Origin of the sequence: Janthinobacterium sp. SUN137 (assembly GCF_030587265.1) — a bacterium.
GTDB classification, from domain to species: domain Bacteria; phylum Pseudomonadota; class Gammaproteobacteria; order Burkholderiales; family Burkholderiaceae_D; genus Janthinobacterium; species Janthinobacterium kumbetense.
This window is the reverse complement of record NZ_JAPWHZ010000001.1, coordinates 457,645-572,987: the sequence shown is the minus strand read 5'-3', so window position 1 is coordinate 572,987 and position 115,343 is coordinate 457,645. Positions and strand designations below refer to the sequence as shown.

The 115,343-nt window shown below is 63.4% G+C and carries 103 protein-coding genes (2 of these 103 only partly in view); 65 read left to right on the top strand and 38 right to left on the bottom strand.

Translation table 11 applies throughout. The annotated features are described in order from the left end of the window. Both O3298_RS02680 and O3298_RS02675 read left to right on the top strand, forming a co-directional pair. Positions 1–385: the end of an ABC transporter ATP-binding protein gene (locus tag O3298_RS02680; protein WP_305058458.1), read on the top strand. It extends 1,886 nt beyond the left edge of the window; 385 of the gene's 2,271 nt are visible here — the last part of the coding sequence; its start codon lies beyond the left edge, outside the window; the stop codon is at positions 383–385. 2 nt (positions 386–387) lie between these two features. After that, positions 388–858, top strand: a complete 471-nt coding sequence (locus O3298_RS02675; RefSeq protein WP_099666965.1) for a DUF1854 domain-containing protein — start codon at positions 388–390, stop codon at positions 856–858. Between the two features lie 44 nt (positions 859–902). Here O3298_RS02675 and O3298_RS02670 read toward each other — a convergent pair whose 3' ends face one another. Then, positions 903–2,417, bottom strand: a complete 1,515-nt coding sequence (locus tag O3298_RS02670; RefSeq protein WP_289916697.1) for an AMP nucleosidase — start codon at positions 2,415–2,417, stop codon at positions 903–905. Between the two features lie 123 nt (positions 2,418–2,540). Between O3298_RS02670 and O3298_RS02665 the strand changes: the two genes are divergently transcribed. From O3298_RS02665 to O3298_RS02650, 4 genes are all read left to right on the top strand, one after another. Then, the gene (locus O3298_RS02665) at positions 2,541–3,137 is read left to right on the top strand and encodes a TetR/AcrR family transcriptional regulator (RefSeq protein WP_034783384.1); all 597 of its coding nucleotides are present in this window, start codon (positions 2,541–2,543) and stop codon (positions 3,135–3,137) included. A gap of 14 nt (positions 3,138–3,151) precedes the next feature. Further along, positions 3,152–3,955: a type I methionyl aminopeptidase gene (gene map / locus O3298_RS02660; RefSeq protein ID WP_099666967.1), complete on the top strand. Its 804-nt coding sequence runs from the start codon at positions 3,152–3,154 to the stop codon at positions 3,953–3,955. A gap of 2 nt (positions 3,956–3,957) precedes the next feature. Then, positions 3,958–4,482: a hypothetical protein gene (locus tag O3298_RS02655; protein ID WP_305058457.1), complete on the top strand. Its 525-nt coding sequence runs from the start codon at positions 3,958–3,960 to the stop codon at positions 4,480–4,482. A 78-nt stretch (positions 4,483–4,560) separates the two neighbouring features. Beyond that, entirely contained in the window at positions 4,561–5,205 is a 645-nt protein-coding gene (locus O3298_RS02650; protein ID WP_305058456.1) for an FABP family protein, read from the top strand. Between the two features lie 138 nt (positions 5,206–5,343). Here O3298_RS02650 and O3298_RS02645 read toward each other — a convergent pair whose 3' ends face one another. Both O3298_RS02645 and O3298_RS02640 read right to left on the bottom strand, forming a co-directional pair. Next, positions 5,344–7,806: a hypothetical protein gene (locus tag O3298_RS02645; protein ID WP_305058455.1), complete on the bottom strand. Its 2,463-nt coding sequence runs from the start codon at positions 7,804–7,806 to the stop codon at positions 5,344–5,346. 79 nt (positions 7,807–7,885) lie between these two features. Next, positions 7,886–8,665, bottom strand: coding sequence for a helix-turn-helix transcriptional regulator (locus tag O3298_RS02640; RefSeq protein ID WP_305058454.1), 780 nt, complete (start codon positions 8,663–8,665; stop codon positions 7,886–7,888). 107 nt (positions 8,666–8,772) lie between these two features. Between O3298_RS02640 and O3298_RS02635 the strand changes: the two genes are divergently transcribed. Further along, the gene (locus tag O3298_RS02635; protein WP_305058453.1) at positions 8,773–9,663 is read left to right on the top strand and encodes a DMT family transporter; all 891 of its coding nucleotides are present in this window, start codon (positions 8,773–8,775) and stop codon (positions 9,661–9,663) included. A 38-nt stretch (positions 9,664–9,701) separates the two neighbouring features. Beyond that, positions 9,702–10,298 carry an O-methyltransferase gene (locus O3298_RS02630; protein ID WP_180278714.1) on the top strand — a complete coding sequence of 199 codons (597 nt, stop codon included), beginning with the start codon at positions 9,702–9,704 and terminating at the stop codon, positions 10,296–10,298. Between the two features lie 8 nt (positions 10,299–10,306). On the opposite strand, the gene O3298_RS02625 is transcribed toward O3298_RS02630, so the two are convergent. Together O3298_RS02625 and O3298_RS02620 are read right to left on the bottom strand one after the other, a co-directional pair. Continuing rightward, positions 10,307–10,816, bottom strand: coding sequence for a GAF domain-containing protein (locus O3298_RS02625; protein ID WP_369811505.1), 510 nt, complete (start codon positions 10,814–10,816; stop codon positions 10,307–10,309). Positions 10,817–10,884: 68 nt separating this feature from the next. Next, on the bottom strand, positions 10,885–11,775 hold the full coding sequence (locus O3298_RS02620) for a LysR family transcriptional regulator (protein WP_305058452.1): 891 nt from the start codon (positions 11,773–11,775) through the stop codon (positions 10,885–10,887). Between the two features lie 89 nt (positions 11,776–11,864). Here O3298_RS02620 and O3298_RS02615 point away from each other — a divergent pair, with 89 nt between their 5' ends. The 8 genes from O3298_RS02615 to O3298_RS02580 all read left to right on the top strand — a co-directional run bounded on the left by O3298_RS02615 (position 11,865) and on the right by O3298_RS02580 (position 20,659). Next, entirely contained in the window at positions 11,865–12,851 is a 987-nt protein-coding gene (locus O3298_RS02615) for an aldo/keto reductase (RefSeq protein ID WP_305058451.1), read from the top strand. A gap of 130 nt (positions 12,852–12,981) precedes the next feature. Continuing rightward, positions 12,982–13,815, top strand: coding sequence for a protein-glutamate O-methyltransferase CheR (locus O3298_RS02610; protein WP_034783398.1), 834 nt, complete (start codon positions 12,982–12,984; stop codon positions 13,813–13,815). 1 nt (position 13,816) lies between these two features. Further along, the gene (locus O3298_RS02605; protein WP_099666975.1) at positions 13,817–14,425 is read left to right on the top strand and encodes a chemotaxis protein CheB; all 609 of its coding nucleotides are present in this window, start codon (positions 13,817–13,819) and stop codon (positions 14,423–14,425) included. Positions 14,426–14,531: 106 nt separating this feature from the next. Then, positions 14,532–15,656: a hybrid sensor histidine kinase/response regulator gene (locus tag O3298_RS02600; RefSeq protein ID WP_099668411.1), complete on the top strand. Its 1,125-nt coding sequence runs from the start codon at positions 14,532–14,534 to the stop codon at positions 15,654–15,656. Further along, entirely contained in the window at positions 15,653–19,057 is a 3,405-nt protein-coding gene (locus tag O3298_RS02595) for a PAS domain S-box protein (RefSeq protein ID WP_305058450.1), read from the top strand. The genes O3298_RS02600 and O3298_RS02595 overlap by 4 nt, the downstream gene beginning before the upstream one ends. Positions 19,058–19,106: 49 nt before the next feature. Beyond that, on the top strand, positions 19,107–19,505 hold the full coding sequence (locus O3298_RS02590; protein WP_099666977.1) for an MAPEG family protein: 399 nt from the start codon (positions 19,107–19,109) through the stop codon (positions 19,503–19,505). A gap of 312 nt (positions 19,506–19,817) precedes the next feature. Further along, complete coding sequence (locus O3298_RS02585; protein WP_305058448.1) at positions 19,818–20,195, top strand: KGG domain-containing protein; 378 nt, start codon at positions 19,818–19,820, stop codon at positions 20,193–20,195. Positions 20,196–20,395: 200 nt separating this feature from the next. Further along, entirely contained in the window at positions 20,396–20,659 is a 264-nt protein-coding gene (locus O3298_RS02580; RefSeq protein WP_077407571.1) for a hypothetical protein, read from the top strand. 140 nt (positions 20,660–20,799) lie between these two features. On the opposite strand, the gene O3298_RS02575 is transcribed toward O3298_RS02580, so the two are convergent. Beyond that, positions 20,800–21,297: a pyridoxamine 5'-phosphate oxidase family protein gene (locus tag O3298_RS02575; protein ID WP_305058447.1), complete on the bottom strand. Its 498-nt coding sequence runs from the start codon at positions 21,295–21,297 to the stop codon at positions 20,800–20,802. Positions 21,298–21,570: 273 nt separating this feature from the next. On the opposite strand from O3298_RS02575, the gene O3298_RS02570 reads away from it, so the two are divergent. The 6 genes from O3298_RS02570 to O3298_RS02545 all read left to right on the top strand — a co-directional run bounded on the left by O3298_RS02570 (position 21,571) and on the right by O3298_RS02545 (position 26,671). After that, positions 21,571–22,224 carry a PepSY-associated TM helix domain-containing protein gene (locus tag O3298_RS02570; RefSeq protein ID WP_305056143.1) on the top strand — a complete coding sequence of 218 codons (654 nt, stop codon included), beginning with the start codon at positions 21,571–21,573 and terminating at the stop codon, positions 22,222–22,224. A 33-nt stretch (positions 22,225–22,257) separates the two neighbouring features. After that, positions 22,258–22,773, top strand: coding sequence for a DUF2271 domain-containing protein (locus tag O3298_RS02565; protein WP_077407565.1), 516 nt, complete (start codon positions 22,258–22,260; stop codon positions 22,771–22,773). A 10-nt stretch (positions 22,774–22,783) separates the two neighbouring features. Next, entirely contained in the window at positions 22,784–23,608 is an 825-nt protein-coding gene (locus O3298_RS02560; RefSeq protein ID WP_305058446.1) for a DUF4198 domain-containing protein, read from the top strand. A 30-nt stretch (positions 23,609–23,638) separates the two neighbouring features. Beyond that, the gene (locus O3298_RS02555) at positions 23,639–24,670 is read left to right on the top strand and encodes an FAD:protein FMN transferase (protein ID WP_305058445.1); all 1,032 of its coding nucleotides are present in this window, start codon (positions 23,639–23,641) and stop codon (positions 24,668–24,670) included. Between the two features lie 12 nt (positions 24,671–24,682). Beyond that, the gene (locus O3298_RS02550) at positions 24,683–26,047 is read left to right on the top strand and encodes a sulfite reductase subunit alpha (protein WP_305058444.1); all 1,365 of its coding nucleotides are present in this window, start codon (positions 24,683–24,685) and stop codon (positions 26,045–26,047) included. 72 nt (positions 26,048–26,119) lie between these two features. Continuing rightward, positions 26,120–26,671: a glutathione peroxidase gene (locus tag O3298_RS02545; RefSeq protein WP_305052834.1), complete on the top strand. Its 552-nt coding sequence runs from the start codon at positions 26,120–26,122 to the stop codon at positions 26,669–26,671. A gap of 27 nt (positions 26,672–26,698) precedes the next feature. Here O3298_RS02545 and O3298_RS02540 read toward each other — a convergent pair whose 3' ends face one another. The 6 genes from O3298_RS02540 to O3298_RS02515 all read right to left on the bottom strand — a co-directional run bounded on the left by O3298_RS02540 (position 26,699) and on the right by O3298_RS02515 (position 31,234). Continuing rightward, positions 26,699–27,925 (bottom strand): DUF2325 domain-containing protein, encoded by a 1,227-nt coding sequence (locus tag O3298_RS02540; RefSeq protein ID WP_305058443.1) that lies wholly within the window; start codon positions 27,923–27,925, stop codon positions 26,699–26,701. Positions 27,926–27,962: 37 nt separating this feature from the next. After that, entirely contained in the window at positions 27,963–28,289 is a 327-nt protein-coding gene (locus O3298_RS02535; RefSeq protein WP_251350423.1) for a hypothetical protein, read from the bottom strand. A gap of 85 nt (positions 28,290–28,374) precedes the next feature. Then, positions 28,375–28,572, bottom strand: coding sequence for a hemin uptake protein HemP (hemP, locus tag O3298_RS02530; RefSeq protein ID WP_034750559.1), 198 nt, complete (start codon positions 28,570–28,572; stop codon positions 28,375–28,377). A 248-nt stretch (positions 28,573–28,820) separates the two neighbouring features. After that, positions 28,821–29,627, bottom strand: a complete 807-nt coding sequence (locus tag O3298_RS02525; protein ID WP_035821063.1) for a Crp/Fnr family transcriptional regulator — start codon at positions 29,625–29,627, stop codon at positions 28,821–28,823. Between the two features lie 340 nt (positions 29,628–29,967). After that, a complete protein-coding gene (locus O3298_RS02520) occupies positions 29,968–30,612 on the bottom strand; it encodes a response regulator transcription factor (protein ID WP_034783426.1) in 645 nt (214 codons plus the stop codon). Positions 30,613–30,766: 154 nt separating this feature from the next. Beyond that, on the bottom strand, positions 30,767–31,234 hold the full coding sequence (locus O3298_RS02515) for a universal stress protein (protein WP_289904066.1): 468 nt from the start codon (positions 31,232–31,234) through the stop codon (positions 30,767–30,769). Between the two features lie 466 nt (positions 31,235–31,700). Here O3298_RS02515 and O3298_RS02510 point away from each other — a divergent pair, with 466 nt between their 5' ends. Then, positions 31,701–32,567, top strand: a complete 867-nt coding sequence (locus O3298_RS02510; protein ID WP_289911035.1) for a protein phosphatase CheZ — start codon at positions 31,701–31,703, stop codon at positions 32,565–32,567. Then, complete coding sequence (locus O3298_RS02505) at positions 32,567–34,456, top strand: chemotaxis protein CheA (protein ID WP_289911034.1); 1,890 nt, start codon at positions 32,567–32,569, stop codon at positions 34,454–34,456. The genes O3298_RS02510 and O3298_RS02505 overlap by 1 nt, the downstream gene beginning before the upstream one ends. A gap of 189 nt (positions 34,457–34,645) precedes the next feature. On the opposite strand, the gene O3298_RS02500 is transcribed toward O3298_RS02505, so the two are convergent. After that, positions 34,646–35,815, bottom strand: coding sequence for a S41 family peptidase (locus tag O3298_RS02500; protein WP_305058442.1), 1,170 nt, complete (start codon positions 35,813–35,815; stop codon positions 34,646–34,648). Positions 35,816–36,105: 290 nt separating this feature from the next. Between O3298_RS02500 and leuC the strand changes: the two genes are divergently transcribed. The 16 genes from leuC (at position 36,106) to O3298_RS02420 (ending at position 54,039) form a co-directional block, all read left to right on the top strand. Beyond that, the gene (gene leuC, locus O3298_RS02495) at positions 36,106–37,509 is read left to right on the top strand and encodes a 3-isopropylmalate dehydratase large subunit (RefSeq protein WP_099666990.1); all 1,404 of its coding nucleotides are present in this window, start codon (positions 36,106–36,108) and stop codon (positions 37,507–37,509) included. A gap of 68 nt (positions 37,510–37,577) precedes the next feature. Continuing rightward, the gene (locus tag O3298_RS02490) at positions 37,578–37,700 is read left to right on the top strand and encodes an entericidin A/B family lipoprotein (RefSeq protein ID WP_010400408.1); all 123 of its coding nucleotides are present in this window, start codon (positions 37,578–37,580) and stop codon (positions 37,698–37,700) included. Between the two features lie 51 nt (positions 37,701–37,751). After that, positions 37,752–38,399, top strand: a complete 648-nt coding sequence (gene leuD, locus O3298_RS02485; RefSeq protein ID WP_251350427.1) for a 3-isopropylmalate dehydratase small subunit — start codon at positions 37,752–37,754, stop codon at positions 38,397–38,399. Positions 38,400–38,410: 11 nt separating this feature from the next. Continuing rightward, positions 38,411–39,481, top strand: a complete 1,071-nt coding sequence (gene leuB / locus O3298_RS02480) for a 3-isopropylmalate dehydrogenase (RefSeq protein WP_305052828.1) — start codon at positions 38,411–38,413, stop codon at positions 39,479–39,481. A 45-nt stretch (positions 39,482–39,526) separates the two neighbouring features. Further along, positions 39,527–40,654 (top strand): aspartate-semialdehyde dehydrogenase, encoded by a 1,128-nt coding sequence (asd, locus tag O3298_RS02475; RefSeq protein ID WP_071653368.1) that lies wholly within the window; start codon positions 39,527–39,529, stop codon positions 40,652–40,654. A 244-nt stretch (positions 40,655–40,898) separates the two neighbouring features. Continuing rightward, positions 40,899–43,400, top strand: coding sequence for a FimV/HubP family polar landmark protein (locus tag O3298_RS02470; protein WP_305058441.1), 2,502 nt, complete (start codon positions 40,899–40,901; stop codon positions 43,398–43,400). 146 nt (positions 43,401–43,546) lie between these two features. Next, entirely contained in the window at positions 43,547–44,377 is an 831-nt protein-coding gene (gene truA / locus O3298_RS02465) for a tRNA pseudouridine(38-40) synthase TruA (RefSeq protein WP_174718108.1), read from the top strand. A gap of 22 nt (positions 44,378–44,399) precedes the next feature. Next, positions 44,400–45,083 (top strand): phosphoribosylanthranilate isomerase, encoded by a 684-nt coding sequence (locus tag O3298_RS02460; RefSeq protein WP_099666996.1) that lies wholly within the window; start codon positions 44,400–44,402, stop codon positions 45,081–45,083. Next, on the top strand, positions 45,076–46,326 hold the full coding sequence (trpB, locus tag O3298_RS02455; RefSeq protein WP_305058440.1) for a tryptophan synthase subunit beta: 1,251 nt from the start codon (positions 45,076–45,078) through the stop codon (positions 46,324–46,326). Before O3298_RS02460 ends, trpB begins: the two co-directional genes overlap by 8 nt. 81 nt (positions 46,327–46,407) lie before the next feature. Continuing rightward, entirely contained in the window at positions 46,408–47,205 is a 798-nt protein-coding gene (gene trpA / locus O3298_RS02450; protein WP_305058439.1) for a tryptophan synthase subunit alpha, read from the top strand. Positions 47,206–47,402: 197 nt separating this feature from the next. Continuing rightward, positions 47,403–48,275: an acetyl-CoA carboxylase, carboxyltransferase subunit beta gene (gene accD / locus O3298_RS02445; RefSeq protein ID WP_010400390.1), complete on the top strand. Its 873-nt coding sequence runs from the start codon at positions 47,403–47,405 to the stop codon at positions 48,273–48,275. 101 nt (positions 48,276–48,376) lie between these two features. Next, complete coding sequence (gene folC, locus O3298_RS02440; protein ID WP_305058438.1) at positions 48,377–49,675, top strand: bifunctional tetrahydrofolate synthase/dihydrofolate synthase; 1,299 nt, start codon at positions 48,377–48,379, stop codon at positions 49,673–49,675. A 24-nt stretch (positions 49,676–49,699) separates the two neighbouring features. Next, complete coding sequence (locus tag O3298_RS02435) at positions 49,700–50,683, top strand: SPOR domain-containing protein (protein WP_305058437.1); 984 nt, start codon at positions 49,700–49,702, stop codon at positions 50,681–50,683. Positions 50,684–50,703: 20 nt separating this feature from the next. Then, on the top strand, positions 50,704–51,192 hold the full coding sequence (locus O3298_RS02430) for a CvpA family protein (protein WP_077407525.1): 489 nt from the start codon (positions 50,704–50,706) through the stop codon (positions 51,190–51,192). Between the two features lie 38 nt (positions 51,193–51,230). Then, complete coding sequence (gene purF / locus O3298_RS02425; protein ID WP_034783451.1) at positions 51,231–52,754, top strand: amidophosphoribosyltransferase; 1,524 nt, start codon at positions 51,231–51,233, stop codon at positions 52,752–52,754. A gap of 43 nt (positions 52,755–52,797) precedes the next feature. Continuing rightward, positions 52,798–54,039 (top strand): cystathionine gamma-synthase family protein, encoded by a 1,242-nt coding sequence (locus O3298_RS02420; protein WP_305058436.1) that lies wholly within the window; start codon positions 52,798–52,800, stop codon positions 54,037–54,039. Positions 54,040–54,109: 70 nt separating this feature from the next. On the opposite strand, the gene lexA is transcribed toward O3298_RS02420, so the two are convergent. Further along, positions 54,110–54,745: a transcriptional repressor LexA gene (lexA, locus tag O3298_RS02415; RefSeq protein WP_034783454.1), complete on the bottom strand. Its 636-nt coding sequence runs from the start codon at positions 54,743–54,745 to the stop codon at positions 54,110–54,112. A gap of 275 nt (positions 54,746–55,020) precedes the next feature. Between lexA and rpsF the strand changes: the two genes are divergently transcribed. The 7 genes from rpsF (at position 55,021) to O3298_RS02380 (ending at position 59,824) form a co-directional block, all read left to right on the top strand. Continuing rightward, on the top strand, positions 55,021–55,410 hold the full coding sequence (gene rpsF / locus O3298_RS02410) for a 30S ribosomal protein S6 (RefSeq protein ID WP_034750499.1): 390 nt from the start codon (positions 55,021–55,023) through the stop codon (positions 55,408–55,410). 20 nt (positions 55,411–55,430) lie between these two features. Then, positions 55,431–55,730, top strand: coding sequence for a primosomal replication protein N (priB, locus tag O3298_RS02405; protein WP_034783455.1), 300 nt, complete (start codon positions 55,431–55,433; stop codon positions 55,728–55,730). 25 nt (positions 55,731–55,755) lie between these two features. Then, entirely contained in the window at positions 55,756–56,046 is a 291-nt protein-coding gene (gene rpsR / locus O3298_RS02400; protein WP_010400024.1) for a 30S ribosomal protein S18, read from the top strand. 27 nt (positions 56,047–56,073) lie between these two features. Continuing rightward, positions 56,074–56,529: a 50S ribosomal protein L9 gene (rplI, locus tag O3298_RS02395; protein WP_034783456.1), complete on the top strand. Its 456-nt coding sequence runs from the start codon at positions 56,074–56,076 to the stop codon at positions 56,527–56,529. Positions 56,530–56,664: 135 nt separating this feature from the next. Next, positions 56,665–58,050: a replicative DNA helicase gene (locus tag O3298_RS02390; protein ID WP_034750488.1), complete on the top strand. Its 1,386-nt coding sequence runs from the start codon at positions 56,665–56,667 to the stop codon at positions 58,048–58,050. Positions 58,051–58,144: 94 nt separating this feature from the next. Beyond that, entirely contained in the window at positions 58,145–58,771 is a 627-nt protein-coding gene (locus O3298_RS02385) for a DUF47 domain-containing protein (RefSeq protein WP_010400015.1), read from the top strand. Between the two features lie 42 nt (positions 58,772–58,813). Beyond that, on the top strand, positions 58,814–59,824 hold the full coding sequence (locus O3298_RS02380; RefSeq protein ID WP_034783457.1) for an inorganic phosphate transporter: 1,011 nt from the start codon (positions 58,814–58,816) through the stop codon (positions 59,822–59,824). A gap of 46 nt (positions 59,825–59,870) precedes the next feature. Here the strand turns inward: O3298_RS02380 and O3298_RS02375 are convergent, their stop codons facing one another. Further along, positions 59,871–60,767, bottom strand: a complete 897-nt coding sequence (locus O3298_RS02375; protein WP_305056154.1) for an MBL fold metallo-hydrolase — start codon at positions 60,765–60,767, stop codon at positions 59,871–59,873. A gap of 198 nt (positions 60,768–60,965) precedes the next feature. On the opposite strand from O3298_RS02375, the gene O3298_RS02370 reads away from it, so the two are divergent. From O3298_RS02370 to O3298_RS02335, 8 genes are all read left to right on the top strand, one after another. Further along, positions 60,966–62,588: an HD family phosphohydrolase gene (locus O3298_RS02370; RefSeq protein ID WP_305058435.1), complete on the top strand. Its 1,623-nt coding sequence runs from the start codon at positions 60,966–60,968 to the stop codon at positions 62,586–62,588. Then, on the top strand, positions 62,585–64,840 hold the full coding sequence (locus tag O3298_RS02365; RefSeq protein ID WP_305058434.1) for a CHASE2 domain-containing protein: 2,256 nt from the start codon (positions 62,585–62,587) through the stop codon (positions 64,838–64,840). The genes O3298_RS02370 and O3298_RS02365 overlap by 4 nt, the downstream gene beginning before the upstream one ends. Before the next feature lie 210 nt (positions 64,841–65,050). Beyond that, on the top strand, positions 65,051–66,661 hold the full coding sequence (locus O3298_RS02360) for a ShlB/FhaC/HecB family hemolysin secretion/activation protein (RefSeq protein WP_289911023.1): 1,611 nt from the start codon (positions 65,051–65,053) through the stop codon (positions 66,659–66,661). A gap of 16 nt (positions 66,662–66,677) precedes the next feature. Then, entirely contained in the window at positions 66,678–73,076 is a 6,399-nt protein-coding gene (locus O3298_RS02355; RefSeq protein ID WP_305058433.1) for a YDG domain-containing protein, read from the top strand. Continuing rightward, a complete protein-coding gene (locus O3298_RS02350; protein WP_305058432.1) occupies positions 73,045–73,797 on the top strand; it encodes a FecR family protein in 753 nt (250 codons plus the stop codon). Before O3298_RS02355 ends, O3298_RS02350 begins: the two co-directional genes overlap by 32 nt. Positions 73,798–73,904: 107 nt before the next feature. Beyond that, positions 73,905–76,349, top strand: a complete 2,445-nt coding sequence (locus O3298_RS02345; protein WP_305058431.1) for a heavy metal translocating P-type ATPase — start codon at positions 73,905–73,907, stop codon at positions 76,347–76,349. Positions 76,350–76,351: 2 nt separating this feature from the next. After that, a complete protein-coding gene (cueR, locus tag O3298_RS02340; RefSeq protein ID WP_289916648.1) occupies positions 76,352–76,771 on the top strand; it encodes a Cu(I)-responsive transcriptional regulator in 420 nt (139 codons plus the stop codon). 21 nt (positions 76,772–76,792) lie between these two features. Beyond that, entirely contained in the window at positions 76,793–77,521 is a 729-nt protein-coding gene (locus O3298_RS02335; RefSeq protein ID WP_289916646.1) for a glutathione S-transferase, read from the top strand. 44 nt (positions 77,522–77,565) lie between these two features. Here O3298_RS02335 and O3298_RS02330 read toward each other — a convergent pair whose 3' ends face one another. From O3298_RS02330 to O3298_RS02270, 13 genes are all read right to left on the bottom strand, one after another. Beyond that, a complete protein-coding gene (locus O3298_RS02330; RefSeq protein WP_077407505.1) occupies positions 77,566–77,766 on the bottom strand; it encodes a heavy-metal-associated domain-containing protein in 201 nt (66 codons plus the stop codon). Between the two features lie 83 nt (positions 77,767–77,849). Then, complete coding sequence (locus O3298_RS02325) at positions 77,850–78,791, bottom strand: bestrophin family protein (RefSeq protein WP_289916645.1); 942 nt, start codon at positions 78,789–78,791, stop codon at positions 77,850–77,852. 268 nt (positions 78,792–79,059) lie between these two features. Next, entirely contained in the window at positions 79,060–79,590 is a 531-nt protein-coding gene (gene yidD / locus O3298_RS02320; protein WP_289916643.1) for a membrane protein insertion efficiency factor YidD, read from the bottom strand. A 35-nt stretch (positions 79,591–79,625) separates the two neighbouring features. After that, on the bottom strand, positions 79,626–80,300 hold the full coding sequence (locus O3298_RS02315) for a site-2 protease family protein (RefSeq protein WP_305058430.1): 675 nt from the start codon (positions 80,298–80,300) through the stop codon (positions 79,626–79,628). Between the two features lie 138 nt (positions 80,301–80,438). After that, on the bottom strand, positions 80,439–82,244 hold the full coding sequence (locus O3298_RS02310; RefSeq protein WP_099667012.1) for a PhoH family protein: 1,806 nt from the start codon (positions 82,242–82,244) through the stop codon (positions 80,439–80,441). Between the two features lie 289 nt (positions 82,245–82,533). Beyond that, the gene (locus O3298_RS02305) at positions 82,534–83,004 is read right to left on the bottom strand and encodes a peroxiredoxin (RefSeq protein ID WP_034785468.1); all 471 of its coding nucleotides are present in this window, start codon (positions 83,002–83,004) and stop codon (positions 82,534–82,536) included. A gap of 74 nt (positions 83,005–83,078) precedes the next feature. Further along, entirely contained in the window at positions 83,079–84,038 is a 960-nt protein-coding gene (locus O3298_RS02300) for a polysaccharide deacetylase family protein (RefSeq protein WP_077407497.1), read from the bottom strand. Beyond that, positions 84,038–85,090, bottom strand: a complete 1,053-nt coding sequence (locus O3298_RS02295; protein WP_070290550.1) for a bifunctional UDP-4-keto-pentose/UDP-xylose synthase — start codon at positions 85,088–85,090, stop codon at positions 84,038–84,040. The genes O3298_RS02300 and O3298_RS02295 overlap by 1 nt, the downstream gene beginning before the upstream one ends. A gap of 21 nt (positions 85,091–85,111) precedes the next feature. Further along, the gene (locus O3298_RS02290; protein ID WP_305058428.1) at positions 85,112–86,029 is read right to left on the bottom strand and encodes a formyltransferase; all 918 of its coding nucleotides are present in this window, start codon (positions 86,027–86,029) and stop codon (positions 85,112–85,114) included. Further along, entirely contained in the window at positions 86,029–87,024 is a 996-nt protein-coding gene (locus O3298_RS02285; RefSeq protein ID WP_251350449.1) for a glycosyltransferase, read from the bottom strand. Before O3298_RS02285 ends, O3298_RS02290 begins: the two co-directional genes overlap by 1 nt. Before the next feature lie 11 nt (positions 87,025–87,035). Further along, positions 87,036–88,172: a DegT/DnrJ/EryC1/StrS aminotransferase family protein gene (locus O3298_RS02280; protein WP_099667015.1), complete on the bottom strand. Its 1,137-nt coding sequence runs from the start codon at positions 88,170–88,172 to the stop codon at positions 87,036–87,038. A 205-nt stretch (positions 88,173–88,377) separates the two neighbouring features. Continuing rightward, positions 88,378–90,051, bottom strand: coding sequence for a glycosyltransferase family 39 protein (locus tag O3298_RS02275; protein ID WP_251350451.1), 1,674 nt, complete (start codon positions 90,049–90,051; stop codon positions 88,378–88,380). Next, on the bottom strand, positions 90,048–90,440 hold the full coding sequence (locus O3298_RS02270; protein ID WP_070260554.1) for an Mth938-like domain-containing protein: 393 nt from the start codon (positions 90,438–90,440) through the stop codon (positions 90,048–90,050). The genes O3298_RS02275 and O3298_RS02270 overlap by 4 nt, the downstream gene beginning before the upstream one ends. 424 nt (positions 90,441–90,864) lie before the next feature. On the opposite strand from O3298_RS02270, the gene O3298_RS02265 reads away from it, so the two are divergent. Further along, complete coding sequence (locus tag O3298_RS02265; protein ID WP_305058427.1) at positions 90,865–92,094, top strand: pyridoxal phosphate-dependent aminotransferase; 1,230 nt, start codon at positions 90,865–90,867, stop codon at positions 92,092–92,094. Positions 92,095–92,169: 75 nt separating this feature from the next. After that, on the top strand, positions 92,170–93,492 hold the full coding sequence (locus tag O3298_RS02260; protein WP_251350452.1) for a homoserine dehydrogenase: 1,323 nt from the start codon (positions 92,170–92,172) through the stop codon (positions 93,490–93,492). Positions 93,493–93,556: 64 nt separating this feature from the next. Here O3298_RS02260 and O3298_RS02255 read toward each other — a convergent pair whose 3' ends face one another. From O3298_RS02255 to O3298_RS02240, 4 genes are all read right to left on the bottom strand, one after another. After that, a complete protein-coding gene (locus tag O3298_RS02255; RefSeq protein WP_305058426.1) occupies positions 93,557–93,922 on the bottom strand; it encodes a ribonuclease E inhibitor RraB in 366 nt (121 codons plus the stop codon). Positions 93,923–94,066: 144 nt separating this feature from the next. Beyond that, positions 94,067–94,624 (bottom strand): outer membrane beta-barrel protein, encoded by a 558-nt coding sequence (locus tag O3298_RS02250; protein ID WP_289910999.1) that lies wholly within the window; start codon positions 94,622–94,624, stop codon positions 94,067–94,069. Between the two features lie 156 nt (positions 94,625–94,780). Continuing rightward, complete coding sequence (locus O3298_RS02245) at positions 94,781–96,271, bottom strand: sensor histidine kinase (protein WP_305058962.1); 1,491 nt, start codon at positions 96,269–96,271, stop codon at positions 94,781–94,783. A 23-nt stretch (positions 96,272–96,294) separates the two neighbouring features. Continuing rightward, the gene (locus tag O3298_RS02240; protein WP_251350454.1) at positions 96,295–97,017 is read right to left on the bottom strand and encodes a response regulator; all 723 of its coding nucleotides are present in this window, start codon (positions 97,015–97,017) and stop codon (positions 96,295–96,297) included. A 214-nt stretch (positions 97,018–97,231) separates the two neighbouring features. Between O3298_RS02240 and O3298_RS02235 the strand changes: the two genes are divergently transcribed. The 6 genes from O3298_RS02235 to O3298_RS02210 all read left to right on the top strand — a co-directional run bounded on the left by O3298_RS02235 (position 97,232) and on the right by O3298_RS02210 (position 104,429). Further along, a complete protein-coding gene (locus O3298_RS02235; protein WP_099667023.1) occupies positions 97,232–98,293 on the top strand; it encodes a porin in 1,062 nt (353 codons plus the stop codon). A gap of 3 nt (positions 98,294–98,296) precedes the next feature. Next, positions 98,297–99,280, top strand: coding sequence for a tripartite tricarboxylate transporter substrate binding protein (locus O3298_RS02230; RefSeq protein ID WP_305058425.1), 984 nt, complete (start codon positions 98,297–98,299; stop codon positions 99,278–99,280). A gap of 48 nt (positions 99,281–99,328) precedes the next feature. Further along, positions 99,329–100,426 carry an ABC transporter substrate-binding protein gene (locus O3298_RS02225; protein WP_099667024.1) on the top strand — a complete coding sequence of 366 codons (1,098 nt, stop codon included), beginning with the start codon at positions 99,329–99,331 and terminating at the stop codon, positions 100,424–100,426. Between the two features lie 69 nt (positions 100,427–100,495). After that, complete coding sequence (locus O3298_RS02220; protein WP_289916624.1) at positions 100,496–102,286, top strand: iron ABC transporter permease; 1,791 nt, start codon at positions 100,496–100,498, stop codon at positions 102,284–102,286. A 20-nt stretch (positions 102,287–102,306) separates the two neighbouring features. Beyond that, positions 102,307–103,380, top strand: a complete 1,074-nt coding sequence (locus tag O3298_RS02215; protein ID WP_099667025.1) for an ABC transporter ATP-binding protein — start codon at positions 102,307–102,309, stop codon at positions 103,378–103,380. A 2-nt stretch (positions 103,381–103,382) separates the two neighbouring features. Continuing rightward, on the top strand, positions 103,383–104,429 hold the full coding sequence (locus O3298_RS02210) for an AbrB family transcriptional regulator (protein ID WP_289898542.1): 1,047 nt from the start codon (positions 103,383–103,385) through the stop codon (positions 104,427–104,429). On the opposite strand, the gene O3298_RS02205 is transcribed toward O3298_RS02210, so the two are convergent. The 3 genes from O3298_RS02205 to O3298_RS02195 are packed head-to-tail and all read right to left on the bottom strand — an operon-like array spanning position 104,426 to position 106,079. Then, the gene (locus O3298_RS02205) at positions 104,426–105,211 is read right to left on the bottom strand and encodes a DUF2145 domain-containing protein (protein WP_305058424.1); all 786 of its coding nucleotides are present in this window, start codon (positions 105,209–105,211) and stop codon (positions 104,426–104,428) included. The two genes, O3298_RS02210 and O3298_RS02205, sit on opposite strands and share 4 nt — an antisense overlap. A gap of 4 nt (positions 105,212–105,215) precedes the next feature. Next, entirely contained in the window at positions 105,216–105,632 is a 417-nt protein-coding gene (locus tag O3298_RS02200; RefSeq protein ID WP_305058423.1) for a hypothetical protein, read from the bottom strand. A 24-nt stretch (positions 105,633–105,656) separates the two neighbouring features. Continuing rightward, positions 105,657–106,079 (bottom strand): hypothetical protein, encoded by a 423-nt coding sequence (locus O3298_RS02195; protein WP_305058422.1) that lies wholly within the window; start codon positions 106,077–106,079, stop codon positions 105,657–105,659. A 160-nt stretch (positions 106,080–106,239) separates the two neighbouring features. Here O3298_RS02195 and O3298_RS02190 point away from each other — a divergent pair, with 160 nt between their 5' ends. After that, complete coding sequence (locus O3298_RS02190; protein ID WP_305058421.1) at positions 106,240–106,983, top strand: helix-turn-helix transcriptional regulator; 744 nt, start codon at positions 106,240–106,242, stop codon at positions 106,981–106,983. A 249-nt stretch (positions 106,984–107,232) separates the two neighbouring features. Here O3298_RS02190 and O3298_RS02185 read toward each other — a convergent pair whose 3' ends face one another. Next, complete coding sequence (locus O3298_RS02185) at positions 107,233–108,732, bottom strand: DUF3999 family protein (protein ID WP_305058420.1); 1,500 nt, start codon at positions 108,730–108,732, stop codon at positions 107,233–107,235. Further along, on the bottom strand, positions 108,729–111,947 hold the full coding sequence (locus O3298_RS02180; RefSeq protein WP_305058419.1) for a DUF2339 domain-containing protein: 3,219 nt from the start codon (positions 111,945–111,947) through the stop codon (positions 108,729–108,731). The genes O3298_RS02185 and O3298_RS02180 overlap by 4 nt, the downstream gene beginning before the upstream one ends. Before the next feature lie 245 nt (positions 111,948–112,192). On the opposite strand from O3298_RS02180, the gene O3298_RS02175 reads away from it, so the two are divergent. After that, on the top strand, positions 112,193–114,079 hold the full coding sequence (locus O3298_RS02175; protein WP_305058418.1) for an MFS transporter: 1,887 nt from the start codon (positions 112,193–112,195) through the stop codon (positions 114,077–114,079). 3 nt (positions 114,080–114,082) lie between these two features. Here the strand turns inward: O3298_RS02175 and O3298_RS02170 are convergent, their stop codons facing one another. Then, positions 114,083–115,343 carry the 3' portion of an ATP-binding protein gene (locus O3298_RS02170; RefSeq protein ID WP_305058417.1) on the bottom strand. The gene runs 284 nt beyond the window's last position, so 1,261 of the gene's 1,545 nt are visible here — the last part of the coding sequence; its start codon lies off the right edge, out of view; it ends in the stop codon at positions 114,083–114,085.

Below are 115,343 nucleotides of genomic sequence, written 5' to 3'. Positions count from 1 at the left end.
GCGCCTGCCGCAAGGCTATGATTCGATGGTGGGCGAGCGTGGTCAGGGCCTGTCCGGCGGCGAACGCCAGCGCATCTCCATCGCCCGCGCGCTGCTGATCGATCCGCGCATCCTGATCATGGATGAAGCCACATCGTCGGTGGACTCGGAAACGGAAAAAGAAATCCAGAAGGCGCTGGACAACCTGGTGCAGGGCCGCACGACGATCGCCATCGCGCACCGGCTGTCGACCCTGCACCGCGCCGACCGCCTGGTGGTGCTGGACCGCGGCCAGGTCGTCGAAGTGGGCAGCCACGATGAATTGATGGCGAAAGAGGGCGCCTATTTCCGCCTCTACGAAGCACAGGCGCGCAACAACGAACTCGCCCTGGATGACAAGGAATAAGCATGGCCAGTACAACTTTTACATTACACCGCGACACCTTCGGCAAGCTGGTGATGACGGACGCGGATGGCCAGGTCTTTGAAGGCGTGGCGCCCGTGCGCGCCTTCCCCATCCAGTCTCCCGATGAAGGCATTTCGCTGGTGCTGGGCAATGGCAAGGAAGTGGCGTGGATCGATCATGTCGACACCTTGCCCGAGCCGGCGCGCAGCCTGCTGCAGGAAGAGCTGGAAGGGCGCGAATTCATGCCAGAGATCGCGCGCGTGAAAAGCGTCTCCAGTTTCGCCACGCCGTGCACCTGGTACGTGGACACGGACCGGGGCGAGACTCAGTTCGTGCTGAAGGGCGAGGAAGACATCCGCCGCATCGGCGCCGCGTCGCTCTTGATCGCCGATAACCACGGCATTCACTTTTTGATTCGCGACATGTTCAATATCGACAAGACGACGCGCAAGATCCTCGACCGCTTCCTGTAGGCGATGCAACAATCAAAAACGGCGCCTTCACGGCGCCGTTTTTTTTATTGGAAGGCCACTTCCGCAAAGCTGCGCAATTTGCGGCTATGCAGCCGGTCCACGCCTTGGCGGCGCAGCAATTCCACGGCGCGGATGCCGATACGCAGGTGCTGGTCGACGCGTTCGCGGTAGAAGTGGTTGGCCATGCCGGGCAGCTTGATTTCGCCGTGCAGCGGCTTGTCGCTCACGCACAGCAGGGTGCCGTACGGGACGCGGAAGCGGAAACCGTTGGCGGCGATCGTCGCGCTTTCCATGTCCAGCGCGATGGCGCGGCTCTGGCTGAAGCGGCGCTCGGGCGTGCGCTGCGGCAGCAGCTCCCAGTTGCGGTTGTCCGTGCTGGCCACCGTCCCCGTGCGCATGATGTGCTTTAAATCATGCCCCGTCAGTTGGGTGATTTCCGCCACCGCCGTTTGCAGCGCCTGCTGGATTTCCGCCAGGGGCGGGATCGGCACCCACAGCGGCAAGTCTTCATCGAGCACATGGTCTTCGCGCACATACGCATGCGCCAGCACGTAGTCGCCCAGGCTTTGCGTGGTGCGCAAGCCCGCGCAATGGCCCAGCATCAGCCACGCGTGCGGGCGCAGCACGGCGATATGGTCGGTGATGGTCTTCGCATTGGCGGGGCCCACGCCGATATTGACCATGGTGATGCCGCTGCCGTCCGCGCGCAGCAGGTGGTAGGCGGGCATCTGCGGCAGGCGCGGCGGGGCGGCGCCCAGCGCATCCTCGCTTTCCACCGTCTGTCCCACCCGGCGCGTGACCACGTTGCCCGGTTCGACGAAGGCGACGTAGCCGTCGTCGTCCGAGGGCGCGGCGGCGTCGGGTGCGCGGTCCATCAGGGCGTGGCCCAGGCGGATGAATTCGTCGATGTAGAACTGGTAATTGGTAAACAGGACGAAGTTCTGGAAATGCTGCGGCGAGGTGCCGCTGTAGTGGCGCAGGCGCTGCAGCGAGTAATCCACGCGCGGCCCCGTGAACAGCGACAGCGGTTGCGCTTCGCCATGCGCCGGTTCGTGCGTGCCGTTGGCGATGCCGTCGTCCATGGCCGACAGGTCGGGCAGGTCGAACAGGTCGCGCATGGCCAGGCGGCGGCCCGCATCCATATTGCCTTCGATATGGTCATGCTCGGCGAACGAGAAATGCACGGGGATGGGCTGGGCGCTCACGCCCACTTCCAGGTGCACCTTCTGGCCGCTGTTATGGTTTTTCAGCAGCAGCGTGAACTGGTCGAGGTAATAGTCGCCGAACAGGTCGGGGCGCGTCAGGGTGGTCTCGAACACGCCGGGACCGGCGACGAAGCCGTAGGCCAGCGGCGAGTCGGCGCGCGCCACGGTGTCCGTCTGGATGCGCACGAAGGGGTAGCAGGCGCGCACCCGTTCGTGCATGTCTTCGCCGGCGACAAATCGCTGCAGCGCATCGCGCAAGTGTTCGATGCTGCTGCGGTAAATGGCTTGCACTTGGGCCAAAGCCAGGCGTGGATCATCGAAGCGGGAGGAGGCGATGAAGGGGGGCGTAAGCAAGCGGATTCTCCTTGTAGCGGTTCGTGCATACCATTGTAAGGCAGCAAGGCAAGTCGCGTTGGACGCGTTTTTCAGCGAACGGGGCCGCTTGACGGATTCAAATAGAATCTGTATTCTATTTGAATGGTCAGACTAGCCAAATTCAACGAAAACAACTTCATCGACAGCGCGATCGCCGTCGCCGCCCAGTGCGGCGTGGGCGCCGTCTCGATGGCCGCCATCGCCGTCAAGGCCGGTGCGCCCATCGGCTCCGTGTATCACCGCTTCGATTCGCGCAACGCCATCCTGGCGCGCGCCTGGCTGCGCGTGAAGAGCGACTTCCGCGAGGAAGTGGCCAGCCGCTGGCTGGGCGGCGATACGTGGGCCGGCGTGCACGGCTTGCTGGACTGGTGCCGGCGCAAGCCCGTGTATGCACGCTTCCTGCTGCAATGCGCGGACAGCCCCGATTTCAGCAGTGGCCTCAGCGAGGAATTGCTGGCCGCCGTCGAAGAGGAGCAAGCGGCACTCGATGCCTGCTTTGTCCGCTGCGCTGAAGCCATGCCCGCCACCACGGAGCTTGACCTGGATCACATGCTGCTCAAATTCGTGCTGATCGACGCCCCCGTGGCCGTCGTCAAGCCTTACCTGACCCAGGAGCGGCCGATCCCCGCCAGCGTCGACGCCATGCTGCGCGCCTCGCACGACGCCGTGCGCGGCTGGGCCGCCCACACCACACACTAACCAAGAAGAAAACCATGCGCTATTCCACCCAGCTTGAACACGGCAAGAAAATCCCCCTGCACGACGAAGAAGGCTTCATCGGCATGCGCGCGGCCGGCCGCATCGCCGCCGACACGCTCGACTACATCGCGCCCTTCGTCAAGCCTGGCGTCTCGACGGCCAAACTCGACGCCCTGTGCGAAGAATTCATGCGCGCCGCCGGCGCTATCCCCGGCACCATCGATTACCACGGCTACAAGCACGCCAGCTGCATCTCCGTCAATCACGTGGTCACGCACGGCATCCCGTCCGAGACCAAGATCCTGAAAGTGGGCGACATCCTCAATATCGACGTGACGCCGAAGTTCCAGGGCTGGTTCGGCGACACCAGCCGCACCTTCAAGGTGGGCGCCGTCTCCATCCTGGCCAACCGCCTCGTCAACACGGCGTATGAGGCCATGATGGCCGGCATCCACACCGTGCGTCCGGGCGCCACCCTGGGCGACGTGGGCGCCGCCATCGAGGCGGTGGCCAAGGCGCAGGGCTTTTCCTCCGTGCGCGACTTCTGCGGCCACGGCGTGGGCCAGGTGTTCCACGACACGCCGCAAGTGCTGCACTATGGCCGCGCCGGCACGGGCATCGTGCTCGAACCGGGCATGATCTTCACGATCGAACCGATGCTCAACGTGGGCAGCTACCAGGTCAAGGTCTTGCCGGACAAATGGACGACGGTGACGAAAGACCGTTCGCTGTCGGCGCAGTTCGAGCACTCGCTGGCCGTGACGGAAACGGGTTTCGAGATTTTCACCCTGACCGGCTCGACCGACCCGCTGGTGTAAGCATGGATGACGCGCGCCGGCGGCAGCTCACCGATATCGTCGCCGCGAAAGCGGGCGTGGATGTCGCTTGCGCGGCGCGCCACCTGGCGCTGCATGACGACGACGTGGCGGCCGCGCTGCGCGGCATCGACATCGAACGTTTTACGCTCACGCAGCGCCTGCTGAACAAGTACCGGCGCGATCCGGAAGACGCGCTGCAGCACGTGGCGCTGGCCGTGCTGCAGCACGAAGATATCCGCAGCGACAGCGTGCTGCGTCTGGAGCGCATCGCGGCCCTGGCGCCGCCCGTCGCCGGCGTGGTGATGCTGGCCGAGTGGCTGGCCTATGTGGACTGGGAAGGCTTCGACAGCGCCCTGTACGCGAATATCGACGCGGTGGCGGCGTTCATCGGCGGTGTATTGGACCTGCCCGAGGTGGCTGCCAACCTGCTGCAAGCGCGCGATGCAGACGTGTTTGAAACGCGGCGCCCGGCGCTGGCTGCCGCGGCCCTGCTGTTCATCGAGCGCCACACTACGCAGTTTCCCTGACGGCTGGCGCTTTGCCGCCGGCGGGCGCGCGTCTTACAATGGCGGCAAGCACTGTTGCCCCATTTTGAAGACTTCCGCATGAGCGATTTTCCCGAAGATATCTACACCGAGCCGTCCGCCGACGTGCACACCCTGAACAACCTCGGTCCCCTGACCGGCATGGCCGGCATCTGGACGGGCACGCGCGGCCTGGACGTCAAGCCGAAGGCCGACGGTCCGCGCAAGCAGGCCTTCGTCGAGCGCATCGAACTGCAGCCGATCGACCCCGTCACCAACGGCCCGCAACTGTTCTACGGCTTGCGCTACTACATCCACATCACCAAGCCGGATCAGGTCAAAACGTATCATGAGCAGGTGGGCTACTGGCTGTGGGAACCGGCCACGGGCGCCGTGATCCAGACCCTGGCCATCCCGCGCGGCCAGATTGCCATGGCGTCCGGCACGACGACGGCGGACGCCACCAGTTTCGAACTGGTGGCCAAGCGCGATTCGACGGCCTACGGCATCTGCTCGAACCCCTTCCTCGAACACGCGTTCACCACCGTCGAATACCGCATCAAGGTCGATATCCACGCCGATGGCACCTGGGGCTATGACGAGGACACGGTCATGTTGATCCGCGGCAAGGACGAGCCGTTCCACCACACGGACCGCAACCTGCTGACCAAGGTCGGCGAGCCGACGCCGAACCCGATGGCCCTGCAGGCGCTGGCGGCGATGTAAAAATCAAAAAGCGGCGACTTTTTCCGCCGCTCTGCTGGAGCGCCTGAAAAATGCTCAGGGCTAGGCGCGTTGCCGCAGGCAGTACGAACGTACGGCCAGGCAACGCAACAACGCCATGGGCTTTTTCTCAGGTGCTCCTTAAGGCTGTCCCTGGGCCACGGCCTTGATCGCGCGCTCCTCGCCCATGGCGGCGGCGATCTTCCAGCGCTGCATGGCGCTGGCGCGGTCCGGGCGTTTCAGGCCCGCGCCTTCCCAGTCCATCAGGCCCAGGTTGTAGATGTCGCCCGCGCTGCCCTTGTCGGCGGCCAGGGTGAACCATTTGCGCGCTTCCTTGTGGTTGACGGGAATCTGGTAGCCGCGCACGTGGTACAGGCCCAATAAGTGCATGGCTTGCGCATTGCCCTTATTCGCGGCCTGTTTCAGCAGGTCGAGTCCGCGCGCCATATTGCGCGGCTCCTGCCAGCCTTCGGCCAGCATCACGCCCTTCGCCGTCAGCGCATAGCTGTCGTTCTTTACCAGGCCCTTGCCGATCAGGGGCTTGGCGGCCACCTGGCGCGCTTCGCGCTGCTGCGCCGTTGGCGCGGTGATAGGGCCGGGCTTGCCTTCGCCCATCAGCAGCATCCAGCCATACAGGCCGTACGCGCCGGCGTCGCCCTTGCCGACTAGGCTTTCCAGCATGGCCAGCGCCTGCGCCTTGTCGCCATTTTCATACAGCTTGACGGCCTTGGCGCTGCTCGCGTCCTGCGGCACGGCGGCCGGCGCATGGGGCGCGACGGGCGCCGACGCCATGGCCGTTTGCTGTGGCGCGGAAACCGGGTGCACGCGCGTCGGCAAGCCATAGCTGGCGGCCAGCACGGCCAGGCTGGCGGGGGCGAGGATCAGCACTTGCGCCAGCTGGTTGCGGCGGCCCTTGCCGGCGATGCCCATGGCCCGTTCGGCCTGCCGTTCACCGCCCAGCGCCTCGCTGAGTACCGTCTTGACCTTGCGGTTGAACAGCCAGTAACCGGCGCCCGTGACGAGCAGTCCGGCCACGGCAGCGGCACCGCGGCCGGCGAAGAACCAGGCGGCGATGGCGGCGGCCAGCGCGGCCAGCGCGCTTTTCCACCAGAACTGCTTGGCCAGCCGCGTGTAGACCTGGCGCAGGGCGCCCAGCACGCAGGTGCGCACGTTCTGCGCATAGTCGGCGGAAACGACGTCGACGTGCGCGTGGTCCGCGTCGCCGCTGAGGACCGATTCGATCACGTCCGCATTCAGTTCCGAGGCGGCCACGTCGCGCAGCGGCGTCAATAAACCCTGGACGTGGGCCGAGAACAGGCCGTCGTCGGCGCTGCCGGCCAGCGCATCGCTGAGCGCCTTGAGGTCGCCGCGCAGCAGCTTTTCCACGATGTCGTCGAGCGTCAGCCAGCGCAAGTCCGTACCGTACGCCACCAGGTGATGTTTTTCCGCGTTGCACGATGCGTCCAGGCGCACGATGCGCAGCTTGCCGCCATACAGGGCGTCGACTTCCTGCGGCTGGTCTTCATTGTAAATGCTCACTTTCGCCAGGGCCAGGCTGCTGGTGATGGCTGCCAGTGAGTGCACGCTCTCCTTGTCGCGGATGCGGCGCGCGTCGTCCGGCGCCTGCTTGGGCAGGCTGACGCTGTAGCCGGGAGCCACGTGCACGTCGACCCAGGCCGCCTTGCCCACCTTGCCGGAGCCGTCGCAGGGGTTGCAGCGCAAGTCGCCCACGCCGCTGCAGGTGCGGCACGTAACCTTGCCGCTGGCGCGGCACGTGCCGCAATTGATGTTGCCGGAACCGTGGCACGTGTTGCAGCTGACCTTGCCGAAGCTGCAATGGTAGCAAGAGCGGTATTCGGTGCGGTATTGCGTGCGCGTTTCGCTGTGGTAGCTGGTGTGCGAGCTGCCGTTGCTGTAGGTGGTAGTGGGCACTTGCACCGTGACGTAATCGGTGACTTGCTCGGACACCGTGCCGCTGCCGCTGCAATACGAGCACGACACCTTGCCGCTGCCGTAGCAGCCATACGCGTCGCAGCTGACGGTGCGCCCGCCGTGGCAATTCCAGCACGTTTCCGTCGTCGCGCCATAACAGGTGTGGCAGCCGATGCGACCTTTGCCGGAACAGTTGCTGCAGGTATCGAGGTGCCAGTACTTGACGGCGTGCGGCAGGTAGACGCCCGCCTTGACGCCGTTGTAGGCCTGGCCCGCCTGGCGCAAGGCATTGTCGAGCTTGCCCGCCGCGCGGCGCAGCCGCTCCTTTTCCTGCGCGTGAGCGAGCGCTCCCACTTCGTGCGAGCCACAGCGACAGTCATTGCCCGCCGGCGCGAAGTAGCCATTGATGACGCGCTGCTCGAAGCGCGCCTCGAGCGCGTAATTGGCTTGCAGGGAAAAATCCTGCAGCACGTCTTCCTCGCCCAGCGGCGTGATGTCGTGCGGCTCGAAGCGCGTCTTGTCCTGCACCAGGGTGCGCAGCTTGCCCAGCACGGTGGGCATGTCTTCCTTGTCGAGCTTGATGGGCGCGGGCGCCGTCACGGCCGTCGCTGATGCCTGGGGCATGTCCTCGCTGCCTTGGGTATCGGTGGCCGTGTCGGTGCTGGGGTTCATGCGCGTCCTTTTGCTCTCTGGAAAGATGTTTGAATTTTAGCATCCCCATATGACAAGGCGGCTACCCCTGGCCCCTTTTTCAGCGCAGGCCGCGGCGGAACTGGTCCGGCGTGCCGCCGCCTTGACGGCGGAACATGGCGATGAAGGCCGAGGCCGTGCTGTAGCCCAGTTCCAGCGCGATCGCTTGCACGGTTGCTCCCTGTTCCAGCAGGGGCAGGGCGGCCAGGAAGCGCTGGCGCTGGCGCCATTCGCCGAACGGCATGCCCAGTTCGCGCTGGCAGCGCCGGGCCAGCGTGCGCTCGGTCACATGCAATTGCGCGGCCCACTCGGCCAGTGAGCGGTTACTGCCGGGATCAAGCTGCAGGGCGGCCAGCAGCGTCGCGATGACGGGTTCGTCGCTGCCGGGCAAATAGTTGCGGCTGCACGGCGCCAGCTCCAACTGGTCGACCAGCACTTGCGCCAGGCGCTGGTCGGCGGCCGTGGCGGGCGTGGTGACGCCCCGTTCGGCAAAGTCGCCGAGGATGGCCTTGAGCAGTGGACTGAGCACCAGCGCGCACGGCTGCGCCGGCAACTGCGCGCACAGGCTGGCATCGATGTAGGCGGAGTGAAACACCACATCCTGGCGGATATAGCCGTCGTGCAAGGTTTCGGGCGGTATCCACACGGCGTACTGGGGCGGCGACAGGTAACGCTGGCCCGCCACCATGATTTCCATCACGCCCGTGGAGCAATACGTGAGCTGGCCCCACGGATGGCTCTGGTAATCGAATTGCTGGTGCGCGTGGTAATCGTCGAGGCGAAAGTACACGGGATAGGGCAGGGCGTCGGAAACGGCGGGAAAGTGCTGGTTGCTGGCCATCGGATCTCCTGTTTTGTCCTGTTCTTTGCATCGTTTGTCCGATATGCATTATATCCATGGAATCGGACCATGCGAAAATGGTGCTCGTTGAATAGTGGAGTTCCTGCATGAAAGCCAAGCATTATCTGTTTCCCGTGATCGCCGTGCTGATCTGGGCCATCAATACCATCGTCAGCAAGATGGCCGTGGGCGTGATCGATCCGGCCGCCATCTCGTTCTACCGCTGGCTGCTGGCCGGCGTGCTGCTGGCGCTCGTGTTTGGCCGCGCTGTGTGGAAGCAGCGGGTCGTGGTGAAACCATATCTTGGGAAACTGTTTGTGCTCGGCATGTTGGGCATGGTCATGTACCAGTGCCTCGCGTACATCGCGGCGCAAACGACGACGGCCACCAACATGGGCATCCTCGCATCGCTGATGCCGCTGCTGGCCGTGGGCCTGTCCGTCTTGTTGTTGAAAGAGGCGCCCACCGTGGGCGGCGTGTTCGGCGGCTTCGTGTCCTTGCTGGGACTCGGCTACTTGCTCAGCCATGGCGACCCGGCCGCCCTGATCGCCCATGGCGCGGCCGTGGGCGACGCCCTGATGCTGCTGGCGTGCCTGTCGTATGCGGGCTATGGCGTGCTGCTCAAGCGCTGGAAGATTCCCCTGAATAACTGGCACTCCCTGCTGATCCAGGTGTGGTGCGCCGTGCCCGTGCTGTTCGTGTATTACCTGAGCCAGTCGGCGCCGCCCGTCACCAGCGCCGGCTTGCCGCTGGTGCTGTTTGCCGGCATCCCCGCATCCATCATCGCGCCGTTCTTGTGGATGCATGGCCTGGCCAAGCTGGGCCCGAGCCGCGCCACGACCTTGATGAATCTGCTGCCCGTGTTCACGGTGACTATCGCCATGCTGTTCCTCGGTGAAACCTTGCACAGCTACGATGTGATTGGCGGCGGCGTGACCCTGCTGGGCGTGGTGATGGTGCAGTACCTGAAACGCCCATTGAAGCGCGCACAAGCGTAGTATTTTTGCTATGCTGATGTTTTGCACAAGGAGGCGGCATGCACAGCATCGATACCCTCGATACCCTGTTAAGCGAACTCGAAGCATTCGGTAACACCAATGACGCGGCGCATACGGAGCGTGCCAGCCGCATGCTCAATATCACGCGCGACACGGGAGAATTGCTGGCCGTGCTGGTGCACGCGCGCGGTGCGCGGCGGGTGCTGGAAATCGGCACCTCGAACGGCTATTCCACCCTGTGGCTGGCGCGCGCGGTACAGCCGCTGGGCGGCAGCGTGGTGACGGTGGAAAAGGCGCAGGACAAGTTCGACATGGCACATGCCAACTTTGTGCGCGCGCAACTGCAAGGCGTGATTGGCCAGTTGCTGGCGGACGCGGGCGACGTGCTGCGCGATGCGGCTGACGGTGCCTACGATTTCATCTTCCTCGATTCCGCGCGCCAGCAATATGAGTCCTGGTGGCCGCAGCTGGACCGCGTGCTGGCGGCCGGCGGCGTGCTGGTGGTCGACAATGCCAGCTCGCACTACGCGGACATGGCCGGTTTTATCGACGCCATACGCGCCGACAGCCGCTACACGGCGTGCCTGGCGACGGTCGGCAAGGGCGAATTCATCGCCGTCAAGGCGGGCAACTAATTACTTAGTTACCCGGCGACGATAGTTTCTTCCAGTACGCGCACCAGCGATTCGACGCCTTGCGCGTCGACGTCGTCGAAGCGGCCGACCAGCGGGCTGTCGAGGTCGAACACGCCGATGATTTGACCTTGCGCAAACACGGGCACCACCAGTTCCGAGCGGGAATTAACGTCGCAGGCGATGTGACCGGGAAACGCGTGCACATCCTGTACGACGATGGACTTGCCTTCGACCACGGTGGTGCCGCACACCCCGCGACCCTTCTTGATGCGGATGCAGGCTGGCTTGCCCTGGAATGGACCCAGCACCAGTTCCTCGCCTTTCAGGAAGTAAAAGCCGGCCCAGTTGAGGCCCGGCATCGTATTGAAGACCAGCGAACTGAAGTTGGCCGTATTGGCGATGAAATCGCTCTCGCCGGCCAGCAAGCCTTGCAGCTGCGAACGCAGGTCCGCATACATGGCGTGCTTGGCTGCGGGGGTGTCGGTGCCGTAGGCGGCGTCGCTGATGGTAAACGTCATGGTCGTGGTGGCGCTGAAAAATGGGGAAGGCGCCATGGTAGCGCGTCTGGCGCATCCGCGCGCGGCGTTCACTTTTTCAGATGTTCTTGCGCCAGCCGGCGCAGCAGGGGCATGGCCGCATGGCCGTGGTCTGCCCGCCAGGCCAGGCCGATGCCGGCCGCCAATTCCTCGCCCTCCACCAATGGCCGGTAGGCCACGCCAGCCAGGCGCAGCGCGCGGAACGAGTCGGCCAGCAGGGCCATGCCCTTGCCGGCCGCCACGTCGCCGAGCAACACATGGTGGTCGGGCGCTTCGCGCAGGAAAATCGGCGCGAAACCATGCCGGCGGAAAACTACCTGGCAATGGTCGAAGAAGGCGGGCTGGCGCGCCCGTTCGAACCAGTAGACGGATTCCTGGGCGATGTCAAACAGGCTGAGCTTGCGCTTTTTCGCCAGCCGGTGCCCGGCGGGCAGGGCCAGCATCATGGGCTGGTGCGCCAGCGGCTGCACGGCCAACTCGAAGGTGGCGCTGGGCAAGGCCAGCAAGGCCGCATCGAGCTGGCCCTTGCGCACGCCGGCCACCAGGCGCGGCGAGGGGGCGGACGTCAGTTCCAGGCGGATACTGCCCAGTTGTCCTTCCAGCGCCGCCAGCAAGGGCCGGAACAGGCCAGCCGCCACGGAACTGGTCAAGCCCAGGCGCAGGCGCGCGGGCGCGCTGTCTTGCCGCAGCGACGTTTGCGCAATATCAAGCAAATCGAGGATGTGCAGCGCCTGCGGCAGCAAGGTATGCCCCGCCTGCGTCAAGGCCACGCCCTGCGTGTCGCGCTCGAACAATCGCGCGCCCAGCCGCTCTTCCAGCGCCTTGATGGCGCGCGACAGGGGCGGCTGGGTCATGTGCAATTGCTCCGCCGCCTGGCGGAAGTTCAGGCAGCGGGCGACGGCGAAAAACAGGCTCAAGGCATGGGTATCGAGGGCTCTCATACCAGAAAGGTATCACGAAATCGCGCATTCCCCCGCTGGCCGGCACGGCCTAGACTGGCTGCATCGAGTCAACACGTGAGGAGAGCAGCATGCAACAACGACGCATCGGCAATAGCGGCTTGACCAGCTCGGCACTGGGCCTGGGCTGCATGGGCATGTCGGAATTTTATGGTGCCACGGACGAGGCGCAATCGCTGGCCACCCTGGAAGCGGCCCTGGCGGCGGGCGTGACCCTGTTCGACACGGCCGACGCCTACGGTTTCGGCCACAACGAGCAATTGCTGGGACGATTTCTGGGCAACCATCGCGGCCAGGCCCTGGTCGCCACCAAGTGCGGCCTGGCGCGCGAGGCGGGCAGTTATGCGCGCCGCGTCGACAATTCCCCCGCCTACATCCGCCAGGCGTGCGAAGCGTCGCTGGCGCGCCTGGGCGTGGAGGCCATCGACCTGTTCTACCTGCACCGCCTGAACCTGGAGACGCCGCTGGAGGAATCGATGGGCGCGCTGGCGCAACTGCGGCAAGAGGGCAAGATCCGCGCCGTGGGCCTGTGCGAAGTGAGCGCCGCCACCTTGCGGCGCGCGGCGGCGCTTTGCCCCGTGGCGGCCGTGCAGAGCGAATACTCGCTGTGGACGCGCGAACCGGAGCAGGGCGTGCTGGCCGCCTGCCGCGACGTGGGCGCCAGCTTCTTTGCCTACAGCCCGCTGGGGCGCGGTTTCCTGACGGGCGCCATCGCCGATGCGGCCAGCCTTGACGCGGGGGATTTCCGCCAGTTCAATCCCCGTTTTTCATCCGACAACCTGGCGCGCAACCAGGCCATCGTCGCGCAGGTGAAGGACCTCGCGCGCGCCAAAGGCTGCACGCCGGCCCAGCTGGCGCTGGCCTGGCTGCTGGCGCAAGGCGACGACCTCATTCCCATTCCCGGCACCAAGCGCATCGCGTATTTGCACGACAACCTGGGCGCGCTGGCCGTGCGGCTGGACGGCGCGGAACTGGCGGCGATGAATGCCGCCTTTCCCTTGGGCATGGCGGCGGGAGCGCGTTACACGGAGGAAGGCATGAAGGGCGTGGATGCCTGAAAAAGATGGCGCAGTGTACGCCAGCGTACCTAACTGACACTTTCCTTGCGGGATAATCGCCGGCGATCTGCTAGCATTTGGCAGTGACTGCATGGTGTGCGTTGCACTGTGTTCAACGGTCAGGTATCCGATGAGGTGGATGTTGTTAGATGACGATATTTTCGATATAGAACTGAAATTGTTGCTTGAGGGAATCTTGTTGAGGTATCAGCACGATTTCCGCGATTATTCGGTGGCGTCGCTGCGCCGGCGCATGCGCCAGGCCATGGAGCGCTTCGGCTGCGCCAGCCTGTCGCAGTTGCAGGACCGCATCTTGCACGAGCCGGCCATGTTCGCGCAGATGCTGCAGTTTTTCACGGTGCAAGTGAGCGAGATGTTCCGCGATCCCGCGTATTTCCGCGCCTTGCGCGAAAAAGTCGTGCCCATCCTGCATACCTATCCCTCCATCAAGATATGGGTGGCCGGCTGCAGCAGCGGCGAAGAGGTGTGGTCGCTGGCCATCTTGCTGGAAGAGGAAGGCTTGCTTGAACGTAGCATGATTTACGCGACCGACATCAATGTGGAAGCGCTGGCCGCCGCCGAAGCGGGCATCTATCCGATCGAGCGCATCGCCCAGTTCAGCGAGAATTACCAGTTGGCGGGCGGCAAGCGCTCGCTGTCCGACTATTACACGGCCGCCTACAAGGGCGCCATCTTTGAGCGGCGCTTGCGGCGCCAGTTCGTCTTCGCCGACCACAGCCTGGCGACGGACAGCGTGTTTTCGGAGGTGCACATGGTTTCCTGCCGTAACGTCATGATTTATTTCAATAAAGACTTGCAAGACCGCAGCCTGGGCCTGTTCCACGAAGCGCTGGTGAACCGGGGCTTCCTCGGCCTGGGCATGAAGGAAAGCCTGCATTTCAGCCGCCATGCGGCCAGCTTCAACGAGCTGAGCCCGGCTGAACGCATCTTCCAGCGTGCCTGACATGTTGCCGACCTGCGACGTCGCGCCACCGCCCGCGGGCCTGCGCCTGATCGCCATCGGCGCCTCGGCCGGCGGCGTGGAAGCGCTGGGCATCGTGCTGCGCGCCTTGCCCGCCACCTGCCGCGCGGCCGTGGTCGTGGTGCTGCACCTGGCGCCGGGCCGTTCGAGCCAGTTGCCGCAGCTGTATGCGGAACGTTGCCAGCTGCCCTTGCGCGAAGCGCAGGACAAGGAACCCTTGCAGGGCGGCACCGTGTATTTCGCGCCGCCCGATTACCATTTGCAAGTCGAACCCGATGGCAGCTTTTCCCTGTCGCAGGAAGCGCCCGTGTATTTTTCGCGCCCGTCCATCGATGTCTTGCTGGAAACAGCCGCGTACGCCTACCGGCGCGCCATGCTGGCCATCATCCTGACGGGCGCCTCGGCCGACGGCGCGGCGGGCCTGGCGCGCGTGCGGCAGCTGGGCGGTAGTGCCTGGGTGCAAGACCCGCAGTTGGCCAGTTGTGGCATCATGCCGGCCGCCGCGCTCAAGCGGGCCGGCGCCGACCGCGTGCTCGATTTGCCGCAGATGGCTGCCAGCCTGGCCTTGCTCGGCGATGGTGAACACAAGTGAATGGGAATGGTGTAGTGCGTGTAATATATGTGAGAATTGAAACAATGTTTATGTCCATATCGAAACACGATGGCATCTTGCCGTTGCGATGCCTGAAGATGATTCCGTGACCGCCCCTATCCATATCCTCGTCGTTGACGACATCGCGCAAAACCTGGTCGCCGCCGAAGCTGTGCTGGCGCGGCCCGGTATTGTCATCCTGAAGGCCGGCTCGGGCGCCGAGGCGCTGGAATTGCTGTTGACGCATGACGTGGCGCTGGCCCTGATCGACGTGCAAATGCCGCAGATGGATGGTTTCGAGCTGGCCGAGCTGATACGCGGCAGCGAACGCACGCGCAGCATTCCCTTGATTTTTCTCACCGCCGCGTCGCGCGAACCGAGCTACAGTTTCCGTGGCTACGAGGCGGGCGCCGTTGATTTCCTGTACAAGCCCATCGACGTGAAAGCCTTGCAAAGCAAGGTGGCCGTGCTGGTCCAGCTGTACCAGCAGAAACGCGAGTTGTCGGCCCAGCTCGACGAGCTCAAGCATGCGCTGCACCTGAATGAACTGTTCACGGCCGTGCTGGGCCACGACTTGCGCACGCCCCTGTCGGTGGTGATGAACGGCGCCATGCTGTTGCCGATGATGAGCGACCACCCGAAGGTGATCGTCACGGCGCAGCGCATCGAAAGCAGCGCCAAACGCATGGCGCGCATGGTCGACCAGTTGCTGGACCTGGCGCGCATCCGTTCCGGCACGATGGAGTTGCGCAGCAGCACGCACGATTACCTGGCGCTGGCGCGCGCCATCGTCGAGGAATTCGAGACGGCCGGCCAGGCGCCCCTTGTCGAACTCAGCAGTGTTGGCGAGCTGCACGGGCAATGCGACGCGGGCTTGCTGTCGCAAGTCATCTCGAATTTGCTATGCAACGCCCTCACGCATGGCGAGGCGGGCGCGCCGGTGCAGCTGGCCCTGGACGGACGCGACGCCGACAGCATTGAATTGCGCATCGCCAATCGCGGCGTCATTCCCGCCGCCTTGCTGCCGACCCTGTTCGAGCCGTTCCAGCAGGCGGGCGAAAAGCGCAGGACGGGGCAGGGCCTGGGGCTGGGCCTGTACACGGTGAACATGTTCGTCAAGGCCCATGGCGGCACGGTCGAGCTCAGTTCGACGGACGCGCAGGGCACGCTGGCGACGGTGCGCATCCCGCGCCAGTGCCAGGTGCGCGTGCAAGCGGGATTGGCCACATGAGCGCGCCAGCCTGGCCGCGCGGCGGCGGCAATATGGGCGAGCTGGTGCGCCAGCGCGACTGGTCCGCCACCAGCCTGGGCGACCTCGATGGCTGGCCCGCCAATTTGCGCACCAGCGTCGACATCGTCCTCAATTCGCCGATGGCGATGGTGCTGATGTGGGGCCCGCAGCATGTGATGATTTACAACGACGACTACATCCAGATCGCCGGGGCGCGCCATCCGGCGGCGCTGGGCGGTACGGTGCCGGCCGTCTGGCCCGAAATCTGGGATTGGAACGCGCGCATCCTCGACGCGGGATTGCGCGGCGAGACGCAGGTGCACCGCGAGTGCTGCCTGCCGCTGTTGCGCGGCGGACAGCACGCGGATGTCTGCTTCGACCTGTTTTACACGCCCGTGCATGGCGCCGGCGGCCAGGTCGATGGCGTGCTGTGCACGGCGCTGGAATTGACGGCGCGCATGGAGGAGGGGCGCCAGCTGAAACTGGCCACGGCCGAACTGGGCGAGCTCAATACCACCTTGCAAGCCGAGAGCGAGGCCGTGCGCGCGGCCAACCGCCGCCTGGGCGAGGAACGCGCGCTGCTTCGCGCCCTGTTCCAGCAGGCGCCCAGCTTCATGGCCATGTTGCGCGGGCCGCAGCACGTGTTCGAATTGGCGAATGAACATTATCTGCGCCTGGTCGGACGCCCCGAGCTTGAGCTGCTGGGCAAGACAGTCGAAGTGGCCTTGCCCGAAGTCAAGGCGCAAGGTTTCATCGCGCTGCTCGACCAGGTCTACCGCACGGGCGAACCTTACGAAGGGCGCCAGGTCAAAGTGGATTTGCAGACGGCGGACGGGCAGACGGGCCAGCGCCACATCGATTTCGTCTACCAGCCCATCAAGGATGACGAGGGCGCGGTCACGGGCATCCTCGTCGAAGGCATCGATGTCACCGAGCGCATGGAAGGCGAGGAGCGGTTGCGCCTGGCCCAGCAGGCGGGCGGCATCGGCACCTTCGAGTGGTTCCCCGAGACGGGCGCGATGCTGGTGTCGCCCACCTTCCGCCGCCTGTGGGGCATTGCCGACGAGACGGAAGTGACGGAGCGCCTGCTGGTGAGCCTGGTCGATGCGCGCGACCAGCAAAAGGTCGGACCCAGCAAGCTGGATCTGGCGCCCAATCCCCTCGAATACGTGGAATACCGCATCCGCCGTCCCGCCGATGGCGCGCTGCGCTGGATCGCGCGCCAGGGCGAGGTGGTGGCCGGCCGCGTGCCGGGCCAACGCCGCTACGTGGGCGTGTCGTTCGACGTGACGGAGCGGCGCCAGATCGAGGATGAACTCAACGCCAGCCAGGAGCGCATGGCGGCCATTTTCGGCCAGGCTTCCGTGGGCTTGTCCGAGCTGGGCCTCGATGGCCGTTTCCAGCGTGTCAACGGCGCCCTGTGCCGCATGCTGGGACGTTCCGCCGAAGAACTGCTGAGCCTGAACATGAACGACATCATGCATCCGGCGGACGTGCCTGGCAACGGCGTGCTGTTCCAGCGCCTGGTGGAAACGGGCGAATCGTTCTCGCTGGAAAAGCGTTACCTGAAGCCCGATGGTTCGCAAGTGTGGGTGTCGAGCAATGTCAGCCGCCTGGTCGATGAGCAGGGTCATACGCGTTCCTTGATCGCCGTCAAGACGGACATCACGGACCGGCGCCGCGTAGAAAAGGCGCTGCATGAATTGAACGAAACGCTGGAACACCGGGTCGAACAGGAAGTGAATGAGCGCACCAAGGCCGAAGACGCCTTGCGCCAGGCGCAAAAGATGGAAGCCGTGGGCCAGTTGACGGGTGGCATCGCACACGACTTTAATAATGTGCTGCAAATCATTTCCGGCAATTTGCATTTGCTGCAGCACCTGGCGGGCACGGATGGCCTCATGCGCCAGCGCCTGGACACGGCGATCGCCGCCGTCGAGCGGGGCGCCAAGCTGTCGTCGCACCTGCTGGCGTTTGCGCGGCGCCAGCCCTTGCAACCGGTGGTGGCCGACCTGACGCGCGTGGTGCGCAACATGGATGCGCTGCTGCGGCGCGCCCTGGGCGAAGCGATCGACATCGTGCTGGTGGGCGGCGGCGGACTGTGGAATACCCTGGTCGACCGCAGCCAGATCGAGAACGTCATCCTCAACCTGGCCATCAATGCGCGCGACGCCATGGATGGCGTGGGCAAGCTGACCATCGAACTGGGCAACGTCGTGCTCGACGAACAGTATGTGCACAACCTGGTCGACGTGCCGGCGGGCCAGTACGTGATGCTGTCGGTGACCGATACGGGCCGCGGCATGAGCGGCCCCGTGCTGCAGCGCGCCTTCGAACCGTTCTTCACGACCAAGCCGGAAGGCGCGGGCACGGGCCTGGGCTTGTCGATGGCGTACGGCTTTGTCACGCAAAGCCGCGGCCATATCCGCATCTACAGTGAACCTGGCGTGGGCACGGGAGTCAAAATCTATTTGCCCCGTTCCCTGATGGCCGAAGCGGACGAGGAACTGGAGTTGAGCGGCGTCGTCACGGGCGGCACGGAAACGGTGCTGGTGGTGGAAGACGACGTGGGCGTGCGCACCACCGTGGTCGACATGCTGGGCGCGCTCGGCTACAAGGTGCTCAAGGCCGAGGATGGCGAAAGCGCGCTGGCCGTGCTGCACAGCGGTGCGCAGATTGACGTGCTGTTTACGGACGTGATCATGCCCGGTCCCGTCAGCAGCACGGAGATGGCGCGCCAGGCGCGCGAGTTGCAGCCCGATATCGCCGTCTTGTTTACCTCGGGCTACGCGCAGGATGTCATCGTGCACGAAGGCCGGCTCGATGCGGGGGTGGAATTGCTCAGCAAGCCATACCGGCGCGAAGAGCTGGCGCGCAAGCTGCGCCATGTGCTGGCCAACCGCCAGCAGCAAATGCGCGCGCGCCAGTTCGAACGGTCCGGCGCACCCGTGGCCGGCACGCTGGCAAGCGGCAGCACGGCGGCCAGCGTGCTGGGAGGCGGTACGCCGGGGCTGGACTTGACGGGCCATGCCTTGGTGCCGCAGGGGGACATGCCGACTTCGATGAAGATACTCGTGGTGGAAGATAATCTCGATTCCCAGCTGATGGTGTGCGAGCTGGTGGGCATGCTGGGCCACACGGTCAGCGGCGTGTCCGATGGCGAGGCGGCGTGGGAGTTGCTCAACGAGCAAGACTTCGATATCCTGTTTACGGATGTCAGCCTGCCCGGCATGTCCGGCATCGCACTGGCACGCATGGTGCTGCGCGATAAACCGGACATGCGCATCATCTTTTCCACCGGCTATGGCAAGGAATCGATGGATGAGCTGGGCTTTTCCGCCAGCGTCTTGCGCAAGCCCTATGATTTGATGGAGTTGCAAGCGGCACTCGACCAACCCTGACGGGCATGCGCCGGCACGGCCAGCCTGTCCCACCCTGCAGAGGTAAGGCATGACTCCTGAACTGACGATGCTGGCCTGTACCCTCGTGCTGGCGCTGGTGCAAATCCTGTTGCCCGCGCTGTTTCGCACGCGCGAGACGGGCACGGCGTATAACGTGAGCGCACGCGACGGCGAAGGCCCGCCCGTGGGCAAGATCACGGGCCGCTTGCAGCGGGCCCAGGCTAACCTGTTCGAAACCCTGCCCCTGTTCGCCGCCGCCGTGCTGATCGCCCACGTGACGGCGCAGGAAAGCGCGCTGACCCTGTATGGCGCCGCCCTGTACCTGGCCGCGCGCGTGCTGTACTTGCCCCTGTATGCGTTTGGCGTGCCCGTCGTGCGCACGCTCGTGTGGTGCGTATCGATTGCCGGTTTGCTGATGCTGTTCTGGGCCATCCTTTTCGCTTCCTGAATTCCCCGCCGCTGGCGTCCCGTGGCCGCGCGCCCGAGGCGATGCGCGGCAAGTTCCGATGCCGCCGTTCTCCAGCCGCCCTGGCGCCTGGCCGCGTGCGCTGCCTCGCTAACTGCTGAGTATCTGGTACTTTTGGTGGAAAACTGAAAGTAACTACGCCACCACGGGCGGGACTCATCCTACATGCGCTCTTGGCATCCTCCTATTTCTTGCACCCCATGCGCGCACTAAGATGACGGTTCCCTTGCCATGCGAGGGGAAAGAATTGCATGGTTTGCACTGTTTCTGATTCCATCGATCAAGGAGATCATCATGGCCACATCGAGCGACAATAAACAGCAAGGTAGTAAAACCAGTAGCAGCAGTAGCGGCAGCGGCAACAAGCAAAGCGATACCAGCAAACGGGGTTTCGCTTCCATGGATCCCGCCCAGCAGCGCGAAATCGCCAGCGAAGGGGGACGTGCCGCGCATGAAAAGGGCACGGCGCATGAATTCACGTCGGAAGAGGCGCGCCGCGCAGGCAGCCAAAGCCACAAGAACGATGCCAGCCGGCAAAGCGCCTCCAGCTCCAGCTCCAGCGGTACGCGCGACAATGCCAGCATGAACCAGGAGGGCAACCGCGACAGTGGCAACAAGCAAAGCGGCGGCGCGGGGTCGGGTTCGGGTTCCGCGGGGTCGCGCAACAAGTAGCAGCAAGTGGTAATGAGCGGTAGCGGTGACCATGGCCAGCGGCAGGCACGCCGCTGGCCATGGCCGCATCTGTCCGGTCGCCGCAAAATTTTGATGCAATGCAGCAGGCATGGACTATGATGAAATAGCTGCGCTGGCAAGGTGTAATCGCCTGGCAATCGCCGCGCAGTCAACTCGCATTGATGATCAGGGAGAAGATAATGGGCAACGCGAATACGCCGCAACCGGGCAATAGCCAGGGCGGCACGCCATCCACGGCGGGCAGCAAGCAAAGCACGGCCGACTCGGCCGAAAACTTTGTACTGGTCGATAGCGAGCAAGGTCTCGATATCGGCGACGATCTGTTTTCCATCGGCGAAGTGCGGCGCGCCGACCGCTTGCCGCATCACCAGTCCGGCTCCGCCGGGCAGAGCCGGCAGAGCGCCGACGATGCGCCCGACACCACGGGCAGTACGGGCGTCTGAGCTTCCCTTCCTGACTGTCTGACAATTTCCGCAGGGCCAGCCGCCGGGCGTGTTCGCGCACGGCGGCTGGTCGTTTCCCCTTGCGCGCGGACAACGTCGCCTGCTTGCCGGCGCGGGTAAGACTGGCAACCCGGCTCCGGCTACAGGTCGACGCGTCCGTGTTCGCCCAGATCCTTTGGCGGTTCGCCCGTGATGGCGGCCTTGGCCATTTCATAGAATTGCATCATCTTGCTGGCGCCGCTATCCCAGTATTCGGCTGACTGTATCGTTACCTTGATCAGCGACAGCTTCGGATCGTCGACACCGCCCGGGAACCAGGCTTTTAGCAGCGGGTTCCACAATTCTTCCGCCTTGGCGCGGTCCTTCAGCAACTGCGCGTGACCGCAGACGGACACATACAGGCTGTCGCCCGTATCGACAAAGCTGACGTTGACTTGTGGATTGTTCAGCAAGTCGCGCGTGTAGGCGGCTTCGTCCGAGACAAAGAACCAGATGTGCCCTTCGCTGTCCACCTGCTGCTGCGTCAGTGGCCGGCTGGTGAGGGTGCGCATGTCATCGCTGGTGGTCAGCATGCCGAATTTGACGTCCTTGATCCTGGCCGCGATGCTGGCCAGTTGTTCGCTGGAATATGTTTGCATGGGTGCTCCCTTGATGGTTGTCCTGAACAACAGCATAGGCGGGCGCGGCAGGCGGCTCTGTACGGCAGCTTACGTAGTGGCGACTGCCTGCCTCGCGCCATGTTTCAAAGCTGTTACAAAACGCTGGCCCGGCGGGGCGCCCCATGTATTGACTTAATAAATGATAATCATTATCATTTGTTTGAAAATGAGGCATGAACTTTGATTGAAGGATGGGAATGAAGCACACTGACTTGTCGCGCCACCTGGCCCGCTCCTTGCCGGGAGCGCTCGATGGGTAATGCGGGCGCAGCAGACAAGGCCAAGAACAACGCCAGCCGCGCCGTCTGGCTGAAGAACTTGCATCAATGGCACTGGATCAGCTCAGCGCTTTGCCTGCTGGGCATGTTTCTGTTCGCCATTACCGGCATCACCTTGAACCACGCCGGCCAGATCGAAGCCAAGCCGGCGATCACGCGCCAGAAGGCCGCGTTGCCGGTACCCCTCGTCACGCAACTGGCCGCGTATGCCGCCAAGCACGATGGCGCCAATGCGCCCATGCCGGCCGACGCCGAAGCCTGGCTCAAGCAGCAGTGGTCGCTCAATGCGGGCGGCCGTCCCGCCGAATGGTCGATCGACGAAGTCTACCTGCCGCTGCCCAGGGCGGGTGGCGACGCCTGGGTGCGCATCGGCCTGGAAGACGGGGCCGCCGAATACGAATTGACGGACCGGGGCTGGGTGTCCTGGCTCAACGATGTGCACAAGGGCCGCAACACGGGCGTGGCCTGGAGTTGGTTCATCGACATCTTTGCCGGCGCCTGCATCGTGTTTTGCCTGACGGGCTTATTGATTTTGAAGTTCCACGCGGCCAACCGGCCATTTACCTGGCCGATGGTTGGCCTCGGTATCTTGATACCCTGCGCGATCGCCTTGCTGTTTATTCACTGATCGTTTTTACTCTTACTTTCTTACAGGCACACCATGAAATTACGCTACACCCTGGCGCTTGGCCTTCCCCTGATCGGTACGTCGGCGATGGCGGCCGACCTGTCCCTCAAGCTTGAACTCCCGCAATTGAACGTGGCGGAATACCACCGTCCCTACGTGGCGGCGTGGCTGGAAACGGCGGACCAGAAGGTGGTTGGCAACCTGGCCGTGCTGTATGACGTGAAAAAGAAAGACAAGGTCGGTGAGAAGTGGCTGAAGGACATGCGCCAATGGTGGCGCAAGAGCGGCCGCGACCTGGCCATGCCGGTTGACGGCGTCAGCGGCGCCACGCGTGCGCCAGGCGAACATACCTTGACCTTCCCTGGCGCCAAGGCCTTGCTCGACAAGTTGCCGGCCGGCGAATACCAGGTGGTGGTGGAAGCGGCGCGCGAAGCGGGCGGACGCGAACTGGTGCGCGTGCCGTTCCAGTGGCCGCTGAAATCGGCCCAGTCCGTGCCAGCCAAAGGCAAGGAAGAACTCGGTAATGTCGTCGTCCAACTCAAACCATAAGGCGCACCCCATGTTCAAGCAATTCAACAAACCCCTGATCGCCCTGGCCCTGGCTGGCCTGGCCATGAACGCCCACGCCCACCGCGGCTGGATGGTGCCATCGAGCACGATGGTGGAAAGCAAGGACGCCTGGGTGACGGTGGATGCCGCCGTCTCCGACGGCCTGTTCGAGATCGACCACCAGCCGCTGCGCCTGGACGCGCTGCAAGTCATCGGCCCGGACGGCGCGAACGTCACGCCAGCAAATACGCTGACGGGCCGTTTGCGCAGCGTCTTCGACGTGAAAATGGAAAAGCCGGGCACGTATAAAGCGGCCATCGTGTCGCAAAACGTGATGGGCAGCTACACCGTGAACGGCGAGCAGAAGCGTTTCCGCGGCAACGAGGAAACCTTCAAGAAAGACGTGCCGGCCGACGCGAAAGACGTGAAAATCACGCGCACGGCAGCGCGCCTGGAAACTTTCTTCAGCAATGGCGAAACCAGCACGGAAGTGTTCAAACCGACGGGCGTGGGCCTGGAATTCGTGCCGGTGACGCACCCGAACGACTTGCGCGCGGGCGAGAAAGCCACCTGGCGTTTCTTGATCGATGGCAAGCCGGCGGCGAACCAGGCGTTCAGCCTGGTGCCAGGCGGCGTGCGCTATCGTGGCGTGCTGGGGGAAATCCGCCAGAGCACGGATGCCAAGGGCGAGATCACGTTCACCGTGCCGGCCGCCGGCATGTATTATCTGAGCAGCACCTGGCCAGCGGCCGCCCCAGCCGTGGCCGGCCAGCCGCCCGTGATGCCGGAGCGCCGCGCTACCTACGCGGCTTCCGTGGAAGTGCTGCCGCAGTAAGCGGCGGCATCTTCGCGAGCGAGAGCGCCGATGCGCCGGGTCCTGCTGCCGCAGCATATTTCCGATCAGGTCGCGCCGCCCGGCGCCGCGATCCGGGACTTGCGCGGCCTGTCGATGGGCACCAGCTGGTCGGTGCGCTTGCTGGAGCCCGCAATGCCGGGACGCGCGGGCAGCGCCGACCTGCAGCAGGGCTTGCAGCAGCAGCTGGATCTTGTTGTAGCGCAAATGAGCCACTGGGACGAGGACTCGGACCTGGGCCGCTTCAACCGGGCCGAGCCCGGCAGCTGGCACAGCCTGCCCGCCGCCTTTTGCGAAGTGCTGGGCTTTGCCATGCACGTGTCGCAGGCGTCCGGCGGCGCGTATGACCCGTGTGCCGGTACCCTCGTCAACCTGTGGGGCTTCGGTCCCCGCAAGCGCTACGATGAGCCCGGCTTCCTGCCGCCGAAAGACGATACCGTGGCGCTGCTGCTGGCGCAGCGCCAGCGCCGCCGCCTGGAACTGGACTTGCCGGCCCGCCGCGCGCGCCAGCCGGGCGGCTTGCAGCTGGACTTGTCCGCCGTGGCCAAGGGCTATGGCGTGGACCGCCTGGCCCGCTACCTGGACAGCCAGGGCATCCATCATTACCTGGTCGAAGTGGGCGGCGAGCTGCGCGGCGCCGGCAGCAAGCCCGACGGCCAGCCGTGGTGGGTGATGCTGGAACAGGTCGATGGCGCCGCCGATAATGCGCAGCATCCGCCGGAAATGCTGCTGGCGCTGCACGGCTTGTCCGTGGCGACCTCGGGCGATTACCGGCGTTTCTTCGAGGATGGCACGGTGCGTTTCTCGCACACCATCGACCCGCGCAGCGGCATGCCGATCGCTAATCAACTCGCTTCCGTCACCGTCGTGCACGCCGAATGCATGGCGGCCGATGCCTGGTCGACGGCCTTGACGGTGCTGGGCCCGGAAGCCGGCATGGCGCTGTCTGAAGAGCAGGGCCTGGCCGCGCGCTTCCTGCAGCGCGACGGCGATGGCTACCATGAAACGCTGAGCAGCCACATGCTGGCCATGCTCGACGAATGAACGATTGATTCCATGATTTTTACGCACGATACGACGCGGCTGGCCTTGCTGGCCGCCCTGTCCCTCAGTTATGCGGGCGTATGCCTGGCGCCCTGGCTGCGCGCGCGCGCCAGGCGCCGCGCGTCCGACGCCGCGAAGGCGGCGCTGGCCAACAGTCCCGCCTGGCTGGTGGCGTATGCGAGCCAGACGGGCAATGCCGAGGAACTGGCCACACAAACGGCGCAGAGCCTGCAACTGGCCGGCATTCCCGTGCGCCTGTGCGCGCTGGCCGACCTCACGGCCATTGATCTGCAACAAGCGGAACGGGCCTTGTTTTTGGTCAGCACGTATGGCGAAGGCGATGCGCCCGACAATGCGGCCGCCTTCATGGGCCGTTTGATGACGGGCGAACTGGCGCTGCCGCAATTGCACTACGCCGTGCTGGCCCTGGGTGACCGCAGCTATGGCCAGTTCTGCGGCTTCGGCCGCGCGCTCGATGCCTGGCTGGCGGAGCAGGGCGCCTCGCGGCTGTTCGAGCGCATCGAAGTCGACCGCAGCGCCAGCGCCACCATCGAGCAATGGTTCCAGCACCTGAGCCACCTGGCCGGCACCAGCGACGCGCCGGACTGGAGCGCGCCCGCATTCGGCGACTGGCGCCTGACGCGTCGGCAGTTGCTCAATCCCGGCAGCGCCGGCGGCCCCATCTATCACGTGGAACTGGCGCCCGTGGCGGGTAGCCTGCCTGACTGGCAGTCGGGCGACCTGGTGCAGGTGGCCGCGCCGCTTGATCCTGCGCAACCGCGCGAATATTCGATCGCCTCGATTCCGCGCGACGGCGGCGTGCACTTGCTGGTGCGCCAGCATGCGCATCCCGACGGCAGCCTGGGCCTGGCCTCGGGCTGGCTCACGGCGCAGGCCGCTGTCGGCGACGTGGTGCAACTGCGCTTGCGCCAGCACCGGCGTTTCCGCCTGGAAGACAATGCCCAGCGGCCCCTGATTTTAATTGGCAACGGCAGCGGCATCGCCGGCTTGCGCGGCCATTTGAAAAGCCGCGTGCTGGCAGGGCAGCGGCGCAATTGGCTGATCTTTGGCGAACGCAACCTTGCCCATGATTTCCATTACCGAGAAGAGATTGAAGGCTGGCATGCCAGCGGCGACTTGCCGCGCCTGGACCTGGCGTTTTCGCGCGACCAGGCGGAGCGAACCTATGTGCAGGACCGCTTGCGCGGCAATGCCGATGAAATCAAATTGTGGCTGCAGCAGGGCGCGGCCATCTACATTTGCGGCAGCCTGGCCGGCATGGCGGGCGGCGTCGACCAGGCCCTGCAAGACATGCTGGGACGGCCCGCGCTCGACGCGCTGGCAGCGGAAGGGCGCTACCGGCGCGACGTCTACTGAGTTGTTGACGCCGCCAGCGCGTTCGCGCACACACGGCTATCATGATTGTTTTATCCGCCGAGGAGATACATCATGAGCGACAGTATTTACGACATTCCCTTGCGCCGCATCAATGGCGAACCCACCAGCCTGGATGCCTATCGCGGCAAGGTCGTGCTGGTGGTCAATGTCGCCTCCGCCTGCGGCTTGACGCCGCAGTACGAAGGACTGGAAAAGCTCTACGCCGACAAGCAGGCCGAGGGCCTGGTGGTGGCCGGTTTTCCCGCGAATGAATTCGGCGCGCAGGAGCCGGGCAGCAATGCCGAGATCGCCGATTTCTGCCGCGGCACCTTTGGCGTGCAATTTCCCCTGTTTGAAAAGATCGTCGTCAAGGGGCCGGGCCAGCATCCGCTGTACCAGCGCCTGGTGCAAGAGCAGCCGCGGGCGCAGGAAAAGCCGGGCAGCGATTTCCGCGCCAAGCTGGCCGGCTACGGCATCACGCAGGAGCAGCCGAGCGACGTGCTGTGGAATTTCGAGAAGTTTTTGATCAGCAAGGACGGCAAGGTGGTGGGGCGTTTCGCGCCCGACACCACGGTCGATGATGCGCTCTTGCGCGAAGCGATCGCGCGCGAGTTGCAGGCCTAAAGTTGCAGGCCTAAGTTTAGGCCCGGCTTAGTCGGCGGCGTCCAGCGCGGCCGGCTCCATCTCGCCACTGACTTCCTGCAAGCCCCGTGCCAGGCTGGAGATGCTGGGGTTGTCGATGAAGACGCAGCGCTTGCCCGTGCGCTTGCAATAATCCTTCACGCGCCAGTAGGCGCTGTGGCTGATGCAGCCCGTCTGGCAAATCACCAGGTCGGCCGCCGCCAGGCTCGAATCGAGCAGGTTGGCATTGTCTTCCAGGCCGCCGTCGTGGTGGGCGAATTGCGCGCCGACCCGCTCGATCAGGGCGCGGTAGGTGGCGACATTGCCGCTGCGCCCGCCCACGCACAGGACGCTTTGATCGACGAGGCGGATCGGCATTTTCAGCTTGCCGCCCGTCGGCACTTCCAGCTTCGGCGCCGGTGGCGGCACGGCCGCGGCCGGACGTGGCTGGGCTTGCTTCAAATCCGCGATTTGCTGGCGCAATTCCTTTTCGCGCTCATCCATTTGCGTCAGGCGTTCGACCAGGCGCGTGCGCGATTCCAGCGCCGGGATGGCCGCCTGCAATTGCGCCAGTTCCGCGCGCAAGCCGTCGATCACGCTGTCCTTGCCGATCGCTTCGGCACGCGTGCGCAGCAGCACGGCTTCCTGGCGTTCCAGTTCGCCCGTTTTTTCCATCAGTGCGGCCTGGCTGCGCTGTTGCAGCTTGGCCAGTTCGTGCGTCAGGCGCGCATTTTCTTCCTGCAAGGCCGTAAACTTGCCCATGTCGGCGCGCACGCAGGCGCCGGCCTGGTGCTGGATCATGTGCAAGTCTCTGCACATCTGCTCTTCCAGCTCGGCGTCGCAGCGCGGGTGCGTCAGGCCGGCCCAGAAAGCGCCCGACACGTCGCCGTTGGCGACGGCCGTGCGCCACAGTTCGGCCACTTGTTCCGTCGTCTTGGCGCCGCGAAAGCGCAGGATCACGGGGGCGTAGCGGCGTTCGAGTTCCTTTTGCAGCGCTTCGGACAGGCGGTTGCGCGCGCCGCATTCCGTCACGGCGCCCACGTGCACTTCGTAGTCGTCGGCCAGCACGCGCCCGCCCGTCATCTTGCCCACCAGCTTGCGCAAGTATCCCAGGGGCAAGCCCACGCCGACCAGCGGGCAATGACAGGTATGCGACAGTTCCCACAGCCGGCGGCGGCGGGAAGCGAGCGCGGCCGGTTCGGCCCCGCCGCTGGAACAATTGCTGATGACGGGCAGGGACTGGTCTTTGTCACACATGGCGATATCCTGTTGGACGATGGGGATGGAAAAGAAATTATTGCGGCAGGGGCGAGGCGGGGCGCTTGGCGCTCAGCATGCGTGCCAGGCGCTCAAGCCAGCTGGTCCTGGGCGGCGCGGGCCGGTGCAGCGCCACCAGGGCGGCCCATTGCTGCGACAGTTGCTGGCAGGTCGCTTGCAGCACGGGGCCCAGGCCGGGCGAGTTTGACAGCACTTGCAGATGGCGTTCGATGACACCCGCCAGTTTCTCGCAGGGACTGCCCGCATGGTAGTGCGACATCAGGTGCAGCACGGCCGACAGCAGCAGTTCAGGCTGTTGGCCTTGCGGAGGAGGAAACATCGGGGAAGGTCGGTCGTTCGCCATCAAACACTCCTGTGCGGTGGTTTGGCTGGCTGCGCGCACGGGGCACGACTGGCTGGCGAGTGTGGTGACTGGCTGCCGTGCTGCTTCAGGCAGTCAGGATCAGCTTGTTCAATTGGGTGACGCGCAGGCGATAGATCTTGCCGCTGTGCTCAATCTCCACTTCGCGGCCCTGCTGCAGCAGCGCTTCGCTGGTGATGCGGCGCGCCGGCTGGGCCATGCTGACGGGAGGACGGACGTGGGCGGTAGCGGCATCCTGGATCAAGGCTGGTTTTGAGCTTTGCATGTTGGGCTTTCTTTGTCTCAGTTGAGAATGATTCGTATTTGCATTATTGTTGAATGTGGCCCGAAAAGCAAGGCTTATTTGTGCGGAATCCGCGCTTTTTTACGGTGGGACGGCAGCGTGGGAGCGAGTGCTGCGCAAAGGCGGCCGCTGGCGCGGCGCGGAAGGGGGCGGCAGCAAAAAAGACCCGGCAAGGCAGTGCGCCTTGGCCGGGTCAAGCCTGTGCCAAGCTTGAGGAAATCGGGATGGGGCTAGATGGTGGCCAGCAATTGCGCCGAGGCGCTGGCGGCCGCGGTGGTATCGGCCTTGAGCTTGGCGGCGGCCAGCTGCTTGGCGCGCGAACGCGACGGCGGCAGGCGGCGCAGGGTTTTCAGGGCGTCCGGATCCTTGATGCCGATGGTGCGCTGGTCAACCGTGATCAGGCCGATTTCATTGAAGGCGGACAAGGTGCGGCTGACCGTTTCCAGGGTCAGGCCCAGGTAGCTGCCGATTTCGTGGCGCGTCATGCGCAGGTTGAACAGCTTGCTCGAGTAGCCCATCTGCGCAAAGCGGTCGGCCAGCGAGACGAGGAAGCGCGCCACGCGGGCTTCGGCGCTGAGGGCGCCCAGCATGCCGATCATGGCTTGCTCGCGCACCAGTTCGCGGCTCATCACGCCGTACATGACATTTTCCAGTTCCAAGTGGACACGGCCCAGCGCCGTGAGTTTCTTGAACGGCAGCAGGATCAGGTCGCAGTCGGACAGGGCCACCGCTTCCGAGGAATAGTGGCGCGAGTGGATACCGTCGACGCCCAGCATGTCGCCCTTCATGGGAAAGCTGAGTACCTGCTCATTGCCGAACTCATCGATGAGCACGGTTTTCAGGAAGCCCGAATTGACGATGTACAGGGTGTCGAACGGCTGGCCGATCGTATGCACGCGCTGGCCCGTCTTGAATTGCACGTGCTGGAACAGCAGTTCGTCGGCGGCGATGGTGCAGGCGCTGGAGATATGCAGCAGGTCGCACACCTCCTTCAGGTTCGACCAGAGCCGGCCCTGGCGCTGGCGTCCCGCTTCCATCGGAGCGGAGGGGGGCAGCGATGGTGAGGCGGCGCGGGTGTCGGGCATTTGCGTGGACAGCATGTTCATCTCCTGGTGACAGGTAGTTCAGAGTTGAATGACGGGGTGCGCGGGACGGCGGGCAGGCGTGGGCCGGCGGCGCGCGTTCGGGCAGGTAATGCTCAATTCGCTGAAGACTTGCTGTGTGATGAAATAACTTTCCAGCAACTTGATTACTGGTTTCAGTATGCCAACAAGCGTATGCAATTAATATCAGCAGTGGCTGAATATGGCAGTAGGAGCTGTGGTAGATGAAGTAGGATTGTTCCTACAGTCGACGCGCGGGCGCGCGCCGCCGTATTCAGGTCTTGAAGGGGGAGAGCAGGCGGTGCGCCACGGCATACTGGACCATTTCAGACAGCGAACTCATGCCCATCTTTTGCATGATGCGCGTCTTGTGCGTACTCACCGTCTTGACGCTCAGATGCAGGTTGTTGGCAATTTCCGTGATCGACTTGCCTGCCACCAGCAGGGAAAAGACTTCGAATTCGCGGTCCGACAACTGTTTATGCAGCAAGCTTTCATTCGGCATCATGATGTTGAGCACGAGCTGCTCCGCCACCTCGGCGCTGATATAGGGACGTCCCGACGCCACCTTGTGGATGGCGCCCACGAGCTGGGTGCCCGCGCTTTCCTTGGTCAGATAGCCTTGCGCGCCGGCGCGGATGGCGCGCACCGCATATTGCTCTTCCTCGTGCATGGTGAGGATCAGGATGGACAGCTTGGGCGCCTCGCTGCGGATTTGCCGGATCAGGTCGACGCCGCTGCGGCCCGGCATCGACAGGTCGAGCAGCAACAGGTCGAAGCCGCCCTGGCGCACATGGTTGAGTACTTCAAAACCGTCGATGGCTTCACCCACGATGTCGATATCCGGCGCGCCGTCAAGGATGCGCTTCAATCCTTCACGCATGATGGTGTGGTCGTCGGCAATCACAATACGTATCATAGGCGGGCAATCTGGTGGCGTGTAATCTGCTCTGTCCGTCATCGGACAATCAAATGTTGAGAAACGAGAAACGTTGTCATTTTAACCGAAGCGGCCGCACTGTGCCTTTTCTTGAGATGTGCCGGTGCGACGGCCCCCGTGGCCATGTGACCCCTTATTTCGTCAGGGGTTCCTTGATCAGCCTATGCACCAGCACGGGCAATTTCGAGTGCGACAGCACCTTGTTGGTCACGCTGCCCAGCAGCAGCTGACCCCAGCCGCTGCGGCCATGCGAACCCATGAAAATCAGGTCGCATTGCTGCAATTGCGCCACTTCCACGATTTTCAGGGCGGGACTGTCGGAAAAGGCCGTCAATCCCGTCGCTTGCAAGCCCCGCTTGGCAGCCGCGTCGAGCACGGGTTGCCAGTGGTCGGCGCCCGCCTTGCGCATGGCGACGCGGTATTCCTCTTCGCTGGGATAGCTCGGCGGAATGATTTCGATGTACACCGGGTACTGGTACTCGGGCGCCACATACACGGCAAGGATGTCGGCGTGCATTTGTTCGGCAAAGGCAACGCCGGCACAGGCCGTCAAGTTGGAGACGGTGGAGCCGTCCGTGGCGATCAGAATTTTCTTATACATGGCAGGTCCTTTGGCAGTGACTCAGCGCGCGCAACGCCTCTCATTGTAGACGTCGCGGCAGCATTGTATTCATGTAAAGACTTGATAATTATCAATACTACTGCACCTTCAGTATAGACAACATTGGCAGAAAGATCGTGTTTAGCTGCGGCAGGGTCCGCCTGGCGCCGTTGTACAGGCGCTTGAGAGCAGGATTTCTTGTGTCGCGCGTGGTCTTGCACGCACGCCAATGGTAGTATTTCAAAATACAACAGCAGGAACACTTATTTCCTGGCGGAAAAGCTCTTGCGGACCCGCTTTGCACCAGGAAGCGCGTTTTGAGATTTACCAACAGGGCGGCGCCCTGCTACACTCGCACCATCGCAGCGGTATTGCCTCAAATCATCTTAATCGAGAAATTGTGGGTATCAGTCTGTAAAACGCACAGTTCAGGCGGAATTTTGACAAATTATGGAGAAGCAGGGATATGACCAACGCCGCTGATGATTTCGATGCATTATTCGATGAAGTATCCGCGCAAAGCGCGGCCGCAGCCACGCCGGCACCTGCCGCCGCGCCCGCTCCCGCCGTGATCGCGGATGACGATTTTGATGCGCTGTTCGACTCCGTGTCGGCCAGCGTCGCCGTACCGGCAGCCGCAGCGGCGCCGGTGGCTGCCGCGCCAGCCGCAGCGGAAGCGGCCCCCGTGGCCGGCGCCGACGCGCCTGGCGAAGCGGCCGACCCGGTCGACCAGTCCGACAAGCCGATGTTCGAGCGCCTGGGCGGCATCGTGCGCCTGCTGCACGATTCGCTGCGCGAACTGGGCTACGACAAGGCGTTGACGGAAGCGTCGTCGCAGATCGTCGACGCCCAGGACCGCCTGGAATATGTCGCCACCCTGACGGAACAGGCCGCCAACAAGGTCTTGAACACGCTCGACGAGGGCATGCCGGCGCAGGACGTGCTGTCGAAGAAAGCCAAGGACATGGACGGCCGCTGGACGGCGCTGTTCGACGGCAAGCTGAGCCTGGAAGAATTCAAGGCCCTGGCCGGCGATTCGCGCCAGTTCGCGCAAGCCGTTGCCGAAGCGACGGAAGCGGAAAAAGCCCGCTTGCTGGAAATCATGATGGCCCAGGACTTCCAGGACATCACGGGCCAGCTGATCAAAAAAGTGGTCAACATCACCAAGACGGTGGAAAACGAGCTGGCTCAGCTGCTGCGCGACAACGCGCCGGCCGAGGTGCGCGAAAAACTGGCGCAAAAGCCGGTGCCGCTGATGCAGGGCCCGTCCGTGCCGTCGGTGGCGCTGGACCAGGATAATGTAGACGACCTTCTTGCGGATTTGGGATTCTAATGGACGATATGCTCAAGGATTTCGTTGTTGAGGCGATGGATCTTGCGGTTAATGTTGAAGAGCACTTATTGCGCCTCGAGCGTGATCCTGACAACAAGGAAACACTGAATGCCGTGTTTCGTTCCTTCCACACCATCAAGGGTGGCGCCGGTTTCATGGGCCTGCCTGCGCTGGTGGCGGCCTGCCACCTGACGGAAAACCTGTTCGACGCCTTGCGCACGGGCGCCGCGCCCGTGACGCCGATCGCCATCGAGGCGGCGCTGCAAGCGTCCGGTTTCGTGGCCGACCAGCTGACGGAGCTGGCAAATGGCGCCGCGCCGGAAAGCTTGCCGGCCATGCCGGAAGAGCTGGAACACATCCTGACGAACGCCATCGAAGGCAAGGGCATGGACGCGCCTGCGCCTGCCGCCGCCGTGGTGGCGGAAGCGGCCGCGCCTGTTGCCGAGGTCGCTGAAGTGCTTGCGGCCGCGCCTGCCGCTGTCGTGACCACTGCCAGCGCCGATGGCCTGGACTGGGAAGGCATGTATAACGCCGTCGTGCCCGAGGGCAGCCGCGTCGCTGCCGCACCGGTGTCCGTCGTCGCCGCTGCGCCTGCCGTCGTGGCCGCCGCGCCTGCCGCTGCTGCCGCCGCCAAACCGGCCGCCAAGGCCTGGGATGGCGCCGAACGCCGCGAAGAGCGTCCGGAAGTGCGCCATGCCGCGCCCGTCAAGGAAGACAGCATCCGCGTCGACGCCGTCAAGCTCGACGCATTGCTGGAAGTGGCCGGCGAATCCGTGCAGGCCGCCAACCAGGCTGCCGTGCTGCTCGAGCGTTTGCTGCAATTCAAATTCGAAGGCCAGGCCGCCACCTTGATGGCGACCCTGGCGGAAACCCTGGAACGCGCTTCGCGTTACTCGACGGAACTGCAGCGGGCCACTCTGGCCACGCGCATGCAGCCCGTCGGCCGCCTGTTCCAGAAATTCCCGCGCCTGGTGCGCGAACTGGCCAAGGATCTGGGCAAGGATGTCGAACTGACCATCGAAGGCGCGGAGACGGAAGTCGACCGCGTGGTGGTCGACAGCCTGTACGATCCGCTCGTGCACATGCTGCGCAACTCGCTAGACCATGGCGTCGAATCGCCGGAAGCGCGCCTGGCTGCCGGCAAGCCCGCCAAATCGTATATTTCACTGAAGGCATGGCAGGAAGCCAACAGTGTCATGATCGTGCTGCAGGATGACGGCAAGGGCATGGACCCGGCCTTCCTGCGCAGCAAGGCCCAGCAAAAGGGCTTGATCAGCGAAAACGCGCAGTTGAGCAACGACGAATGCTTCCAGCTGGTGTTCCTGCCGGGCTTCTCGACCAAGGAAGTCGCGTCCAGCGTCTCCGGGCGCGGCGTGGGCATGGACGTGGTGAAAACGGCCGTGGAGAAAAACCGCGGCGCCATCCACATCGAATCGGCGCTGGGCAAGGGCACGAAGTTCGCCATCCGCCTGCCGATCGAACTGTCGATCGTGCCGACCATGCTCGTGTCGACCTCGGGCGCCGCGCTGGCGCTGCCGATGGCCGTGGTGCAGCGCGTCGTCGAATTGCCGGAAACCTTCATGGAAGTGGGCGGCGCGCCCGTGCTGAAAGACCAGGGCCGTCCATTGCCCGTGCGGTCGCTGGCCGGTTCGCTGGGCTACGAATCGTGCAGCGAACGCGTCGGCATTGTTGTCGCTGCGCCACAGCCGTACATTCTCGCCGTGGAAGCCGTCGATGGCACGGCCGACCTCGTGATCAAGCCGATGACGGCCATCACCGTGGAAGGCATCACGGGCACGGCCCGCTCGGCCGAAGGCGAGCTGGTGCTGGTCGTCGGCCTGTCGTTCCTGATGGACGGTTGCCGCAGCAGCGTGCGTCTGGCGGCCTGATGACACCTGACCAAACCTGCTGCGCGTCGGTGTAGGCGGCCTGCGATGCTCACCGTACCAGAGTACGGTTGCGCTTCTTAGCCACCTCTCCCTTCCGCTCGCGACGGTTTTGTCAGGCGTCGTAAGTATTGCTTTACTCATTAAAAAGCCCGCTATGTGTAGCGGGCTTTTTTTATGGCGCCAGCGGCGTCAAATGTTGTCCGGGCGCAAAGTTCCGCCTTCCAGCCAGCGCTGCACGCGCACGATTTCCTGGGCGCGGCCCGCTTCGTCCTTCGGCGGCGGCAAATAGATGTCGGGCATGATGCCGCCCAGGTCCACCTGCAGCTGCGGCAAGCGGGCAGAGCGGGAGGTAGCGTATTGCAGGTGGCGCTGGCCCGACGGCAGGATGTGCAGGCGCATGTTCGAATAATCGAGCGCGCCGTAACTGTTGCGTCCGATCAATTTCACATGAAAACTTTGCCGCGCCGCCAGCAGAAATTCTTCGCAGGAACTGGCGCAGTCGCGGTCGACCAGCACCGCCACGCGCGCCGGCCGGCGCGGCTCCGGCATCTCCACGCGCGTATAGCTGACGGTGCCGCTGCTTTGCTGCGGCGCGTATTGGCCCGGCTTGACGGTGCGCATCTGCGTCACGGCCTGGCCCGCAAAGGCGGCGCACGCCTGGTCGCCGGGCGCCAGCAGCGCGCAGACTTTTTCCTGGCCGTCGATATTGGCCGGCGTGGACAGCCATTCGGCGCCCATCGTGACTATTTCGTCCGAACTGATCCAGGACAACAGCGGCGCATACGTGCTGTCGCTGCCGCCGCCGTTGCGGCGCACGTCGAGGATCCAGTTGGGACGGGCCGCCAGCGCCGTGCGGTGCGTGTCGAGCAGATTGGCCACGGCGGCGCGGTAGCTGCCGTGAAAGCTGGGCAAGGTCAGGAGCACGGTCGAGTCCGATAATATCTGCAGCGCCGGCTCCTTCGTTAGCGCTGCCTGTCCCGGCGCGGCCGGCCGTGCCGGCGCCGGTTTGGCGATGTCGAGCGCGCTGCCTGGCTTGATATGCAGGTGGCCCTTGCGCCACATGCGTGCATAGTTTTCCAGGATTGCATCGCAGGCCTTGCCGTCGGCCGCGCCGGCCGCCGCCGTGGTGGCCGTGGCCAGCGCCAGGTCGAAATATGCCTGGCCCTTTTGCTCCAGGTGCTGGCGCGCGCCCGTGTCGTTTTCCAGCAGGAAGGGTGCTATAGCGCGCAAGTCCTGCACGCAGGTGTCTCCCGGCGTAGTAGCCGCCGCATGGCTGGCGGCCAGGGTGAGGGCGGCCAGCGCCAACAAGTTCAGTTTCATCGAGGTCTCCAGGTGGGCCAGCGCGTGTGCACCGGTCATTATTGTCGAAATACAATACACGAAAGATTGAGGAAAAAATATCCATTTCGGGTGGCGCCGTGGCTCGTTCGGCAGCCCGCCTGCGGATGGGGCCGGCATGCCGCCAATATGCCGATATCGGCAATTTCCAGCTCATATCCAACAATGTGGCCAAACTTTGTATCGCCAATCCCACGCTTTTGCCTGTTTCGGTTCTGTATTCTCCGATATATGGCATAATCCTTGTGGATCACCGTATGACTTGGTATCACTTGATCACTTAAACAGGCTGTGGCAACGCTGCATAAATCATGATGAAGACGCTTTACGACAAACTTTGGGAATCCCACGTTGTTCGGGCCGAAGATGATGGCACGACAATTCTGTACATCGACCGGCACCTGCTGCACGAAGTCACCAGCCCGCAAGCCTTCGATGGCCTCAGCGTGGCGGGCCGCCAGCCGTGGCGCATTTCCGCCAACCTGGCCGTGGCCGACCATAACGTGCCCACCACCAGCCGCGTCGACGGCATTGCCGACCCGGTCTCGCGCCTGCAGGTGGAAACCCTGGACAAGAACGCCCGGCACTATGGCTTGACCTACTTCAACATGAACGACAAGCGTCAGGGTATCGTGCATGTGATCGGCCCCGAGCAGGGCGCGACCCTGCCCGGCATGACGGTCGTCTGCGGCGATTCGCACACGTCCACGCACGGCGCGTTCGGCGCGCTGGCGCACGGCATCGGCACGTCCGAAGTGGAACACGTGCTGGCCACGCAAACCTTGCTGCAAAAGAAATCCAAATCCATGCTGGTGCAGGTCGACGGCGCCTTGCCTGCCGGCGTGACGGCGAAAGATATCGTGCTGGCCATCATCGGCAAGATCGGCACGGCCGGCGGCACGGGCTACTGTATCGAGTTCGGCGGCTCGGCCATCCGTGCCCTGTCGATGGAAGGCCGCATGACGGTGTGCAACATGGCCATCGAGGCGGGCGCGCGCGCCGGCATCATCGGCGTGGACGACACCACCATCAATTACGTCAAGGGCCGCCCGTTTTCGCCGGCCGGTCCCCACTGGGAACGCGCCGTGGCCTATTGGCGCACCCTGCATTCGGACCCGGGCGCCCGCTTCGACCTCGTCGTCACCCTGAACGCGCAAGACATCGTGCCGCAAGTGACCTGGGGCACGTCGCCCGAAATGGTGATCGGCGTCGATGGCCGCGTGCCGGACCCCGATTTGGAAAAAGACAGCGTCAAGCGCGATGCGATGGAAAAGGCGCTCGTCTACATGAACCTCAAGCCGAACACGGCCATCGAAGACATCCGCATCGACAAGGTCTTCATTGGTTCCTGCACCAATTCGCGCATCGAGGATTTGCGCGCGGCAGCGGCCGTGGTGCGCGGCAAGTACCGCGCCTCGAACGTCTCGCTGGCGCTGGTGGTGCCCGGTTCCGGCCTGGTCAAGGATCAGGCGGAACGCGAGGGACTCGACCGCATCTTCAAGGATGCCGGTTTCGAATGGCGCGAGCCGGGCTGTTCCATGTGCCTGGCCATGAATGCGGATCGTCTGGAACCGGGCGAGCGCTGCGCGTCCACGTCGAACCGCAACTTCGAAGGCCGGCAAGGGCAGGGCGGGCGTACCCACCTGGTGTCGCCCGCGATGGCCGCGGCGGCGGGTATCGCCGGCCACTTTGTCGACGTGCGGGGCTTGCGATGACGGCAGGGACTGGTGCCGCTGGTTTACACTAGCGTTCCCAGTCCCTTACTTACTATCAAGAAATCATCATGAAAAAACTCTTCGCCCTCCTCATCGCCACCGTCATCTTGTCTGGCTGCAACACCGTCTCCGGCATCGGCCGCGATGTGCAGAAAGTCGGCCAGGTTGTCACTGGCGCCGGCGGAAAATAAACCGCGACGTGCCGGCGCCCTGCGCCGCGCGTCTTACCGAGTAGAAACAGCATGGATAAATTTACGATTTACGAAGGCCTGGTCGCCCCGCTGGACCGCGCCAACGTCGACACCGACGCGATTATCCCGAAGCAATTCCTGAAATCGATCCACCGCAGCGGTTTCGGCCCCAACCTGTTCGACGAATGGCGCTACCTCGACCATGGCGAACCGGGCCAGGACAACAGCCGCCGCCCGCTGAACCCGGAGTTCGTGCTCAACGAGCCGCGCTACCAGGGCGCCTCGATCTTGCTGACACGCAAGAATTTCGGCTGCGGTTCCTCGCGCGAACACGCGCCTTGGGCGCTCGATCAATATGGCTTCCGCGCCATCATCGCGCCCTCGTTCGCCGACATCTTCTTCAATAATTGCTACAAGAACGGCTTGCTGCCCATCGTGCTTTCGGAAAGCCAGGTCGAGCACCTGTTCAATGAAGTCAAGGCTTTCCCCGGCTTCAAGCTGGTGGTGGACCTGGAACAGCAATGCGTGCGCACCAGCAATGGTTCCGTATCGTATCCGTTCGAGATCGATGCCTTCCGCAAATATTGCCTGATGAATGGGCTCGACGATATCGGCCTGACCCTGCGCCACGCGGACGATATCCGCGCCTTCGAAGAGCGTCATTTGAACAATCAGCCTTGGCTCGCCAACGTCATCTAATCGATAAAAATATGAAAATTGCAATATTACCCGGCGACGGCATCGGTCCTGAAATCGTCGCGCAAGCCGTCAAGGTCTTGAATGTGCTGGGCGAATCGTTCGAGTTGGAAAGCGCGCCCGTGGGCGGCGCCGGCTATGCGGCCCATGGCCACCCGCTGCCGGAAGGCACCCTGGCCTTGGCCAAGGCGGCCGATGCCGTGCTGTTCGGCGCCGTGGGCGACTACCAGTACGATAACCTGGAGCGCCAGTTCCGTCCCGAGCAGGCGATTTTGGGCTTGCGCAAGAACCTGGGCCTGTTCGCCAACCTGCGTCCGGCCATTCTGTACCCGGAACTGGCGGGCGCTTCGACCCTGAAGCCGGAAGTGGTGTCCGGCCTGGACATTTTGATCATCCGCGAATTGACGGGCGACATTTATTTTGGGCAACCCCGCGGCGTGCGCGAGTGCCCGGACGGTCCGTTCAAGGGCCAGCGCGAAGGATTCGACACGATGCGCTATGCGGAAGGCGAAATCCGCCGCATCGCCCACGTGGCTTTCCAGGCGGCGCAAAAGCGCGACAAGCGCCTCACCAGCGTGGACAAGGCTAACGTGCTGGAAACGTTCCAGTTCTGGAAAGACATCGTCATCGACGTGCACAAGGAATACCCGGATGTTGCGCTCGATCATATGTATGTCGATAACGCGGCCATGCAATTGGTGCGGGCGCCGAAGAAATTCGACGTCATGGTGACCGGGAACATGTTCGGCGACATCTTGTCGGACGCGGCCGCCATGCTGACGGGGTCGATCGGCATGCTGCCGTCGGCCTCGCTGGATGCCAACAACAAGGGTCTGTACGAGCCATCGCACGGTTCGGCGCCCGATATCGCGGGCAAGGGCATCGCCAATCCGCTGGCGACGATCCTGTCGGCCGCCATGATGCTGCGCTATTCGCTCAACCGCGAAGAGCAGGCAAACCGCATCGAAACGGCCGTGAAGCAGGTGCTGGCGCAGGGCTTGCGCACGGCCGACATCCATGAAACGGGCACGACTTTGGTCGGTACCGAGGCCATGGGTGATGCAGTTGTAAAAGCACTGGGATAAAATAGTCTAATGACGGCAGTCGCCGTCTCATCTTGAGGAATGGTAATGAAATTAGTTGGCTTGGTAGGTTGGCGCGGTATGGTCGGTTCGGTCCTGATGCAGCGTATGCAGGAAGAGGGCGATTTCGCCCACATCGAACCGGTGTTTTTCACCACCTCGAACACGGGCGGCGCGGCGCCGGCCATGGCGAAGAATGAAACCATCCTCAAGGATGCCAACAACATCGCCGAACTGTCCAAGTGCGACATCATCATTTCCTGCCAGGGCGGCGACTACACGAGCGCCGTCTTCCCGCAGCTGCGCGCAGCGGGCTGGAATGGCTACTGGATCGATGCGGCCTCGACCTTGCGCATGGAAAAAGACGCCGTCATCGTGCTCGACCCCGTCAACCTGCACGTCATCAAGGATGCGCTGGGCAAGGGCGTCAAGAACTACATCGGCGGCAATTGCACCGTTTCGTGCATGATGATGGGCCTGGGCGGCCTGTTCCAGCACGACCTGATCGACTGGATGACGTCGATGACGTACCAGGCGGCATCGGGCGGCGGCGCGCAGCACATGCGCGAACTGCTGACGCAATTCGGCACCATCAACGGTTCCGTCAAGGCGCTGCTGGACAACCCCGCTTCCGCCATCCTGGAAATCGACCGCCAGGTGCTGGCCACCCAGCACGGCTACTCCCCAGATGAAATCAAGCAATTCGGCGCGCCGCTGGCCGGCAACCTGATCCCGTGGATCGACAAGGACCTGGGCAACGGCCAGTCGAAGGAAGAGTGGAAGGCCGGCGCGGAAACGAACAAGATCCTGGGCCGCGGCATCGATTTCGGCACGAAGGAAATCCCGGTCGACGGCCTGTGCGTGCGCATCGGCGCCATGCGCTGCCATTCGCAAGCCTTGACCATCAAGCTGAAGAAAGACGTGCCGCTCGATGAAATCAACGACATCATCGCCAGCAACAACGAATGGGTGAAATTCGTGCCGAACACGCGCGAAGCGTCCGTGCGCGACCTGTCGCCGGCCGCCGTCACGGGCAGCCTGACGATTCCCGTCGGCCGCGTGCGCAAGATGAGCATGGGCGGCGAATACCTGTCCGCGTTCACCGTGGGCGACCAATTGCTGTGGGGCGCGGCCGAGCCGCTGCGCCGCATGCTGCGTATTTTGTTGGACGCATAACGGCAATTAATTGCTGATCCAGATCAAGCCGGGGCTGTTTTCCCGGCTTTTTTTTCGTCCTGAGCCCGTCAAGGCTCAACCATGCGGAGCTTGCATAGCTCTGGGCATGATGATATGTTGATACCTCTGGAAAAGTAACAGTTTTCCCATGTCAACTAAGATGCCGCCAACTATGCCTGTACACACTCGTCCCCGGGTCGCCTCCCTTGCCATTAAAACACTCAGCAGCGCTGTCGCCTGTGCGGTGTTATTGTCACCGGCGGTATCCGCAGCCGAGCTGGGCAAGATCACGGTGCTGTCCGCCGCCGGCCAGCCGCTGCGCGCCGAGGTCGAATTATCGGCCGTCAAGCCAGGCGAGGCTTCGAGCCTGCTGGCCAAGCTGGCGCCGCCGGACGCCTACCGCCAGGCCAACGTGGAATTCAATCCCGCCCTGAACGCCTTGACGTTTGCCGTGGAAAACCGCAACGGCAAGTCCTTCATCCGCATCAGCTCGGCGCAACCGGTGGCCGAACCCATGGTCGACCTGCTGCTGGAGCTGAGCAGCAAGAGCGGCCGCCAGGTGCGCGAATATGCGTTCGTGCTCGACACGCCCGAAGCGCGCCAGACGCGCGGCGCGCAAGTGACGGCGCCAGTCGAGCCTGGCAAGGCCAAGCCGGCCGCTGCCGCTGCTGATTCTGCGCCACCAGCCGCGAAAAAGGCGGCAGGCGAATACAAGGTCAAGGCGGGCGACACCCTGAGCCGCATCGCCAGCGAACTGAAGCCATCGGGCGTGTCGCTCGACATGATGCTCGTCGCCCTGTACCGCGCCAATCCCGATGCCTTCAAGGGCGAGAACATGAACCGCATGCAGGCCGGGCGCATCCTGGCCGTGCCGGGTGCGGACACCGTGCGCGCCACCGGCGCGGCCGAAGCGAAGGGCATCGTGACGGCGCACGCCATCGATTTCGACGCCTACCGCAACAAGCTGGCTGGCCAGGTGTCGCAAAGCAAGCCGGCCAAGGCCGCGCAGGCGACGCAAAGCACGGCCGGCAAGATCGGCCCGACCAAGGTGCAGGAAAAACCGACGGCCGTGAGCGAGTCGCAAGACAAGCTGAAACTGTCGAAGGCGGAGCCGGCGGCCAAGTCGGCCGGCAAGAGCGCCGTTGCCAGCGAAGAAGACAAGATCGCCAAGGCGAAGCAGGTCGATGAAGCGGCCGCCCGCGTCAAGGAACTGGAAAAGAACGTCAGCGACCTGGAAAAGTTGATGGCGGTCAAGAGCAAGGCCATGGCCGACAAGAGCGCCCCGGCGCCCGCCAAGCCGGCCGAGGCCGCTGCCAGCGCAGCGGCAAGCGCATCGGCCAGCGCCGTTGCCAGCGCACCTGCCGAAGCCCAGCCGCCCGTACCGAAGGCAAAACCGGTGCCGCTGGTGAAAAAGCCATCGCCGCTGGAACCGACCTTCGCCGACAAGATCAGCGACCACCTGGGCGCTATCGGCATCGGCCTGGCCGCGCTGCTGGCCGCCGTGGCCGCGCTGGTGATCGCGCGCCGCCGCAAGGAGACGCCGCCGCCCGCCGAAGATATCGCCCCCGTGTTCGAGCCGGAAGCGCCAGTGGCGCCGCCGGCCGGCCTGGCGCCGGAAGACCAGCAGTCCGAAGCGAGCAACCACCTGTTCGGCACGGGCGCCGCCGCTGCCGGCGTGGCCGCCGCAGCGGGCGCCAGCATGCTCGACGCGAATGAAACGGATCCCGTCGCCGAAGCGGACGTGTATATCGCCTACGGCCGCGATGGCCAGGCGGAAGATATCCTCAAGGAAGCCTTGCGCATCCACCCCGAGCGCCATGCGGCCCGCTTGAAGTTGCTGGAAATCTATTCGGCCCGCAACGACGTGCGCGCGTTTGAAGACCAGGCCAGCGAGCTGTACAGCCTGACGCGTGGCCAGGGCGAAGAGTGGCCGCAGGCCGCTGCCTTGGGCCTGGCGCTCGACCCTTCCAATCCCCTGTATGGCGATACGGAAGACGACGCCGTTGTCAGCCTGAGCAAGGCTGCCGGCGACGACTTGCATGGCCAGAGCATGGACTTGCCGGACGATTTGTCTACTCCTGCGCCGCTGGCTGACCTGGCGCCGGCCGAACCGGTGTCTTCCGTGGCGGCCCGCGATGCGCGCGATCCGCTCGATTTTGACCTCGACAGCCTCGATTTCGAGCCCGTTTCCACCAGCGACCCGATCGTCATGCCGGGGCCGGACAGCAAGCCTGTTTCTGCCGCGCAGGATGCGCACTATGTGCACTATGACGCCAGCATGGATTTCGGCCTGGACCTGGAGCCGCCAGCCGGTCCCGTGAACGGCGTGGGCGCCGGCTTGACGCCGTTGCCTGATCCGTTGAAGGATGTCGACCTGGCCCATTTCGACCTCGACGAGCCTGTCGCGCCCGCTGCCGCGCCGGTGGCGGCGGCCGAGCCCTCCATCGACAGCCTGTTTGACGACGCGCAAACGCCCGCCACCTTGCCGGAAGCCATACCGCCGGCGCAGGAATTTGACCTGTCCGGCATCGACTTGGACCTAAACGATGGCAAGACGGCCAGCGTGGGCGTGGACGACCCGTTGTCGGCCATCCACATGGAAATGGATACCAAGCTGGACCTGGCGATCGCTTACCAGGAAATCGGCGACAAGGAAGGCGCGCGCGAGCTGATCGATGAAGTCATCAAGGGTGGCAGCGAAGAGCAGGTGAAGAAAGCGAATACCATGAGAGCTTTGCTGAGCTAAGCACCTGATACGACGTCCATGGCTGCGTTGCACGGTCTCGCCGTACTATTCGTACTGTCTTCGACCGCGCGCCTTGCCCTGAACGCCGTCTCAGGCGCTTGTGTGGCCGGAAGGCGGGGCCGCCTTTGCGCCGGTATAATGCTTCGATGCAAAATATTACGACAGCAACGCCATTGAAGCGTATCGTCCTCGGCCTGCAGTACGACGGCACGGCCTGGCACGGATACCAGAAGCAGGAAGACGGGCAGACGGTGCAGGACCAGCTGGAAAACGCGCTGGAACAGTTTGCCCGCGTGCGCCTGGCCACCACCTGTGCCGGCCGCACGGACACGGGCGTGCATGCGCTCGAGCAAGTCGTGCATTTCGATACGGAATTGAACCGCGACGTGCACTCGTGGGTGCGCGGCGTCAACGCCTTCCTGCCGAAATCCATCGCCGTGCGCTGGGCCAAGGAACTCGAAGGCGATCCGACGGTCAATGACTTCTTCCACGCCCGTTTCAGCGCGCGCGCGCGCACCTATCATTATGTGTTGTATAACAACGCTACCCGTTCGCCGCTGGTGGAAGGGCGTGCCGGTTTCTTTTTCCGTCCGCTGGACGTGGAACTGATGCGGCAAGCCGTGCAGCCGCTGCTGGGCTGGCACGATTTCACGGCCTTCCGTGCCGCGCAATGCCAGGCCAAGTCGCCTGTCAAGCTGATGCATGACATCCGCATCGAGCGGCGCGGCGATTGCGTGATTTTTACGATTACAGCCAATGCCTTCCTGCACCACATGGTGCGCAACCTGGTCGGTTCGCTCGTCTACATCGGCACGGGACGCGAAAAACCGGACTGGCTCGGGCACTTGCTTGAAAGCAAGGATCGTCATGCGGCCGCGCCCACGTTCATGCCGGACGGCTTGTACCTGGCGCAGATCGATTACGATCCGAAATGGGCCTTGCCGCAAGACAGCAGCAGCGCCTTGCCTTGGTTTTGATCTGCATCAATAAAGGATAGCCATGCCTCGCACACGCATCAAGATCTGCGGCCTGACCCGCGCCGAAGACATCCAGGCCGTCGTGGCGGCGGGCGCCGACGCCATCGGCTTCGTGTTTTATCCGAAAAGCCCCCGTTACGTCACGCCGCAGCAGGCGGCCAGCCTGATCGCCGCCATGCCGCCCTACGTGACGACGGTCGGCCTGTTCGTCAATGCCACGCTGGAAGAAGTGCAGGCAACAAAGGCCGTGGCGCCATTGTCTCTGCTGCAATTTCATGGCGACGAGACGCCCGAACACAGCGCCGCGCTGGCTGGCGCCGTGAATACGCCGTTTACGCAAGTGTTCCGCGTCAAACCCGACACCTCCTTTGAAGATTTGCTAGAATACGAACAGCGCTATCGCGCCGCCAGTCCCTTGTTTTCGAGTCTCTTGCTCGATACCTATGTGGATGCCTACGGTGGCGCAGGAAAGGTATTTGATTGGTCCCTCATTCCAAAAGAACTCGCGCCTCGGGTCGTTTTAAGTGGTGGCTTGAGCGTACAAAACGCGACTGACGCAGTGGTGCGCGTGCGCCCTTACGCCGTCGACATCAGCAGTGGTGTCGAAGCGTCCAAGGGCATCAAGGACGCATCCCGTGTCCGCGCGTTTATCGCCGCGGTGCAGGATGCCGATGCCATCATTGCCAGAGGAAACAACCATGAATGACCACACCACCGCGCCCGGCGCAGCCGCCGCATTGTTCCACGCCACCGATTACCCGTTTCCCGACCCGCGCGGCCACTTCGGCCCGTACGGCGGTTCCTTTGTTGCCGAAACGCTCACGCATGCGCTGGCCGAGCTGAAGGAAGCCTACGCCCGCTACAGCGTCGATCCCGAATTCCTGGAAGAATTCCGCTACGAGCTGAAGCATTTCGTCGGGCGCCCATCGCCGATCTACCACGCCAAGCGCTGGTCCGAGATGGCCGGCGGCGCGCAAATCTATTTCAAGCGCGAAGACTTGAACCACACGGGCGCGCACAAGATCAATAACGTCATCGGCCAGGCCCTGCTGGCCAAGCGCATGGGCAAGCCGCGCATCATCGCCGAGACGGGTGCCGGCCAGCACGGCGTGGCTACGGCCACCATCTGCGCCCGCTTCGGCCTCGAATGCGTGGTCTACATGGGCAGCGAAGACGTCAAGCGCCAGGCGCAGAACGTGTACCGCATGAAATTGCTGGGCGCCACCGTCGTGCCCGTCGAGTCCGGCTCCAAGACCCTCAAGGATGCGCTGAACGAAGCCATGCGCGACTGGGTCACGAATATCGAAAACACTTTTTATATCATCGGCACCGTGGCCGGCCCCCATCCATATCCGATGATGGTGCGCGACTTCCAGTCCGTGATCGGCGAGGAATGCCTGGTGCAGATGCCGGAAATGACAGGCCGCCAGCCCGACTACGTGCTGGCCTGCATCGGCGGCGGCTCGAACGCCATGGGCATTTTTTACCCATATATCGACCAGAAAGACGTGAAACTGATCGGCGTGGAAGCGGCCGGCGAAGGCCTGGGCACGGGCAAGCACTCGGCCTCGCTGACAGCCGGTTTTCCGGGCGTGCTGCACGGCAACCGCACCTACCTGCTGCAGGATGAAAATGGCCAGATCATCGAGACGCATTCCGTCTCGGCCGGCCTCGACTATCCCGGCGTAGGCCCGGAACATGCGTGGCTGAAAGACTCGGGCCGCGCGCAGTACGTGTCGATCACGGATGAAGAGGCGCTGCAGGCGTTCCACGATTGCTGCCATATCGAAGGCATCATCCCGGCCCTGGAATCGTCGCACGCGCTGGCTTACGCGGCCAAGCTGGCGGCCACCTTGCCGAAAGATAAAATTGTATTGGCCAACCTGTCGGGCCGCGGCGACAAGGACATGCATACCGTGGCGGAACGCATGGGACTCAATTTCAGTTAAACAGCTGAAAGATCCCGCGCAGGTCGGATGAGCGCATAGCGCGCCATCCGACATCTCTCACCGATAATACGAAAGCTCGCCATGTCCCGTATCTCCGCCACTTTTGCCAACTTAAAATCCAACAACAAGACCGCCCTGGTCACTTTCATTACCGCCGGCGACCCCGGCCCTGACGCCACCGTGCCCCTGATGCATGCGCTCGTCGAGGGCGGCGCCGACGTGCTGGAACTGGGCGTGCCGTTTTCCGATCCCATGGCCGAAGGCCCCGTCATCCAGCGCGCCTGCGAACGGGCCTTGAAATTCAACGTCGGCATCCACGACGTGTTCGGCTATGTGCGCCAATTCCGCGAAACGAACCAGACGACGCCCGTGGTGCTGATGGGCTACGCGAATCCCATCGAGCGCATCGGCAGCACTGCTTTTATTGATGCAGCGCAAGCGGCCGGCGCCGATGGCGCCATCGTCGTCGACTATCCGCCGGAAGAATGCGAGGAATTCGCGGCCGCCATGCGCGCTGCGGGCCTGGACCTGATCTTCCTGCTGGCGCCTACCTCGACCGAAGAGCGCATCGCGCAAGTGGCCAAGGTTGGCGGCGGCTTCAGCTATTATGTGTCGCTGAAAGGCGTCACGGGTGCCGGCAACATTGATACGGAACAGGTGGCAGAGCGCCTCGCGGCCATCCGCCAGCATGTAAAATTGCCTATCGGCGTGGGCTTCGGCATCCGCGATGGGGCCACGGCCAAGGCCGTTGCCAAGGTGGCCGATGCCGTCGTGATCGGCAGCCGCATCATCCAGGAGATTGAAAATGCCCCGGAAGGCGGCGCCGTCGACGCCGTGCGCAGCTTTACGGCAGGCATCCGCGCCGCACTGGACGCCTGAGCAAGCTTGCCGTTTACGCAATATGCGTTGGCGGCAAAGTTCGACAGCCCGGCGATAAACGGCTACACTTCGGCCACTGATTTGCCTGTTATTGTGCAATAGATAAAATTTTTGGTGGCGCCCTGCGGGGCGTCGCCGTTTACCGTCTGCCGGGGGCGTCCACCGACGCTACCCCTACAAGGGCCCAAGGAGAAAATATGAGTTGGTTGGAAAAACTGCTGCCACCGCGCATACAGCGTTCTGATGCTGCCGCGCGCAAGACCATGCCGGAAGGCCTGTGGGTCAAATGCCCGTCGTGCGAAGCCGTGCTGTACCGTACGGACCTGGAATCGAATTTGCACGTGTGCCCGAAATGCGATCACCACATGCGCATCCGCGCGCGTGAGCGCCTCGACAGCCTGCTCGACGCGGGCGGCCGCTATGAAATCGGCCAGGAAATCCTGCCTGTCGATACCCTGAAGTTCAAGGACAGCAAGAAATACCCGGACCGCCTGAAATCCGCCATGGAAGCGACGGGCGAGACGGATGCGATGGTCGTCATGGGCGGCGCCATCATGAGCCTGCCGGTTGTCGTGGCGTGCTTCGAATTCGAATTCATGGGCGGCTCCATGGGCTCCGTCGTGGGCGAGCGCTTCGTGCGCGGCGCGCAAATCGCGCTGGAACAGAAAGTGCCGTTCATTTGCATCACCGCCACCGGTGGCGCGCGCATGCAGGAAGGCTTGCTGTCCCTGATGCAGATGGCGAAAACCACGGCCATGCTGACCAAGCTGTCGGAAAAGAAATTGCCATTCATCAGCGTGCTGACCGACCCGACCATGGGCGGCGTGTCCGCCTCGTTCGCCTTCATGGGCGACGTGGTCATTGCTGAACCGAAAGCGCTGATCGGCTTTGCCGGCCCCCGCGTGATTGAAAACACCGTGCGCGAAAAACTGCCGGAAGGCTTCCAGCGCGCCGAGTTTCTCGTCACCAAGGGCGCCGTCGACATGATCGTCGACCGCCGCAAGATGCGCGAAGAAATCGCCCGTCTGCTGGCCTTGTTGCAAAACCAGGCCGTCGAAGTCTTGGCGTAGCGCCAACGTAACAGGCCGGGCGGCGTCCGCAGGACACGCCCGGTTGCCACGCCACACCATCTCCGCGCCTCGCGCACTGTCTCCTCATCAAGAAGTCTCCCATGCTCAAGCTCCCCACCACCTTGCCGGACTGGCTCGCCATGCTGGAAACCCGCCATTCGGAAACCCAGATCAATATGGGCCTGGACCGCGTGCAAGCCGTCAAGGCGCGCATGCAGCTGGCGTTTACTTGCCCCGTGATCATGGTGGCGGGCACGAATGGCAAGGGTTCCACCTGCGCCATGCTGGAATCCGTGCTGTTGCGTGCCGGCTACAAAGTGGGGCTGTACATCAAGCCGCACTTTCTCGATTTTAACGAGCGTGCCCGCGTGCTGGGCGAGATGGCCAGCGACGAACAGATCGTCGCCAGCTTCAATGCCGTCGAAGCCGTGCGGGGCGACACGCCGCTCACGTATTTCGAATTCACCACGCTGGCGGTCCTGCACCTGCTGTCGCAGGCCAAGCTGGATGTGGCCATCCTGGAAGTGGGCCTGGGCGGGCGCCTCGACGCCGTCAACGTGATCGACGCGGACGTGGCCATCGTCACCAGCGTCGATATCGACCACACGGATTACCTGGGCGACACGCGCGAAGCGATCGGCTTTGAAAAGGCGGGCATCTTCCGCCCAGGCAAGGCGGCCATCTGCAGCGATCCCGTGCCGCCGCAATCCCTGATCGACCATGCCGAGGCCATCGGCGCCGACCTGTGGCTGATGGGCCGCGATTTCAATTATTCGGGCGACAAGCAGCAGTGGAACTACGGCGGACGCGAGCAGCGCCGCAATTCGCTCGCGTATCCAAGCTTGCGCGGCGCCAACCAGATCCTCAACGCGACGGCCGTGCTGGCCGCGCTGGAAGTGCTGAAGCTGAAACTGCCCGTGGGCGCGCAGGAAGTGCGCACGGGCCTCGTGACGGTGGAACTGCCGGGCCGCTTCCAGGTCTTGCCTGGCCGCCCCAGCGTGATCCTTGATGTAGCGCATAACCCCCACGCGGCGTCGGCGCTGAACCAGAACCTGGGCAATATGGGTTTCCACCCGTACACCTATGCCGTGTTCGGCTCCATGCTGGACAAGGATATCGATGGCGTACTGGCCGCGATGAGCGAACACGTCGACCACTGGTGCCTGACGGGCTTGCCTTCGCCGCGCGCGGCCACGGCGTCCGAGCTGGCCGCCAAGGTGCAGATCATGCTGGAAGATAAGCCCGACAGCAACGAGCATACTGTATCTATTTTCGATGATCCGGCACAAGCTTTTGCAAATGCAATGAGCCGGGCCGGTGAGAATGATAGAATTGTGGTCTTTGGTTCTTTCCTCACCGTTGCCGGCGTTATGAAGGCCCGAAAATCCTCACTTCACTGAAACGCACTCGACTGAAAATCACGCATGGGCTTGTTCTCGAAACTGTTTAAAAACAAGCAAGAATCCTCTGGCGAAGACAGCGGCTTTTATGTCCCTGGCGAAGCACAGTCGCCGACCCGCAAACGCGCCGCCAACACCTCCGGTGGCGGCGGATCGCGCCGTGGCGGCAAGGAAGCGCCGGATCCGGTCTTGCCTGAAAAAAAGCGCGCACGCCGCCGCCTGGTCGGGGCCATCGCCCTGGCCCTGGGCGTGGCTGTCGGCTTGCCGATGCTGCTCGATTCCGAGCCGAAGGCGCCGTTCAACGATATCGCCATCGATATTCCGTCGAAGGAAAAGGCCGTAGCGCCTGCACCGGCACCCGTGCCGGCCGTTCCGGCCCGGGCCGCATCGAATGGCCTGGACCAGTCCGAGGAAATCGTCGACGCGCCGCTGCCGCCTGCGGCCAAGCCGACGCAGGCACCGGCACCGGTGCTGGCCGCCGTCCAGCCTGCGCCGGTCAAGCCAGCCTACGTGGAACCGAAACCCGAGCCCAAGCCGGTCAAGGTGGAGCCAAAACCGGAACCGAAGCACGAAACCAAGCCGGAACCCAAGGCCGAGCCGAAACACGAGTCCAAGCCTGAACCCAAGCATGAAGTAAAACCGGAAGCCAAGCCCGAGCCGAAGCCTGCCAAGCCGGCGCAATCGGCCGACGATGCCGCGCGCGCGCTGGCCATCCTGGAAGGCAAGCCGCAGGACAAGCCACAAGAGAAGGTGCAGGACAAGGCGCACGACGCCGGCAGCGGCAAGTTCGTGGTGCAGGTGGCGGCGCTGGCGACGCAGGACAAGGTTGACGAATTGCAGGACAAGCTGCGCGAAGCGGGCATCAAGTCGTACACGCAGAAAGTCTCCAGCCCGGCGGGCGAACGTATCCGCGTGCGCGTGGGACCGTTCGGCAGCCGCGAAGACGCCGAAAAGACCCGCGCCAAGCTGCAAAAGCTGGGCCTGGGCGGCAGCCTGGTACCGGCGTGATGTTGCAAGGCTGAACGGGCGTGACGATCTTCGATTACCTGGTGCTGTTCGTGCTGGTGACGTCCGTGCTGATCAGCATGATGCGCGGCCTGGTCAAGGAAATACTGTCACTGGTCAGCTGGATTGTGGCTTTCGTCATTGCCAATGCCTATGGCGCCACCCTGGCGAAATTCCTGCCGGAAGCCGTGCCGGGCGAAGCCATCCGTTTGTTGCTGGCTTTCGTGGTGCTGTTCATCGGTGTGCGTATTTTGATGGGATTGCTGTCCATGACGGTCGACGCGCTGGTCAAGGTGACGGGCCTGAGCCTGGCCGACCGCACCCTGGGCAGCCTGTTCGGCGTGGCGCGGGGCCTTGTGATCGTGCTGACCGCCGTCATCTTGTGTGGCATGACGTCCATACCGCAGCAGCCATTCTGGAAAAACGCGCAGCTCAGCCCGCTCGCGGAGCAGGGCGCGCGCGCCATCAAGCCTTATCTGCCTGCCGCTTACGCGCAGCATGTGAAATTTTGAATTTTTTTAAAATCAGTAGCACAGTTTAGGAGCACACCATGTGTGGCATCGTCGGCGTCGTTTCCCATCAACCTGTCAATCAATTGCTCTATGATGCATTGTTGCTCCTGCAACATCGCGGTCAGGACGCGGCAGGGATTGCGACCAATCACAGCAGTATGTTTTCCATGCACAAGGCCAATGGGCTCGTGCGTGACGTCTTCCGTACGCGCAACATGCGTTCGCTGCAAGGCACGACGGGCATCGGCCATTGCCGCTACCCGACGGCCGGTTCGTCGAGCGAAGAGGAAGCACAGCCGTTCTATGTGAATGCGCCGTTCGGCATCACCCTGGCGCACAATGGCAACCTGACCAACTGGGAACAGTTGAAGCTGGAAATGTTCAAGAACGACCGCCGCCACATCAACACCGATTCCGATTCGGAAGTGCTGCTCAACGTGCTGGCGCATGAAATCCAGGAAGCGACGACAGGCCTGAACCTGGACCCGGAAGCCATCTTCAAGGCTGTCACCGTGCTGAACCGCCGGGTCAAGGGCGGCTACGCTGCCGTGGCGCAAATCGCCGGCGTGGGCTTGCTGGCCTTCCGCGACCCGCACGGCATCCGTCCGCTGTGCCTGGGCATCAATGAAACGGAGCAGGGTCCCGAATACCTGATCGCTTCCGAATCCGTGGCCCTGGAAGGCATGGGCTTCCGCTTCGTGCGCGATATCGGTCCCGGCGAAGCCGTCTTCATCGATGCTGACAAGCAATTGCACAGCGCCCAGTGCGCCGACAATGCCAGCCTGAACCCGTGCGTATTCGAATTCGTCTACCTGGCCCGTCCCGATTCCGTCATCGACGGCGCCTCCGTGTACGCCACGCGCCTGAAAATGGGCGAGTACCTGGCCGAAAAGATCCGCGCCGAATTGCCTGGCGTACATATCGACGTGGTCATGCCGATTCCCGATTCCTCGCGTCCGGCCGCCATCCAGCTGGCCATGGCGCTGAACATCGAATACCGCGAAGGCTTCATCAAGAACCGCTACATCGGCCGCACCTTCATCATGCCGGGCCAGGCGGCGCGCAAGAAGTCCGTGCGCCAGAAGCTCAACGCGATTCCGTCCGAATTCAAGGATAAAGTGGTGCTGCTGGTCGACGATTCCATCGTGCGCGGCACCACCAGCCGTGAAATCGTGCAGATGGCGCGCGAAGCGGGCGCGACGAAGGTCATCTTCGCTTCGGCCGCGCCACCGGTGATTTACCCGAACGTGTACGGCATCGACATGCCGACGCGCGACGAACTGATCGCCTACGGCCGCACGACGGAAGAAGTGTGCCGTGAAATCACGGCCGATTACCTCGTGTACCAGGATATCGGCGCGCTGAAACAGGCTATCGCCGACGTCAACCCGGCTCTGACCAACTTCGAGGCTTCGTGCTTCGATGGCGTGTACGTGACGGGCGACGTATCGCAGGAATACCTGGACCGCCTGGAATATGCGCGTCACCATCCGAAGGCGGCAGCGCCCGAAGATACGCCGCGTTCCCAGCTGAACCTGAACCTGGCGACAACAGAAGCATAAGTAAGCTGCCCGGCCGATGCCGGGCATTTTTTTCTCCGCGATCATGAACGATAAAAAAAACTACGGCTTTACCACCACCATCCTGCATAACGACCGCCGCAAGGGCATCGAACATGGCTCCCTGCACAAGCCCGTGCACACTTCCGTTGCCTTTGGTTACGCCGATGCGCGCCAGCTCGCTTCCGTGTTCCAGGGCAAGGAACCGGGTTTCCGCTATGGCCGCCAGGGCAATCCGACCGTTTCCGCGCTGGAAGACAAGGTCAACAAGATGGAAGACGGCGTGGCGACCCTGTGCTTCGCCACCGGCATGGGCGCCATCGGTGCCGTGGTGCAATCCTTGCTGCGCGCGGGCGACCATGTCGTGTCGTCGGCCTTTTTGTTTGGCAACACCAACAGCCTGTGGCAAACGGTGACGGGGCAGGGCATCGCCGTGTCGTTCGTCGACGCCACCGATGTGGCCAATGTGGCGGCCGCCATCACGCCGGCCACGCGGATTGTTTTCGTGGAAACTATTGCCAATCCGCGCACGCAGATCGCCGACCTTAAGAAGATCGGTGACTTGTGCCGCGAGAAGGGCATCCTGTACATCGTCGACAATACGATGACGACGCCATACCTGTTCCGTCCCAAAGCCGTGGGCGCGGGCCTGGTGGTCAATGCCTTGACGAAATCCATCGGCGGCCACGGCAATGCGCTAGGCGGCAGCTTGACGGACACGGGCGTGTTCGACTGGACGCAGTATCCGAACATTTTCGAGAATTACAAGAAGGCGGCGCCCGCACAGTGCGGCATCGCGCAAATCCGCGCCAAGGCCTTGCGCGACTTTGGCGCCTCCCTGGGGCCGGAAGCGGCGCACCATATCGCCGTCGGCGCGGAAACCATGGCCTTGCGCATGGACCGCACCTGCTCGAACGCCCTGGCGCTGGCCACCATGCTGGCCGCCGACCCGAGAGTGGCCGCCGTGCATTACCCGGGCCTGGCGTCGCACCCGCAGCACGCGCTGGCGACGGACTTGTTCCGCAGCTATGGCTCGCTGTTCAGCTTTGAATTGAAGGATGGCATCGACTGCTTCGATTTCCTCAATCGCCTCAATCTTGCCATTCCCGCCAGCAACCTTGGTGACACGCGCACCCTCGTCATTCCCGTCGCCCACACGATTTTCTATGAGATGGGCGCCGAGCGTCGCGCCAGCATGGGCATCGCCGAATCCCTGATCCGCGTCTCCGTCGGCATCGAGGATGAGGCCGATTTGCTGGGCGACTTCAAAAATGCGCTGGACGCCTAAACAGCCGCGCAGCATGTAAAAAGGGCCGCAACAGCCATGCTGTTGCGGCCCTTTCTTTAGCTGCAGCGATTTAATGCCAGCTGCGCATCAGGCCGACAGCCAGCCCTTCCAGGGCAAACTCATCTTCCGGCGACACGGTGATCACCTTGAAGTCCGGGTTTTCCGGCAGCAATTCGATGACGGAACCCGTCTTCTTGTAGCGCTTGACTGTCACTTCGTCGCCGATGCGGGCCACGACGATCTGGCCATTCTTGGCGCTGTCGACTTTCTTGACGGCCAACAAATCGCCATCCATGATGCCGGCGTCGCGCATGGACCAGCCGCGCACCTTCAGCAGGAAGTCGGGCTTGGCCGAAAACAGGGCCGGGTCGACGTTGTAGCTCGCTTCCAGGTTTTCCTGCGCCAGGATGGGCGAACCGGCCGCTACCCGGCCGATCAGGGGCAGCGACATCAGCAGCGCTGCCGGCACCTTCGACGGCAGCGCTTCGGCGGCGGCGCCGATCAGGCGGATGCCGCGCGAGGTGCCGGGCGAAATCTCGATCGCGCCCTTGCGGGCCAGGGCCTGCAAATGCTCTTCGGCCGCGTTGGCCGATTTGAAACCCAGTTCATTGGCGATTTCGGCACGGGTGGGAGGGAAGCCCGTGTTTTCAATCGCGTCCTTGATCAGGTTCAGGATTTGTTCTTGTCGTGCTGTCAGCTTGATCATGAGCGGTGGGTGCATACTAAAATGCTGTCTATATGAACAGTCTGTATTTTTGTACAGTATCGCCCACTATGCAAGGGGATTTCCGTGTTTTAGGCGAATTTCGCAAGAAATACTTGTCCACGGGCGGAAAGCACGGTGGCGCGCGGGCTTTTCGGGCCGATGTGGAAGGAATGATTGAAACGTTTGCAAAAGGCGGTTATAATCTTCGGCTGACCTTCCCACACCCGTCTTGACGCCGGGGTGGGCGATTATCAATCCGACCTGAAGGAGTTTGCATGCGTCATTATGAAATAGTCTTTATCGTCCATCCGGACCAAAGCGAGCAAGTGCCCGCGATGATCGAACGCTACAAAGCCAGCGTAACCACCCGCGGCGGTTCGGTTCACCGCGTGGAAGATTGGGGCCGCCGTCAAATGGCTTACTCGATCCAAAAGCTGCCTAAAGCACACTACATCTGCCTGAACATCGAATGCGACAACGAGACCCTGGTCGAGTTGGAAACAGCATTCAAATTCAATGATGCCGTGTTGCGTCACCTGACCGTTAAAATGAAGAAAGCTGAAACAGCTCCTTCGCCGATGATGAAATCGGTACAACGCGAAGACGCGGCCAAAAGCCACCGCACCGAAGCACCAGCAGCCGCTCCAGCCGCAGCAGCAGCTTAATTCTTGACCAGGATCGTGCGCTGAACCAGCTACAAGTAACCGCCATCATTGCCGAGCGCGAAATATTGCGCTATACCCCGGCAGGGCTGCCGATTGTGAATGCAGTATTGCAACACAGTTCGCAGCAGATGGAAGCAGGAATTGCCCGTTTGACCGAGTTTGATGTTGCCGCGCTAGCCGCTGGCGAAATCTCAGGCCGGTTCAGCCAGGCAAGCTTGGGCGGGGTGTATCAGTTCACGGGTTTCCTGGCCAGGAAGAGCCGCAACAGCAAGAGTTTGGTGTTTCACATCATTGATTTTAGTGCAGTCAATTCTGACTAGCGCATTTTAGATACAGGAGCCTGACATGGCATTCGGTAAAAAGTTCGACAAAAATAAGCTCAAGCTTAAAGAAAAACGCAAACAGCAAAACCCGTTGTTCAAACGCAAGAAGTTCTGCCGCTTCACCGCAGCTCACGTTGAGCAAGTCGACTACAAAGACGTCGACACGCTGAAAGACTTCGTCCAAGAAAACGGCAAGATCATGCCAGCACGCCTGACCGGTACCAAAGCGCATTACCAGCGCCAAGTTGACACCGCAATCAAGCGCGCTCGCTTCCTCGCGCTGCTGCCATACACCGATCTGCACCACGCTTAATCGGTCAGATATTCCTGGAGAAGAACTATGCAAATCATTCTGTTAGAAAAAGTTGTTAACGTCGGTAACCTCGGCGAAGTCGTCAAAGTCAAAGACGGTTACGCACGTAACTTCCTGATCCCGCAACGCCTGGCACGTCGTGCTACGGCAACCGCTGTGGCTGAATTCGAAGTCAAGCGCGCCGAACTGGAAAAAGCTGCTGCCGCTAAACTGGCCGCATCGCAAGCCCAGGGCGAAAAACTGAGCGGCCTGACCGTTCAAGTTGCTCAAAAAGCTGGTGTGGATGGCCGTCTGTTCGGTTCCGTCACCAACTTCGACATCGCTGAAGCGCTGACCAAGCAAGGTTTTGCTGTTGAAAAAGCACAAATCCGCATGCCTACCGGCCCGCTGAAGATCGTTGGCGAGCACAACGTTTCGGTTGCTCTGCACACCGACGTGGTTGTGGAAGTTGTTATCGCTGTCGTTCCAGACGCGAACGCGTAATCGTCTGCGGGCCTGGCCCGCAAGCGTTGCCGCACTATGAAAAGCCGGGTTCGCCCGGCTTTTTTGTGGCCTTTTTTTCGCTCAATTTCAGCCCTTTATTTTTGCCAGCACGCCGAAGCGGGTATAATTCGCGCCATGAACGCCCCCTCTGATCCGCAACTGGATTCCCTCCGTATTCCGCCGCATTCGATCGAAGCAGAACAATCCGTTATCGGTGGTCTGCTGCGCGACAATGCCGCATATGACCGCATCGCCGACTTCATGCATGCGGAGGATTTCTATCGCTATGACCATCGCATCATCTTCGAGCAAATCGTCAAGATGGTTAACGCTTCCAAGCCAGCCGATGTCATTACTGTTTTTGAAACCCTGACCCAGCTCGGCAAGGCCGATGATGTGGGCGGACTCGCTTACCTGAACGCCATGGCGCAAAACACGCCATCGGCCGCGAACATCCGGCGCTACGCCGAGATCGTGCGCGACCGCGGCGTGCTGCGTAAACTCATCACCGTCGCCGACGATATCTCCGGCACGGCCTTCAGCCCGCAGGGCAAGGAAGTCAAGCAGATGCTTGACGAGGCCGAATCGAAGATTTTCGCCATCGCCGAAGAGGGCGCGCGCGGCGCCCAGGGCTGGACCGCCATCCAGCCCCTGCTGACGCAAGTGGTCGAGCGCATCGACGAACTGTACAGCCGCGACAACCAGAGTGAAATCACGGGCGTGCCCACGGGTTTCATCGACCTCGACCGCATGACCTCGGGTCTGCAGCCGGGCGACCTGGTGATCGTGGCGGGCCGTCCGTCGATGGGCAAGACGGCGTTTTCCGTCAACATCGGCGAAAACGTGGCCATCGACAGCGGCTTGCCCGTGGCCGTGTTCTCGATGGAGATGGGCGGCGCCCAGCTGGCCATGCGTATGCTCGGCTCCGTCGGACAGCTCGACCAGCATCGCCTGCGCACGGGCCGCCTGAACGACGAAGACTGGCCGCGCCTGACGAATGCGATCCAGAAGATGAACGACGCGCAGTTGTACATCGATGAAACGCCGGCCTTGAATTCCATCGAGTTGCGCGCCCGATCGCGCCGTTTGTCGCGTCAATGCGGCAAGCTGGGCCTGATCATCGTCGATTACTTGCAGCTGATGTCGGCCAATACGCCGGGCGACAACCGCGCCACGGAGATTTCCGAGATTTCACGGGGCTTGAAAGGCCTGGCGAAAGAACTCGGTTGCCCCGTGATTGCGCTGTCCCAGCTGAACCGCTCGCTGGAGCAACGCCCGAACAAACGTCCTGTCATGTCCGACTTGCGCGAATCGGGCGCTATTGAGCAGGATGCCGACGTGATCCTGTTCATTTACCGCGACGAGGTGTATAACCCCGACTCGCCGGACAAGGGAACGGCCGAAATCATCATCGGTAAACAACGTAACGGTCCAATCGGCAGCATCCGCCTCACCTTCATGGGGCAGTACACCAAATTTGGCAATTACAGTGGTGGCCTGGCGCTTTACCAAGGCGACTAACACAGCAGCACTGATATTCCATTGGCCGCCCCTTCATCAAAAGGGGCGGCTTTCTGTAGTAAATAACACGACTCAATGCTTAACGGAGAATGACATGTTTGGACGCTTGATGCCCACTGAGGGCAAGTTTTTTGAATTGTTTAACCAGCACGCGGAATTGTGCGTCAAGGGCGCCAAAGAGATGCTCGGCCTGATGACCAATTTCGATGACCTGGAAAACCGCGTGCATGCGATCGAAAGCATCGAGAAACAGGCGGACAAAGTCACCTACGCCACCGTGGAAATGCTGCACAAGACCTTCATCACGCCGATCGACCGCGATGACATCCATCAGCTGATCACGCGCCAGGACGATATCCTCGACCTGCTGGAAGATGCGGCGCAAACCGTCTCGCTGTACGACCTGAAGGCCGTCACGCCGGAAGCCAAGCGCTTGGCCGAACTGGTACTGGCCTGTACCGAAAAAGTGCGCGACGCCGTCGCCATGCTGCACAACATGGACAACTCGCGCAAGATCGTCGCCATCTGCGAAGAGATCGACCGCCTGGAATCGGACGCCGACCACGTGATGCGCGCCGCCATGTCCAAGCTGTTCCGCGACGAGCCGGACGTGCGCAACCTGATCAAGCTGAAAGCGATCTACGAAATTCTGGAAACCGTGACCGACCGTTGCGAAGATGTGTCCAATATTATCGAAGGCATCATCGTCGAAAACGCGTAAGCGTTGGGCCTGTCCTGAACCAGAATCAGAAAAGAAACTACAATGACCATACAAATCAGCATCTACGTGCTAGGCCTGTTGATCGTCCTCGCACTGCTGTTTGACTTCATGAACGGCTTCCACGATGCCGCCAACGCGATCGCCACGGTGGTCTCGACGGGCGTATTGAAACCGCAGACCGCGGTTGCCATGGCCGCCACGTTCAACTTCGTCGCCATCTTCGTGTTCCACCAGCTGACCGTGGCCGCCACGGTGGGAAAGGGGACCATTGACCCGGCGGTGATCGACCAGTACGTGATCTTCGGCGCGCTGATGGGCGCCATCTTCTGGAATTTGTTTACCTGGTACTACGGGATTCCTTCGTCGTCCTCGCACGCGCTGATCGGCGGCTTGGTGGGCGCCGCCGTCGCCAAGTCCGGCACGGGCGCGCTGGTCGCGGCCGGCCTGTGGAAAACGGTGGCCTTCATCGTGATCGCACCGGTGCTGGGCTTTGTATTCGGTTCCATCATGATGCTGCTCGTGTCGTGGATCTTCGTGCGTTCGACGCCGCGCAAGGTCGACAAGTGGTTCCGCCGCCTGCAGCTGGTATCGGCCGCCGCCTACAGCCTGGGTCACGGCGGCAACGATGCGCAAAAAACCATCGGCATCATCTGGATGCTGCTGATCGCCGCCGGCTACTCGAGCGCGGCCGATGCCATGCCGCCGATGTGGGTCATCATCTCGTGCTACACGGCCATCAGCTTCGGCACCCTGTTCGGTGGCTGGCGCATCGTCAAGACCATGGGTCAGAAGATCACCAAGTTGAAACCGGTCGGCGGCTTCTGCGCCGAAACGGGCGGCGCGATCACCCTGTTCGTCTCGACGGCGCTGGGCATTCCCGTGTCGACCACGCACACCATCACGGGCGCCATCGTCGGCGTCGGCTCGTCGCAAAAAATGTCGGCCGTACGCTGGGGCGTGGCGGGCAATATCGTCTGGGCCTGGATCTTCACGATTCCCGCGTCGGCCTTCGTCGCAGCAGTCGCGTGGTGGATTGGCCACCACATCATGTAATGGATAGCCAACGCCAGTAAAAAGGGAGCCTCGCGGCTCCCTTTTTTTATGCGCCGGCCAGTTCCACCGTCAGCCCCTCGTAGGCAAGGAACACTTGCAGGCCATTGAGGCGGCTGCTGTAGCGCCCCATCACGTCGGCAAACACGGCTTCGAGCTGCTCGTCGCTGCGGGTCGGTTCGTGGTGGGTGCAGTACAGGCGCCGCGCGCCGCAGCGCAGGGCGAGGTCGAAGGCGGCGTCGAAGGTGCCGTGGCCCCAGCCCTGCTTGCCCGGGTATTCCTCGCGCGTGTACGAGCAATCCATGATCAGCGCATCGACGCCGGCGACCAGCGCGTCGATGCCGGCCTGGCGCTGCGCATTGCGCGCCGCGCAGGCCGCGTGCTCGGCATGGCCGGGCGGATGCAGGTTGTAGAACGGTTCATGGTCGCCGCTGAAAAACAGCGCGGCGCCGCCGCAGTCGATGCGGTAACCGAGATTGACGACAGGGTGGTTCATTTCCGCGCCGCGCACGCGCGCGCCACCCACCTCGACGGCTTCGCCGGGCGCCAGGGTGTGGTACTCGATGCTGGCCGCCATGGCCGCTTCGCTGACAGGAAAATAGCTGCCTTGCAGCTGCACCGCCATCACGTGCTCGATGCCGCGTCCGCTGATGGCGTCAAAGGCGCCATGCAGGCGCATGCGGTTGCCGGCCACGAACAGGGGCGAAAACATGGGCAGGCCGTGGATGTGGTCCCAGTGGCTGTGCGTGATGAAGACGTGCGCGTCGACGGGCTCGCCCGGTGGCAGTTGCTGCGCCAGCGAGAAGATGCCGCTGCCCGCATCGAGGATGATCAGGCTATCGTTGTCGGTGCGTACTTCGATGCACGTGGTGTTGCCGCCATAGCGCGCCGTGCGCGGGCCGGGAGAGGGGATGGAGCCGCGCACGCCCCTGAACGTGAATTTCATTCAGTACCTTGTTACGGTGTAATTATTGTTGATTCTATTCTAATTAATGAGATTAGCGGCAACATTTATGCGTGTTGCAATACGGCAAGTTATTTCATTTTGTTGCAACTAAGTAATGTACAGTGCGCAGGGTGGCCGTTACACTGGCGCTTGCCGACTTCCCCTTTTTTGCTTGCCCATTACCTGATTGCCACCAACATGCCTCAGTTGCACCCTGAGAAAATCGCCCACAGACTGGAGCAATTGACCGAACTCAGTGTCGCGCTTGGCCATGGCCTGGGCGGCGAAGGGCACGATATCGGCGCGCTGTTGCAGCGCATCGTGCTGCTGGCAAAAAGCATGAGCGGCGCCGATGGCGCCACCCTGTACCGGCCCATGGCCGAGGGCCGCCAGCTGGCGTTCGACATCAGCGTCAACGACAGCCTGGGCATCGCGCAGGGCGCCGACATGGGTTTGCCTGGCGTGCCCCTGTTTGACGATGTCGGCCAGCCGAACCTGGCGTCGGTGGCCGCGTATGCGGCGAACCTGCGCCGCAGCGTGAACATCGCCGACGTGTATCGCGACGAGGGCTTCAATTTTTCCGGCATGCGCGAGTTCGACCGCCACCACGGCTACCACACGCAATCGATCCTGACGGTGCCCATGAGCGACCACGAGGGCGACCTGATCGGCGTGCTGCAACTGGTCAATGCCAAGGATGGCGAGACGGGCCAGGTGCGCGCCTTTTCCTCCACCGACCAGCGCTTCATCGAGGCGCTGGCTGCCCAGGCGGGCGTGGCGCTGACGAATCAGCTACTCATTTCGCAGCTGGAAGAGCTGCTCGAATCGCTCGTTACCCTGATCAATATCGGCATCGATGAAAAATCGCCGTACACGGGCCGCCACTGCCAGTTCGTGCCCGAGCTGACGATGCTGCTTGCCGACGCCGCGCACGCCACGCAAACGGGGCCGCTGGCCGATTTCCGGCTCAGCGACAACGAGCGCAAGCAGCTGTGGCTGGCCGGCTTGCTGCACGACTGCGGCAAGATCACCACGCCCGTGCACGTGGTCGACAAGGCTACCAAGCTGGAAACCATTTTTGATCGCATCGCCCTGATCGACACGCGCTACGAAGTGCTGCTGCGCGACGCCGAGATCGCAGCCCTGCGCCAGCAGGCGGCGCAGCCGCAGCAAAAGGACGTCATCGCCCGCGCGCTGGCGCAGGAGCAGGCGGCGTTGCGCGAAGAGCGCGACTTCATTCGCACGGTCAACGTCGGCGGCGAGAGCATGGCGCAGGCCGACCAGGAGCGCGTGCGGCAGATCGCCAGGCGCCGCTGGCGCGCGGCCGACGGCGAACTGCGCGATTTCCTCGACGCCGACGAGACGGAAAACCTGACCATCCGCGCCGGCACCCTGACGGCGGCCGAGCGGGCCATCGTCAACAACCATATCAGCGTGTCGATCCGCATGCTCGAAGCGCTGCCGTGGCCCAAGCACCTGCAGAAGGTGCCGGAATACGCGGGCGGCCACCATGAGCGCATGGATGGCAAGGGCTATCCGCGCGGGCTGACGAAAGAGCAGATGTCGGTGCCGGCGCGGCTGATGGCGATTGCCGATATTTTCGAGGCGCTGACGGCGCGCGACCGGCCGTACAAAAAGGGCAAGTCGCTGTCCGAATCCCTGCGCATCCTCGGCAATTTCAGCCTGAACGGGCATATCGACCCGGAGCTGTTCGACGTTTTCATCCGCAGCAAGGTCTATCTGACCTTCGCTGAAAAGCACATGCATCCGAGCCAGATCGATGCCGTTGACGAGGCGGCCATTCCGGGCTATACCCCTTGAAGCTTTCGCTGGCCTTGCGCACGCATGGGGCGCGGTCGCTGCTGGGCATACTGCTGACCTTGGCGGCGGCCGTCCTGTGCCTGGCCGGCAACGACACTGTCGCGCGGCTCGACGCCATGCTGGGCGACTGGCGCATGCGTGCCGAGACGCCGCAGCTGGACCGCCGCATCGTCATCGTCGACATCGACGAGCAAAGTCTGGCCCGGGTGGGCCGCTTCCCGTGGAGCCGCGATATCCAGGCGCGCCTCGTGCGCCAGCTCACCACGCATTACGGCGTTGCCGCGCTGGGCTTCGATATCTCGTTTCCGGAAGCGGACACCAGTTCCGGCTACGCCGTGCTGCAGGGCCTGGCGCGGGGCGAACTGGCGGGCGTGGCCGGCTTGCCGGCGCAGCTGGAAAAACTGCGCCCGGCGATGGATTACGATGGCCTGTTTGCCGAGGCCATGCGCGGCCAGCCCGTGGTGCTGGGCTACAGCGTGTCGGAGCAGCAACGAAAGGGCGTGCTGCCCAAGCCGGCTTTTACCGTCGCCGATTTGAACGGGCGCAGCGTCACGGCCTATGTGGCGCGCGGCTACGAAGCCAATATCGCGCCCCTGCAGGCGGCCGCGCAGGGCGCCGGCATCTTCACGGCGCTGACCGATGCCGATGGCGTGGTGCGCTCCTCGACCCTGTTGCAGCGCATCGGCGACGGCTATTATCCTTCGCTGTCGCTGGCCACGGTGGCCGTCTACCTGCAGGCGCGCGCCATCGCTCCCCGTTTCACGGGCACGGCCGATACCCTGTCGGCGCGCGAACTGGCCAGCGGCGGACTCGAACACATCATGCTGTTCACGCCGCGCGGCGCGCTGGCGATCCCCGTGGGCGAAGCTTTGACCACCACGGTGCAGTACCGCGGCGCGGGCGGCCCCGATGGCGGCGCCTTCCGCTATGTGTCGGCGTCCGACGTGCTGGCCGGCGCGGTGCCGCCCGCGCTGCTCAAGGGCGCCCTCGTGTTGGTGGGGACCACGGCACCCGGCTTGAACGATATCCGCGCCACGCCCGTGAATGCCGAGTATCCGGGGGTGGAAGTGCACGCCAATCTGATCAAGTCCATGCTCGACGGGCGCTTCAAGGCGCGGCCCGACTATGCGCTGGCGCTCGAACTGGTGCAGATCGTGCTGTTTGGCTTGCTGCTGGCGGGCGCCCTGGCCATGCTACCGCCGGCCGGCGTGATGCTGGCGACCGTGGGCGCGCTGGCGGCCGTCATCGCCATCAATCTGTACCTGTACGCCGTGCACGACCTGGTGCTGGGCGGCGCCGTGCTGCTGTTGCTGATCGTCGCGCTGTTCATCGCCAACCTGGCGTGGGGCTATTTTTTCGAGGTGCGCAAGGGACGCGCGCTGGTGGCCCGTTTCGGCGAATATGTGGCGCCCGAGCTGGTGGCCGAGATGGCCGACGATCCGCGGCGCTACACCATGGAGGGGGAGAGCCGCGAACTGACGGTGCTGTTTGCCGACGTGCGCGGTTTCACGGCCATTTCCGAGCAGCTGGCGCCGGCCGCGCTGCGCGAATACATCAACGAATACCTGACGGCCATGTCGGAAGATATCCGCGACAGCCATGGCGGCACCCTCGACAAATACATCGGCGACGCCGTGATGGCGTTCTGGGGTGCGCCCGTCGCCTTTGCCGATCACGCCAGCCGGGCCGTGGCCAGCGCCCTGCTGATGCAGGGCAGCGCGGCGCGGCTGAACCAGCAGTTTTGCGCGCGCGGCTGGCCGGCGCTGCGCATCGGCATCGGCCTCAATACGGGACCCATGCATGTGGGCGACATGGGTTCGCGTATCCGTCGCGCCTATACCGTCATGGGCGACAGCGTCAACCTGGCCGCGCGCCTGGAAGGCGCCAGCAAGCTGTATGGCGTGGGCATCGTGGTGGGCGAGGCCACGCGCGCGGCCGCCGTCGAATTCCTGTACCGCGAGCTGGATCGGGTCAGAGTGCAGGGCAAGCAGGAAGCCGTGGCCATCTTCGAGCCGCGCGGCTTGCTGGCTGATGCTACGGCCGCGGAACTGGCGCAGCTGGAACGCTGGCACGCGGTGCTGGCCTTGTTGCGCGTGCGCGACTGGGCGGCGGCCGGCGCGCAGCTGGCCCGCTTGCAGGCGGACTTTCCCGATGATGGCCTGTACCGGCTGTACGTGGCGCGCCTGGAGCGCTATCGCAGCTTGCCGCCGCCAGCCGACTGGGATGGCGTGACAGAATTGCACAGTAAATAAGGCTGCCAGCGCGCCGGAAAATGCCCGTTATTGCGGCATTTTTATCACTGTGCGCGCACTGTTTGTTGCGTTGCGATAAAAATCAGGGAGAAATGTTAGAAATTTCTGACTGGAAACAAAAAGCCGTCTAAAATTTGTCTTCAATCCATTGCCGGACACGCTGGCGCCTGCGGGTCGCGCGCTTGTCCGGTTACACAAGAAATCCTTCACATGACATATCGTTTGGTGCACCTGCTTGCGGGTTCCGCGCTGCTGTTCGCCGTCGGCGCTGCCGGCGCTGCCGTTTCCATGGATGAAGCTGCTCCTGCCCTGCAGGAAGACGGCGTGCCGCGCTTCGAAATCCGCCGCTTCGATGTCCAGGGCAATACCCTGCTCACGTCGGCGCAGGTGCAAGCCTTGCTGGCGCCCTTTACGGGAGTGCAGCGCGATTTTTCCGACATCGCGCGCGCCGTCGAGGCGCTGGAGGCGGCTTACCGCGAGCGCGGTTACAGCGCCGTGCAGGTGCAACTGCCGGAACAGGAACTGGAACGGGGCGTGGTGCGCCTGAGCGTGCTGCAAACACCGCTGGGCAAGCTCGCCATCAGCGGCAATACTCATGTCGACGAGGCCAACGTGCGGCGCGCCTTGCCGTCGCTGCGCGAAGGCGAGACGCCGAACTTGCCGGCCTTGTCGCAAAGCCTGAAGCTGGCCAACGAAAATCCGGCGCGCAAGATCGAAGTGCGCCTGCAGGCCGACGAGCCGGCGGGCGCCATCGACGCCATCGTCACGGTGGCCGATGAGCAGCCCTGGAAAGCCATGCTCAACGTGGACAATACGGGCAATGCGCAAACGGGCAAGACGCACGTGGGCGTGGTGCTGCAGCATGCCAACCTGTTCGGCCGCGACCATGTGGCCAGCCTGCAATACACGAGCAGCCTGGAAAAGCCGGACAAGGTGGGCGTGTATGGCGCCGGCTACCACTTGCCGCTGTATGCGCTGGGCGACTCGATGGACTTTTTCGCCAGCTATTCGAACGTCGATTCGGGCAGCGTTTCGGCCGGCATCTTCGACCTGGCCGTCAGCGGCCAGGGCAGCATGGCCGGCATCCGCTACAACCAGAACTTTGCCCGCAGCGGCGATTTCGAACCCAAGCTCGTGTACGGCATCGATTACAAGGCGTACCGCAACAGCGTGCAGCTGTTCGGCATGGAGCTGGGCGCCGACGTCACCGTGCACCCGCTCAGCGTCAGCTACATCGGCAACTGGACCTTGCCCGCGGGCGAGACCAGCGTGGCCGTCACGTTCGCGCATAACATTCCTGGCGGCAAGCATGGCGCGCAAGCCGATTTCGACCGCGTGCGCGCGCATGCCAAGGCCGCCTACAACACGGTGCGCCTGAGCGCCAGCTCGGGACGCGTGCTGGCCGGCGACTGGCAATGGCGCGCGCTCGTCAATGCGCAAGTCACGCCGGACGCGCTGGTGCCGGGCGAGCAGTTCGGCGCCGGCGGCGCCGCGTCCGTGCGCGGCTTTGCCGAGCGCGAGGTGTCGAATGACTCGGGCGCCAGCCTGAACCTGGAGCTGTACACGCCGAACTGGTGCGGCCAGGCCCTCGGTTACCAATGCCGCGCGCTGGCCTTCTATGACACGGCCTGGCTGCGCCGCAACCATGCGCTGCCCGGCGAAAGCGCTTCGCAAGGCATAGCCAGCGGCGGACTCGGCTTGCGTTTGCTGCTGAGCCGCTATGCCAATCTGCAACTCGATTATGCCCATGTCGTCAATGGCGGCGACACGGGACAGCGCGATGCCAACCGCCTGCATTTCCGCCTCGCCTTGGCCTACTAGTATCAGGATGAACACCATGCAAAACCATGCCCAGCACGCCTCCGTTTTCATCCTGACGCCATTATTTTCTTCACCTCGTGCGCTACCCCTGCGCCGCACGGCGCTGGTGCTGCTGCTGGCCGGCTGCTTCGGCGCGGCGCAGGCCAACCCCGCCTTGCCGCAGGTGGTCCATGGACAGGCGACGTTCAACCAGCAGGGCAATGTGTTCTCGATCACGAACACGCCCAACACCATCATCAACTGGCAGAGCTTTTCCATCCATGCGGGCGAAATCACGCGCTTCATCCAGCAAAACGGCAATAGCGCCGTACTCAACCGCATCACGGGACAAGACCCCAGCAAGATCCTGGGCGCGCTCGAATCGAACGGCAAGGTGTTCCTGATCAATCCGAACGGCATCGTCTTCGGCCTGGGCGCGAAAGTGGACGTGAATGGACTGGTGGCGTCCAGCCTGGGCATGACGAACGAGGATTTCCTGGCCGGCAAGCGCCAGTTCACGGCGGGCGGCGTGGCCGGTGCCGTCGGCAATGCGGGCACCATCAACGCGGGCAAGGGCGGAGAAGTGCTGCTGATCGCGCCGAACGTGGAAAACACGGGCCTCATCACGGCGCCGAACGGCGAAGTGATCCTGGCGGCCGGGCGCAGCGTGCAGCTGGCCGACCCCGGCAATCCGCAATTGCGCGTGCTGGTGTCGGCGCCCGCCGACCAGGCCCTGAACCTGGGCCAGATCATCGCCCAGGGCGGCAGCATCGGCATGGCCGGCGCACTGGTCAGCCAGCGCGGCGTGCTCAACGCGAACAGCGCCGTCGTCGGCGACAACGGCAGGATCGTCCTCAAGGCCAGCGGCAAGGCGCTGCTCGAAGGGGGCAGCGTCACCAGCGCCACGGGCGCGTCGGGCAAGGGCGGCGACATCCAGGTGTTGGGCGACCAGGTGGGCTTGCTGGGCAATGCGGCGATTGACGCCAGCGGCGCCACGGGCGGCGGCACGGTCTTGCTGGGCGGCGATTACCAGGGCAAGAACGCGGCCGTGCAGAATGCGCGGCAAGTGCTCGTCGGCAAGGACGCCAGCGTCAAGGCCGATGCCATCGACAGCGGCAACGGCGGCAAGGTCATCGCCTGGGGCAATGAATCGGCGCAGGTGCACGGCAGCATTTCCGCGCGCGGCGGCGCGCAAGGCGGCGACGGCGGTTTCGTGGAAACCTCGGGCCATTCCCTGGCCGTGGGCGGCATCCGTGTCGATACGAGCGCACGCCGCGGCAAGCGCGGCACCTGGCTGCTCGACCCCTACGATATCGATGTGGTGCAAGGCGGCGGCGGCAGCCTCGGTGACGTGGACGAGTTTGCCGAAGGTCAGCCCTCCAGCAGCACCAGCATCGGCGCCGACGTGATTTCCAACGCCAACAGCAACGTGACCTTGCAGGCCCAGCACCGCATCAATTTCAGCAGCGCCGTCAATATGCTCAATCCCGGCATCGGCCTGAGCGCCACGGCGGGCGAGACGATCAATGTGTATGCGGCCATCAGCACCAACGGCGGCAATGTGACCTTGTCGGCCAACGACGCCAGCAGCGGCGGCGCGTATGGTCCCGCCGCGAATATCCACCTGAACGCGCCGATCACGACGAACGGCGGCAATGTGTCGCTGTCCGGCGCCAGCGTGGCGGGCAGCGGCGTGGTCAGCGTCGGCAGCGGCAACCTGTCCCTGCGCGCCAATTTCTCGGGCGGCGAAATCAACCTGACGGGCGGCGGCGCGCGGCTGACGGGCAGCGGCACCGGCGGCCAGACGGTGACCTTGCAGGCCGACAGCATCAGCCTCGGCGGCACGCTGGATTTCGGCGGCAGCGGCGGGCGCGCCAGTGTGGTGATCAAGCCCCTGAGCAGCTCGCGCCTCATCGACCTGGGCAGCAAGTCCGGCGGCGCCCTGGGCCTGGACGCGGCCGAACTGGCCGGCATCTCGGCATCCTCGCTGACCATCGGCGACGGCAGCAACACGGGCGGCATGCGCATCTCGAATGCGATCAATCTGGCGGGCGACCTGCGCCTCAATTCAGCTTCCCCCATCACGTCCACGGGCGCCGTCACGGTCGGCGGCCTGTTTGCCCTCGACGGCGGCGCGTGGATGCAAAATGCGCCTGGCCTGGCCGCTTTCTCCGCCAGCCGCTTTGCCATCGCGCCGGGCGCCAGCTTCCTGCGCGTGAGCGGCGGCGACGGCAGCACGGCCGCGCCTTACCAGATCGTCGATATCTACGGCTTGCAAGGCATCGGCAGCCTGGGGCTGGGCAACAACTATCGGCTGATGGGCAATATCGACGCCAGCGGCACGACCAGCTGGAACCAGGGCGCCGGTTTTGCGCCCATCGCCGGCGGCGATGGAGCAGGGTATGCGGGCATGTTCGACGGCGGCGGTTTTGTCATCAACGGTCTGTACATCAATGCCCTGAACCCGACCGTCAGCTCAGGCGTAGGCCTGTTCGGCAAGGTGCAGGGGGGGACGGTACGCAACCTCGCCCTGCAAAATGGCAGCGTGGCGGGGGTGAACAATGTCGGCGCGCTGGTCGGCCTGAATATCGGCGGGACGCTGGACAGCGTGCGCAGCAGCGCCGCGGTCAGCGGCGCCAGCGCCGTCGGCGGCCTGGTCGGCAGCAACGGCGGCACGCTGCGCAATGCCAGCGCCAGCGGCAGCGTCGCGGGCATCAATGCGGCCAATGGGGGCAGCATTGGCGGGCTGGTGGGAGCAAACCTGGCCGGCGCCAGTATCGATGCTGCCTACGCCACGGGCGACGTGACGGGAGCGCGCGACAAGGTCGGCGGCCTGGTGGGGAACAATGACGGCGCCATTTCCCAGTCCTACGCCACGGGCACCGCCCGCGGCGCGGCCAATATCGGTGGCCTGGCGGGACGCAATGGCGGCAGCATCAGCGACGCCTACGCCACCGGCGCCGTCGGCGTGTCGGCCGATGGCGACCTGGCGGTGCCCCGCGCAAACCTGGGCGGGCTGATCGGCTGGAGCGTGGCGGGCAGCAGCGCCAGCCACGTCTACAGCAGCGGCGCCGTGGCCGGCAGCGGCTTTGCTGGCGGCACGGTGGGCGGACTGGTGGGCCGCGCCGATGTGGGCGCGGGCATTGCGTTTGGTTTCTGGAACTATGAGACGGCCGGCATCCTGATGGACCAGGGCGGCGCCAGCGGCCGCACCACGGCGCAGATGCAGCAGCAGGGCAGCTTCAACGATTTCAATTTCAGCAGCGTCTGGCGCATCTACGATGGCTATACGACGCCGATGCTGAAGGCGCTCCTGAAACCGCTGCAGGTGAATGTCACGGACAATGCCAGCGGCAAGGTCTACGATGGCCAGCTGGCCGCCTTCCTGGGCACGATAGGCTACGTGGGACTGCTCGACGGCGACGCAGGCGTGAATGGCAGCCTCGGCTACGGGAGCAACGCACGCAATGTGGGTACCTACGGCCTGACGGGGCTGTGGTCGACCAAGTACGACATCACCCTGGGCGGCACGACCACCTATGCCATCACGCCGCGCATCCTGACGGTCGGCATCGGCGGCAATGGCAAGGTATACGACGGCAACCTGGGCTATGACGGCGCCACCTTCGTGCTGGGCAATGTGGTAACGGGCGACAATATCCGCATCAGCGGCAGCGCCGCCTTCCTCGACAAGAATGCGGGCGGCAGCAAGGCCGTGCACGCCAGCGGCCTGACCCTGGACGGCAATGAGCTGGGCAACTACAGCCTGGCCGCGACGACGGCGGACGGCACGGTGGCCATCACGGCGCGCGTGCTCAACTATGGCGTCACGGGCGCGCACAGCCGCGTCTACGACGGCACGCTGCAAGCGGCCCTGGATGGCTATTTTGAAGGCATGGTGGCGGGCGACCAGGTCGGCATGGCCGGTTTGCTGGGCAGCTTCCGCGACAAGAACGTGGGCAGCGGCAAGAGCGTCGACTACCAGGTGGCGACGGGTCACCTGACGGGCGCCGATGCGGGCAACTATGTGCTCAACGATTACACGGGCAGCACGACGGCCGATATCACGGCGCGCGTCCTGAACGTGAGCTTTAACGGCATCAACAAGACGTATGACGGCACGACGGCCGCGCAAGTCGGCTTTGCCGACGACCGCATCCAGGGCGACGCCTTGAGCGTGAGCGGTAATGGCTCGTTTGGCAACAAGAACGCGGGTGCGGGAAAAACCGTCACTGTCACGAATGTGGGCCTCGATGGCGTGGATGCGGGCAACTATGTGCTGAGCGCGAATGCAGGCAGCACCACGGCCGATATCGGCGCGCGCACCTTGCACGTGAACTTTAACGGCATCAACAAGACGTATGACGGCACGACGGCCGCGCAAGTCGGCTTCGGCGACGACCGGATCAGCGGAGACAGCCTGACGGTGGCGGGCAGCGCCGCCTTTGGCAACAAGAACGCGGGTGCGGGAAAAACCGTCGCCGTGACGAATGTGGGGCTCGATGGTGCGGATGCGGGCAACTATGTGCTGAGCGCGAATGCAGGCAGCACCACGGCCGACATCGGCGCGCGCGCGCTGAACCTGTCCGGCGTGGCAGGTAACAAGGTCTACGATGGCACGACGGGCGCCAGCCTGGTCCTGGGCGATGACCGTCTCGCCGGCGACAGCTTGGTGGCCTCGGCAGCGGCCAACTTTGCGGACAAGAACGTGGGCGCGGCCAAGGCGGTAGAGCTCAGTGGGGCGGCGCTGACGGGCGCCGATGCGGGCAATTACTTTATCGTCTTGCCGACAGGCCTGCTGGCCAGCATTACGCCCGCCAGCCTGACCCTGACCAGCCTGAGCGCGGCCGGCAAGGTGTATGACGGCACCACGAATGCGGCCGTCAGCGCGTCGGCGAACGGCGTGCTGGGCCAGGATGTGGTCAGCGTGGTGGGCGGCAGCGGCAGCTTTGCCGACAAGAACGCGGGCGTTGGCAAGCTGGTGACGGTCAGCGGCTTCCGCCTGGCGGGCGCCGATGCGGGCAATTACACACTGGAAACGACGGGTGGCACGGCGCAGGCAACGATTGCGCAAAAACAATTGTCAACCTGGGTCGGCAGCGGCAGCGGCTTGTGGAGCGACGCCGCCAACTGGGACGGCGGCGTGGTGCCGGAAGGCGCGAACGTGCTGGCCGTCGACTTCAGCAACAGCAAGGGCATCGTCACCTACAGCGCGGCGGCCGGCAATACCATCCTGAAAAACCTGCATTCGGCGTCGGGCTTGTTGTTGACGGGCGGCAATCTGACGCTCGGTGAAAGTGCGCTGGACCTCTCTGTGCTGGGCGGCCTGGCGGGCCTGGAAATCAACGGCGGCAGCTTGCTACTGAACGGCAGCCTGTCGGCCGACCGTTATGCGCAAGGCGGCGGCATGCTGAGTGGCAACGGTAACTTGCTCGTCGCCAACAGTTTTAATCAGACGGCCGGCGCCATCCGGCTGGCGGGCCAGCTGGCCATCACGCAAGCGGCGGGCGATATGCGCTTCGCCAGCCTGGCGGCCAACGAGGTGAAACTGAGCGCCCTGAACGGCGCTATCGGTCAGGATGGTGCCTTGCTTGCCGGCAGCCTGGCTGCGCAGGCGCGCGATGGCATCGTGCTGGGCCATGCGGGCAACCAGGTGGGCAGTTTTGCCGCCAGCAATAGCGCAGGGGGCGGCATTGCGCTGAACAATACCTCGGCGCCGGGCACCCTGGTCCTGGGAACCTTGGTTACAGGCGCAGGTAACATTGCCATCGACAACACGGGCGGCGTCACGGCCGGCAACATCAATGCGAATGGCGGCAACGTCAGCGTGACGGCGCACAGCCCCGTCACCGTCAACGGCAAGATCGAGGGCAAGGACATTGCGCTCAATGCCAGCACGGATGTGCTGCTGGGCAATGGCGCGCAGCTGGCAGCGGCGCGCGACATCAGCCTGGCGGCTGGCGGCGACATTCGTATCGAGGGCAATGCCCAGGTTCTCGGCGGCGGCAATTTCAGCGCCAGCGCGGGGGGCAATGTGCGCTTTGCGGACACGGCAAGCATCGCCTTGCCGGCTGCGGCAAACATGAGCGTGCTGGCGAAAGCGGGCAGCATCACGGGCGACTCGGGCGTGCGCATCAACCGCCAGCGCGCCAACGTCAGCTTGCTGGCGCCGAATGGCACGGTGAACATGGCGGACGCCATCTTCCTGCCTGCCACGACCGTCGACAAGCCCGCCATCGATGCCAGCGCCAGCGCCGCCATCGATGAAGCCTTGCGTATCATCAAGCAGGCCGACCGTGCCAACGCCCCGCTCGCTTCTGCGTCGCCAGCCAAGGATGATGACAAGAAGAAAGACAGCAAGGATGTTGCCGATGCCACAGATAAACCCACAGGATACAAATACGATGATGCCGCAAAAAAAATGTACTGCAATTAAGGCCTTGCTGTGGCTGGCCCTGATGTGCGTGGGCGCGCACGCCTGGGCTGGACAGGTGGCGGGCACGGTGATGCAGTTGAGTGGTCCGCTGATGGCCAAGAAGGCGGATGGCAAGGTGAAAATCCTGGCCATCAAGTCCGAAGTCGAGCAGGGGGACACCTTGCTGACGGAAAAGGAAACCTATGCCTTGATCAAGCTGATCGACAATAGCGAAATCACCCTGAAGCCGAATACAAGTTTCGTCATCGAGCAATTCAGCTACACGGCCGAGCAGCCCGACGGCGACCACGCCATCTTCAGCCTGCTCAAGGGCGGCTTGCGTTCCGTCACAGGCTTGCTGGGCAAGCGCAACAAGGAGCGTTTCGAGATGAAGACGCCGGCCGCCACCATCGGCATCCGCGGCACGACGTTTGTTGCCACCTATATGCCGGCCTCGGCGCAGGCGGTGCCAACGGTGCCGACACCAGGTGGGGGGGCGAGGGCGCCGGGCCTGTATGTCCAGGTGCTCGATGGCTTGATTCACGTGACCAATCCTGCCGGGACGCAGAATTTTGCCGCCGGGCAATTTGGTTTTACGCCCAGCTTCAAGCAGCCGCCCGTGATGCTGCCTGTCAATCCCGGCATCCCGTTCACGCCACCGCCGGCGTTTTCGGCGTCGCCGCTATCGAGCACGGGCGCCGCCAGCGGCAAGCCGGCCGCCATCGATTGCATCGTGCGTTAAACGTTGTCAAACAAGCCCGGCACACCGTGCAAATAGGGCTTGACCTTCCCATCATGGGATAGCAGATCCTGTGACCCTATTCGTTACTCTTTCGTACAGGATCTGCCATGAACCAGGCCGCACTCGCTCCCGCCAATTCCAGTTCTCCTCCTCCCTCCGCCGCCCATGCGCAGGCGCTGGCCATCGAAGGCATGAGCTGCGCCTCGTGCGTGGGCCGCGTGGAAAAGGCCCTGGCCGCCGTGCCCAGCGTGACCCAGGCCAGCGTCAACCTGGCCACCGAAGTGGCCAAGGTCACGTCCAGCACGCCGATTCCCCTGGCCACCTTGCAGGCGGCCGTGGAAAAGGCTGGCTACAGCGTGGCGCAGCGCGAAATCGACCTGAACGTCGCCGGCATGACGTGCGCCTCTTGCGTGGGCAGGGTGGAAAAAGCCTTGCTGAAACTGCCGGGCGTGCTGGCCGCCAGCGTCAACCTGGCCACGGAAAGCGCGCGCATCAAGGTGACGGGCGAGGCCGATGCGGCCACCCTGATCGCCGCCATCGACAAGGCCGGCTATGAAGCCACCGTGCCCGCCGCCAGCCGGGCCAGCGCGCCCCTTGCCGCGCCGAACCGCGACGGCTTGAAAGTGGCGTTCGCGGCCGTGCTGGCTTTCCCCCTGATGCTGCCCATGCTGCTCGAATGGGCCGGCATCCATCTGATGCTGCCCGGCTGGCTGCAATTCGCCCTGGCCACGCCCGTGCAGTTTTACTTTGGCGCGCGTTTCTACAAGGCGGGCTGGAAGGCGGCCCGCGCCGGCAGCGGCAACATGGACTTGCTGGTGGCGCTGGGCACGAGCGCCGCATATGGCTTGTCCGTCTACCAGTGGCTGACGGCGGGCGAGATGCTGCCGCACCTGTATTTCGAAGCGTCGGCCGTCGTCATCACCCTGGTGCTGCTGGGCAAATGGCTGGAAAGCCGCGCCAAGCGCCAGACGGCCTCTGCCATTCGCGCGCTGCAAGTGCTGCGTCCGGAATCGGCCCGCGTGCGCCGCGACGGCGTGGAAATCGACTTGCCCGTGGAACAAGTCAAAGTGGGGGACCTGGTGGTCATCCGTCCCGGCGAGCGGGTGGCCGTCGATGGTGTGGTGGTGGAAGGCGCCAGCCAGATCAACGAATCGCTGATCACGGGCGAAAGTTTGCCGGTCGATAAGCATCCGGGCGACAAGGTCACGGGCGGCGCCATCAATGCGGATGGTTTATTGCTGGTGCGCACGCAAGCCGTGGGTGGCGAGACGACTTTGTCGCGCATCATCCGTCTGGTGGAAGATGCGCAGGCGGCCAAGGCGCCGATCCAGCACCTGGTGGACAAGGTCAGCGCCATCTTTGTTCCCGTGGTGCTGGTGCTGGCGCTGCTGACCATGCTGGGCTGGTGGTTCGCCACGGGCGAGCTGGAAAACGCCATCATCAATGCCGTGGCCGTGCTGGTGATCGCCTGCCCGTGCGCGCTGGGCCTGGCCACGCCGACGGCCATCATGGCCGGCACGGGCGTCGCTGCCCGTTACGGCATCCTGATCAAGGATGCGGAAGCGCTGGAAGTGGCGCACGCCGTCAATACCGTCGTGTTCGACAAGACGGGCACCCTGACGGTGGGTAAACCTGCGCTGGCGGCCCTGCATGCGCATGGCATCGACGATGCCCGGCTGCTGCAACTGGCGGCCAGCATCCAGCGCGGCAGCGAGCACAGCTTGGCTACGGCCGTGCTCGATGCGGCGGCCGCGCGCCACCTCGAACCCTTGCCAGCCACTGGCCTGTCGGCTTTGCCGGGGCGCGGCCTGGCGGCCCAGGTCGATGGCCTGGAGTTGAAACTGGGCAGCACGCGGCTGATGCAGGAGTTGCATGTAGACATGACGCCGCTGGCGGAGCAGGCCTTGTCCCTGGAAGCCACGGGCAACACGATTTCGTGGCTGGCTGCGGGATCGGAACTGCTGGGCCTGTTCGCCTTCAGCGACCAGGTCAAGCCGAACGCGCAGGCGGCCATTGCCCATCTGCACAGCCTGGGCATCCGCACGGTGATGTTGACGGGGGACAATCAAGGCAGCGCGGACACCGTCGGCAAGCTGCTGGGCATCGACACGGTGGCGGCGAAAATGCTGCCGGCCGATAAAACCGCTAAAATTGTCGCACTGAAAGGCGAGGGCGCGAAAGTGGCCATGGTGGGCGACGGCATCAACGATGCGCCCGCGCTGGCGGCCGCCGACGTGGGGATCGCCATGTCGACGGGGACCGATGTGGCCATGCATGCGGCCGGCATCACCCTGATGCGCGGCGATCCGGCCCTGGTGGCGGACGCCATCGATATCTCGCGCCGCACCTACAGCAAGATACGGCAGAATCTGTTCTGGGCCTTCATTTATAACCTGATCGGCATTCCGCTGGCCGCCTTCGGCTTGCTCAACCCCATGGTGGCGGGCGCGGCGATGGCCTTCAGTTCCGTCAGCGTGATCAGCAATGCCCTGTTGCTGCGCCGCTGGAAAGCCCGCAGTCATACAGGTAGCGTGCATACCAAGGAGCAATAAGGATGAATATCGGCCAGGCGGCAAGCGAGACGGGCGTATCGGCAAAAATGATACGCTATTACGAAAGCATTACCTTACTAAAACCCAGCGCGCGCAGCGACGCCGGTTACCGCATCTACACGCCGAACGATTTGCACGCCTTGCGTTTCATCAAACGCGCGCGGGGCCTGGGTTTTTCGCTGGAACAGATCCGCGAACTGCTGTCGCTGTGGCAAAACGACCAGCGCGCCAGCGCGGACGTGAAAGGCATCGCCCTGGCCCACGTGGCGGACTTGAATCAGCGCATCGCCGAACTGACGGAAATGCGCGATACCCTGGCCCACCTGGCGCAATCGTGCCACGGCGACGACAAGCCCGATTGCCCCATCCTGCAAAGCCTGGGACTGGCCGGTGACACGGAAGCGAAAGCCTGTTGCCATTGATGTAAATCAACGGAGGTGTGTATGGTCTATGAACTGTACTACTGGCCCACGATACAGGGACGCGGAGAATTCATCCGCCTGGCGCTGGAAGAGGCGGGCGCCGATTACCGCGATATCGCCCGCCTGCCTGAACGCGCGGGGCAGGGCATGCCAGCCATGCTGGCCTGCCTCGATGGCGACAGCACGCTTCAGGCCGCCTACGCGCCGCCCGTGCTGCGCGACGGCGACATGCTGATCGGCCAGACCACGAATATCCTGGTGTACCTGGGCCGGCGCCTGGGCCTGGCGCCCCGCGCGGAAAGCGGCCGTTTGTGGCTGAACCAGCTGCAACTGACGATGGCCGACTGGCTGACGGAAGTGCACGACACGCACCATCCGCTGTCGATGAATCAGTATTACGAAGAGCAACAGCAGGCGGCCATGCTGCGCAGTGCGGATTTCCGCGCAACACGCTTGCCCAAATTCCTCGATTATTTCACCCAGGTCCTGCTGAATAATCGCAGCCGCGGCCAGTATCTGGTGGGTGCAAGACTCACGTATGGCGACCTGTCGCTGTTCCAGATGTTGGCCGGTTTGCACTATGCGTTTCCGCAAGCCATGGCGCGCCTGGCGCCCGAATATCCTGCCTTGTCTGACCTGCATGACGCCGTGGCGGCGCGGCCGAATATTGCCCGTTACCTGAAGTCGAAGCGCAGGATCCCGTTCAATGAAGAAGGCATCTTCCGCCATTACCCTGAACTGGACGGATAAACAAAAACAGCCGGCGCATTGGCCGGCTGTCGTGTCCTTGCTGTTTATTGCGCGCTGGTAACGGGGTAGCCCGCCTCCACGATGGCCGCGCTGATGGCACCCAGTTCGGCCGGTGACTCCACCGTGACGCGCTTGCTGGCCAGGTCGATCTGCACCTGGGCTTGCGGATCGACGCCTTGCACCGCTTTCGTGACCGAGCCGACGCAATGGCCGCAGCTCATGTTTTCAACTTGTAACTGATACATGGCAAGCACTCCTTGAATGATTAAGTGCTGCCACTGTAAGCCTTCCCCCGATGGTAAGGTCAAGGGGAAAGCTGGCATGTGGATCAATTCAGCAGGAAATCGACGGCTTGCATGGGCGGCGGCACGTTTTCATCCTGCACGGATTCGCGCAAGCTGATTTCGATGGCGCGGCACATGGCCGACAGCGGCAGATCGTTGGCGTCTTCGCCGAACGGTTCCTCGATCTCGTCGCCCAGCGCATCGAGGCCAAAGAAGGTGTAGGCGACGATGGCGACGACGAATGGCGTCATGAAACCCAGCGAATCGACGAGGCCGAAAGGCAGCAGGAAGCAGTACAGATAGGCCGTGCGGTGCAGCAGCAGCGAATACGAGAAGGGAATCGGCGTGCTGCGGATGCGTTCGCAAGAAGCGCCCGCGCCCACCATGGCCGAGACCGTGTTATCGATTTGCGTGGCAAGGATGCTGTCGATGCGGCCTTGCCGGACGCAGTCGGCCAGGTCGTGGCCCATCTGCAGCATCAGGTAGTCGGACGGGTTCGTGGCCTGGCAAGCCGCTTCCCATTCGGCCGGACGCAGCAGCGGCTGCAAGTCGGCTGGTCCGCGCGTGTCGCGCAGCTGGTGGCGCAGCGCGTGGCAAAAGGCGATGGTGCGGTAAATCATGCGCACGCGCACGTCCTCCAGGCCAAGCCTGGCGTGGGCAGGGATGTCGCCGCGTATCATCGTCTGGCACTGGCGCGAGAAATTCCGGCTGCGCAAGACCAGTTCGCCCCACAGCTTGCGTGCTTCCCAGTAGCGGTCGTAGGCGGCCGTGTTGCGAAAGCCCAGGAAGATGGCCAGCGGCAAGCCGATCAGGGTAAACGGGATGGTGGTAAGGATGACCTTGTGGTCGAACAAGGTGCCGTGGCACCACGTGACGAGGGTGGCGATCAGGGTATTGACGATGAGCGTGGTGCGGATGCGCGGCAGGACGGAGCCGCGCACCACCAGGAACAGCCGCAGCGCCGAAGGACGCTCGCGCACGATCATGATGGGCTCCCTGTCGGGTGCTGGGCTGGCGGTGAAAGCCGTGCCTTGTTCTTGTTATTGAAAAACCATTGTGTGGAATGGCAAAGTGGCAAATGCCGGGAACAAAAAGCCCGCAGTGTGTGCGGGCTGAGCTGGGTGTGCATGGGACGCAGTGTAGGGGAGACGGCATGAGTATAGGCCGTAGTCCCGCTTCCCGCCAATTCACAGTGATAATGGATATTATTCATTTCATGAATGAATATTTCATTTGTAAGTGAATGTATGAATTTCAGTTGCCCGCATCCCGCCCTTGCCGCAGCTTCTTGCGGTGTTCCTCTTGCTGTCGTTTCAATGCGGCACTGGCTGCATAGTCGTTGCGGAACCACTTCGGGTTCTTGCTGCGGCCTAACCAGGTGCAATCGGCCAGGTTGGCGATATCGGCGCAGTCGCAGGCACAGTCGCCGCAATCGGGGACCGGCAGATCGCAATACCCTGCCTGCGCCCGATGGCGCGCGCTGCGGCCCCTGGCGTGCTGGGCCTGGTGCAGGCGGTGGTGTGCGCTGCAGCTGTGCAAGCGGCGCCGCAGCAGGGACAGTCCCGGCCGCAAGCCATGGCGGGCGATGACCCTGTGGCCATACACGGAGCAGCTGTCGCGTCCCGTGAGCACGCGGTAGGCGCAGGAAAACCCTTTATGGGGCGACAGATAGCGCTGGTAGGCACCGATTGCCCACAGGGCCAGCTGCGTACCGCAGGTGTCGAATGAGAAAATGCGCTCTCCTTGGCCGGTCGCGTTTATTGGATGGGATAGTGGTGCGAGCATACGACAGGTCGGCAAAAAAGAATAGCGCCAGCCCGCTACATCCCCATGCTTTTCCAGCCATGCCAGGCAAATGCCGCCAGCCACGCCAGCAAGATCGCCAGCCCCGGCAGCAACAGCCATTTTGCCGCCGCCTCTTCCCACGCCACAAAGGGCTTGCCGCCGCGCGCGATGGCCAGCAGCACCTGTCCCCCGTTCAAGCCGGCAAACGGCAGCAGGTTGAAGGCGCACAGTTTCAACGAGAACAGGGCGAACACCAGCGCAAAGCCGTGCGTGCGAGCAAAGGTTTCCCCTTCACCCAGCAATTCCTGCGCCGTTGACAACGGCGCCAGCGCGCCATGGACGATTTGTCCGAAGGCCGCGACAAAGCGCTCCCAGCCTTGTGGCCCCATGAGCCAGAGCGCCACGGCCAGCAGCACCGCCACGCCGCTCAGGGGCAGCAGCACCTGTTTCCACAGCGGCTGGAAGTTGTAGGCATCGCGGCAGGGATCGTCGTCGTACAGCGTTTCCTCGCGCGTATCTTTCAGCACCACGTTGCCGGCCAGGGGCAGCAGCCTGACGTGCACCTTCCCCAAGGTCAGCAAGGCGGGTCCCACGCCGTAGCTGATGCTGCGCACGGTAATACCCAAGGCGCGAGCGCACAGGGCCATGATGGAAATGTGGAGGAACATGAAAAGGATGAAGCAGAGCAGCAACTGCAGGGCGGGATGCATCGGGTGAGGTGTCCTGGTGGAATGGAGCGGTATTAGAACATGTCGCAGGGAAAAGTCGCGCACATGAAAAAAGCCCCGCCTGCATCGCTGCAGCCGGGGCTTTCGAATGACTGGGCAGCTCGCGCCGCCCGCTACCACTTACAGCACTTCGCTGGCGTGATCGGCCAGGCGCGAGCGTTCGCCGCGCGCCAGGGTGACGTGGCCGCTGTGGGTCCAGCCCTTGAAGCGGTCGACCACGTAGGTCAGGCCGCTCGAGCCTTCCGTCAGGTACGGCGTGTCGATCTGCGCGATGTTGCCCAGGCACAGGATCTTCGTGCCGGGACCGGCGCGCGTGACCAGGGTCTTGACTTGTTTCGGCGTCAAGTTTTGCGCTTCATCAATGATGAGGAACTTGTTGACGAAGGTGCGGCCGCGCATGAAGTTGAGCGACTTGATCTTGATGCGCGAGCGGATCAGGTCTTGCGTTGCCGCACGGCCCCATTCGCCGCCATCGGAGTCGGACTTGTTCAGCACTTCCAGGTTGTCGTCGAAGGCGCCCATCCATGGCGACATCTTTTCCTCTTCCGTGCCTGGCAGGAAACCGATGTCTTCGCCCACCGGCACCGTCACGCGGGTGACGATGATTTCATTGTAGAGCTTGGTTTCCAGCACCTGCGCCAGGCCGGCGGCCAGGGCCAGCAGGGTCTTGCCGGTGCCGGCCTGACCCAGCAGGGTGACGAAGTCGCATTCCGGATTCATCAGCAAGTTCAGCGCGAAATTCTGCTCACGGTTGCGCGCCGTCACGCCCCACACATTGTTCTTCGTGTGGCTGAAGTCGCGCAGGGTTTGCAGCACGGCCGTCTTGCCGTTGATCTGTTTCACCTGGCCATAGAACGGCGTTTCGCCGTTTTTCGGTTCCAGGTAGATGAACTGGTTGACCAGCAACGATGGAATGAACGGGCCCGTCACGCGGTAGAAGGTGGAGCTGTAGCCGTTCTTGCTTTCCTGCCACGATTCCATGTCCTTGCCGTGCTTGTTCCAGAAGTCGTCCGGCAATTGCACGATGCCCGAGTACAGCAAGTCCGTGTCTTCCAGCACATGGTCGTTGAAGTAATCTTCGGCCGGCAAGCCCAGGGCGCGCGCCTTGATGCGCATGTTGATGTCCTTCGACACCAGCACGACGGGGCGGCCATCCTGTTCCGACTCGAGCGAGCGCACGACGGCCAGGATCTGGTTGTCCGCCTTGCCTACTGGCAAGCCAGCCGGCAGGTCGGCGCTTTGCAGGCGCGTCTGGAAGAACAGACGGCCCTTGGCATCCTTGTTGCCCAGCTTGGACAGCAGGATGCCGTGCTCGATGGCGTCGTCATCCGTGTTGCTGATCAGGGCATCCAGGGTGCGCGAGACCTGGCGCGCATTGCGCGCCACTTCCGTCATGCCCTTTTTATGGTTGTCCAGCTCTTCCAGGGTCATCATCGGCAGGTACACATCGTGTTCCTCGAAGCGGAACAGCGACGATGGATCGTGCATCAGCACGTTCGTGTCGAGCACGAACAGCTTGCTGATGCCGCGCTGATCGGCGGCGCGGCTGGCGGACGACTTGAGCTGGACTTCGACCGCCTTGTGCTTGGCCGGATGTGGCTGCTCGACTTGCTTGACGGATTTCAGCGGCGTGACCTTGCCCTTGGCTGCCGGCTTGGTTTTCGCGGCAGGAGCAGGGGCTGCGGCCACTGGCGCCGGTGCGGGCGCCTGTACCGGCTTGGCGACCATCAGGGCCGCCACTTGCTTGATCTTCGTGGCCGCATTGCGGACTGGCTTGGCAACTTCGGCGATCGCCGCTTCAATGATCGGTGCAGCCACTTTCTTGGCTGCCGGGGTTTTGGTGGCCGGGCGCGCTGCGCCTGCGGTTGGGTAATCTTGGGTGGCCAGGATGGTGGCTGGCTTGCTCGGTAATTTTGGCAGTGGCATCAGGATCTCAATCAAAAAATTTCTGGAATGAATCGCCCATGGGCAGCCAGCTTCTGGCGGCACTTCTCATGGGGTGGATGCGGGGGAACAACAATGCTACAGGACGAGTAACTGCCGGAAGGCCGGCAGCATGGCCGGTCATGGACGCCATCGGCGGGCTGCAGGCCCGCCTGGCGGAGTGGATGGAGGCGCTTCGTTGACTCAAAATGGCGATAGGTACCGTGAACTGAACTGCGGTTGAACTAAGCTCGCTGGAAGCCGGCAACGCGCATTGGATCAAAATGGACGATCAATTCAGATGCGCTACGAATTCCAGCACTTCTTCCACGTGAGTTGCGACCTTCACGCCTCTCCATTCTTTCACCAATCGGCCCTGGGCGTCAATCACAAACGTACTGCGCTCGACGCCACGGACCGTCTTGCCGTACATCTGTTTCATCTTCATGACGTTAAACAGCAGGCAAACGGCTTCGTCCGGGTCGGAAATGAGCTCGAATGGCAGCTCCAGCTTGGCTTTGAAGCTTTCGTGCGAGCGCAGGGAATCTCGGCTGATGCCGTAGATTTCCACGCCGGCAGCGACGAATTGCGAATACGCATCGCGAAAGGCGATGTTTTCCGTGGTGCAACCAGGGGTGTTGTCCTTCGGATAAAAAAACAGCACCGTGGCCTTGGCCGGGCGGCCCAGCAACTGAAAGGTCTTGCCGCTGGTCATCGCGGCGCTAAAGTCGGGTATGCTAACGAGGGATTGGCTATCAGCCACAGGTTCTCTCCTGAACGGTGATCATCAGCGCTGTTTTTAATCTGGCAACGCATCCAGGTGCAACAATACAGCATTCAGGCCGCTTTGCCCTGCACAATCAGGCGTCCCGAACGGCCTGGCAACTCATCCCAGGTGACGGGACAAACGGGCAAGTCCGTATTTTTTATCTTTTCATAATAATCGCCCATCGCTGCAAACTGGTAGCCCTGGGCTTTCCAGCCAGCCAGCAGTTGTTCGAAAATGGGGGCGAGTTTCTGTCCTTCAAGTTCCGCATGCAAGGTATATACGTGATCGCGCGGATTGTCGGCCGTCAATGACAGGATATGCGCCGCAACATTGCCGGTGGTGATCAGCTTACCGTCGATTTCGCAGCCCAGCAATTCATCCAGGGTGGGCAGGGTGGTGGGCAATTGCACGCATTGCAGGATCGTGTTGCCGTTGCGCACGCGGTGCGGGCCATTGCTTGGATGCACCATGGCGCCGCGCGCGTCGAGCATGGCGCGGCCATCGGAGGCAAAGCGGTAGCCGGCCGTGTCGTGTTCGACAAAGGCGCTGACATTCATTTGCCAGCCGGCCGCGCCGTGCGTGTGCGGCTTTGTTCCAAACACTTGTTCGTAGCGGTTGGCGGCCTTGCGCATCATGTTGATGGTCCAGGCGGCGTTGCGCTTGGCCACGTTGTCTTGCCACAGGGTGTGATCCCAGGTGTGGATGCCGCACTCGAAACCGGCATCGCGCACGGCGCGCAATTGCGCCGCGCATTGCTTGCCGATATCGGGTCCCGGCAGCAAAGTGCCGTACATCAATGTTTTCAAGCCGTAGTGCTCGACCACCGAGGTGCGCGATACCTTGCTGAAAAAGCCGGGCTTCAAGGCGCGCCGCAGGGCCCAGCCCGTGTGGTCGGGGCCCAGCGAGAACAGAAAGGTGGCCTTGGCCTGGTGCGCGGCCAGCATGCGCACCAGATTGCCCATGCCTTCACGGGTGCCGCGATAGGTATCGACGTCGATTTTCAGGGTCAGGAACGGCTTGCTCAACATTAATCCATCAGTGCTTTGGCTTGGGCTACCTGGCTGCGGTAGGCGTCGAAAATGTTGCGCAGGGAATCGGCCATGGTGGTGGTCGGCGCCCAGCCCAGCTCTTCGCAGGTATTCGTGATTTTCGGCACGCGGTTTTGCACGTCCTGGTAGCCGGCGCCGTAGTAGGCGCCCGAGGTCGTTTCCACGATTTTCACGTGTTTCGCGCCTTCGGCGTATTCCGGGTATTCGGCGGCCAGGGTCAGCATCATGCCGGCCAGGTCGCGGATCGAATAGTTATTGGTCGGATTGCCAATATTGTAGATCTTGCCGCTGGCGATGCCGTTCTTGTTGGCGATGATGCGGATCAGCGCATCGATGCCGTCGTCGATATAGGTGAACGCGCGTTTCTGCGCGCCGCCATCGACCAGCGAGATGTTCTCGCCGCGTACGATGTGACCGAAGAATTGCGTCACCACGCGCGAGGAACCTTCTTTTGGCGTGTGGATCGAGTCCAGGCCGGCGCCGATCCAGTTGAAAGGACGGAACAGGGTGAAGTTCAAGCCTTCCATGCCGTAGCCCCAGATTACGCGGTCCATCAGCTGCTTGGCGTTCGAATAGATCCAGCGCGGCTTGTTGATCGGGCCGCAGATCAGTTCCGAGTTTTCCGGGTCGAATTCCTCGTCATGGCACATGCCATACACTTCCGAGGTCGACGGGAAGACCAGGTGCTTGCCGTACTTGGCGGCCGAGCGCACGATCGGCAGGTTGGCTTCGAAGTCCAGTTCGAAGACGCGCAGCGGCTGCTTGACGTAGGTTGATGGCGTGGCGATGGCGACCAGGGGCAGGATGACGTCGCATTTCTTGACGTGGTATTCGACCCATTCCTTGTTGATCGTGATGTCGCCTTCGAAGAAGTGCATGCGCGACTTGTAGTTGTCATCTTCCAGCAATTCCGTGATGCGGTCCGTGTTCATGTCCATGCCGTAGACATGCCAGTCGGTGGTTTCCAGGATGCGTTTGGACAGGTGGTGGCCGATGAAGCCGTTGACGCCTAAGATGAGGACTTTTTTCATGTGAGATTCTCTTGAGTTAAATCAGTGTGTGCTGACGCGGGTGGTCAGACTTGCTTGCAATTGCTGAGCCGAAATCGGCTCCCCGGCAGCCCTCAGCGCGGAAATGGCCAGCATGCGGCCGTCTCCGCAGACGCCAAAGATGCAATTATCCACTACCGCCAAGCCCGGTGGCAAACTTCCTGCGGAAAGCTTGCTCAAACGGGCTTTTTCGATAATGTAAATGACATCATTGACTTCGGTGAAGGCACCGGGATAGGGGGGCGCGACGGCCCGGTGCAGGTTGTAAACCTGCTGCGCGGGTAACTTCCAGTCGATCCTGCCATCTTCGGGCTTGCGGCCGCCAAAGTAGCCGCCCTGGCGCAAATCGTTGAGCTGGCGCGGCGCCGTGCCGTCCAGTAAGGCCGGCAGCACGTTCCACAGGGTTTGTTCCGCCGCCACGGTGACCTTGCCGAAGACTTCGAAGGCCGTGTCGTCGGGCAGGATGGGCACGGCCGTTTGCGCGACGATGGCGCCGGCATCGGGCTTGACCGTCATTTCATGCAGGGTGGCACCCGTTTGCGGGGCGCCATGCAACACGGCCCAGTTGACGGGCGCGCGGCCGCGGAACGCCGGCAGCAGCGAGCCGTGCATATTGTAGGCGGGTGCGACTTCCAAGATGCTAGCCGGCAACATGTGGCGGTAGTAAAAACTGAACAGCATGTCCGGTGTTGCCGCCTGCGCCTGCGCCAGCAACTCGGGCGCGCGGGCGTCCGATGGCGTGATGTACGGAATGCCTTCCGCCTGGCACAGGCTGGCGACGGATTCGAACCACAGGTTTTCCGTGGGGCTGTCTTCGTGCGTGACGACGAGGGCGATGTCGACGCCGCCGGCCAGCAGCACCTTGATGCAGCGCACGCCTACATTGTGGTAGCCGAAGACGACGGCGCGCGGGGCGCCCATCAGCGGCCCACCTGGCGCTTTTCCAGGCGCACATACGATGGCGCCTCGGCTTCCGCCTGTGTCATGCCGTCCTGCAAGATGGTTTGCACCACGTAGCGGGGACGGGCGCGCACTTGCTGGAAGATGCGTCCCACGTATTCGCCCACCAAGCCGATGCCGAACAGGATCACGCCCATGAAGAAGAAGGCGATGGCGAACAGGGTGAACACGCCTTCGGCTTCCGCGCCCAGCAGGAAGCGGCGTACCAGCAGGAAGACCACCAGCAATGCCGAGCCCAGCGACAGCGCCATGCCCAGCATGGAAAAGATTTGCAGCGGAATCAGCGAAAAGCCCGTGACCAGGTCGAAATTGAGGCGGATCAGGCTGTACAGCGAGTATTTCGATTCGCCGGCCGCCCGTTCCTCGTGTTCGACGATGATTTCCGTCGGCTTGCGGGCAAATGTGTAGGCCAGTGCCGGCACGAAGGTATTGACTTCGGCGCATTGGTTGACGAGGTCGATCACGTTGCGGCCATACGCGCGCAGCATGTTGCCCTGGTCGGTGATCTTGATATTCGTGATTTTTTCGCGCAGGCGGTTCATCATCTTCGAGGCCAGCGTGCGCCAGGCGGAATCTTGCCGTTTGCGCCGGATCGAGCCCACATAATCGTAGCCTTCGCGCATCTTCGCCACCAGGTTGCCGATTTCCTCGGGCGGGTTCTGCAGGTCGGCGTCGAGCGTGATCATGATCTGTCCGCGCGATGCCTCGAAGCCGGCCAGGATGGCCATGTGCTGGCCATAATTGCCGTTGAACAAGATTACGCGCGTGACGTCCGGGCGCTGACGGAACTGTTCCGCCAGGATGGGTACCGAATTGTCGCGGCTGCCATCGTTGATGAAAATGATCTCGTAGCTCGTCTGGAGGGCGTCGAGGGCCGGATACAGGCGGGCGAACAGGCTGGCCAGGCCATCTTGCTCGTTGTAGATCGGAATGATAATGGACAGTTCAGGTTTCATCGGCGCGCTGCTCATTTGATGAGAATGGATTTGACGGTGGCGACGGCGCGTTCCACGTCCTGTGTCGTCATGGCGTAGAACATCGGCAAGGTCACGGTCAGGCGGCCGATCTTTTCCGAGACGGGGAACATGCCCTCGGTAAAGCCGCGTTCGCGGTACATGGTAAACAGGTGGATCGGTGCGTAATGATAGCCCGTTCCCACGTTTTGCTGCGCCATTTGCTGCATGAAGGCGGCGCGCGTGCCGGGTCCATTGTCAGGCAGGATGATCTGGAACAAATGCCAGTTGCTGTTTTCAAAGTCCTGCACGGGCAGCTGGGCGCCGCTCAGCGCTTCGAAGTCGCTGCCGAATTGCGCGAAATAGTGGCGTGCCAGCGCGCGGCGGTGAGCCGTGATCGCTTCGATATTGGCGAACTGGCCCAGGCCGATGGCGGCCATGATGTCGCTCATGTTGTACTTGCCGCCCAGTACATCGACGTCGATGCCATCGACGCCGCTGCGCGTCACGCCCTGCAGCCGGTATTTCTCGGCCAGCTTGGCTTCTTCCAGGTTGTTGAGGACGAGGCAGCCGCCTTCGCCCGTGGTGATGTTCTTGTTGGCCTGGAAGCTGAACGAGACGAAGTCGCCAAACGCGCCGATGCGCTTGCCCTTCCACGTGGAGCCGAACGCTTGTGCAGCGTCTTCCACGACCCTTAAATTGTACTTTTCAGCAATCGCGTACAGGCGGTCCATGTCGACGGGCAAGCCGGACAGGTAGACGGGGATGATGGCCTTGGTACGCGGGGTGATGGCCGCTTCCAGTTTGTCGAGGTCGATATTCCGCGTGACGGGATCGATGTCGGCGAACACGGGCGTGGCGCCCACTTCGATGATGACGTTGGCCGTCGCGACCCACGACACGGGCGTGGTGATGACTTCGTCGCCGGGGCCTATGCCAGCGATGCGCAGCGCGATTTCCATGGTGCACGTGCCCGAATTGAAGGTGCGCACGGGGCGCCCGCCGAAATACTCGGACAGCTGGGCTTCGAAGGCCTGCACTTTCGGGCCGCTGGTGATCCAGCCCGAGCGCAGCACTTCGCCGACGGCGGCGATGGTCGCTTCATCGATGGTGGGTTTGGAAAAGGGCAAAAAGGGCAGGGTAGAAGTCATGGGGCGCAGTTCTTGGATCTGTATTGTGTCAGGGTATCGGCATCGCCGAGGCTGCCAGTGCCGTCAAAAGGCGCCGGCAGGCATGGCTATTTTATATCGTCAGTATGGCGGCGCAGCCTTTCAGCGGTGAAAAATCCTGCTGATGCAGGGGCGGGGCAAGCTGGCCGGGGGCGCGATCCGTGCAGCCTCGCGCCCCTTTAAATATTTACTTGTTGGCAACGACCATGCGGCGTGCATCTTCGGCAATCACACGCATGGGCACGCCACGCCCCTGCAATTCCTTGTAGCGGTACAGGCTGATAATCGCCATGTCGTGCACGCCGGCATTGGCATCGTTCGTCCATTGCGTGATGAAAGGCTCGATGTTCGGGATGGACAGTTCGGGCTGCTGTTTCAGGCCAAACGTAAACTCATCCCAGTAATCGACGAGGATCACGGGCCGCTGCAGGTAATACGTCAGCGATTGTTCGTAGATGCCGACCGAATAGAGCTTGGTATCGGCTGTCAGTTCGGCCTGGATCTGCGGCAGCATGTCGGTGCCTGCGCGGTTCTGGCCATACAGTTCGGAGCCGGCCAGGATGCAGTGCGTGGCCAGGAAGCCGGCGCCGGCGATGGTCAGCACCGTCATGTCACGGCGCAACTGGCGCGCATGCAGCAAGGCCAGGGCGCCGCCGGCCAGGGCGAAGAAGCCGGCCGCCATCAGCCATGGCTGGTAGCCCTTCAGCGCGACCAGGGCTTCCGCATCGCGCGCGCTGGCCTTGCTGAAGGCGATCGGTCCGCCGATCAGGATGGCCGCGCCCAGCACGCACAGCAGGCCGGCGGCGAACAGGCGCTGGCGGCGCGAGGCCGATTCCAGGTACAGCGCCACCAGCAGGGCCAGCGCCGGGAAGATGGGCACGATGTAGCCAGGCAGCTTCGAAGTCGAATAGCTGAAGAAGAAGAAAATGAAGACGGCCCAGACGAGCAGCATCAAGCGGGGCTGGAAGGCGCCTTCCTGGCGCTTGAAGGCGGCGGCCAGGCTTTGCGGCAGCACGCCTATCCATGGCAGGATGCCGGGAATGAGCAGCACCAGGAAGTAATACCAGGCACCTTCGCGCTTGTGGCCCTTCATCAGGAAGCGCTGGAAATGCTCGTGGATGAAGAAGAAATGCGGCTGTTCCGGATTGCGCAGGGCGACCAGCACGAACCACGGCGTGGCGATGGCAAAGAACAGCAGCAAGCCCTTGACCAGGTGCAGCCGCGTCCAGATGCGCCAGTCGCGCGCACACAGCGAATACAGCACCAGCACGGCGCCCGGCAGCACGATGCCGATCAGGCCCTTGGCCAGCACGGCCAGCGCCATGGCGGCCCAGCAGGCCAGCATCCAGTTGCGCCGCTCGATCTCCGTGGCGTCGTCGCGCTGGGCGATCAGCAGGCTGCCCAGGGTGAGGGTCATCATGCCCGACAGGCCCATGTCCAGCGAATTGATCTGGCCGGAAGCGAGCCAGAACAGGCTCGATGCCAGCACCAGGCCCGCATACAGGCCCACGCGCGGGCCGAACACTTTCTTGCCCGCGTAAGCCGTCATGCACACGCCGATGATGCCGCACAGGCCAGTCCACAGGCGCGCCTGCCATTCGCCCAGGCCGAAGGCGGCGAAGGTCAGCGCATTCATCCAGGTTTGCAGCGGCGGCTTTTCAAAGTACTTGATGCCGTTCAGGCGCGTGGTGATCCAGTCGCCCGTGACGAACATTTCGCGCGCCATCTCGGCGTAGCGGCCCTCGTCGGGCGGTACCAGGGTACGCACGCCCAGCGCATACAGGGTGACGACGATGAAGATGCCCAGCAGGGACCACATCAGCACCCGCGACGAGTGCAGTTCGTTGACATTGATTTTCATGCGGCCTTGCCCGCGGCCGGGGCCAGGATCAGTGCCAGCGTGACCTTGCGGCCTTCGCCCATGAGGATATTGTAGGTGCGGCAGGCAGCCTGGCTATCCATGCATTCGACGCCGATGCGGCGCATGGTCAGCGCGGCCGTCAGTTTCGGATGCACGAAGCGCTGGCGCTCGCCCGTGCCGAGGATGACCACGTCGGGCGCATCGGCCAGGATTTGCGCGAAATGCGCCTCGTTCAATTGCTCGAAACTGTCCACTTCCCACGCCCGCGGGGGCATTTCCGGCATGACGATCAGGCTGTAGTTGTAGGGCTGGGCATTGATCTCCACGCCGTTTTCGTCATAGCCGGTGACAGTCTGGTATTGTTGGGTGCTGCTGGCATGGAGTTTCATGGCGATATCGGGGGCTGGTCGTGTCGGTTGATCGGTGCGCGCGCGGCCAAACTGCGTGCCGCGGCCAAGGGCGTAAGCATGCCATAAATGACAGAAAAGAGCGACTGAAAAGCAATATCCTTTCCAAATTGCAATCTTCGGCGCCACAGAGGGACTGCCTGCTTGCGCCATGGTAATGCTGCCAGATTAAGGGAAGATGAAGATGGCGCGTGCCGGATTGCCGTCCGGAGGCGCCGGCGTGGCAGAATCGGCGTCAAATGCTGGGGTTGGCCATGTTTAATTTGATAAAATGGCCTGTTTTCGGCGAGAATGGTTGTTTTCGCCTTGCAGTCTTTCGCATCGCAGTTTCACGGGTTCATAGTTCTGGCGCGGCTATCATGCTGCAAGTTCTGCTTACCGCGCCGCATCACGACAGGGATTTATTTTGCGACCGATTCAGAAATCGAATAAATTGGCGGATGTCTGCTACGACATCCGCGGCCCGGTCCTGGAAAAATCCAGGCAAATGGAAGAAGAAGGCCACAAGATCACCAAGCTCAATATCGGCAACCTGGCCGTATTCGGCTTCGATCCGCCGGACGAGATCGTGCGCGACATGATGCTCAACCTGCAAAATGCCGCCGGCTATACGGATTCGAAGGGCATGTTTGCGCCGCGCAAGGCCGTTATGCACTATACGCAGGGCAAGAATATCGCCGGCGTCACCATCGATGACATTTATTTGGGCAATGGCGCTTCCGAACTGATCGTCATGTCGATGAACGCCCTGCTCAACAGCGGCGACGAAGTGCTGGTGCCGGCGCCCGATTACCCGCTGTGGACGGCCGCCGTCAGCCTGTCCGGCGGCAATCCCGTGCATTATGTGTGCGACGAGCAGAACCAGTGGTATCCCGACATCGACGACATGCGCCGCAAGATCACGCCGCACACGAAAGCCATCGTCGTCATCAATCCGAACAATCCCACCGGCGCGCTGTATCCGGTGGAAGTGCTGCTGCAGATCGTCGAACTGGCGCGCCAGCATCAATTGATCATTTTCGCCGACGAGATCTACGACAAGGTGCTGTACGACGAAGCCGAGCACGTGTCGATCGCCTCGCTGGCCGACGACGTGCTGTTCATCACCATGAACGGCTTGTCGAAGAATTACCGCTCCTGCGGCTACCGCTCCGGCTGGATGGTGGTCTCGGGCGAAAAGCGCCACGCAAAAGATTACATCGAAGGCCTCAACATGCTGGCCTCGATGCGGCTATGCGCCAACGCGCCGGGGCAGTTTGCCATCCAGACGGCGTTAGGCGGCTACCAGAGCATACAAGACCTGGTGGGGCCCGGCGGGCGCCTGTTGAAACAGCGCGACCTGGCGCACAAGCTGCTGACCGATATTCCGGGCGTCACCTGTGTCAAGCCGAAGGCCGCGCTGTACATGTTCCCGCGCCTGGACCCGGAGATCTACCCGATCGCCGACGACCAGCAGTTTGCCTATGAATTACTGGCCGAAGCGAAGGTCCTGATCGTGCAGGGCACGGGCTTCAACTGGATCGCGCCCGACCATTTCCGCGTCGTCTTCCTGCCCAACTCCGATGACCTGACCGAGGCCATGGGCCGCATTGCGCGCTTCCTCGAAGGTTACCGCAAGCGCCACAGCCGGGGCTGAGCCAGACAGTAGCAATACCGATCAACCTGGCGCCGCCCAAGGGGGGGCGCCACTTATGAGCAGTCAAGCACAACTATGAAATCCATCAAGATCGGCCTGCTGGGCCTGGGCAACGTCGGTTACGGCACGTTCAGCGTCCTGAAACGCAACCAGGAAGAAATCAAGCGCCGCGCGGGCCGCGGCATTGAAGTCGTCGCCGTCGCCGTGCGCGACGTGGCGCGCGCCGAAGCGCTGGTCGCCGGCGGCTGCAAGGTCGTCAATGACCCTTACCTGATCGTCAACGATCCCGAGATCGACATCGTCGTCGAACTGATCGGCGGCTACGACCTGTCGAAAACCCTGGTAATGCAGGCGATTGCCAACGGCAAGCACGTGGTCACGGCCAACAAGGCCCTGCTGGCCGTGCACGGCAATGAAATCTTCGCCGCCGCCCAGGACAAGGGCGTGATGGTGGCCTTCGAAGCGGCCGTCGCCGGCGGCATCCCCATCATCAAGGCGCTGCGCGAAGGCTTGACGGCCAACCGCATCGAATGGATCGCCGGCATCATCAACGGCACCACCAATTTCATCCTGTCCGAGATGCGCGACAAGGGCCTCGATTTCGCCACCGTGCTGAAACAGGCGCAGGAACTGGGCTACGCGGAAGCCGATCCCACCTTCGACATCGAGGGCGTCGACGCCGCGCACAAGGCCACGATCATGTCGGCCATCGCCTTCGGCATCCCGGTGCAGTTCGACAAGGCCTATGTGGAAGGCATCAGCAATCTCAATGCCGTCGACATCCGCTACGCCGAGCAGCTGGGCTACCGCATCAAGCTGCTGGGCATCACCAAGCGCGCCACCGTCAATGGCGTGGAAGGCATCGAGCTGCGCGTGCATCCGACCCTGATCCCGGCCAAGCGCCTGATCGCCAACGTGGAAGGCGCCATGAACGCGGTGCTGGTGCATGGCGACGCCGTCGGCGCCAGCCTGTACTCGGGCCGCGGCGCGGGCGCCGAGCCGACCGCTTCGTCGGTGATCGCCGACCTGGTTGACATCACCCGCCTGGCCACGGCCGACCCGGAACACCGCGTGCCGCACCTGGCGTTCCAGCCGAACGCGATGACCGACATCGCCATCCTGCCGATGTCGGAAATCACCACCAGCTACTACCTGCGCATGCACGTGGCCGACCAGCCGGGCGTGCTGGCCGACCTGACGCGCATCCTGGCCGAACGCAGCATCTCGATCGACGCCATGCTGCAAAAAGAGCCGGCCGAAGGCGAGACGCACACGGACATCATCATGCTGACGCACCAGACGCAGGAAAAGAATGTCACGGCCGCCATCGAGAAGATGGAAGCGTTAAATAGCGTGGTGGGCACGGTCACCAAGATCCGCCTGGAAAACCTCAGCTGAGCGTTTTCAAGCGATCCATGCAAAACGGCGCCCGCGGGCGCCGTTTTTTCATCCGATGACTGTCTTAGTGCTGCGGCACGTCGGGCGCGCCGACGGGGCCCACATCCATGCCGTCATAGCTGGCCAGCTGGTTTTCCTGGGCAAACGCCATCAGTTCGCCATTGCGCGCGTGCAGGCTGTCGACGCCATGCACTTCGGCCTTTTCCACGTGCAGCACCCACACGGGCGGTGCCGCCGGATCGTCGAGTTCCGGCTGGTACAGTTCCACCGGGCGGTAGCCCTGCAGCGCCAGCACGGTGGCGGCCTGCTCCAGCGGTTCGGAAGTCGGGTTGGTGAAGTAATAGCCCCACAGCAGCGGCTGGGACAGGTCCCAGGGCGCGTTATCGGCGATGTTGGCGAACAGTTCGCTTACGTCTTCTTTGGTCATCATGGCGGAATCTTTCAGTCAATTTCAGGGCGAGATCTTAACATCGGCGCCCGTGGCGTGCCATGCGCCCATAAAAAAACCGGCTGTGCAGCCGGTTTTTCTTATCCGCCATGAAATCGGCTGGACATTCATTCACGCCAGCGCGAATCAGAACTTGTAGCGCAGGCCGATCGACAGCAGATCGGCTTTCAGCTTGGCGTCATCGCCGTTTGCTACCTTGCCGAAGTTTTCGTATTCCGCAACCAGCGACAGTTTTTTATCGAAGTGGTAAGCGGCACCGATGCCAAAGATGGCGGAGGTCTTGTTGGTCGAGTCGTTAACGTTTTCACCAACGACGCTGACTTTGGTGCGGTTTTGCGACACGCCAGCCTTGGCGAACAGCGAGAACTGTTCGTTCAGCGGCAGGGTGCCGGTGGCGGCAACGTAGAATGCATGGCTTTTCACGTCGAGTTTATCACCGTCGAAGGTTGTCGTCAGTTTGCCGAAGTCGACGTAGCCGGCTTCCGCGCCGAAGTTTTGCGTGAAGTCGTAGCCTGCGTAAGCTTTGTAGCCGGTATTGCTTTTCTTGGTCGAACCTGCTTCATCGATGGACAGCTTCATTTCCGAACGGCCGACGTTGGCGCCGATGTAGGCGCCTTCGGCTTGAGCGAACAAAGGGAATGCCAGGGCGGCGCCTACGACTGCTGCAAACAATTGCTTTTTCATATTGATCCTAGGTAATTAATGCGGAGAGACTGTCTCGCCGCTTAATGGGAGCCGAATTGTATAGGGATGAATATGTTTATGTAAGGCAATTATTTAAAAAATATTAGAAATAAACTACGTGTTGTTTTTGGGCAACGATTCGTGTCGAATGACTATCTATGCAGGCCATCGTGCGGCCACGCCGAAATGCACGCTGACTTTCAATCCGTGGCCATTTTCCGCCGTCGCCAGTTCCAGGCGTGCGCCGTGCAGGGCGGCGATGTCGCGCACGATGGCTAAACCTAGCCCCGCGCCGCCAGGATTGCTCTCGAGCGCCGTGCCGACGCGGTAGAACGGCGTGAATACGCGTTCGCGCTCGGCCGGCGGGATGCCCTTGCCGCTGTCTTCCACCTCCAGCACGGCGCCGTGTTCCTGGCCGTTCTCCGTTTGCGCCGCGCGCACGCGCAGGATCACGCTGCCGCCCTGCGGCGTGTAGCGCAGGGCGTTGTCGACCAGGTTGGCCACCAGTTCATGCAGCAGCAGGGCCTGGCCATGCACGGGCGCTTCGTCGGGCGCTTCCAGCGACAGGTCGATATGCCTGCCGACGGCGGCCATGGCCATTTCCAGTCCCACCTGCTGCGCCACGTCGCGCAAGGGGACGGTGTCCATCGCCAGGCTGTCGCCGCCATGCTCGATGCGCGCCAGGGTCAGGAGGCGGTTGGCCAGCAGCACGGTCGAATCGGTAGTGGCGGCGATCGAGCGCACGATGTCGCGCAAGGCGGCGATGTCCGGCGGCGCGCCCGCCTGGCGGTCGCACTCGCGCATGGCCAGTTCGGCCTGGGTTTTCAGCACCGTCAGCGGCGTGCGCAACTGGTGCGAGGCGTCGGCGATGAAGCGGCGCTGGCTGGCGATCAGCTGCTGCAGGCGCGACATGGAGCCGTTCATGGCGCTCACCAGAGGGCGCATTTCCTTGTGCACCAGCGTGGGGTCGACGTCGGACAGGTCGGACAGGGTGCGCGTCTCGACTTCCGTTTTCAAGCGCATCAGCGGTCGCAGCACCAGGCGCACGGCAAACCACACGAGGGCGCCCATCACCAGTATCATCGCCGCTTGCCAGCTCAGGGTGTCGAACAGGATCTGGTTCGACAGGCCGCGCCGCGCGTCCAGCGTTTCGGCCACCTGGATCAGGGCGATGCCGCGCATCGAGTCGTCGTACACGGGTTGTAGCAGGGCGGCGATGCGGATCGGCTTGCCGTGGTAGTCGGCATGGTAGAAGCGCACCAGGGCGGGATAATTCTGCGAGCGGGGCACGTTTTTCGGCACGGGCGGCAAGTCGCCATAGCCCGACACCAGTTCGCCATTGATGCCCGTCACCTTGTAATAGATGCGGCCCAGGGTGTCGGTTTCGAAGCTGTCGAGCGCCACGTAAGGCACTTCGGCCACCACCTTGCCGCCCACGATGGAGACGCGCTCGGCCAGCGCCCGCGTCGACGCCAGCAAGGAGCGGTCGTAGGCCATGTCGGCCGCGTCGAGCGCGTTGCGGTAGACAAAGACGGCATCGAGCAGCACCAGCATCACCAGGGGGATGAGCAGCCAGCGCAGCAGCTGGCTGCGCAGGCTGCCCAGCGGCCGGCCCTGCGCCCAGCGCCGGCGCAAGCGTTCGAGCATGGGCGGGCGTGGGGCGCGCACGGTCATTTCGGCGCGGCCGGCGCCATGGCGCTGCGCGGCTGCAGCAGGTAGCCGATGCCACGCAGGGTGGTGATGACGGCGCCGTCGGGCGAGCCGCTTTCCACGCCGCTTTCCAGCTTCTTGCGCACGCGGTGGATATACAGTTCGATGGCGTCCAGGTTGGCGTCGTCGGCCAGCGCAAAGACTTCGTCGAACAGTTTTTCCTTCGACACGGCGCGCCCCGAGCGCGTGATCAGCGCTTCGAGCACGGCATGTTCGCGCGGCGTCAGGGGAAACGGGGCGCCGGCATAGCTGAACATGCGCGTGACGGTGTCGAAACTGAGGGCGCCGCACGCATGCACGAGGGCTTCGTTGCCCTGGCTGCGGCGCAGCAGGGCTTTCACGCGCGCTTCCAGTTCGGCCAGTTCGAACGGCTTGGCCATGTAGTCGTCGGCGCCCAGGTTCAGGCCCTGCACTTTTTCATCCAGGCCGCCGCGCGCCGTGAGTATCATGACGGGAGTCTTGCCGCGCGTGCCGCCGCGCGCGCGCAGGCGGCGCAGCACGTCCAGGCCGTCCATCTTCGGCAGGGTCAGGTCGAGCAGCACCAGCGAGTATTCCTGCGTGTGCAGCAGCGCGTCGGCATCGGCGCCGTTGTGGGCGGTCTCCACCGTCAGGTGCGCGTCGCGCAGGGCCTTTGCCAGCCAGTGCGACAGCTCCAGATGGTCTTCCACTAATAATATGCGCATGGTCTCCGCCATTCGTTGAAATGGATGCAGTGTAAGCCTGCCGGCGCCGCGCCGACAGGGGCGGCGATGAATATGTTTGCCCCCTTTGTGGCTGGCTGGCGACACCTGTCAGTCTGAAAGCGAATTGAAAGGATCGCGCTCATATAGTGTGATCCTGATTCATGAAATTGATCAGGCATATCACTAATAACTATATCTAAGGGAGATACTCTACATGAAGAAGACCGCATACTCGCTGGCCGCTCTGGCTGTCCTGGCCGCCGCTGGCAGCGCCCAGGCACAATCGAACGTCACGCTGTACGGCCGCCTGGACGCCGGCGTCAGCACCACCAGCAACGCCGGTCCGAACAAAAGCTCGATGACACAAGTGAGCTCCGGCGGCATGAACACCTCGCGCTGGGGCATCCTGGGCAGCGAAGACCTGGGCGGCGGCCTGAAAGCTGTCTTCAACCTGGAAGGCGGCATCCTGGTCGACACGGGCGCGGCCGACGGCGCGCTGTTCAAGCGCCAGGCCAATGTGGGCCTGGAAGGCGCGTTTGGCCGCGTCGTGCTGGGCCGTTCGTTCACCACCGTGTATGACTTCGTGCTGCCGTTCGATCCGATGGCCTATGCGCCGTTCTATTCGTGGGCCACTTCGGCCAACGCGACGGGCCCGAGCAAGTACGGTATGACGACGGCCTTCGACAACATGGTCAAGTATTCGGGCAAGACGGGCGACTTCAGCTACGGCGCATCGTACGGCTTCGGCGAGCAGTCGACGGGCAACTCGGACAGCGCCAAGCTGTCCACGGCCGTCACCTACAAGACCGGTCCTGTCAGCCTGCTGGCCACGTATGAGCAGGTGAACGGCAATGCCATCGCCGGCGGCGCGCGCGACAAGACCACCGTGTACCACCTGGGCGCCATGTATGACGACGGCCCGTGGAAAGTGCAGGCGGCGGCGCGCGACTACAAGCTCGATCCGGCTGCCTCCGGCAAGGCCGACGTACGCGGCACCCTGTACTGGGGCGGCGTCAGCTACAAGACCACGCCGGTGATCACCCTGACGGGCGTGATCTACTACCAGGACGTGAAAAACGTGGCCGCCAACCTCAATGCCGATCCGATCATGTACGTGGCGCGCGTGCGCTATGCCCTGTCCAAGCGCACCGACCTGTACGTGGCCGGCGCCTACGCCAAGGCCAAGCACAACCAGCTGGTCAGCCTGTCGCGTGACGATGCCGGTTTCGGCGACACGCAGCGCGGCCTGATCGCCGGCATCCAGCACCGCTTCTAAGGCATGACGATGCTGCGCTCCCTGTTCCTGTCCTTGCTGCTGTGCCTGCTGCCCGCCCTCGCGGGGGCGCAGGCGTCGGCGCCGGCCGAGTGCGTGGTGCCGTCCAAGCCGGGCGGCGCCATGGACCTGACCTGCAAGCTGGCGAAAAAAGGCCTGGCGCAGGAGGGCGCAGCAGCCGCCATGGCGCCGATGCGCATCAGTTATCTGCCCGGCGGCATCGGCGCCGTGGCCTGGCACTCGATGGGTTCGCAGCGCCGCCGCGCGGAGCCGAACACCCTGGTGGCCTTTTCGGGCGGTTCGCTGTTGAATCTGGCGCAGGGCAAGTTCGGCAATGCCAAGGCGGGCGACGTGCGCTGGGTGGCGGCGCTGGGCGCCGACTACGGCATGATCGCCGTGCGCAGCGATTCGCCCTACAAGACGCTGGGCGACCTGATCGCGGCATTGCGGCAGCATCCGGACAAGGTGCTGATCGGTGTCTCCGGCACCATCGGCAGCCAGGACTGGTTGAAGATGGCGCTGGTGGCGCGCCACGCCGGCATCGATCCGAAAGTACTGCGTTTTGTCGCGCTCGAAGGCGGCGGCGAAGTGTTTACGGCGATGCAGGCCGATTATGTGCAGGTGGTTTCGGGCGACACGTCCGAAGCTACCCTGAACGCCAGCGCTAACCACGCGCGCGTGCTGGCCGTGCTGTCGGAGAAGCGCCTGCCGGGCGTGCTGGCCGGCGTGCCGACGGCGCGCGAGCAAGGCGTCGACGTGGTCTGGCCGATCATCCGCGGCGTGTGGATGGGGCCCCAGGTGCCGGAGGCGGACTACCAGCGCTGGGTGGCCACCTTTGACCGCGTCATGGCCACGCCGCAGTTCGCGGAATGGCGCGCGCAGGCCGGCCTGTATCCATTCGCCCTGACGGGGCCGAAGCTGACGGCGTATGTCAGGAAGGCGGTCGACGAGTATGCCAGGCAGGCAAATGAGCTTGGCCTGATGCGCTGATCGACCTCATATTAAATAAAAAACCTATTCATAGACGGAGACAACCCCATGCAAACCAAGACCCTGCTTCAAGCCGCCCTTGCCACCGCGTTTGCCAGCCTGGCCGGCGCCGCTTTCGCCCAGGTACCGGCAGGTTATCCGGCCGACTACCAGAAGATCATCGACGCGGCCAAAAAGGAAGGCAAGGTGGTGATCTACAGCGCTACCGACAGCAAGGCCGCCGCGCCGCTGATCAAGGACTTCAGCGCCCTGTATCCAGGCATCTCGGTCGAATACAACGACATGAATTCCACCGAAGTGTATAACCGCTTCATTTCCGAAGTGGCCGCCGGCGGCAACACGGCCGACGTGATGTGGTCCTCGGCAATGGACTTGCAGATGCGCCTGGCCTCCGATGGCTACGCCCTGAAATACAAGTCGGTCGAAGCGGCCAAGATCCCCGGCTGGGCCATGTGGGACGACCAGGCATACGGCACCACGTTCGAGCCGGCCGCCATCGTCTATAACAAGCGTTTGCTCGACCCGAAGGAAGTGCCGAAGAACCACGATGACTTCGTCAAGCTGATCGCCACGCCGAAGTTCAAGGACAAGGTCACCACCTACGACATCGAAAAATCGGGCGTGGGCTTCATGTTCATGGCGCAGGATGCCAAGGAATATCCGCAATTCCTGGCGCTGCAAAACGCGTTCGGCACGGCCAAGGTGCGCGTGCAGTCGTCGACGGGCACCATGATGGAGCGTATCTCGTCCGGTGAAAACCTGATCGGCTACAACGTGCTGGGCTCTTACGCGCTGGTGCGCGCCAAGACCGACCCGTCGATCGGCGTGGTGCTGCCCAAGGATTACACCCTGATCCTGTCGCGCGTGCAGTTCATCAACAAGAACGCGAAGAACGTCAACGCCAGCAAGCTGTGGCTCGATTACATCCTGTCGCACCGCGGCCAGACCATCATCGCCAACGGCGCCAAGCTGTTCGCCATCCGCGCCGACGTCACGGGCGAGACCACCTCGGCGGAGCTGATCAAGGAAATCGGCACGGCCAACGTCAAGCCGATTCCCGTGCATCCGATCATCCTGCAATTCCTGGGGCCAGCCAAGCGCATGGCCTTCTTGAAGCAATGGAAAGAAACAGCCGGCAAGAAATAACGCCGTCCTGGCCGTCCGCAGGCGCGTGCCCGCGGACGGATGCCGCACCCTTCATTCATTGGATTCATCATGCAAACTGCTATCTTGCCGCTGCCTGCACGGTCGCGCTCTCCCTTGTCGCGCCTGAACTGGCCGCGCGGCGTGGTCGTGGCGATTACCCTGGTCGCCATTTTCCTGCCGCTGTTCCTGATTTTTTACCAGAGCTTTTTGAACGCGCCCTTCTTCATGCCGGTGCGCGAATTCGGCTTTGATTCCTACCGTTTCATCTTCGATGATCCCGATTTCGCCATGGCCTTCAAGAATGGCCTGATGCTGGCCTTCGGCCTGACCGTCATCGCCGTGCCGCTGGGCGGCATGCTGGCCTTCCTGATGGTGCGCACGGATTTGCCCGGCCGCGGCTGGGTGGCGCCCATGCTGCTGGTGCCGATCTTTGTCTCGCCGATGGTGATGGGCTTTGGCTACGTCGTCTCGATGGGACCCGTGGGCTTCTATTCGATCTGGGCCAAGGAGTTGCTGGGCTTCGTGCCCTGGAATATCTATTCCTTCACCAGCATTGTCATCATCGCCGGTCTGACGCACGTGCCGCACGTCTACCTGTATGCCTCGTCGGCCCTGAAAAGCCTGGGCTCGGACGTGGAAGAAGCGGCCCGCGTGGCCGGCGCTTCGCCGATCCAGGTGATGCTCAATGTGTCGCTGCCGATGATCATGCCGGCGCTGGCGTATGCGGGCGTGCTGGTGTTCTTCCTCGGCTTCGAAGTATTCGGCCTGGTGCTGGTGCTCGGTGATCCGGAAGGCCATCTGGTGCTGCCAACCTATCTGTACAAGCTGACGAACAAGCTCGGCACGCCGTCGTACCACCTGATGGCTGCCGTCGCCGTCTGCCTGGTGATGGTGACCATGCCGCTGGTGATGATACAGCGCTGGCTGCTCAAATCCGCCAACAAATACGTGTCGATCAAGGGCAAGGGCGCGCGCAGCAAGGCCATGCCGCTGGGCCGCTGGAAGTGGCTGGCGTTTGCCTTGCTGGCCGGCTGGCTGGTCTTCACCATCATCCTGCCGTTGACGGGCATCGTGCTGCGCTCCTTTGTGCAGTACTGGGGCGAGGGCGTGCACCTGGCCGACGTGCTGACGTTGCAGCATTTCCGCGACATTTTCGACCAGCCTTCGCTGGTGCGCGGCATCGTCAACACCATCCTGATCGGCGTCGTCGGCGGCGCGCTGGCCGTGGGCTGCTACAGCTTCATCGCGCTGGCCATGCACCGCAAGCAGGACGGCATCACGCGCCTGCTCGATTACAGCGTGCTGGTGCCGCGCGCCGTGCCGGGCCTCTTGGCCGGCCTGTCGTTCCTGTGGGTGTTCCTGTTCGTGCCGGCCTGGCTCGACGGCATATTGAAAGGCATGGACAACGGCGTAGCCCTGTGGCTGAGCGGCCATGTGATCCCCGTGCTGCGCGAAGTGCGCTCGACGATCTTCGCCCTGTGGCTCGCGTATTCGGTGGTGTGGATGGCTTACGGCATGCGCCTCATTTCGACGGCGCTGCTGCAGGTGGGGCCGGAGCTGGAAGAGGCGGCGCGCGCCGTCGGCGCCAGCCGTGGCCAGGTGACGCGCGACGTGACCCTGCCGCTGATCAAGTACGGCTTGCTGGGCGCCTGGCTGATGGTCTTCCTGATTTTCGAGCGCGAATATTCGACGGGCGTGTACCTGCTCTCGCCGGGCACGGAAGTGATCGGCGCCATGCTGGTGTCGCTGTGGGCGGGCGGCTCGACCGACCTGGTGGCGGCGCTGTCCTTCATCAATATCACCCTGGTGGCCATCGGCCTGGGCATCGCGCTGCGCTTTGGCGTGAAGTTACATAACTAATTAGAGACTGAGACCACATCATGAATGAATTGACCGTCAATGAGCTGTACCTGGACTACGGCACCGGCGCCGCCGCCAACCAGATCCTGAAAGGTGTCTCGATGCACCTGCAAAAAGGCGAAGTGGTCGCGCTGCTGGGACCTTCGGGCAGCGGCAAGACCACCTTGCTGCGCGCCGTCGCCGGGCTGGAAAGCCCGAAGGCGGGCACCATCCAGATCGGCGAGCGCAATGTCTTCGACGGCGCGAAGCATTTCGAGATGCCGGCCGAGCATCGCAACCTGGGACTGGTGTTCCAGTCGTACGCGCTGTGGCCGCACAAGACCGTGTTCGACAACGTCGCCTACGGCCTCAAATTGCGCAAGATGGGCAGCACGGAAATCGCCGCGCGCATCAAGGAAGTGCTGACGCAGCTGGGACTCGGACACCTGGGCGAGCGCTATCCGCACCAGCTGTCCGGCGGCCAGCAGCAGCGCGTGGCGATCGCCCGCGCGCTGGTGTATAACCCGCCCGTGATCCTGCTCGACGAACCGCTGTCGAACCTGGACGCCAAGCTGCGCGAGGAAGCGCGCGCCTTCCTGCGCGAACTGATCGTGCGCCTGGGCCTGTCGGCCCTGATGGTGACGCATGACCAGGGCGAGGCGATGGCCATTTCCGACCGTATCTTGCTGCTCAATAACGGCAAGATTGAGCAGCAGGGCACGCCGCAAAGCATGTATGAAACGCCGGACACCCTGTTTACGGCCGAATTCATGGGCAGTAACAACCGCCTGCCCGGCAAGGTGGTGCAGCGCGAAGGCAAGCAGGTGCGCCTGCTGGTCGATGGCGCCTCCATGCAGGGCGTGGCGCGCGGCGCAAACGCGGGCACGGAAGTGACCACCATGATCCGCGTCGAGGAAGTGAAGATCAGCGCCACGCAGGTGGAGAACGCCATCGAGCTGCCGCTGCTGACCTGCATGTACCTGGGCGACCGCTGGGAATGCCTGTTCGAACGCGGCGGCGCCGAGAACATCAGCTTGCGCGCGTATTCGCGCCACAAGCTCGAGGCAGGCAAGTACTGGCTGCACATGCCGGCCGATAAGCTCTGGGTGTTTTAACGGTGCCGTGGTGGCCGCGCTGGCGCGCAGTCGGCGCGGCGCTGGCCGCCGGGCTGGCGGGTGCCGCCATCTGCCTGTGGCTGCACACGCCGCTGCCGTGGATGATCGGCCCCCTGTTTGCCACGGCCGCGCTGCGCCTGGCGGGGCGCGAACTGGCTTGCCCCGTGCGCGTGCGGGAAGCGGGACAGTGGGCCATCGGCACGGCCTTGGGTCTGTATTTCACGGCGCCCGTGCTGGCCGTGCTCACCGTCTATACGCCATGGATCGCCGGCGCCGTGCTGTTCGCGCTGGCACTGGGCGCGTCCGGCGCCATGCTGCTGCGTCGCCTCTCCGGCGTCGATCATGCCACCGCCTTTTTTGCCATGGCCGTGGGTGGCGCATCCGAGATGGCGGTGCAGAGCGAGCGCCATGGCGCCGACGTGGGCAAGGTGGCCGCCGCGCACAGCCTGCGCATGATGCTGGTGGTGGCGACGATTCCGTTCGGCGTGCGCTACTGGGGCAGCCATGGCCTGGCAGAAGGGCATGAGACTTTCGTGCCGGGCGCCGCGCTGGTCGACTATGGCGGGCTGGCGCTGCTGGTCGGCATCACGGTGCTGGCGGCCCTCGCATTAAAACGGGGCCGGCTGCCCAACGCGTGGGTCATCGGCCCGCTGCTGGCCGCGCTGCTGCTGACGGCCTGCGGCATCCATCTGTCGCGCCTGCCCGAATGGATGATACGTGCGGGCCAGCTGTTCATCGGCATCGCCCTGGGCACGCGCTTCACTCCCGCCTTCCTGCATGCTGCTCCCCGCTACCTGGCCGGCGTGGCTCTGTGCAGTTTCCTGATGCTGCTGCTGGCGGCCGCCTTCGGACTGGGCCTGTCGCACTGGCTGGGCATCCATCCCGGCACGGCCATCCTGGCCACCTCGCCCGGCGGCATCGCGGAAATGTCGCTGACGGCCAAGGCCCTGCATCTGGGCGTCCCCATCGTCACGGCTTTCCACGTGGCGCGCATGGTAGTGCTGGTATTGCTGATCGGACCGCTGTTTCGCCTGCTGCCGCGCCCTTAATTTCCCCGTACGACGATTTCCTGCACCTGCGGTTCGCGCTGGCGCATGAAGCGCACGATGGAGTCGACCGTGACGACGTCGATCTGGCGCGTCATGCGGCGCTCGAACGGGTGATCGTCGAAGGCGATATTGGCGCGGAACATGCGCGCGCCCAGGCGCGTGGCCGCCGGTATGCTGAGCGTTTGCGGCGCGTAGCTGGCGCTGCGCAGCCAGCCTTGCGCTTCGGCGCGTGTTTCGATCTTGCCCGGCTCGTTGCTGGCAGCGGCCAGGGTTTCCAGCACCCACTGGTTCGAGTTCTGGTACTTGGTGGAAAACGGATAGGCCAGCATATTGTAGTGCGCCTCATGCAGGCGCTTGGGCGTGTTCGACGTCAGCAGTCGCACCAGCTGCTGTTGCGTATCCTGGCCGGGAATCAGGATCAGGGTTTCATACATGAACACGTCATCCATGAAGAAATTGCCCAAGCCTTCGTTGTACAGCGACGATTGCGCCGTGCCGCATTCATTGAGTTCATGCACCACCAGCCAGCGGCCCTTCGGGTGGTCGCGCCAGGCCAGCGCCATGTGCGAATAGCGCAAATTGTACTTCGACAGGTCTTGCCCGGCGCGCGCTACCAGCGCCACTTGCGCACCCGAACCCTCGAGCGCCTGCAGGGTCTTTTGCGCCAGGTCCATCGATTTGACGAGGGTGGTCGCATCCGTTTGCTTTTCCTCGCACGAGCGTCCCGCATGGGCGGCGCCGGCCAGGGCCAGGCTGATGATCATGACAGTCAGGCGTTTCATGGGTTCACGCTTTCGAATGGTGGAGGATGGCATTGCCGGCCGCATCCGGCACATAGGCGATGGCCTTGCCTGACAGTACCAGCATGTGGCCCGTCGAGACGGCCACCACCTGGATGGCCGTGCCGGCCGTCAGCGACAGGCCTTGCGCGGCTTTCTGGCTCAGCTTGACGGAGGCCGTGGCCGCCTGCGAGGCGCCCCTGGCTGCGCTCTTCAGCACGAGGACGCTGCCGTCGGCCACGTCTTCCACCTTGTCGATGACGATTTCACCGGCGGCGGCCAGCACCGACATGGAGCCGACGAGCACGATGGCCGACGCCATGCTGGCGTTGTCGGACGCGTTGGTGGTGTCGGAATTGGCGGCCTGGGCCAGCGGCGCCATGGTGGTGGCGCACAGCAGGGCGGTGGCGAGCAGATGTTTCATGGGATTTCCGTTCTTCATTGATGGTTACACTTTGGAGTGGTGCAGCAGCGCCTTGCCCAGTTCGTTCGGGATGAAGGCGATGGCCTTGCCGGAAAGAACCAGCATGTGTCCGGTGGACAGCGCCACCACGTTGACCACGGTGCCGGCCGCCAGCGACAGGCCCTTGGCCGCTTGCGTGCTCATCTGGATGGAAGCGCCACCCGCTTCGGACGCGCCTTTCAGCACGATGACGATGCCTTCGCCCACCGTTTCCACGCTGGCGACCACCACCTGGCCGGAGGCGACCAGCATCGACATGGAGCCGGCGACGACGATGGCGGAACCCTGGCTGAGGTTTTGCGAGCCTTTCGACAGGTTCTCCGAGGCGGCGGCGTGGACCAGGCCGGGAGCGGCCACGGAGAGCGTCAACAGCGACAGGGACAGGTAGAGGGGCAGCAGGCGTTTCATGTGTTTCTCCTTCAAGTGTGCCAAGTGGCAACGCCATCATTGTAGACTGTGGGCAATTGGTCAATGAAAACGCTACTCGTAGCGGGCAGGCATACCGCAGGTAGCGTATTGCGCTACTTTTTTGCCGTCAGAACCGATGCCATTTTTATAAAGGAAATGCATGCCGCAAACCCACGCCTTGATCGAAGCCTTGAAACGCCTGTTGAAAGCGCGCGCCGTCACGTATGCCGAGCTGGCACTGCGCATCGGCGTATCCGAAGCCAGCGTCAAGCGGATGTTTTCGCAGAAGCAATTTACCCTGCAGCGCCTGGACCAGATCCTGGTGGCCATCGGCAGCGATTTCCAGCAGCTGGCGCTGGCCGTGCAGTCTGCCCAGGCCGCGCCCACTCTGATCACGGGACTGACATATGCGCAGGAAAAGGAAATCATCGAGGACACCCGGCTGTTCGTGGTGGCTGTCTCTGCCCTGAACCTGCTGCCGCTGGAACAGATCGTCGCCATCTACGACATCAGCGAGGCGCAAGCCGTGAAATACCTGCTGCGCCTCGACAAGATCGGTTTTCTGGAACTGCTGCCGAATAACCGGGTCAAACTGCTGGTGGCGCGCACGTTTGCGTGGATACCGAACGGTCCCATCCACACGTATTTCAAAAAGGAAGCCTATGGTGACTATTTGAATTCCCAATTCGATGGCGAGACGGAATTGTTGCGCCTGGTGAACGTGATGCTGTCGAAAAAATCCACGGCGGCCTTGCTGGAACGCCTGAAGCAAGTGGCGGTGGAATTCTCGCAGCAACATCAGGAAGACGCGCGCTTGCCCGGCGATGAGCGCCTGGCCATCAGCTTCATGCTGGCGGCGCGTCCCTGGATGCCGCAGACGTTCAAGGCGTTGCTGCGGCAGTGAGCGTGCAAGCCGACCTGCCTGCTTGCTAGCCAGCTGCCAGCTGCCAGCAAGCCAGCAAGCCAGCAAGCCAGCAAGCCAGCAAGCAGAGAAGCCAGCCAGCAGTGAAGCCGGCAAGTCAGTACGCCGCAATAAATCCATTTGTGTAAAGCCATTCGTGGCGCCTGGTCTTTCTGGCCCCTAGTCTGGCCGCTGGCCGCGCCTGTTTGCGCCATCCTCCATTGCTTGCCGGCCCATTGCTTGCGGGTCCTTTTATTGCGGACCCGTTTGTTGTTGGCCCGTTTTTTGCTGCCCCGTTTGTTCCTCTTGTTCCTGTTGTTCCTGTTGTTCCTGTTTCATTTGCGACAGCAAGCGCCAGGCAAAGAAGCCCAGCACGCCCACGCCCAGCAGCAGTGCGCCCCACAATGCGGCCAGGCGCCACGGTGCCCCGTCTTTTGTGGCGCGTGCGGGTGCCGCCGCGCCACCGTTAGGGTGGAGCTGGCCGGCGGTGGCCGTCTTGAGCGCCAGCAACTCGTCCGCCTTGAAGCCGGGCGCCACCTGCGACAGCGGTTGCGCCACGGCGGCGGCGTTGCTGTTGCCTAATGCCAGTTGATAAGGCAGTTTGCCGCTGGCCAGAAAAACGACGGTAGCCGGTGTCCAGCCCAGGCGCAGGGCGGGCGCATCGCTGGCGTCGAGCTGGAGTTCCGTGGCCGTCTGCAGTACCCATTCGCCCGTTTGCGTCACGGGCATGGCCAGGTCGCCCGAGATTCTCTCCTTGCCATCGAGGCCGATGCGGTAAAACGTCGTGCTCAGCAGGGGATCGAAATACGCGCCTTGCGCGGGACGCGCCTGGTGGCGCAGGGGCAGCCGGTGCCGGGGAACATAGCTGCTCTGGCGATACACGCCCAGGGTCACGGGCAGTACCGTATTGGTCTGCGTCAATTGCAGGGCGATGCTGTCGGCGGGAATGGCGAGGGGCGTGGCGTAGCGCCATTCATTCGCCTGCTTGCCGGGCAAGCCTTGCAGCACGATGGAGGCGCGCGCTGGGGCGATCTCCGTTTCGCTGACGGCTTGCGCCGTGATTGCCGCAAAGGCCAGCGGTTCGCCCGCTTGCCAGCTCAGGCGCGCATAGCGGAAGGCGCGCGGCGCAAAGGCGATGCTGTCGTTGGCCAGGGTTTGCGTGTCGCTGTTGCTGAGCCAATTCAGGGTGGTAGTGCCGATGGCGTCCCATTGCTTCAGGTCATCGCTCACTTCCAGCAGCACTTGCGCACTGTAATTGTCCGTGCGGGTAGGCGGCGTGAAGCGCAAGGCGGCGATACGCTTGTCTTGCGTCTGCTTGCCCAAGTCGAGGATCAGCGCCTGCAGCGCCGCCGTGGTCGCTGCCGTGCCGGCGCGCGTGCTGACCGACAGCAAACGGCCATCGTCCGCCGTGCGGATATCGATGCCTTGCAAGCCATCGCCAGTTGCCGGCGCGCCCGTCACGGGGAAAATGCGGGCGGGAATGGCAGTCCGTTGCGTGGCCGATTGCGCGGGCGGCGCGCCGATGGCGTAGGCCAGGCGCTTGCCGTCCGCGTCGAACAGGCGCAGGTCGGCCAGGCTGGCCGAGCTGGCGTGCAGGTAGACGTCCCTGGGCAATATCAGCTGGACGATGCCGGCGCCGGCCGGCACCTGCACGGGCATGCTCCAGGCATAGTCCTGTGGCCGGTCCTGGCCGGGCGCGGCCAGCGCGGCGCCTGCCACCAGCAGGCTGCAGCAGATCAATGAGGGCTTCATGCGGCTCCTTGTTGCGGTTCGGCTGAAGCGGGCGCGGCAGCCTTGGGGAAGGGCGCCAGGTAGCCGATCAAGACCATCAGCAAACCGACACCGACGAAGGAGACGATGCGCTCGATGCCGCCCACGTTCGACAGGTCGATCAGGAACAGTTTCAGGACGACCAGGCCCAGCAGCACGGCGCCCAGGCTCCATTGCTGGCGCCGCTGCTGGCGCGCCGCGTGGCGCATCAGCAGCAGGGCCGTCACGCTCCACACCAGCGACAGCATCGCTTGCACGAATTGCGAGGCCAGCATGGCGTCAAATGTGTAGGGCACGCCCAGGTACTGCGACACCGTGCGCAGCAGCATCAGGTTGAACCAGCCATACAGCAGGCACGCGGCCAGGACGGGCAAGCGCGCCTGCCACACGGCGGGCAGCGGCATCTGGCCCGCCGGCAGCAAGCGGTAGCTGGCAACGGCCAGCAGGACGGCAAAACCCGTGCTCAGGTCCAGCGGATTGAGCAATGGCAAGTACGGCAGCGGTGCCATGGCGCCGTCGTCGAAAATGTTCCATGCGGCGATCAGCAGCAGCGACCATGCCGCCGCCAGCGGTATCAGATAACGCTGGTACCACGCCGCAATCGGCGCCACCGGCCAGGCGCCAGCGCGGCAGCGGCGGATCAGCCAGGCCAGTACCAGCATCATGGCCCAGGCCGGCAAGTAGCGGGCCCAGGCAGGGCTGACGCTGCCTTCATGCTGCGCCAGCCCTGCGCTGACCTGGATGGCGCCAAGCGGCCACAGCATCAACCATGGCGCGGCCGTGCGCAGCGTATGCAGCAGGCGCTGCGCACGCACTTCGATTTGCCAGCCCGCTTGCGGCCAGGCCCGCAGCAGGTATTCTCCTGCCGCCAGGGCGCTGGCCAAAGCCAGCCAGCTCAAGCCGGTCGGCAGGTAATCGCGCAGGTACAGCGCCAGCAGCAGGTTGGCGCTCCACAGGCCCAGGCCAATCCAGGCAGCCGCGCTGATCCAGCGCAGCTGCGGCCAATCGAGGCGCCGCGCCAGGAGGGCGAACGCGGGCGTCGTGACGCAGACGGCGATCAGGTACAGCGCCAGCCAGTGTTCGCCCGCGTGCGCTTGCAGCTCCAGGTTGCCGTCGATCAGGCGCAGCAGCCAGCTGGTGAAGGGCACGAGGATGGCGGCAAACCACAGCAAGCCGCTCCAGGCCAGCAGGGGGCGCGCCACCAGGGCCAGCAGCTCGTCGCCGCCGCGCGCGCGCAGCGCAAGGAAACGGGCGCTGGCAAAGGCGGCGGCGCCCAGCAGCAGGGCGCTGAGGAAGGAGCCGCCGAACAGGTTGGCCGGATGCTGGTCCCAGGCCCAGCTGGCGCGGCTGAGCATGACCATGCCGGCCAGTACCTGCACGGCCAGCAGCAGCGCGCGCGGCGCATGCCATTGTTCGCGCCGCGCCAGCGCCGCCAGCAGGGCTGCCACTGCCAGCGCGCTGACGGTGAGCAGGTTCAGCTGCGTGGCGGCATCCGTGCGCAGCAGGATTTCGCTCCAGATGCCGCCCAGCAGCCAGACTGTGGCGGCCGTCAGGAACAGCACGGACAGGCTGCTCATGAACTCCGGATGCAAGTGGCTGCCGTTGCGGCGGAAGTTGAAGGCCATCACCAGCGCGGCGGCGGCCAGCAGCGCGCAGCCCAGCCAGATGTTGGCGTCCAGGGCCGCTGCCGTATCGAGTTCCAGCATGGCGCCGAGGAAGGCAAGCCAGGCGGCTCCCTGCACCAGCAAGCCGAAAGCCCAGGCCAGCGTCTGGCGCTGGCGCAAGCCGACCCAGACGATGCCCGCGCCTTCCAGCGCCCAGGCGGCGGACGTCCAGCGGCCGTCGAGGGCGAACGGGATGGCCAGGGTGCCAAACACGATGCCCAGCGCGAGGAAGGCTTCGGCCAGCAGTTTGAAACCTGCGCGGCGCCACAGCGCCACGGCAAGTCCCGTGTAGCACAGGCCGGCAAGCAGCGCGGAAAACGCCAGGCCAAAGTCAAAGTGCCGGACCAGGCCGTATTGCAGGCCCATCGCCGCCAGCGGCGTGCCGAAGACCAGGGTGCCATCCACGTAGTGCTTGAGGCGCGGCGCCTGGCGCGCGCAGTAGGCGATTGCGATGCCGATATAGAACAGCACGAACAGGATCAGGAACAGCTGCGTCGACAGGTAGTGCTCGGGCGAGTAGCGCAGCAGGCCCCAGGTGGTGGCAACGACAAAGGTAAAGCCAAAGCTCAGGACATTCAGCACGCGCCAGGCGCGTTTCAGGGCGATGGCGAAGACGCCCGCGTTGAGCAGCGCGTAATAGCTGAACAGACCGATATGGTTGCCGCTGCCCGTCGACACCAGCAGGGGCACGGCAAAGCCGCCGACGATGCCGAAGACAGCCAGCCACACGGCGTTTTGCAGCACGGCCAGCAGGCACGTGAACGCCGTCAGCACGAACAGCACGGCAAACGCCAGGCCGGCCGGGATCAGTTCATACAGGCGGAAGGCGCCAAACGTGACCAGCATCAATATCGCCAGCGCCGTGCCCTGCAGCGGCAGGCTGATGCCTGGGCGGCTGAGGCGGATGCGCCAGGCCCAGGCCAGCAGGGCAATATCGGCCAGCGCGATGCCGGCCAGGCGCAGCTCGATGGGCAGAGTAACCTGGGCCGACACGTACTTGAGCAGGAAGCTGACGCCGAGGAAGAGGATCAGCAAGCCCAGCTTGGCGACCAGGTTGCCCGTGAATAGCCAGTTTTTCGCCTTGGCAACGAGGCCATCCGGGTGCGCGATCCAGGACGGGGTATTCGGGACGGCAGGGGCGGGTCTGGCGGAGGGCGGCGGAGCCGGTTTCGGCGCCACGGGGGCTTCTGCTGCGGAGGCTGCTGCCGGCACTGGTGCCGGCGCGACCTGCGCCACCTCGGCCACCTTGATCGCGGCCGCTTGCGGCACGGGGGCGGGTGTCGGCAAAGGCGTCGGCGCCGCCACCGGTGCCGCGCTGGCGGGCACGGCCGGTGCGACGGGCACGACGGGCGTAGCCGCAGGCGCTTCGCCCTGGCCTTCCAGCGTCCGCAGGCGCTGCTGGATGCCGTCGACTTCCTTGCGCAGGCGTGCCGTCAGCAATTCCAGATCCGCCACCTTGCGGCGGTATTGCAGCACCAGCACGAAGGCGGTAATCAGCAAGCCAAGGATGAACAGCGTGATCAATCCAAACATGGGGCAGCTTTCCTGAAAGGGCAGGGCGAAGGCGCCCAATGTATGCGCACATTACCTTATTATCAAGAAACAAGCGATTTCTGTTGTGTCAGGGCAAGTGCCAGGAAGTGTGTTCGGCGGCAAGGCAAGCATGGGGCCGGAGCGGGCTTTTCATATTGATGTCAAGCAAGATGCCGACATTCAGATTGTCGTGCGCAAGATAGTGCTGTATTTTAGCAATTCCTTAATTGCCAGTTCCCCATGCCATGAGTCAAAGCAGCCAGTTTTCCTTATTGTCGCAGCGCCGTTTCGGGCCCTTCTTCTGGACCCAGTTCTTTGGCGCCTTCAACGACAATCTGTTCAAGACGGCCTTGATGGTGATCCTCGCCTACGATGCGCTGAGCTGGACCACGCTCGATCCGTCCACCATCACCAACCTGATTCCCGGCCTGTTCATCCTGCCCTATGTCGTGTTTTCAGCCACGGCGGGCCAGCTGGCCGACAAGTTCGAAAAGGCGGGCCTGGCCCGTTTCGTGAAATGGATGGAACTGGCCATCATGGCCGTGGCCGCCGCGGGCTGGATGACGCATACCCTGTGGCTGCTGGTGGCCGCCGTGGTTGGCATGGGCGTGCATTCAACCCTGTTCGGTCCCGTCAAGTATGCCTACCTGCCGCAGCAGCTCAAACCCGAGGAACTGGTCGGCGGCAATGGCCTGATCGAAATGGGCACCTTTGTCGGCATTTTATTGGGCGAAATCCTCGGCGCCGTGTTGATCGTGCACAAGCCGCTGGGCGTGGAACTGGTGGCGGGCGCGACGATTGCCGTGGCCGTTTTCGGCCTCATCGCCAGCTATCGCGTGCCGCGCACGCCGGCGCCCGAGCCGGACTTGAAGGTGAGCCTGAATTTCGTCGCCGAATCGTTCCGCAACCTGAATTTTTCGCGCAAGAATCGTCCCGTCTTCCTGGCCATGCTGGGCAACTCCTGGTTCTGGTTCTATGGCGCCCTGATCCTGGCGCAGTTCCCCGTGTATTCGAAGGATTTCCTGCATGGCGACCACAGCGTGTTCGTGCTGGTGCTGACCGTGTTTTCCGTCGGCATCGGCACGGGTTCCCTGCTGTGCGAGCGTTTGTCGGGCCACAAGATCGAGATCGGCCTGGTGCCGTTCGGTTCCATCGGCCTGTCGCTGTTCGGCATCGACCTGTATTTCGCCAGCAATGCGTATGCGAATACGCAAGTGGTCGATGCGCTGGCCTTTGTCAGCCAGGCCGGCGTGCCGCGCATCTTGCTCGACATCGTCATGATCGGCGTCTTCGGCGGCTTTTTCATCGTGCCCCTGTTCGCCCTGATCCAGACGCGCTGCGACCCCAAGCACATTTCGCGCACGATCGCCGGCATGAATATCCTGAACGCCCTGTTCATGGTGGCGGCCGCCGGCGTGGCCATCGTGCTGCTGGGCCAGGGGGTTACGATTCCGCAGTTGTTCCTCGTCACGGCCATCCTGAACGCGCTGGTGGCGGCCTACATCTTCTCGCTGGTGCCGGAATTCCTCATGCGCTTCCTCGCGTGGATACTGATACAGACCGTGCACCGCGTGAAAGTCGTCGATGGCGAGCGCATCCCGACGGAAGGGGCGGCCGTGCTGGTGTGTAACCACGTCAGCTATGTGGACGCCATCGTCATCATGGCGGCCAGCCCTCGGCCCATCCGTTTCGTCATGGACCACCGCATCTTCAAGATGCCGCTGATGGGCTGGATTTTCCGCACGGCCAAGGCGATTCCCATCGCGCCGGCCAAGGAAGATCCTTTCCTCATGGAAAAGGCTTTCATTGATATCGCGCAAGCGCTGCACGAGGGCGAGCTGGTGTGCATCTTCCCCGAAGGCAAGCTGACGCGCACGGGCCAGATCAGCGAATTCAAGGGCGGCATCGCGAAGATCGTCGAGCGCAGCAAGGTGCCCGTGATTCCACTGGCGCTGCGCGGCTTGTGGGGACATCTGTTGAGCCATCGCAATGGCCATTTGTTCGAGCGCGCCTTCAAGGCGGGCTTGCGCTCGCGCCTGTCGCTGGCCGTGGGCATGCCCGTGGCGCCCGAGGCCGCCACGCCGGAATTGCTGCAGCAAAAGGTGCAGGAATTGCGCGGCAAGTGGAAATAAACGCTATTTTGTCCGCGTAGCGGTCCCCGTTCGCCGCGCCAGGTGCTGTTCCAGCAGGGCGGAGATGGCGGCGAAGTCCACCGGTTTCGTCAGGTGATGGTCGAAACCGGCTTGTTCCGTGCGTGAGCGCGCCTCTCCCCAGCCCGTCAGGGCGATCAGCAGTACCTCGCGCCCCTGCGCACGCTGACGTATCTGGCGCGCCGCCTCATAACCATCCATGTCCGGCATGCCCAGGTCCATCACGACCAGTTGCGGCCACGACCTGTCGACGGCCGCCAGGGCTTGCGCGCCGCCATACGCGACACTGGCGGTATAGCCCTCGAGCTGGAACAGGCTTTGCAAGGCATCGGCCGCATCGAGGTTGTCGTCCACCACCAGCACTTGCACGGGCTGGCCAGCGCCGGCGGGCGACTCGCTGCGGGCGGCCGCCAGCGTGGCCGGGGCGGCTGCCTGGGCGTCGCCGGCGCTGGCGGGCAGGGTGACGATGAAGCGGCTGCCGCGGCCGGGGCCGTCGCTGTACGCTTCGATGTTGCCGCCATGCATCTCTGTAAATTGGCGCGCCAGGCTCAGGCCGATGCCCAGGCCACTGGCCATCTGGCCTTCCACCGTGCGCCCCTGTTCAAACATGGAAAAGATGCGCGGGATGGCGTCCGGCTCGATGCCGATGCCGTTGTCTTCGACCGTCACCTGCAGCAAGCCTTGCGCCAGGCGCGCCGTCATGTGGATGTGGCCGCCCTCCGGCGTGAACTTCACGGCATTCGACACGATATTGGCAAAGATCTGCACCACCCTGGCATAGTCGGCGTGCAAGGTCACGGCATGCGGCGGCAACGCCTGCGTGATGCTGATGTGCCGGCTGTCGGCTGCGGGCTGGCACAGTTCGATCACATGGTCGAGTACTTGCTGTAATTCAATATTTTCCCGTTGCAGCAGTACCTTGCCGCTGGTGATGCGCGCCACGTTGAGCAAGTCATCCACCAGCCGCGTCAGGTGTATCACCTGGCGCTCGATCACGCCGCTGACCTTGCAGACCTGCTCCGATGCCGGATACAGGTGCTTGAGCAGGGCCACCGAGGTCTTGATGGGCGCCAGCGGATTGCGCAGCTCATGCCCGAGGCTGGCTAGGAATTCGTCCTTGCGCCGCTGCGTCTCGCGCACCTGGTATTGGCGCTGGCGTGCGCGCAGCATGGCGTGGGCCGAGGTGATCAGGGTCAATATGTGTACGGGGCGCTCCAGCAGGGTCAGGTTGCCCAGGGTGGCGACG

Coding starts and splice junctions, on each gene's coding strand:
- O3298_RS02675 (WP_099666965.1), top strand. CDS start 388: ATGGCCAGTACAACTTTTACATTACACCGCGACACCTTCGGCAAGCTG.
- O3298_RS02665 (WP_034783384.1), top strand. CDS start 2,541: ATGGTCAGACTAGCCAAATTCAACGAAAACAACTTCATCGACAGCGCG.
- map (WP_099666967.1), top strand. CDS start 3,152: ATGCGCTATTCCACCCAGCTTGAACACGGCAAGAAAATCCCCCTGCAC.
- O3298_RS02655 (WP_305058457.1), top strand. CDS start 3,958: ATGGATGACGCGCGCCGGCGGCAGCTCACCGATATCGTCGCCGCGAAA.
- O3298_RS02650 (WP_305058456.1), top strand. CDS start 4,561: ATGAGCGATTTTCCCGAAGATATCTACACCGAGCCGTCCGCCGACGTG.
- O3298_RS02645 (WP_305058455.1), bottom strand. CDS start 7,806: ATGAACCCCAGCACCGACACGGCCACCGATACCCAAGGCAGCGAGGAC.
- O3298_RS02640 (WP_305058454.1), bottom strand. CDS start 8,665: ATGGCCAGCAACCAGCACTTTCCCGCCGTTTCCGACGCCCTGCCCTAT.
- O3298_RS02635 (WP_305058453.1), top strand. CDS start 8,773: ATGAAAGCCAAGCATTATCTGTTTCCCGTGATCGCCGTGCTGATCTGG.
- O3298_RS02630 (WP_180278714.1), top strand. CDS start 9,702: ATGCACAGCATCGATACCCTCGATACCCTGTTAAGCGAACTCGAAGCA.
- O3298_RS02625 (WP_369811505.1), bottom strand. CDS start 10,816: ATGACGTTTACCATCAGCGACGCCGCCTACGGCACCGACACCCCCGCA.
- O3298_RS02620 (WP_305058452.1), bottom strand. CDS start 11,775: ATGAGAGCCCTCGATACCCATGCCTTGAGCCTGTTTTTCGCCGTCGCC.
- O3298_RS02615 (WP_305058451.1), top strand. CDS start 11,865: ATGCAACAACGACGCATCGGCAATAGCGGCTTGACCAGCTCGGCACTG.
- O3298_RS02610 (WP_034783398.1), top strand. CDS start 12,982: ATGAGGTGGATGTTGTTAGATGACGATATTTTCGATATAGAACTGAAA.
- O3298_RS02605 (WP_099666975.1), top strand. CDS start 13,817: ATGTTGCCGACCTGCGACGTCGCGCCACCGCCCGCGGGCCTGCGCCTG.
- O3298_RS02595 (WP_305058450.1), top strand. CDS start 15,653: ATGAGCGCGCCAGCCTGGCCGCGCGGCGGCGGCAATATGGGCGAGCTG.
- O3298_RS02590 (WP_099666977.1), top strand. CDS start 19,107: ATGACTCCTGAACTGACGATGCTGGCCTGTACCCTCGTGCTGGCGCTG.
- O3298_RS02585 (WP_305058448.1), top strand. CDS start 19,818: ATGGCCACATCGAGCGACAATAAACAGCAAGGTAGTAAAACCAGTAGC.
- O3298_RS02580 (WP_077407571.1), top strand. CDS start 20,396: ATGGGCAACGCGAATACGCCGCAACCGGGCAATAGCCAGGGCGGCACG.
- O3298_RS02575 (WP_305058447.1), bottom strand. CDS start 21,297: ATGCAAACATATTCCAGCGAACAACTGGCCAGCATCGCGGCCAGGATC.
- O3298_RS02570 (WP_305056143.1), top strand. CDS start 21,571: ATGGGTAATGCGGGCGCAGCAGACAAGGCCAAGAACAACGCCAGCCGC.
- O3298_RS02565 (WP_077407565.1), top strand. CDS start 22,258: ATGAAATTACGCTACACCCTGGCGCTTGGCCTTCCCCTGATCGGTACG.
- O3298_RS02560 (WP_305058446.1), top strand. CDS start 22,784: ATGTTCAAGCAATTCAACAAACCCCTGATCGCCCTGGCCCTGGCTGGC.
- O3298_RS02555 (WP_305058445.1), top strand. CDS start 23,639: ATGCGCCGGGTCCTGCTGCCGCAGCATATTTCCGATCAGGTCGCGCCG.
- O3298_RS02550 (WP_305058444.1), top strand. CDS start 24,683: ATGATTTTTACGCACGATACGACGCGGCTGGCCTTGCTGGCCGCCCTG.
- O3298_RS02545 (WP_305052834.1), top strand. CDS start 26,120: ATGAGCGACAGTATTTACGACATTCCCTTGCGCCGCATCAATGGCGAA.
- O3298_RS02540 (WP_305058443.1), bottom strand. CDS start 27,925: ATGTGTGACAAAGACCAGTCCCTGCCCGTCATCAGCAATTGTTCCAGC.
- O3298_RS02535 (WP_251350423.1), bottom strand. CDS start 28,289: ATGGCGAACGACCGACCTTCCCCGATGTTTCCTCCTCCGCAAGGCCAA.
- hemP (WP_034750559.1), bottom strand. CDS start 28,572: ATGCAAAGCTCAAAACCAGCCTTGATCCAGGATGCCGCTACCGCCCAC.
- O3298_RS02525 (WP_035821063.1), bottom strand. CDS start 29,627: ATGGAAGCGGGACGCCAGCGCCAGGGCCGGCTCTGGTCGAACCTGAAG.
- O3298_RS02520 (WP_034783426.1), bottom strand. CDS start 30,612: ATGATACGTATTGTGATTGCCGACGACCACACCATCATGCGTGAAGGA.
- O3298_RS02515 (WP_289904066.1), bottom strand. CDS start 31,234: ATGTATAAGAAAATTCTGATCGCCACGGACGGCTCCACCGTCTCCAAC.
- O3298_RS02510 (WP_289911035.1), top strand. CDS start 31,701: ATGACCAACGCCGCTGATGATTTCGATGCATTATTCGATGAAGTATCC.
- O3298_RS02505 (WP_289911034.1), top strand. CDS start 32,567: ATGGACGATATGCTCAAGGATTTCGTTGTTGAGGCGATGGATCTTGCG.
- O3298_RS02500 (WP_305058442.1), bottom strand. CDS start 35,815: ATGACCGGTGCACACGCGCTGGCCCACCTGGAGACCTCGATGAAACTG.
- leuC (WP_099666990.1), top strand. CDS start 36,106: ATGATGAAGACGCTTTACGACAAACTTTGGGAATCCCACGTTGTTCGG.
- O3298_RS02490 (WP_010400408.1), top strand. CDS start 37,578: ATGAAAAAACTCTTCGCCCTCCTCATCGCCACCGTCATCTTGTCTGGC.
- leuD (WP_251350427.1), top strand. CDS start 37,752: ATGGATAAATTTACGATTTACGAAGGCCTGGTCGCCCCGCTGGACCGC.
- leuB (WP_305052828.1), top strand. CDS start 38,411: ATGAAAATTGCAATATTACCCGGCGACGGCATCGGTCCTGAAATCGTC.
- asd (WP_071653368.1), top strand. CDS start 39,527: ATGAAATTAGTTGGCTTGGTAGGTTGGCGCGGTATGGTCGGTTCGGTC.
- truA (WP_174718108.1), top strand. CDS start 43,547: ATGCAAAATATTACGACAGCAACGCCATTGAAGCGTATCGTCCTCGGC.
- O3298_RS02460 (WP_099666996.1), top strand. CDS start 44,400: ATGCCTCGCACACGCATCAAGATCTGCGGCCTGACCCGCGCCGAAGAC.
- trpB (WP_305058440.1), top strand. CDS start 45,076: ATGAATGACCACACCACCGCGCCCGGCGCAGCCGCCGCATTGTTCCAC.
- trpA (WP_305058439.1), top strand. CDS start 46,408: ATGTCCCGTATCTCCGCCACTTTTGCCAACTTAAAATCCAACAACAAG.
- accD (WP_010400390.1), top strand. CDS start 47,403: ATGAGTTGGTTGGAAAAACTGCTGCCACCGCGCATACAGCGTTCTGAT.
- folC (WP_305058438.1), top strand. CDS start 48,377: ATGCTCAAGCTCCCCACCACCTTGCCGGACTGGCTCGCCATGCTGGAA.
- O3298_RS02435 (WP_305058437.1), top strand. CDS start 49,700: ATGGGCTTGTTCTCGAAACTGTTTAAAAACAAGCAAGAATCCTCTGGC.
- purF (WP_034783451.1), top strand. CDS start 51,231: ATGTGTGGCATCGTCGGCGTCGTTTCCCATCAACCTGTCAATCAATTG.
- O3298_RS02420 (WP_305058436.1), top strand. CDS start 52,798: ATGAACGATAAAAAAAACTACGGCTTTACCACCACCATCCTGCATAAC.
- lexA (WP_034783454.1), bottom strand. CDS start 54,745: ATGATCAAGCTGACAGCACGACAAGAACAAATCCTGAACCTGATCAAG.
- rpsF (WP_034750499.1), top strand. CDS start 55,021: ATGCGTCATTATGAAATAGTCTTTATCGTCCATCCGGACCAAAGCGAG.
- rpsR (WP_010400024.1), top strand. CDS start 55,756: ATGGCATTCGGTAAAAAGTTCGACAAAAATAAGCTCAAGCTTAAAGAA.
- rplI (WP_034783456.1), top strand. CDS start 56,074: ATGCAAATCATTCTGTTAGAAAAAGTTGTTAACGTCGGTAACCTCGGC.
- O3298_RS02390 (WP_034750488.1), top strand. CDS start 56,665: ATGAACGCCCCCTCTGATCCGCAACTGGATTCCCTCCGTATTCCGCCG.
- O3298_RS02385 (WP_010400015.1), top strand. CDS start 58,145: ATGTTTGGACGCTTGATGCCCACTGAGGGCAAGTTTTTTGAATTGTTT.
- O3298_RS02380 (WP_034783457.1), top strand. CDS start 58,814: ATGACCATACAAATCAGCATCTACGTGCTAGGCCTGTTGATCGTCCTC.
- O3298_RS02375 (WP_305056154.1), bottom strand. CDS start 60,767: ATGAAATTCACGTTCAGGGGCGTGCGCGGCTCCATCCCCTCTCCCGGC.
- O3298_RS02370 (WP_305058435.1), top strand. CDS start 60,966: ATGCCTCAGTTGCACCCTGAGAAAATCGCCCACAGACTGGAGCAATTG.
- O3298_RS02360 (WP_289911023.1), top strand. CDS start 65,051: ATGACATATCGTTTGGTGCACCTGCTTGCGGGTTCCGCGCTGCTGTTC.
- O3298_RS02355 (WP_305058433.1), top strand. CDS start 66,678: ATGCAAAACCATGCCCAGCACGCCTCCGTTTTCATCCTGACGCCATTA.
- O3298_RS02350 (WP_305058432.1), top strand. CDS start 73,045: ATGATGCCGCAAAAAAAATGTACTGCAATTAAGGCCTTGCTGTGGCTG.
- O3298_RS02345 (WP_305058431.1), top strand. CDS start 73,905: ATGAACCAGGCCGCACTCGCTCCCGCCAATTCCAGTTCTCCTCCTCCC.
- cueR (WP_289916648.1), top strand. CDS start 76,352: ATGAATATCGGCCAGGCGGCAAGCGAGACGGGCGTATCGGCAAAAATG.
- O3298_RS02335 (WP_289916646.1), top strand. CDS start 76,793: ATGGTCTATGAACTGTACTACTGGCCCACGATACAGGGACGCGGAGAA.
- O3298_RS02330 (WP_077407505.1), bottom strand. CDS start 77,766: ATGTATCAGTTACAAGTTGAAAACATGAGCTGCGGCCATTGCGTCGGC.
- O3298_RS02325 (WP_289916645.1), bottom strand. CDS start 78,791: ATGATCGTGCGCGAGCGTCCTTCGGCGCTGCGGCTGTTCCTGGTGGTG.
- yidD (WP_289916643.1), bottom strand. CDS start 79,590: ATGCTCGCACCACTATCCCATCCAATAAACGCGACCGGCCAAGGAGAG.
- O3298_RS02315 (WP_305058430.1), bottom strand. CDS start 80,300: ATGCATCCCGCCCTGCAGTTGCTGCTCTGCTTCATCCTTTTCATGTTC.
- O3298_RS02310 (WP_099667012.1), bottom strand. CDS start 82,244: ATGCCACTGCCAAAATTACCGAGCAAGCCAGCCACCATCCTGGCCACC.
- O3298_RS02300 (WP_077407497.1), bottom strand. CDS start 84,038: ATGTTGAGCAAGCCGTTCCTGACCCTGAAAATCGACGTCGATACCTAT.
- O3298_RS02295 (WP_070290550.1), bottom strand. CDS start 85,090: ATGAAAAAAGTCCTCATCTTAGGCGTCAACGGCTTCATCGGCCACCAC.
- O3298_RS02290 (WP_305058428.1), bottom strand. CDS start 86,029: ATGGGCGCCCCGCGCGCCGTCGTCTTCGGCTACCACAATGTAGGCGTG.
- O3298_RS02285 (WP_251350449.1), bottom strand. CDS start 87,024: ATGAAACCTGAACTGTCCATTATCATTCCGATCTACAACGAGCAAGAT.
- O3298_RS02280 (WP_099667015.1), bottom strand. CDS start 88,172: ATGACTTCTACCCTGCCCTTTTTGCCCTTTTCCAAACCCACCATCGAT.
- O3298_RS02275 (WP_251350451.1), bottom strand. CDS start 90,051: ATGAAAATCAATGTCAACGAACTGCACTCGTCGCGGGTGCTGATGTGG.
- O3298_RS02270 (WP_070260554.1), bottom strand. CDS start 90,440: ATGAAACTCCATGCCAGCAGCACCCAACAATACCAGACTGTCACCGGC.
- O3298_RS02260 (WP_251350452.1), top strand. CDS start 92,170: ATGAAATCCATCAAGATCGGCCTGCTGGGCCTGGGCAACGTCGGTTAC.
- O3298_RS02255 (WP_305058426.1), bottom strand. CDS start 93,922: ATGATGACCAAAGAAGACGTAAGCGAACTGTTCGCCAACATCGCCGAT.
- O3298_RS02250 (WP_289910999.1), bottom strand. CDS start 94,624: ATGAAAAAGCAATTGTTTGCAGCAGTCGTAGGCGCCGCCCTGGCATTC.
- O3298_RS02245 (WP_305058962.1), bottom strand. CDS start 96,271: ATGCTCGAACGCTTGCGCCGGCGCTGGGCGCAGGGCCGGCCGCTGGGC.
- O3298_RS02240 (WP_251350454.1), bottom strand. CDS start 97,017: ATGCGCATATTATTAGTGGAAGACCATCTGGAGCTGTCGCACTGGCTG.
- O3298_RS02235 (WP_099667023.1), top strand. CDS start 97,232: ATGAAGAAGACCGCATACTCGCTGGCCGCTCTGGCTGTCCTGGCCGCC.
- O3298_RS02230 (WP_305058425.1), top strand. CDS start 98,297: ATGACGATGCTGCGCTCCCTGTTCCTGTCCTTGCTGCTGTGCCTGCTG.
- O3298_RS02225 (WP_099667024.1), top strand. CDS start 99,329: ATGCAAACCAAGACCCTGCTTCAAGCCGCCCTTGCCACCGCGTTTGCC.
- O3298_RS02220 (WP_289916624.1), top strand. CDS start 100,496: ATGCAAACTGCTATCTTGCCGCTGCCTGCACGGTCGCGCTCTCCCTTG.
- O3298_RS02215 (WP_099667025.1), top strand. CDS start 102,307: ATGAATGAATTGACCGTCAATGAGCTGTACCTGGACTACGGCACCGGC.
- O3298_RS02205 (WP_305058424.1), bottom strand. CDS start 105,211: ATGAAACGCCTGACTGTCATGATCATCAGCCTGGCCCTGGCCGGCGCC.
- O3298_RS02200 (WP_305058423.1), bottom strand. CDS start 105,632: ATGAAACATCTGCTCGCCACCGCCCTGCTGTGCGCCACCACCATGGCG.
- O3298_RS02195 (WP_305058422.1), bottom strand. CDS start 106,079: ATGAAACGCCTGCTGCCCCTCTACCTGTCCCTGTCGCTGTTGACGCTC.
- O3298_RS02190 (WP_305058421.1), top strand. CDS start 106,240: ATGCCGCAAACCCACGCCTTGATCGAAGCCTTGAAACGCCTGTTGAAA.
- O3298_RS02185 (WP_305058420.1), bottom strand. CDS start 108,732: ATGAAGCCCTCATTGATCTGCTGCAGCCTGCTGGTGGCAGGCGCCGCG.
- O3298_RS02180 (WP_305058419.1), bottom strand. CDS start 111,947: ATGTTTGGATTGATCACGCTGTTCATCCTTGGCTTGCTGATTACCGCC.
- O3298_RS02175 (WP_305058418.1), top strand. CDS start 112,193: ATGAGTCAAAGCAGCCAGTTTTCCTTATTGTCGCAGCGCCGTTTCGGG.